The sequence below is a fragment of the Cupriavidus sp. UBA2010 genome, assembly GCF_002335265.1.
Lineage (GTDB): Bacteria > Pseudomonadota > Gammaproteobacteria > Burkholderiales > Burkholderiaceae > Cupriavidus > Cupriavidus metallidurans.
In genome coordinates, this window is record NZ_DDCI01000026.1 from 1 (window position 1) to 115,343 (window position 115,343).

At 62.5% G+C, this 115,343-nt stretch carries 106 protein-coding genes, 2 tRNA genes and 1 pseudogene (1 of these 109 running past the window's edge); 34 read left to right on the forward strand and 75 right to left on the reverse strand.

The genetic code is table 11. The features are described from left to right. Window positions 1-19 precede the first annotated feature (19 nt). Both ltrA and B2246_RS20795 read right to left on the reverse strand, forming a co-directional pair. The gene (gene ltrA, locus B2246_RS20790) at window positions 20-1,156 is read right to left on the reverse strand and encodes a group II intron reverse transcriptase/maturase (RefSeq protein WP_286881710.1); all 1,137 of its coding nucleotides are present in this window, start codon (window positions 1,154-1,156) and stop codon (window positions 20-22) included. Window positions 1,157-1,717: 561 nt separating this feature from the next. Continuing rightward, window positions 1,718-2,230, reverse strand: a pseudogene (locus tag B2246_RS20795) (IS5-like element ISPre1 family transposase); the annotation flags it as partial. 193 nt (window positions 2,231-2,423) lie between these two features. Between B2246_RS20795 and B2246_RS20800 the strand changes: the two are divergent. From B2246_RS20800 to B2246_RS20815, 4 genes are all read left to right on the forward strand, one after another. After that, complete coding sequence (locus B2246_RS20800) at window positions 2,424-3,449, forward strand: IS110 family transposase (protein WP_141123344.1); 1,026 nt, start codon at window positions 2,424-2,426, stop codon at window positions 3,447-3,449. A gap of 507 nt (window positions 3,450-3,956) precedes the next feature. Beyond that, on the forward strand, window positions 3,957-4,898 hold the full coding sequence (locus B2246_RS20805) for a LysR family transcriptional regulator (protein WP_058655490.1): 942 nt from the start codon (window positions 3,957-3,959) through the stop codon (window positions 4,896-4,898). Window positions 4,899-5,413: 515 nt separating this feature from the next. Continuing rightward, complete coding sequence (locus B2246_RS20810) at window positions 5,414-6,580, forward strand: glutathione-independent formaldehyde dehydrogenase (protein ID WP_226929782.1); 1,167 nt, start codon at window positions 5,414-5,416, stop codon at window positions 6,578-6,580. 484 nt (window positions 6,581-7,064) lie between these two features. Then, entirely contained in the window at window positions 7,065-7,955 is an 891-nt protein-coding gene (locus B2246_RS20815) for a LysR family transcriptional regulator (protein WP_017514782.1), read from the forward strand. A 22-nt stretch (window positions 7,956-7,977) separates the two neighbouring features. On the opposite strand, the gene B2246_RS20820 is transcribed toward B2246_RS20815, so the two are convergent. Further along, entirely contained in the window at window positions 7,978-8,271 is a 294-nt protein-coding gene (locus B2246_RS20820) for a helix-turn-helix domain-containing protein (protein WP_009459591.1), read from the reverse strand. A gap of 119 nt (window positions 8,272-8,390) precedes the next feature. Between B2246_RS20820 and B2246_RS20825 the strand changes: the two genes are divergently transcribed. Continuing rightward, window positions 8,391-9,044: a substrate-binding domain-containing protein gene (locus tag B2246_RS20825; protein WP_023106332.1), complete on the forward strand. Its 654-nt coding sequence runs from the start codon at window positions 8,391-8,393 to the stop codon at window positions 9,042-9,044. A 118-nt stretch (window positions 9,045-9,162) separates the two neighbouring features. Next, window positions 9,163-10,131, forward strand: coding sequence for a Dyp-type peroxidase (locus B2246_RS20830; RefSeq protein WP_020924940.1), 969 nt, complete (start codon window positions 9,163-9,165; stop codon window positions 10,129-10,131). A gap of 37 nt (window positions 10,132-10,168) precedes the next feature. On the opposite strand, the gene B2246_RS20835 is transcribed toward B2246_RS20830, so the two are convergent. The 4 genes from B2246_RS20835 to uvrC all read right to left on the reverse strand — a co-directional run bounded on the left by B2246_RS20835 (window position 10,169) and on the right by uvrC (window position 15,349). Beyond that, on the reverse strand, window positions 10,169-12,112 hold the full coding sequence (locus B2246_RS20835; RefSeq protein ID WP_009876631.1) for a tyrosine-type recombinase/integrase: 1,944 nt from the start codon (window positions 12,110-12,112) through the stop codon (window positions 10,169-10,171). Between the two features lie 226 nt (window positions 12,113-12,338). Continuing rightward, window positions 12,339-12,414, reverse strand: a tRNA-Gly gene (locus B2246_RS20840). Between the two features lie 180 nt (window positions 12,415-12,594). Beyond that, on the reverse strand, window positions 12,595-13,194 hold the full coding sequence (pgsA, locus tag B2246_RS20845; RefSeq protein WP_008642380.1) for a CDP-diacylglycerol--glycerol-3-phosphate 3-phosphatidyltransferase: 600 nt from the start codon (window positions 13,192-13,194) through the stop codon (window positions 12,595-12,597). Between the two features lie 133 nt (window positions 13,195-13,327). Then, window positions 13,328-15,349, reverse strand: a complete 2,022-nt coding sequence (gene uvrC / locus B2246_RS20850; protein ID WP_286881711.1) for an excinuclease ABC subunit UvrC — start codon at window positions 15,347-15,349, stop codon at window positions 13,328-13,330. A gap of 112 nt (window positions 15,350-15,461) precedes the next feature. On the opposite strand from uvrC, the gene earP reads away from it, so the two are divergent. After that, window positions 15,462-16,613, forward strand: coding sequence for an elongation factor P maturation arginine rhamnosyltransferase EarP (gene earP / locus B2246_RS20855; RefSeq protein ID WP_286881712.1), 1,152 nt, complete (start codon window positions 15,462-15,464; stop codon window positions 16,611-16,613). A gap of 129 nt (window positions 16,614-16,742) precedes the next feature. Further along, a complete protein-coding gene (gene efp, locus B2246_RS20860) occupies window positions 16,743-17,303 on the forward strand; it encodes an elongation factor P (RefSeq protein ID WP_008642375.1) in 561 nt (186 codons plus the stop codon). Window positions 17,304-17,423: 120 nt separating this feature from the next. Here efp and nagZ read toward each other — a convergent pair whose 3' ends face one another. From nagZ to B2246_RS20965, 21 genes are all read right to left on the reverse strand, one after another. Next, entirely contained in the window at window positions 17,424-18,473 is a 1,050-nt protein-coding gene (gene nagZ, locus B2246_RS20865) for a beta-N-acetylhexosaminidase (RefSeq protein ID WP_286881713.1), read from the reverse strand. Window positions 18,474-18,487: 14 nt separating this feature from the next. Then, a complete protein-coding gene (acpS, locus tag B2246_RS20870; RefSeq protein WP_008642370.1) occupies window positions 18,488-18,919 on the reverse strand; it encodes a holo-ACP synthase in 432 nt (143 codons plus the stop codon). Continuing rightward, a complete protein-coding gene (gene pdxJ, locus B2246_RS20875) occupies window positions 18,916-19,698 on the reverse strand; it encodes a pyridoxine 5'-phosphate synthase (RefSeq protein ID WP_186424937.1) in 783 nt (260 codons plus the stop codon). Before pdxJ ends, acpS begins: the two co-directional genes overlap by 4 nt. Before the next feature lie 28 nt (window positions 19,699-19,726). Beyond that, complete coding sequence (gene recO, locus B2246_RS20880) at window positions 19,727-20,623, reverse strand: DNA repair protein RecO (protein WP_286881714.1); 897 nt, start codon at window positions 20,621-20,623, stop codon at window positions 19,727-19,729. A 5-nt stretch (window positions 20,624-20,628) separates the two neighbouring features. Then, complete coding sequence (gene era / locus B2246_RS20885; RefSeq protein WP_011517012.1) at window positions 20,629-21,567, reverse strand: GTPase Era; 939 nt, start codon at window positions 21,565-21,567, stop codon at window positions 20,629-20,631. Continuing rightward, window positions 21,564-22,334 (reverse strand): ribonuclease III, encoded by a 771-nt coding sequence (gene rnc / locus B2246_RS20890; protein WP_008644793.1) that lies wholly within the window; start codon window positions 22,332-22,334, stop codon window positions 21,564-21,566. Before rnc ends, era begins: the two co-directional genes overlap by 4 nt. Window positions 22,335-22,338: 4 nt before the next feature. Then, complete coding sequence (locus tag B2246_RS20895; RefSeq protein WP_051705568.1) at window positions 22,339-22,731, reverse strand: DUF4845 domain-containing protein; 393 nt, start codon at window positions 22,729-22,731, stop codon at window positions 22,339-22,341. Between the two features lie 53 nt (window positions 22,732-22,784). Next, a complete protein-coding gene (lepB, locus tag B2246_RS20900; RefSeq protein ID WP_008644800.1) occupies window positions 22,785-23,684 on the reverse strand; it encodes a signal peptidase I in 900 nt (299 codons plus the stop codon). 45 nt (window positions 23,685-23,729) lie between these two features. Further along, window positions 23,730-25,523, reverse strand: coding sequence for a translation elongation factor 4 (gene lepA / locus B2246_RS20905; RefSeq protein WP_008644801.1), 1,794 nt, complete (start codon window positions 25,521-25,523; stop codon window positions 23,730-23,732). Window positions 25,524-25,768: 245 nt separating this feature from the next. Further along, complete coding sequence (locus tag B2246_RS20910; RefSeq protein ID WP_035884894.1) at window positions 25,769-27,274, reverse strand: DegQ family serine endoprotease; 1,506 nt, start codon at window positions 27,272-27,274, stop codon at window positions 25,769-25,771. Window positions 27,275-27,412: 138 nt separating this feature from the next. Beyond that, the gene (locus B2246_RS20915; RefSeq protein WP_008644803.1) at window positions 27,413-28,492 is read right to left on the reverse strand and encodes a MucB/RseB C-terminal domain-containing protein; all 1,080 of its coding nucleotides are present in this window, start codon (window positions 28,490-28,492) and stop codon (window positions 27,413-27,415) included. Window positions 28,493-28,500: 8 nt separating this feature from the next. Beyond that, complete coding sequence (locus tag B2246_RS20920; RefSeq protein WP_008644804.1) at window positions 28,501-29,157, reverse strand: sigma-E factor negative regulatory protein; 657 nt, start codon at window positions 29,155-29,157, stop codon at window positions 28,501-28,503. A gap of 136 nt (window positions 29,158-29,293) precedes the next feature. Continuing rightward, window positions 29,294-29,893, reverse strand: coding sequence for an RNA polymerase sigma factor RpoE (rpoE, locus tag B2246_RS20925; RefSeq protein ID WP_008644807.1), 600 nt, complete (start codon window positions 29,891-29,893; stop codon window positions 29,294-29,296). Window positions 29,894-30,148: 255 nt separating this feature from the next. Further along, entirely contained in the window at window positions 30,149-31,381 is a 1,233-nt protein-coding gene (fabF, locus tag B2246_RS20930) for a beta-ketoacyl-ACP synthase II (protein ID WP_011517021.1), read from the reverse strand. A 211-nt stretch (window positions 31,382-31,592) separates the two neighbouring features. After that, window positions 31,593-31,832: an acyl carrier protein gene (gene acpP, locus B2246_RS20935; RefSeq protein ID WP_008644813.1), complete on the reverse strand. Its 240-nt coding sequence runs from the start codon at window positions 31,830-31,832 to the stop codon at window positions 31,593-31,595. A 169-nt stretch (window positions 31,833-32,001) separates the two neighbouring features. Next, window positions 32,002-32,751, reverse strand: coding sequence for a 3-oxoacyl-ACP reductase FabG (gene fabG, locus B2246_RS20940; RefSeq protein ID WP_017515590.1), 750 nt, complete (start codon window positions 32,749-32,751; stop codon window positions 32,002-32,004). A gap of 20 nt (window positions 32,752-32,771) precedes the next feature. After that, window positions 32,772-33,707 carry an ACP S-malonyltransferase gene (gene fabD, locus B2246_RS20945; RefSeq protein WP_035884892.1) on the reverse strand — a complete coding sequence of 312 codons (936 nt, stop codon included), beginning with the start codon at window positions 33,705-33,707 and terminating at the stop codon, window positions 32,772-32,774. A gap of 73 nt (window positions 33,708-33,780) precedes the next feature. Further along, the gene (locus B2246_RS20950; protein ID WP_035884891.1) at window positions 33,781-34,761 is read right to left on the reverse strand and encodes a beta-ketoacyl-ACP synthase III; all 981 of its coding nucleotides are present in this window, start codon (window positions 34,759-34,761) and stop codon (window positions 33,781-33,783) included. A gap of 78 nt (window positions 34,762-34,839) precedes the next feature. Beyond that, on the reverse strand, window positions 34,840-35,919 hold the full coding sequence (plsX, locus tag B2246_RS20955) for a phosphate acyltransferase PlsX (RefSeq protein ID WP_286881715.1): 1,080 nt from the start codon (window positions 35,917-35,919) through the stop codon (window positions 34,840-34,842). A gap of 192 nt (window positions 35,920-36,111) precedes the next feature. Further along, on the reverse strand, window positions 36,112-36,291 hold the full coding sequence (rpmF, locus tag B2246_RS20960) for a 50S ribosomal protein L32 (protein ID WP_008644820.1): 180 nt from the start codon (window positions 36,289-36,291) through the stop codon (window positions 36,112-36,114). 120 nt (window positions 36,292-36,411) lie between these two features. After that, a complete protein-coding gene (locus B2246_RS20965; RefSeq protein WP_008644821.1) occupies window positions 36,412-37,029 on the reverse strand; it encodes a DUF177 domain-containing protein in 618 nt (205 codons plus the stop codon). Window positions 37,030-37,195: 166 nt separating this feature from the next. Here B2246_RS20965 and B2246_RS20970 point away from each other — a divergent pair, with 166 nt between their 5' ends. Together B2246_RS20970 and B2246_RS20975 are read left to right on the forward strand one after the other, a co-directional pair. Further along, on the forward strand, window positions 37,196-37,795 hold the full coding sequence (locus B2246_RS20970; RefSeq protein ID WP_035884890.1) for a Maf-like protein: 600 nt from the start codon (window positions 37,196-37,198) through the stop codon (window positions 37,793-37,795). Window positions 37,796-37,798: 3 nt separating this feature from the next. Further along, complete coding sequence (locus tag B2246_RS20975) at window positions 37,799-38,530, forward strand: SAM-dependent methyltransferase (RefSeq protein ID WP_286881716.1); 732 nt, start codon at window positions 37,799-37,801, stop codon at window positions 38,528-38,530. Between the two features lie 54 nt (window positions 38,531-38,584). On the opposite strand, the gene B2246_RS20980 is transcribed toward B2246_RS20975, so the two are convergent. Genes B2246_RS20980 through B2246_RS20995 form a run of 4 tightly spaced genes read right to left on the reverse strand, consistent with a single transcriptional unit; the run spans window position 38,585 to window position 41,898 of the window. Continuing rightward, window positions 38,585-39,751 carry a S49 family peptidase gene (locus tag B2246_RS20980; RefSeq protein WP_186424931.1) on the reverse strand — a complete coding sequence of 389 codons (1,167 nt, stop codon included), beginning with the start codon at window positions 39,749-39,751 and terminating at the stop codon, window positions 38,585-38,587. A gap of 42 nt (window positions 39,752-39,793) precedes the next feature. Next, window positions 39,794-40,177: a Rieske (2Fe-2S) protein gene (locus B2246_RS20985; protein WP_035884887.1), complete on the reverse strand. Its 384-nt coding sequence runs from the start codon at window positions 40,175-40,177 to the stop codon at window positions 39,794-39,796. Continuing rightward, complete coding sequence (locus B2246_RS20990; protein ID WP_286881717.1) at window positions 40,170-40,829, reverse strand: HAD-IA family hydrolase; 660 nt, start codon at window positions 40,827-40,829, stop codon at window positions 40,170-40,172. The genes B2246_RS20985 and B2246_RS20990 overlap by 8 nt, the downstream gene beginning before the upstream one ends. 58 nt (window positions 40,830-40,887) lie before the next feature. Next, window positions 40,888-41,898: an RluA family pseudouridine synthase gene (locus B2246_RS20995; RefSeq protein WP_035884885.1), complete on the reverse strand. Its 1,011-nt coding sequence runs from the start codon at window positions 41,896-41,898 to the stop codon at window positions 40,888-40,890. 983 nt (window positions 41,899-42,881) lie between these two features. Between B2246_RS20995 and B2246_RS21000 the strand changes: the two genes are divergently transcribed. The 5 genes from B2246_RS21000 (at window position 42,882) to B2246_RS21020 (ending at window position 49,825) form a co-directional block, all read left to right on the forward strand. Next, window positions 42,882-45,965 (forward strand): Rne/Rng family ribonuclease, encoded by a 3,084-nt coding sequence (locus tag B2246_RS21000; protein WP_286881718.1) that lies wholly within the window; start codon window positions 42,882-42,884, stop codon window positions 45,963-45,965. A 245-nt stretch (window positions 45,966-46,210) separates the two neighbouring features. Next, window positions 46,211-47,335 carry a GTP 3',8-cyclase MoaA gene (moaA, locus tag B2246_RS21005; protein ID WP_008648392.1) on the forward strand — a complete coding sequence of 375 codons (1,125 nt, stop codon included), beginning with the start codon at window positions 46,211-46,213 and terminating at the stop codon, window positions 47,333-47,335. Between the two features lie 37 nt (window positions 47,336-47,372). After that, window positions 47,373-47,984, forward strand: a complete 612-nt coding sequence (gene mobA, locus B2246_RS21010; RefSeq protein WP_008648393.1) for a molybdenum cofactor guanylyltransferase MobA — start codon at window positions 47,373-47,375, stop codon at window positions 47,982-47,984. Between the two features lie 94 nt (window positions 47,985-48,078). Further along, window positions 48,079-49,365, forward strand: a complete 1,287-nt coding sequence (gene glp / locus B2246_RS21015; RefSeq protein WP_008648395.1) for a gephyrin-like molybdotransferase Glp — start codon at window positions 48,079-48,081, stop codon at window positions 49,363-49,365. Window positions 49,366-49,543: 178 nt separating this feature from the next. Beyond that, on the forward strand, window positions 49,544-49,825 hold the full coding sequence (locus B2246_RS21020; protein WP_008648396.1) for a hypothetical protein: 282 nt from the start codon (window positions 49,544-49,546) through the stop codon (window positions 49,823-49,825). Between the two features lie 156 nt (window positions 49,826-49,981). On the opposite strand, the gene B2246_RS21025 is transcribed toward B2246_RS21020, so the two are convergent. From B2246_RS21025 to B2246_RS21050, 6 genes are all read right to left on the reverse strand, one after another. Further along, on the reverse strand, window positions 49,982-51,328 hold the full coding sequence (locus tag B2246_RS21025; protein ID WP_008648398.1) for a DNA recombination protein RmuC: 1,347 nt from the start codon (window positions 51,326-51,328) through the stop codon (window positions 49,982-49,984). Between the two features lie 19 nt (window positions 51,329-51,347). Beyond that, the gene (locus B2246_RS21030) at window positions 51,348-52,343 is read right to left on the reverse strand and encodes a 2-hydroxyacid dehydrogenase (protein WP_008648400.1); all 996 of its coding nucleotides are present in this window, start codon (window positions 52,341-52,343) and stop codon (window positions 51,348-51,350) included. A 5-nt stretch (window positions 52,344-52,348) separates the two neighbouring features. After that, window positions 52,349-53,779 carry a sodium:proton antiporter gene (locus B2246_RS21035; RefSeq protein WP_035884878.1) on the reverse strand — a complete coding sequence of 477 codons (1,431 nt, stop codon included), beginning with the start codon at window positions 53,777-53,779 and terminating at the stop codon, window positions 52,349-52,351. Between the two features lie 98 nt (window positions 53,780-53,877). Next, window positions 53,878-54,564: a LutC/YkgG family protein gene (locus B2246_RS21040; protein WP_286881720.1), complete on the reverse strand. Its 687-nt coding sequence runs from the start codon at window positions 54,562-54,564 to the stop codon at window positions 53,878-53,880. 75 nt (window positions 54,565-54,639) lie between these two features. After that, on the reverse strand, window positions 54,640-55,818 hold the full coding sequence (gene pncB, locus B2246_RS21045) for a nicotinate phosphoribosyltransferase (RefSeq protein ID WP_286881721.1): 1,179 nt from the start codon (window positions 55,816-55,818) through the stop codon (window positions 54,640-54,642). An 87-nt stretch (window positions 55,819-55,905) separates the two neighbouring features. Continuing rightward, the gene (locus B2246_RS21050; protein ID WP_008648406.1) at window positions 55,906-56,436 is read right to left on the reverse strand and encodes a hypothetical protein; all 531 of its coding nucleotides are present in this window, start codon (window positions 56,434-56,436) and stop codon (window positions 55,906-55,908) included. A gap of 418 nt (window positions 56,437-56,854) precedes the next feature. Here B2246_RS21050 and fdxA point away from each other — a divergent pair, with 418 nt between their 5' ends. The 6 genes from fdxA (at window position 56,855) to rpsU (ending at window position 60,852) form a co-directional block, all read left to right on the forward strand. Next, a complete protein-coding gene (gene fdxA, locus B2246_RS21055; protein WP_008648407.1) occupies window positions 56,855-57,178 on the forward strand; it encodes a ferredoxin FdxA in 324 nt (107 codons plus the stop codon). A gap of 75 nt (window positions 57,179-57,253) precedes the next feature. After that, the gene (locus B2246_RS21060) at window positions 57,254-58,357 is read left to right on the forward strand and encodes an NAD(P)/FAD-dependent oxidoreductase (protein ID WP_008648409.1); all 1,104 of its coding nucleotides are present in this window, start codon (window positions 57,254-57,256) and stop codon (window positions 58,355-58,357) included. Window positions 58,358-58,596: 239 nt separating this feature from the next. Next, window positions 58,597-58,672 (forward strand) — tRNA-Asn (locus B2246_RS21065). Window positions 58,673-58,817: 145 nt separating this feature from the next. After that, window positions 58,818-59,657, forward strand: coding sequence for an AraC family transcriptional regulator (locus B2246_RS21070; RefSeq protein ID WP_286881723.1), 840 nt, complete (start codon window positions 58,818-58,820; stop codon window positions 59,655-59,657). Between the two features lie 24 nt (window positions 59,658-59,681). Next, window positions 59,682-60,290: a LysE family translocator gene (locus tag B2246_RS21075; protein WP_286881724.1), complete on the forward strand. Its 609-nt coding sequence runs from the start codon at window positions 59,682-59,684 to the stop codon at window positions 60,288-60,290. 349 nt (window positions 60,291-60,639) lie between these two features. Further along, on the forward strand, window positions 60,640-60,852 hold the full coding sequence (rpsU, locus tag B2246_RS21080) for a 30S ribosomal protein S21 (RefSeq protein WP_008648415.1): 213 nt from the start codon (window positions 60,640-60,642) through the stop codon (window positions 60,850-60,852). 64 nt (window positions 60,853-60,916) lie between these two features. Here rpsU and B2246_RS21085 read toward each other — a convergent pair whose 3' ends face one another. After that, a complete protein-coding gene (locus B2246_RS21085) occupies window positions 60,917-61,534 on the reverse strand; it encodes a LysE family translocator (protein ID WP_008648416.1) in 618 nt (205 codons plus the stop codon). A gap of 184 nt (window positions 61,535-61,718) precedes the next feature. Between B2246_RS21085 and nodI the strand changes: the two genes are divergently transcribed. Further along, a complete protein-coding gene (gene nodI, locus B2246_RS21090) occupies window positions 61,719-62,612 on the forward strand; it encodes a nodulation factor ABC transporter ATP-binding protein NodI (protein ID WP_008648419.1) in 894 nt (297 codons plus the stop codon). A 1-nt stretch (window position 62,613) separates the two neighbouring features. Further along, the gene (locus B2246_RS21095) at window positions 62,614-63,471 is read left to right on the forward strand and encodes an ABC transporter permease (protein WP_008648421.1); all 858 of its coding nucleotides are present in this window, start codon (window positions 62,614-62,616) and stop codon (window positions 63,469-63,471) included. 44 nt (window positions 63,472-63,515) lie between these two features. Here B2246_RS21095 and B2246_RS21100 read toward each other — a convergent pair whose 3' ends face one another. From B2246_RS21100 to sdhC, 28 genes are all read right to left on the reverse strand, one after another. Then, window positions 63,516-64,724, reverse strand: coding sequence for an O-succinylhomoserine sulfhydrylase (locus B2246_RS21100; protein ID WP_008648424.1), 1,209 nt, complete (start codon window positions 64,722-64,724; stop codon window positions 63,516-63,518). A gap of 36 nt (window positions 64,725-64,760) precedes the next feature. After that, window positions 64,761-66,293 carry an amidophosphoribosyltransferase gene (purF, locus tag B2246_RS21105; RefSeq protein WP_008648427.1) on the reverse strand — a complete coding sequence of 511 codons (1,533 nt, stop codon included), beginning with the start codon at window positions 66,291-66,293 and terminating at the stop codon, window positions 64,761-64,763. A 115-nt stretch (window positions 66,294-66,408) separates the two neighbouring features. Continuing rightward, complete coding sequence (locus B2246_RS21110) at window positions 66,409-66,906, reverse strand: CvpA family protein (RefSeq protein WP_017513725.1); 498 nt, start codon at window positions 66,904-66,906, stop codon at window positions 66,409-66,411. Between the two features lie 215 nt (window positions 66,907-67,121). Then, window positions 67,122-67,859, reverse strand: a complete 738-nt coding sequence (locus B2246_RS21115; protein WP_008648438.1) for an SPOR domain-containing protein — start codon at window positions 67,857-67,859, stop codon at window positions 67,122-67,124. A 41-nt stretch (window positions 67,860-67,900) separates the two neighbouring features. Then, a complete protein-coding gene (gene folC / locus B2246_RS21120) occupies window positions 67,901-69,211 on the reverse strand; it encodes a bifunctional tetrahydrofolate synthase/dihydrofolate synthase (RefSeq protein WP_008648441.1) in 1,311 nt (436 codons plus the stop codon). A 78-nt stretch (window positions 69,212-69,289) separates the two neighbouring features. After that, on the reverse strand, window positions 69,290-70,162 hold the full coding sequence (accD, locus tag B2246_RS21125; RefSeq protein ID WP_008648443.1) for an acetyl-CoA carboxylase, carboxyltransferase subunit beta: 873 nt from the start codon (window positions 70,160-70,162) through the stop codon (window positions 69,290-69,292). 193 nt (window positions 70,163-70,355) lie between these two features. Continuing rightward, window positions 70,356-71,153 carry a tryptophan synthase subunit alpha gene (trpA, locus tag B2246_RS21130; protein WP_035884869.1) on the reverse strand — a complete coding sequence of 266 codons (798 nt, stop codon included), beginning with the start codon at window positions 71,151-71,153 and terminating at the stop codon, window positions 70,356-70,358. Window positions 71,154-71,164: 11 nt separating this feature from the next. Further along, entirely contained in the window at window positions 71,165-72,100 is a 936-nt protein-coding gene (locus B2246_RS21135; protein WP_008648449.1) for a DNA-methyltransferase, read from the reverse strand. Then, window positions 72,100-73,293, reverse strand: a complete 1,194-nt coding sequence (trpB, locus tag B2246_RS21140) for a tryptophan synthase subunit beta (RefSeq protein WP_008648451.1) — start codon at window positions 73,291-73,293, stop codon at window positions 72,100-72,102. Before trpB ends, B2246_RS21135 begins: the two co-directional genes overlap by 1 nt. Window positions 73,294-73,382: 89 nt before the next feature. Further along, a complete protein-coding gene (locus B2246_RS21145; protein ID WP_008648452.1) occupies window positions 73,383-74,078 on the reverse strand; it encodes a phosphoribosylanthranilate isomerase in 696 nt (231 codons plus the stop codon). After that, complete coding sequence (gene truA, locus B2246_RS21150; protein ID WP_008648454.1) at window positions 74,068-74,898, reverse strand: tRNA pseudouridine(38-40) synthase TruA; 831 nt, start codon at window positions 74,896-74,898, stop codon at window positions 74,068-74,070. Before truA ends, B2246_RS21145 begins: the two co-directional genes overlap by 11 nt. A gap of 152 nt (window positions 74,899-75,050) precedes the next feature. Beyond that, complete coding sequence (locus tag B2246_RS21155; RefSeq protein ID WP_035884867.1) at window positions 75,051-77,882, reverse strand: FimV/HubP family polar landmark protein; 2,832 nt, start codon at window positions 77,880-77,882, stop codon at window positions 75,051-75,053. 302 nt (window positions 77,883-78,184) lie between these two features. Beyond that, window positions 78,185-79,321 (reverse strand): aspartate-semialdehyde dehydrogenase, encoded by a 1,137-nt coding sequence (gene asd / locus B2246_RS21160; RefSeq protein ID WP_008649390.1) that lies wholly within the window; start codon window positions 79,319-79,321, stop codon window positions 78,185-78,187. Between the two features lie 443 nt (window positions 79,322-79,764). Further along, complete coding sequence (leuB, locus tag B2246_RS21165; protein WP_008649389.1) at window positions 79,765-80,832, reverse strand: 3-isopropylmalate dehydrogenase; 1,068 nt, start codon at window positions 80,830-80,832, stop codon at window positions 79,765-79,767. A 27-nt stretch (window positions 80,833-80,859) separates the two neighbouring features. Next, the gene (gene leuD, locus B2246_RS21170; RefSeq protein ID WP_017513164.1) at window positions 80,860-81,510 is read right to left on the reverse strand and encodes a 3-isopropylmalate dehydratase small subunit; all 651 of its coding nucleotides are present in this window, start codon (window positions 81,508-81,510) and stop codon (window positions 80,860-80,862) included. Between the two features lie 9 nt (window positions 81,511-81,519). Next, entirely contained in the window at window positions 81,520-81,654 is a 135-nt protein-coding gene (locus B2246_RS21175) for an entericidin A/B family lipoprotein (RefSeq protein WP_008649378.1), read from the reverse strand. Window positions 81,655-81,680: 26 nt separating this feature from the next. Continuing rightward, window positions 81,681-83,090 carry a 3-isopropylmalate dehydratase large subunit gene (gene leuC, locus B2246_RS21180; protein ID WP_286881726.1) on the reverse strand — a complete coding sequence of 470 codons (1,410 nt, stop codon included), beginning with the start codon at window positions 83,088-83,090 and terminating at the stop codon, window positions 81,681-81,683. Between the two features lie 315 nt (window positions 83,091-83,405). Beyond that, complete coding sequence (locus tag B2246_RS21185) at window positions 83,406-84,107, reverse strand: ABC transporter ATP-binding protein (protein ID WP_008649374.1); 702 nt, start codon at window positions 84,105-84,107, stop codon at window positions 83,406-83,408. Then, entirely contained in the window at window positions 84,107-84,874 is a 768-nt protein-coding gene (gene livG / locus B2246_RS21190) for a high-affinity branched-chain amino acid ABC transporter ATP-binding protein LivG (protein WP_008649372.1), read from the reverse strand. Before livG ends, B2246_RS21185 begins: the two co-directional genes overlap by 1 nt. Further along, entirely contained in the window at window positions 84,871-86,145 is a 1,275-nt protein-coding gene (locus B2246_RS21195; RefSeq protein WP_008649370.1) for a high-affinity branched-chain amino acid ABC transporter permease LivM, read from the reverse strand. The genes livG and B2246_RS21195 overlap by 4 nt, the downstream gene beginning before the upstream one ends. Window positions 86,146-86,157: 12 nt before the next feature. Continuing rightward, window positions 86,158-87,084, reverse strand: coding sequence for a high-affinity branched-chain amino acid ABC transporter permease LivH (gene livH / locus B2246_RS21200; RefSeq protein ID WP_008649368.1), 927 nt, complete (start codon window positions 87,082-87,084; stop codon window positions 86,158-86,160). 140 nt (window positions 87,085-87,224) lie between these two features. Beyond that, on the reverse strand, window positions 87,225-88,352 hold the full coding sequence (locus B2246_RS21205) for a branched-chain amino acid ABC transporter substrate-binding protein (protein WP_008649366.1): 1,128 nt from the start codon (window positions 88,350-88,352) through the stop codon (window positions 87,225-87,227). A gap of 664 nt (window positions 88,353-89,016) precedes the next feature. Continuing rightward, a complete protein-coding gene (gene gltA / locus B2246_RS21210) occupies window positions 89,017-90,318 on the reverse strand; it encodes a citrate synthase (protein WP_008649364.1) in 1,302 nt (433 codons plus the stop codon). A gap of 42 nt (window positions 90,319-90,360) precedes the next feature. After that, the gene (locus B2246_RS21215; protein ID WP_008649362.1) at window positions 90,361-90,642 is read right to left on the reverse strand and encodes a succinate dehydrogenase assembly factor 2; all 282 of its coding nucleotides are present in this window, start codon (window positions 90,640-90,642) and stop codon (window positions 90,361-90,363) included. Between the two features lie 134 nt (window positions 90,643-90,776). Continuing rightward, complete coding sequence (locus B2246_RS21220) at window positions 90,777-91,478, reverse strand: succinate dehydrogenase iron-sulfur subunit (protein ID WP_008649360.1); 702 nt, start codon at window positions 91,476-91,478, stop codon at window positions 90,777-90,779. Between the two features lie 34 nt (window positions 91,479-91,512). After that, window positions 91,513-93,291: a succinate dehydrogenase flavoprotein subunit gene (gene sdhA, locus B2246_RS21225; RefSeq protein ID WP_008649356.1), complete on the reverse strand. Its 1,779-nt coding sequence runs from the start codon at window positions 93,289-93,291 to the stop codon at window positions 91,513-91,515. 3 nt (window positions 93,292-93,294) lie between these two features. After that, a complete protein-coding gene (gene sdhD / locus B2246_RS21230; protein ID WP_008649354.1) occupies window positions 93,295-93,660 on the reverse strand; it encodes a succinate dehydrogenase, hydrophobic membrane anchor protein in 366 nt (121 codons plus the stop codon). A gap of 11 nt (window positions 93,661-93,671) precedes the next feature. Beyond that, window positions 93,672-94,082, reverse strand: coding sequence for a succinate dehydrogenase, cytochrome b556 subunit (gene sdhC / locus B2246_RS21235; protein WP_008649352.1), 411 nt, complete (start codon window positions 94,080-94,082; stop codon window positions 93,672-93,674). A gap of 17 nt (window positions 94,083-94,099) precedes the next feature. Between sdhC and B2246_RS21240 the strand changes: the two genes are divergently transcribed. Further along, complete coding sequence (locus B2246_RS21240) at window positions 94,100-94,390, forward strand: hypothetical protein (protein ID WP_152415047.1); 291 nt, start codon at window positions 94,100-94,102, stop codon at window positions 94,388-94,390. 65 nt (window positions 94,391-94,455) lie between these two features. Here B2246_RS21240 and B2246_RS21245 read toward each other — a convergent pair whose 3' ends face one another. Continuing rightward, on the reverse strand, window positions 94,456-95,310 hold the full coding sequence (locus B2246_RS21245; protein WP_008649351.1) for a GntR family transcriptional regulator: 855 nt from the start codon (window positions 95,308-95,310) through the stop codon (window positions 94,456-94,458). A gap of 391 nt (window positions 95,311-95,701) precedes the next feature. On the opposite strand from B2246_RS21245, the gene B2246_RS21250 reads away from it, so the two are divergent. The 6 genes from B2246_RS21250 to B2246_RS21275 all read left to right on the forward strand — a co-directional run bounded on the left by B2246_RS21250 (window position 95,702) and on the right by B2246_RS21275 (window position 103,080). After that, window positions 95,702-96,685 carry a malate dehydrogenase gene (locus tag B2246_RS21250; protein WP_008649349.1) on the forward strand — a complete coding sequence of 328 codons (984 nt, stop codon included), beginning with the start codon at window positions 95,702-95,704 and terminating at the stop codon, window positions 96,683-96,685. Between the two features lie 133 nt (window positions 96,686-96,818). After that, complete coding sequence (locus B2246_RS21255; RefSeq protein WP_286881728.1) at window positions 96,819-97,799, forward strand: HpcH/HpaI aldolase/citrate lyase family protein; 981 nt, start codon at window positions 96,819-96,821, stop codon at window positions 97,797-97,799. Window positions 97,800-98,021: 222 nt separating this feature from the next. After that, window positions 98,022-98,573 (forward strand): hypothetical protein, encoded by a 552-nt coding sequence (locus B2246_RS21260; protein ID WP_008649346.1) that lies wholly within the window; start codon window positions 98,022-98,024, stop codon window positions 98,571-98,573. Between the two features lie 188 nt (window positions 98,574-98,761). Further along, on the forward strand, window positions 98,762-101,467 hold the full coding sequence (acnA, locus tag B2246_RS21265) for an aconitate hydratase AcnA (protein WP_008649344.1): 2,706 nt from the start codon (window positions 98,762-98,764) through the stop codon (window positions 101,465-101,467). 171 nt (window positions 101,468-101,638) lie between these two features. Then, window positions 101,639-101,773 (forward strand): hypothetical protein, encoded by a 135-nt coding sequence (locus B2246_RS21270; RefSeq protein WP_008649342.1) that lies wholly within the window; start codon window positions 101,639-101,641, stop codon window positions 101,771-101,773. A 104-nt stretch (window positions 101,774-101,877) separates the two neighbouring features. Continuing rightward, entirely contained in the window at window positions 101,878-103,080 is a 1,203-nt protein-coding gene (locus B2246_RS21275) for a DUF2863 family protein (RefSeq protein ID WP_008649341.1), read from the forward strand. 61 nt (window positions 103,081-103,141) lie between these two features. Here B2246_RS21275 and trmB read toward each other — a convergent pair whose 3' ends face one another. Further along, window positions 103,142-103,807 (reverse strand): tRNA (guanine(46)-N(7))-methyltransferase TrmB, encoded by a 666-nt coding sequence (gene trmB, locus B2246_RS21280; RefSeq protein WP_286881729.1) that lies wholly within the window; start codon window positions 103,805-103,807, stop codon window positions 103,142-103,144. 78 nt (window positions 103,808-103,885) lie between these two features. On the opposite strand from trmB, the gene B2246_RS21285 reads away from it, so the two are divergent. Then, window positions 103,886-105,472: an ABC transporter substrate-binding protein gene (locus B2246_RS21285; protein ID WP_008649339.1), complete on the forward strand. Its 1,587-nt coding sequence runs from the start codon at window positions 103,886-103,888 to the stop codon at window positions 105,470-105,472. 54 nt (window positions 105,473-105,526) lie between these two features. Here B2246_RS21285 and B2246_RS21290 read toward each other — a convergent pair whose 3' ends face one another. Both B2246_RS21290 and B2246_RS21295 read right to left on the reverse strand, forming a co-directional pair. After that, entirely contained in the window at window positions 105,527-106,426 is a 900-nt protein-coding gene (locus B2246_RS21290) for a spermidine synthase (protein WP_286881730.1), read from the reverse strand. A gap of 29 nt (window positions 106,427-106,455) precedes the next feature. Next, complete coding sequence (locus B2246_RS21295) at window positions 106,456-107,217, reverse strand: hypothetical protein (protein WP_186424920.1); 762 nt, start codon at window positions 107,215-107,217, stop codon at window positions 106,456-106,458. Window positions 107,218-107,372: 155 nt separating this feature from the next. Between B2246_RS21295 and B2246_RS21300 the strand changes: the two genes are divergently transcribed. Next, window positions 107,373-107,855 carry a hypothetical protein gene (locus B2246_RS21300; protein ID WP_008648070.1) on the forward strand — a complete coding sequence of 161 codons (483 nt, stop codon included), beginning with the start codon at window positions 107,373-107,375 and terminating at the stop codon, window positions 107,853-107,855. A gap of 74 nt (window positions 107,856-107,929) precedes the next feature. Here the strand turns inward: B2246_RS21300 and B2246_RS21305 are convergent, their stop codons facing one another. Further along, window positions 107,930-109,759 carry a 3'-5' exonuclease gene (locus B2246_RS21305; protein WP_187192252.1) on the reverse strand — a complete coding sequence of 610 codons (1,830 nt, stop codon included), beginning with the start codon at window positions 109,757-109,759 and terminating at the stop codon, window positions 107,930-107,932. 189 nt (window positions 109,760-109,948) lie between these two features. Here B2246_RS21305 and B2246_RS21310 point away from each other — a divergent pair, with 189 nt between their 5' ends. Together B2246_RS21310 and B2246_RS21315 are read left to right on the forward strand one after the other, a co-directional pair. Beyond that, complete coding sequence (locus B2246_RS21310; protein WP_008648072.1) at window positions 109,949-110,305, forward strand: ArsR/SmtB family transcription factor; 357 nt, start codon at window positions 109,949-109,951, stop codon at window positions 110,303-110,305. After that, window positions 110,302-111,384 carry an SRPBCC domain-containing protein gene (locus B2246_RS21315; protein ID WP_286881731.1) on the forward strand — a complete coding sequence of 361 codons (1,083 nt, stop codon included), beginning with the start codon at window positions 110,302-110,304 and terminating at the stop codon, window positions 111,382-111,384. Before B2246_RS21310 ends, B2246_RS21315 begins: the two co-directional genes overlap by 4 nt. A 98-nt stretch (window positions 111,385-111,482) precedes the next feature. On the opposite strand, the gene B2246_RS21320 is transcribed toward B2246_RS21315, so the two are convergent. The 3 genes in view from B2246_RS21320 to B2246_RS21330 are tightly spaced (at most 10 nt apart) and all read right to left on the reverse strand, a layout consistent with a single transcriptional unit that may run on beyond the window. Beyond that, window positions 111,483-112,835 carry a c-type cytochrome gene (locus tag B2246_RS21320; protein ID WP_286881732.1) on the reverse strand — a complete coding sequence of 451 codons (1,353 nt, stop codon included), beginning with the start codon at window positions 112,833-112,835 and terminating at the stop codon, window positions 111,483-111,485. 10 nt (window positions 112,836-112,845) lie between these two features. Beyond that, the gene (locus tag B2246_RS21325) at window positions 112,846-114,621 is read right to left on the reverse strand and encodes a GMC family oxidoreductase (protein WP_008648078.1); all 1,776 of its coding nucleotides are present in this window, start codon (window positions 114,619-114,621) and stop codon (window positions 112,846-112,848) included. A 2-nt stretch (window positions 114,622-114,623) separates the two neighbouring features. After that, window positions 114,624-115,343, reverse strand: partial view of a gluconate 2-dehydrogenase subunit 3 family protein gene (locus tag B2246_RS21330; RefSeq protein ID WP_186425129.1) — the 3' portion only. 12 nt of this gene lie beyond the right edge of the window; only the last 720 of its 732 coding nucleotides appear in the window; its start codon lies beyond the right edge, outside the window; it ends in the stop codon at window positions 114,624-114,626.

A 115,343-nucleotide genomic window follows, 5' to 3' on the forward strand; every position in this document is an offset into this window, starting at 1 on the left:
TCGTGGAACAGGGGCAAGGTCATTGAGATATGCGCCGCTTGCGCCCGTGAAGTATTTTGTACTTACGACCGGCCCAACGCTTGAGTGCGCTATCGATATGTCGAAAGATGCCAAGCATGGCCGTCCGATAGAACGCGCCATAATACTGCCACCAACCTTGTATCACTGGGTTGTAAAGCCGAGCCACAGCAGCCAGCGTCACGTGAGTTTGGCGGTTGACCCGCCACTCGCGCACTGCTCGCCGCATCCGCTTCAACGCTTGCGCACTGACTCCCGGCAGGAAGCTGGTGAAAAGGTTGTTCTGTTGGCCGATTGCCTTCCTGGGTCTAAAAGTGAAACCAAGGAAGGTAAAGCTCACATGCGGATACTCCGCGCGTCGATTGCTGTCCTTGCAGTACACGATTTTCGATTTCTCGGGATGCATCGTGAGACCACAAACTGCTAGACGTGAAGCGATTGAACGCATCACGTGTTCTGCCTGCCTCTCGCTACGACAATGCACTACCGCATCATCGGCGTACCGGGCAAAAGGACAGTTTGGGCTGTTTCGTTGCATCCAAGCGTCAAAGGTGTAATGCATGAACAGATTCATCAGCATGGGACTGATCACGCCGCCTTGCGGGGTGCCACGTTCGCGTTGAATGCGAACGCCATCTGCTGCCTCGAACGGAGCAACCAGCCATCGTTCGATGTACAGCAGTATCCAGTCCTCTTTGATATGGGTTCGCACCGCTTTCATCAGCAGTTCATGATCAATGTGATCAAAAGCCGCCTTGATATCAAACTCCACCACCCAGTCGTATCGCCAGCAGCGCTCGCGTGTGATCGCTATGGCCTGTTTGGCTGAACGCCCTGGTCGGTATCCATATGAGTCCGGATGGAAAAGCGCATCCAGCTTCGGCTCGATGAGGAGTTTGACTACAGTTTGTGCGATACGGTCGCTGACCGTAGGCACTCCCAGCCTGCGTATACCCCCCGATGCCTTCGGTATCTCAACAACCTTGACCGGCGGCGGGAAATAAGACCCCGACGACATTCGATTCCATAGCTTGTAAAGATTCTTCGGCAGGTTCCGCTCAAAATCGGCAATGGTCTCATCGTCGATTCCAGCAGCTCCCCGGTTGGTTCTGACCTGCTGATAGGCCTCCCATATCACGCGCTATGTTGTAAGGTTTGTTCGAACTCACGCCACTCATCCCCTGAGGTTGACAGCGTTCGTTGACAGGATAACGCCTCCCCTTCGCTCCGCCTTCATTACAAAGGCTTCATCACTACTACAGGAGGCTCCGCCCCTCATTCCAGCATTGGTATTCTTCCTCATGGTTTTAGCCATTTGTCATTTTCCTTTGCATCTGGAACAAGGTTCTCACGTTCCGTACCCAAGCCTGTATGGAGATCATGCCGCCTTTACACCGGCTGCCACTGGGGCCGTAAGCAGGTAACGCCCCAACTCGTCCTGAAGCCAGTACTCAACCTCAGTTTCGACAGCACTTTAGGGAATAACGATGCGTCATCGGACGGTTTGCTTTCGCTCATCTTCTCCATACTCACCTGCCATCATCATGGGATGACTTTTCCTCGGTTGCTCACCACCGCACCTTTTGGATGCAGCAGCACCGGGTGGTTTGAAGCCTGCTCCTGCAAGCCGACTTCGGAAGGCCTACTTCCATCTTCGGTACAGCATCACAGGTCATACGACCTGTGTTCGTGACACACAGTACTGGTTACCCTTCTTGGTCTGATGCATTTCCGGGTCGCGCTTACCGTCCTTGTTCTTGGTCGAACTCGGCGCATTGATCAGCGTGGCATCGACGATCGTGCCTTGGCGCAGCGACAGCCCTCGGTCGCCCAGATAGCCATTGATGACAGCCAAGATGCCGGCGGCTAGTTCGTGCTTCTCCAGCAAACGACGGAAGTTGAGGATGGTGGTTTCATCGGGGATACGCTCCAAGCTCAGCCCCGCGAACTGGCGCAAGATGGTGGTCTCGTACAGCGCCTCTTCCATCGCTGGATCGCTGTAACCGAACCAGTTTTGCATCAGGTGCACGCGCAGCATCGCCATCAGCGGATAGGCCGGACGACCGCCTTCACCCTTGGGATAATGCGGCTCGATCAAGGCAATCAAACCCTTCCACGGCACCACCCGATCCATCTCGATCAGGAACAACTCTTTGCGGGTTTGTTTGCGCTTACCGGCGTACTCGGCGTCAGCGAAGGTCATCTGCTTCATGGGGAAACTCAGCGGGTGGAATCCGGGTATTTTGCCAAAATCTGGAAGTCTTCTTCAGATGGTATGGACGCCTCCCCCCGGCAGCGGGCCGACCGCCGCACTGTGCACGACAAGCGGATCTCGCGGCCCCGATATACAAGTGTCAAAGTAACGCGTGTGAACAGCAAGAACACCTCTAACAGGAGGATCCACCATGAAACAGAGTGTGATTGGTATGGACATCGCCAAGAAGGTTTTCCAACTGCATACCGTCGATCAGCGCTCCGGAAAAATCGAACGTTTCAAGCTGCGGCGTGAAGAGGTTTTGGCGTTTTTCGCCGAGCGTCAGCCCTACTTGGTAGCGATGGAGGCTTGTGGCAGTGCGCACTGGTGGGCGCGCCAGCTTCAGCAGTTGGGGCATGAGGTGCGCTTACTGGCTCCTCGCTCGGTACGCCCATTCGTACTCAGGAACAAGACCGATGCGGCTGATGCCCAAGCGATATGGACAGCAGTGCAGCAGCCCGACGCCCACCAAGTCGCAATCAAACAAGCTGATCAGCAGGCCATCCTCTCGCTGCACCGCATCCGCGCTCAACTGCTGAAATTTCGCATTATGCAAAGCAATGCATTGCGCGGCTTGTTCTATGAGTTCGGGATTGTGTTGCCGGAAGGCTACACCCCGCTGACCAAGGCGGTGCCTAACGCCTTCGTCGATGCGGAAAATCAAGTACCCCATGTGCTGTTGGAAAGTCTGCGCGAGCAGTGGGCACGGGTAATCCGGCTGGACGAAGAAATCCAAGCGATTGAACTCCGTTTGAAACACTGCATGCGTGAGCGTCTCGATTGTCAAAAAATTGCAGAAATCCCCGGAGTAGGCTTGTTGACGGCCACAGCCGCAGTTGCCTCGCTGGGCGATGCCAAAACCTTTCGCTCCGGTCGGCAGTTTGCCGCTTGGGTGGGACTGGTTCCTCGACAGACAGGCACAGGTGGTCGAGTTCGGCAACTGGGGCTGAGCAAGCGCGGTGACACCTATCTGCGAACACTGTTTATGCATGGTGCCCGCTCAATCATTGCCAGGGGGCAGAAGTCTGAGTGGGTTGAGCGCTTGCTTGCCAGGCGACCGTATAACGTGGTGGTGGCCGCAGTTGCCAATAAACTCGCGAGAACCGTTTGGGCTGTGCTGGTCAAAGGCTCCCGATATCGCGCAGAACTCTTTACGGCATGCCCTGTAGGGCATTGAAAAAGCTTATAGACAAAAGGCTTCACAAGGAGCGCACGCGGTAGATACGTGATGGCGAAATAGGTCAGACCGTGACGAGGTAAACCTGGTAGGGAATATGAGCTATGGGCACACCATCAGCTCGATTTTCAGATGAGGGCCTCGTCAGCGGATTCCATCAGGGCCAGTAGGCTTGTCGGCCTGCACAAACAGGCCGGATATAAGACTGCTCCTACCTATACGTCAGCATGACTACCCCATTGAGCTTCGGGAGGCGTCCATATAAGTTTCCCTAAGCTACATGAGGACGACTCGCCCACAGCGCAAAGCACCTGTGTTCGCGCTATTGGCTGTCCCGTGCGTTGTGGTGCTGACCGTCGATGACGAGTCGAACCTACTGTATGGACACTGCGCGCGGCAGCCTTTCATGCGTGCCAGCTACGTGCCCAAGGTTGGACGCGGATCGAAGCGTGCGCAGGGTTTTTCGTGAAAGTATAAAATCCAATCAACTTTATCAGAAGAAAATATATGATCGTAAGAAACTTTGAATACTTGCTTGCTTTGCACCGTGAAGGCCATTTTGGCAACGCGGCCAAAAGCTGCAATGTTTCTCAGCCGACACTCTCCGCGGGCATTAAGCAATTGGAGGAAGACATGGGTGTCGAGATCGTGCGTCATGGCCGACGCTATGACGGCCTCACTTCTGAAGGGATGCGCGTACTGTCTTGGGCTCAGCAGATGTATGACGACTGCAAAGGGCTGGAGCGAGAACTCTCCGCACTACGGCGAGGTATAGAGGGGCAATTCCGGCTAGGGATACTCCCAGGAACTGCCGGTGTAGCGCCCACATTAAGCATCGCCCTTGCTGAAAAAACACCCTTACTTCAACAATCAGTTCTGGTTTCCGGCGCTTCTTCCCTGCTACAGGCGATTCGAGAAAACAATTTGGATATCGCACTCATGCATTTGGAGGATATCCCAGGGGAAGACTTCGATACTCACCTTCTGTACCGTGAACGCATTTTCCTTTTTCACGCCGCGAGAACACAGCAACCCCGAAGCACAACGTGGGACCATGTTCTCAATAGACAACTCTGCGTGCTGAACTCGGCAGTACCTGAACCCATTCAAGATAGGCTGATGCAATGTACCGCGCAGACTATTCGCACTGATTCAATTGACGTGCTATCGGCACACGTGGCGACAGGAAAATATTCGGCAGTTCTTCCGCAATCTCTCGCCGGCCAACTCGCGCACATTCCAAATCTCCACGCAATCGCAATCAATGGACCAATGTCGCACTCAAATGTCGGATTCGTTGCTGGGAAAAATGCGTTCGAGGCACCGTCATCGCGTGCATTGCTCGAAATGGTGCACACCCCCGAACTCGCCACCACTCTTCAATCCGTTATATCGATCCATCGTCGGTTCCAGCCCAAAGCAGACTCATCTCAAAGCCCCCTGAAATAGCGAGTCTTGAAGAGCAACTCTGTATTGCTTCAACCAGGCGAAGATTGCAGGCATGCCGTGTGCGCCGCTAACAGGCGCCACGTGCTGAGCAACCCATCGAAGGCCACTAGGTCCAGGGGCAACTCGGGGGGGCAGGAGTACCTGCTGCATGCGGCCTCCTCATGTCTCGCTGGGTCGAGCTGACTGTTCCTAGATCAAGCTAGGAGGCGCGATGTAGCGATGATCGTTGCCCTCTCCCGGCTAGGAGACGAGCACGGCTCGACGATCCCGCGTAGATAGATCGTGCCTATCTGCACATAGATTATTCCAGTTTGACCACTTCTGAGCTTGATCCGATGCTGTCAAGACCGCAGAAGGAGACGCGGCCAACGGCTAGGCAATACCACGATCGTTCTTCTTGACAGCGGTAAATTTCGTTTCCCACTTCGATTTAGAAGATGGAAACATTAACGCACAGAGGTGACGAAATGACTCCGACCGGTAACCGAATCGTGACTTTCGAGAAGCCCTTGGAAATGAAGGTCAACACCTTCAAATTTCCAGAGCTGATAACCCCTCAAGGGAAAAGCGCACCCCATGGCGCTATCCTCAAAATAGTTACCACAAATATCTGTGGCAGCGACCTTCACATTTATCGCGGTTCGTTTGCTGTTCCCAAGGGAATGACCATGGGCCATGAAATGACCGGCGAAGTGATCGAAGTGGGATCAGACGTCGAAGTCGTGAAGAAGGGCGACATCGTTTCCGTTCCCTTCAATGTGGGGTGTGGGCGTTGCTACAACTGCAAGCATATGCGCTCCGATGTATGCGAGAACACCAACCCCGAAATCGACTGCGGAGCCTACGGGTTCAACCTCGGTGGCTGGACGGGGGGGCAAGGTGATTATCTCTTCGTACCGTATGCGGATTTCAATCTCCTTCGCTTCTCTGACAAGGATGCCGCCATGGAAAAAATCCGCGACCTGACCCTTCTCTCTGACGTATTACCCACAGCTTTCCATGGGTTCGCTGGCCCAGACTGGCCAGCCGCGCCGGCCTACGTCGTCGGCGAAAACATCCTGATCTTCGGTGCCGGGCCGGTCGGCAGAGCGGGTGCCGCCTGCGCCAGACTTCTGGGTGCAGGCGCCATCATCGTTGCCGATTACATTCAAGAGCGGCTGGACCTTCTCAAGCCACACGGCGTGGAAACCATCAACCTTTCCGACGGCGTGCCGATCGAGGAGCATCTCGAACGCATTACCGGGCACAGGGAGGTGGATCGCGTCATCGACTATGTTGGTGTGGACTGCCGCGGGTTTGGCGCGGAGGCTGACAAGATCGTGGAGAGCGCTGTTACCAACGCAATGCTCAAATATGTCCGCTTCGGCGGAATGACCAGTACGGTCGGTGTGTACTGCGCAAACCCGATCTCGAAAGACCCGAAAGCCAAGAAAGGCCATATGGATCTGGAATGGTCCAACGCCTGGATCAAGTCGCCGCGAATGTCGGCTGGTCAATCTCCGACGGCCAACTACAACCACGCGTTAATGCGGGCGATACTGAACGATCGCATGCCTTACCTTTCGCCGATGATGAACACTAAGTTCATCAAGCTCGAAGACGCGCCCGCCGCGTACAAAGAGTTCGACGCGGGTTCTGCATACAAGTACGTCATCGACCCGCATGGTTCAGTGCGGCATTAAGCATCCGGCGCGGGCTAAGCATCAGGATGTCTCACACTTTCTGGTGAGAGGCATTCTGGTCCCGCCAGTCTCCGGGCAGCAACTGGAGCCGGCGAATATTTTCGCCGGCATTTGCCGTCTGCCCCAGGGTACTTGCCTTGGCTCGGACCAGGAGCAGAGCCTCAGCAATCCGCAGGTGATGATCAACCGCAAGCGTGTTCAAGCGCTTGGTTCGCAATCGGCCAAGGGTCAGACGGGGACGATGCACGGCATCCATTGACGTGCGTGGCTGGAGATAGCCTTCGTCTGATCCTTATCACCCCACGGACTTGATCAGGCTCGCCTGGTGTTGTGCCTGCCTCGGGCCATCGCACGGTCAACCCAGCCCTGGCTCATTCAGCCAGAAGTTTCCAATGATGTGGCCGAACTCGCCGCCGCCAGAATGGCAGTCACTTCTATAGGGAGATAGCACAGTGTTGGATAAGTCGGAACGGGAGGGTGGCCTATGGAGCTGCGCCATCTTCGCTGCTTCGTAGTTCTTGCTGAGGAGCTACATTTCACGCGGGCGGCTGAGCGCCTGCATATCGAACAACCACCGCTATCACGAGCCATCAAGGAACTTGAGGACGAGTTGGGCGTAGTGCTCTTCGACCGAAACCGACGAGGAACAGTTCTAACGGCGGCGGGCGCGGTCTTCTTGCAAGATGTTCGCCGTCTATTCACAGTGCTGGAACAGGCTCGTGAAAATGCCAAGGCTGTGGCATCGGGCTTGCGCGGTAGCCTGCGCATCGCTGTATCAGATGGGGCTATCGATCCACGGCTGTCGGCATTTCTGGCTCGTTGCCGCGCCGAGGAGCCGGAGATCGAAATACGCTTGTCAGAAGTGCTTCTGGCAGAGCAAGTGCGTGGCTTGCGTTCGGGCGACTTCATGATCGGGTTCGCGCACACGGGCGATGTCGGCGACGGTATCGCTGCCGAACCAATCTGGCACGACCCGCTGGTGATTGCGGTGCCAGCTCGTCACTCATTGCTCACCTACAAGGAGGTGCCACTTCAAGAACTTCAAGGCCATCCACTTGTCCTGTGCGACCCGCAGGTATGCGAGGGCTATTGCCGCGAACTCAAGCGGCTGCTCAACACGTTGGAGCACAAGCTGAATGTTGTCGAGGAAGTGTCCTCGCTGGACATGATGCTCACGTTGGTCGGCGCCGGCTACGGCATCGGCTTCATGACGGCGACCAAGATTCCCATCTCCCAACGGCCGGATGTGGTGATCCGCCCCTTGGCGATGGATTCTGCCGTGATCACCACCTACCTGCTTCGGCCCGACGGCGGCAATTTATCGGCTTCGGTGGAGCGATTTATCGTTCGCCTTCGCGACTCTTCGGACGGTTGACGGAGCCTGGCAGGCTAGACACTCAGGGATCAGTGTCGGCACGCAGATTGCGTTCGGTCGCCGTCATCAGGTCAGCCGCGCTTATTCCAAGTGCCGTAGAAATTTTCAGTATGAGCGGAAGCGTGGGCACGTGCTCACCACGCTCGATCTTACCCATGTGAGAACGCGAAATGCTTGCCCGAGATGCGAACTCGTCTTGCGCGACTCCTTGAGCGACGCGCGCAGCGCGCACGGCCTGTCCGAAGGCTAACGCCGACTCGGATTCATACGTCGATGTGCCAGAAGGACGGCCTGGCTGAATTGTTGATTTCTGCATTAGCAGAAGCGTCAAACAATCTGCCACAATTAACCACGTTAAAGATAACGACGTTAAACTTCACTCTTTCCTGCAACGCTGGTTTGCCTTTCTGGACAGATCGCTTATTGGGGGCCCTCATGCATGACGCCACCAGCCAGTTTTCCCATTTCAGGCTTGCTATCGCGCCCGGAGTGCCATCCTCTTGCCTCACAACGCTTCTTGCCCTACAGCGCGCGGAGGAACCAGAAGTCACCATCACGTTCTTTGAGACCTCAGCCGATGATCTGTTGACGGGCCTTGAGGAAGGCCGCTACGACGCTGGAATGACGCTTCGGAACGCTGGTGCTCCGGCCGTGAAAAGCCAACCGCTCTGGGTGGAGAACGTGGCTGTTGCAGTGCCGCTGGGGTCCCCCTTAGTTGCCCAGGCGAAGATCACGCTTGCCGAGCTTCTGGACTATCCGGTGTTTCGCTGGCCGGCGGAGGCTTGCCTACTGCTGGATCAGCGACTGTCCTTTCTTCCGTTGAGCCAGCAGAGCATTCAGCACGTGACTTCGTTCGAGATGATGGCGCTTTGGGTGACCGCTGGCTACGGAGTGGGGCTCTCCGCGCAATCGCGCATTGAGCGTGCCCATGCGTGGGGGATCACTATGCGACCGCTTTCAGACGGCCCCTACGAGATCGTGACATATCTGCAGCGGCCCCACGGACGAGCCAATGTTGTTTCTGAGCGGTTCGAGCACAGGGCAATGTTGGTTGCCAGGGACAGGGCGGCTTGCTCGAATACCCCATAGCCCGCTCTCGCCGAGGCTGCGTGCGGGTAATTGCAGCGGCACGCGCCTGTTAGCGCGCCAGTGATAGCGCTTCCATCTCTGGCAATATGATGAATTAACATGGTCTTTGGAGGCACGAATGGTTGGAAGTGGTTGGGATCGAGTACCAATTGACTCGCAAAGCATCGATGCGCCGCTGTCGCGCGCGGCGGTGTTTCTCACGTTGACAGTCGCCGAGGGCCACGAGGCCCTTCAGGCGGTCGCCGGCGTCTTGGACGGGCTGGACGACCTGATCAAAACGGTGGGCTTCCGCGATCTCAACGGCCGGCTGTCGTGCATCACTGCACTGGGATCGGCGCTATGGGACCGTTTCCAGACCGGGAAGCGCCCGAAGGAACTACGGCCCTTCGTGCCCATCGAGGGTGCCAAGCACACCGCGCCTGCCACGCCCGGCGACCTGTTCTTTCACATCCGTGCCGAACGCGAGGACCTCTGTTTTGAATTCGAGCGCCTGCTGCTGGACCAACTGGGCAGCAGCGTGACGGTGGCCGACGAGGTGGTCGGTTTTCGCTACTTCGACTCCCGCGACCTGCTTGGCTTTGTCGATGGCACGGCCAACCCGACCGGGCACGACATCGGCGCCTCGACGCTGGTCGGCAGTGAAGATCAGGCGTTCGCCGGCGGCAGCTACTTGGTGGTGCAGAAGTATCTGCACCAAATGCAGCCGTGGGCTCGGCTCGCCAAGGACGAGCAAGAGCGGATCATCGGCCGGGAGATCGTCAGCAATGTCGAATTGCCCGACGCGACGAGCGGCCAGAAATCGCACAAGACCCTCGCCACGATCGTGGACGACGACGGCACCGAGCACGACATCCTGCGCGACAACATGCCCTTCGGCCGCCCCGGCCAGGGCGAATATGGCACCTACTTCATCGGCTACTCCAGGCATCTGTGGGTGACGCAGAAGATGCTGGAGCGCATGTTCCTCGGCGATCCGCCAGGCATGCACGACCGCCTGCTCGATTTCTCGACGGCGCACACCGGCGCCGTGTTCTTCGCTCCCGCACCGCGCACGCTGAGCGAACTCGTGGAGGCGGTGCAAGCGTAATGCAGGGGCCGCAAGGCCCCTGCAAGGTTTGAGAGCCCTATGCTCCGTCTAGAACTACTGCGCTATCCACCAGCCGACGAACGCTTTGCCGCACATCCTCGGGGATGGGGTACGGGGCAATGGCCTCGGGCATATCCGCATAGTGCTGGTAGTCGCCCATGATGACCTGGATGATCGCCGGCACGTTGGTCGGCGTGACCGCATCAATGGCCGCGCGGTCCCCCAGGTCAGGGTGCGGCTGGGTCAGCATGCGGTACAGATCCCACGAATCCGCGTGCGGGCACTGGTTCATGAGCACCTGGGCCAGCTTGTGCTTGAGCGGCACCAGTTGCCAATCGGGAACACGCTGCCCCCGATTGCCCAAACTGATGGACAGCAACTTGCCCGCTTTCAGTTCGCGGTTGATCTGGTCCTTGGACTTTCCGGCCAGCTTGCCGAACAGCGGGACCGGCAAGCTGCTTGGAGACTCGTAGATGGTCAGCATTTCCTCGCGCTCGCGCTGGATCGCGGACACTTCCGGCTCTGGGGCATGCGTCGGAGGCGGCGGTACCTGAGACAGCCGCTGGAACGTGATGCCGCCGTTGCTCGGGGTTACGACAATAGGCGTGGCCACGACGGGCGGGACGCCGGGAGGAGTGGGCTCGGCCATCGCGAGGGTCGCATCCACCGCTTCCTCCACTTCTGCCATCGCCGGCACCCCGTCGATACGGATGGTCAGATGCGCGCTCGCGGCTTCCACTTCGCCCTGTTCGAGCAGGTCGAGCCGATCGGCCCAGTCCTGCATCATCCGACGGCGCGGCTCAACGTACTTGGCGTGGTTGTAGGACGAACTCACCTTGTTGGGGTCGGAATGGGAAAGCTGCGCGTCCACCCAAATCTTCGGGTAGCCAATCTCGTTGAGCGCCGTCGAGATAGTGCCGCGGATGCCGTGGCCGGTCAGGCGCCCCTCATAGCCCATGAGCTGCACGGCCTTGTTGAGGGTGTTCTCGCTGATGCGCTTCTTGAGTTCGCTGCGGTGTGACAGCAAGTACTTCTGCGCCGGCCGCATCACCCCCAGGAGATAGCGCACGATCTCGATGGCCTGCAGGGATAGCGGCACGATATAGGGGGGCACATCCTGCGGCCGCTTCCCTGCCTTGCGCATTTCATCCTGGAGCTGCTTGACGATCTGCGGTGGGATGATCCACAAGCCCCTGTCGAGGTCGAACTGTTCGGGTTCGGCCAATCGCAGTTCGCCGGTGCGCACCCCGGTCAGGAACAGCAGCCGGACGCCAAGCTGGGTCTGCCAGCCACGGGGGTTGTAGAGCCGGAGCTTCTGGAGGAACTCGGGCATCTCGGGCAGGTGCAGGTAGGGATTGTGGGCTACGGGGGGCTTGGGCTCTGCCACCACGTCCAGGTCGGCGGCCGGGTTGACTTCCAACCCCTCGGCAATGACCAGGGCATAGCGGAACAACTGGTTGAACCAGGTGCGGACCTTCTCGGCGGTGGTGAACGCCTTGCGTTTCTCGATCGCCGCCAAGACGCCCAGGAGTTGGGGGCGGCGAATGTCGTAGATCGACATTCTTCCCAGGGTGGGCAACACGTCCTTGTTGAAGATGCGCAGGATCTGCGACAGCGTGCTTTGACGGCCTTCCTTGAGTTCCTTGCGGCGATGCTCGACCCAGGCATCGAAGACGGTCTTGAAGGTGTATTCGCCCGCCAGCTTGGCCGCGTGCCGTTTCTGGTCGCGCTCGACCTGAGGATCGATCCCCCTGGCGAGCAGGGCCTGGGCCTTGTCTCGCTCGATCCGGGCCTCGCGCAGGCTGAGAGCAGGATAGCCGCCCAGGCACAGGCGCTTTTGCTTGCCCAGCCAGTAGTAGCGGAATTGCCATGACTTGCCGCCTGCGGCTGAGACCATCAGGCCCAGGCAGTCGTTGTCGGAGAGGGTGTAGCGTTTTCCGGTGGTCTTCGCCTGCCGGACGGTCAGATCAGAGAGCGCCATTTCGAGACTCCTAAGTAATGACTTAGGCCCTATGCTCGTCATGGTCCCCGCTCAGCCCCAGCAACTATCCGGTAGCCGACCCACCCGTATTCTTGTGCCTTATTTGGTCACTCAAAAACGGTAGCTGTGGGTGGATTTCCGTGGCACTCGCTGGAATGAAAAAAGGAGCCGAAGCTCCTTTTTTCAATGACCTACAGACCCCAGTAGAAGTCTGTGGATCAAAATTTGGAGCGGGAGACGAGTCTCGAACTCGCGACCTCAACCTTGGCAAGGTTGCGCTCTACCAACTGAGCTACTCCCGCAGGGCCCTGCATCTTACCGAAAAGCAGACTATCGCGCAACTTCTTTTAAACGCGCAGCTTTATGCTGCCATTTCGCGCTATGTACCGCTTATCTTGCTGCTTTCGTTTGCGTCGTCAGCAGCGAGAACGAGATTATTGCAAAGGACGATCCGGCTCGTCAACAACTTTTTGCAGCAAATCTCACTTTTGTGTCCGAGCCCCGCTGATAACCTCGCTGCGCTCGCGAATCTGCGGCCAGGCGAGCTTCATGTAATAGAACATCGACCACAACGTGAGCACGGCTGCCAGGTAGATCATCCAGCCGCCAAGCAGCGATGCGTCCACACCGAACAGAGCGTCGTTGAATAACAGCAACGGGATCGCGATCATCTGCACCGTGGTCTTGAGCTTGCCAAGGAAATTCACCGCCACGCTCTTCGAAGCCCCGATCTGGGCCATCCATTCGCGCAGTGCCGAAATCGTGATCTCACGCCCGATGATGACCAGCGCGATCAGGTCGGCCACCCGCCCCAGCGCGAGCAACGACAGCAATGCGGCTGTCACCATGAGCTTGTCGGCCACCGGATCGAGGAACGCGCCGAAGGCCGAGGTCTGATTCCAGCGCCGCGCCAGAAAACCATCGAGCCAGTCCGTCACTGCCGCGATGACGAAGAACGATGCCGCGGTGACGTTCTTGGTGTGCATCGGCAACCAGGCCTCGGGCAGGTAATAAACCCCGACGACCAGCGGGATCATGGCCACGCGAAGCCAGGTCAGCAGAATGGGAATGTTAAGTGGCATGGGCGGTGCTAGGGCAGTGTGTTCCCGGGCAGACAAGGCTGGATTGCGATGTCGATTGCCGCGATTGTCGCCGATTTCGGACCCGACACGTAGTTTCGGGCCGAAAACCGCCCAATTCATGGGCGCGCGAGGCTCAGTGCAACTGTCGGTAGATCTCCTCGGCCAGGGTGCGCGAAATGCCTTCAACGCTGGCCAGTTCGTCGATGCTGGCCGCCATCACGCCCCGCAAACCTCCGAAGCGTGTCAACAGCTTCTGCCGGCGGCGCGCCCCCACACCTTCGATTTCCTCGAGCCGCGAAGTGGTACGCGCCTTGGCCCGGCGCGCGCGCATACCCGTAATCGCGAACCGGTGCGCCTCGTCCCGGATCTGCGCGACCAGCATCAGCGCCGCGCTGCCTTGCCCCAGTTCCAGCGACGGCCGGCCGTCGGCAAACACCAGCGTCTCGAGACCTACCTTGCGTCCTTCGCCCTTGGCCACGCCAACCAGCAGGCCAATATCGAGACCGAGTTCCTCGAACACCTGCCGCGCGACCTCGACCTGCCCTTTGCCACCGTCGATCAGCACCACGCGGGGCATACGGGGCACGCCGTCGCCGCCATCGCCAGCCGGATCGCCACCCGCCTCCTGCAACTGCTCGACGAGCTTCTGGTACCGGCGCGTCAACACCTGGCGCATCGCAGCGTAATCATCGCCCGGCGTGATATCGGCGATGTTGTAGCGTCGGTACTCGCTGTTCTGCATCTCGTGATGATGGAACACTACGCACGATGCCTGCGTGGCCTCGCCAGCGGTGTGACTGATATCGAAACACTCGATGCGCAATGTCGCCAGATCCTCCAGGTCGAGGCCAATGGTTTCGGCCAGCGCGCGCGTGCGCGCCTCCTGGCTGCCCTGCTCTGCCAGCCGACGAGCCAGCGCCAAGCCCGCACCCTGCGCGGCCATCTCCAGCCATGTCTTGCGCTGGCCCTGAGGCTGGCGCACCAGCGTGATCTTCCGGCCCGCCTGCATCGACAGCGCCTCGACCAAGGCGGAATCGGCCGGTCGATGACTCACCACCACGATGGGCGGCGGTGCCTGATCCAGATAGTGCTGCACCATGAAAGCGGACAGCACGCGAGCGGCGATGCGGTCGATGGGCAACGGATCCGTATCGGCAGCCGCTCCTTCATGCGCGCTACCGTCTGCCTCGTCTCCCTCCTCCACGATCATCGCCGCCTCGTCGACGTGGGCCGGGAAGTACGCCTTGTCGCCGAGATGACGACCACCGCGCACCATTGCCAGGTTCACGCAGGCACGCCCACCCTGCACCGCCACGGCCAGGATGTCGATGTCGCGCGCCTGGCCGACTTCCTCCACGGCCTGCCGCTTGAGCACGGTCGACAGCGCGGCGATCTGGTCCCGAACCGCCGCAGCCTGCTCGAACTCCAGTTGCACCGCATGGGCTTCCATCTTGGATTGCAGACCCTCAAGCACCTCGGTCTCTCGCCCCTGCAGGAAGCGCGCCGCGTTCGACACGTCCCGCGCGTAGTCATCCTCGCTGATCGCGCCGACGCACGGCCCGGTGCAGCGGTGGATCTGATGCAGCAGGCACGGCCGCGTGCGATTGTTGAAAACCGTGTCCTCGCAGGTTCGCAACTGAAAGACCTTCTGCAGGATCTGCATGCTCTCGCGCACGGCGTGCGCGCTCGGGAACGGCCCGAAATACTGGTGCTTGCGATCGGTGGCGCCACGGTAGTACGCCATGCGCGGGAACTTGTGCCCGGTCAGTTTGAGGAATGGATAGGACTTGTCGTCGCGAAACAGAATGTTGTAACGCGGCGCCAGGGCCTTGATGAGGTTGTTCTCAAGCAGCAGCGCCTCCGCCTCCGTCCGCACCACCGTGGTGTCGATGCGGGCGATCTTGGCGACCATCATCGCAATGCGCGGCGACAACTGCGTCTTGTTGAAATAGCTCGAGACCCGCTTCTTCAGGTCGCGCGCCTTGCCGACATAGAGGATGTTGCCGTCGGCATCGAAGTAGCGATAGACACCAGGCAACCCCGGCATACGCGCCAGGATCGGGCGCGGGTCGAACGCCGGCGCGCCGGACGATTCCGGGGCATCGGATTCGGGCGGCGTTGTCTCGGTGGGAAGGACGGGTTCCTGCTCGGGCATCGGGGACGGAAAGTGTGTGACGTAACGCGCCAACGTGGGGCGCTCGCTCTAGAATCGCAAGTTTAGAGCAATTCTCCCGCCGGACTTTCCGCAGGCGGGCACCGTCATCGTCATGCCAATCCGTTCCTGGGACATCTTTTGCACCGTCATCGACAACTTTGGCGACATTGGCGTCTGCTGGCGACTGGCACGCCAACTGGCGCAGGAACACGGTCATGCGGTGCGACTGTGGGTCGATGACCTGGCCAGCTTTTCCCGACTGGCACCCGAGATTGACGTGACGGCCACCCGCCAGCGGCTGGCCGGCGTGGACGTGCACACCTGGGATCCAAAGCCGGAGGCACCGTTCGAGCCCGTCACGCCGCACGACGTGGTGATCGAGGCCTTTGCCTGCCATCTGCCCGAGCCGTTGCAGGCCGCCATGGCCGCGGTCGATCGCAAACCCGTCTGGATCAATCTTGAATACCTGAGCGCCGAGGCCTGGGTGAGCGAACATCATGCGATGGCCTCGCCCCACTCCCGGCTGCCACTGACCAAGTACTTCTTCTTCCCGGGATTTGCACACGGCACCGGAGGCCTCTTGCGCGAATCCATGCTCGGCGCATCACGCGCGGCATTCCTGGACAGCCCGGCCGCGCAAGCCACGCTTTGGCACCGTTTGGGCGTGCAGCCGATCGCAGGCGCCCTGCGGACGAGCCTGTTCGCTTATTCGAACCCGGCCTTGCCTGCGCTACTCGAACAATGGCGCGACGGCACGACGCCGGTCCAATGCCTTGTGCCACAAGGATTGGCCGCCACGCAGGCGGGCGGGTGGCTCGGCGCGCCGCTACAGCCGGGTGAATCGCACCAGCGCGGCAATCTGACCATGCAATGCATCCCGTTCGTGCGCCAGGAACACTACGATGAACTGCTGTGGGCCTGCGACATCAACTTCGTGCGCGGCGAGGATTCATGCGTGCGGGCGCACTGGGCCGCCAAGCCAATGATCTGGCACATCTACCCCCAGGATGACCACGCGCACCGCGAGAAGCTCGACGCCTGGCTCGGCCGGTTCTCACGCTCCGGCGTGGTGCCCGAGGCTTCCGCCGCGCTGACGAATTTCACGCACGCGTGGAATGGCTACGGCCATGCACCGGATTGGGCGGCGTTACAGGCACAATTACCCGCCCTCACTTCCGGTATGGACCGCTGGCAGCGGCAGTTGCAGCACTTGGGAGATCTGGCGGCGAATCTCGTGGCCTTCTGCGAAAATCGGGTAAAATAGCCGGTTGATTTTTATGGCGAGCCAAGTTCAAAGGCCCAAGAACAGCAAACGCCGGCTGCGCCCTTCGCCATACCGATTTCCGGGCACCTACAACGATCCCGGACCATTTTTTTCAGGAAAACAGTTCAGATGAAAATCGCACAGGAACTCCGCGTCGGCAACGTGTTCATGATTGGTTCCGACCCGATGGTGGTTCAGAAGGCCGAGTACAACAAGTCAGGTCGTAACGCCGCTGTCGTCAAGATGAAGTACAAGAACCTGCTGACGGAAGCCCCGGGCGAATCCGTCTTCAAGGCCGACGACAAGTTCGAAGTCGTGGTGCTGGAGCGCCGCGAGTGCACGTACTCGTACTTCGCCGACCCGATGTACGTGTTCATGGACACCGAGTACAACCAGTACGAAGTCGAGAAGGACAGCATGGGCGACTCGCTGAACTACCTCGAAGACGGCATGGTGGTGGAAGTGGTGTTCTACAACGACAAGGCCATCTCGGTCGAAATGCCGACGACGCTGGTTCGCGAGATCATCTACACGGAACCGGCCGTCAAGGGCGACACCTCGTCGGGCAAGGTGCTCAAGGGCGCCAAGATCAACACCGGCTTCGAACTGCAAGTGCCGCTGTTCTGCAACATCGGTGACAAGATCGAAATCGACACGCGTACCGGCGAATACCGCAGCCGCGCCAACTAAGATCTCTTAGGGCATACGCAAAAAAGGGCAGCTTCGGCTGCCCTTTTTTCTTTCTACCGATCCATTCTTGCGGATTCATGTCTGGGTGGCGTCGATCCACCACCCGGCGGCCTGAGTCGCTCAAGCGATCAGATCGTGTTCCTTCAGCAGGCGCAGCGCGGCACGGTATTCGCCATCTTGCTGCAACTTGTTCCAGTCCAGCGGCTTGCGGCGACCGAACAGCTTGCGGATGCGCCGCTGCGAGGCCTTGCCGATCGACACATCGAGTTCATTCAACAACTGGTCCGCGCGATCCGGGTGGTTGCAGATCAACACCATGTCGCAACCCGCCTCGAGCGCGGCGCGCGCGGCCTGGGTAACGGTACCGGCCACGCTCGCGCCCTCCATGCTGAGGTCGTCACTGAAAATCACGCCCTCAAAACCAAGCTGGGTGCGCAGGATGTCCTGCAGCCAGTAGCGCGAGAAGCCCGCCGGGTTCGGATCGACCTTCGGGTAGATCACGTGGGCAGGCATCACCGACGCCAGCGCCGGGCCCATCCAGTCATAAGGGCGGGCATCCTGGGACAGGATTTCATCAAGACCGCGCTCGTCCACCGGAATGGCCACATGCGAATCGGCTTCGACATAGCCATGCCCCGGGAAGTGCTTGCCGCAGTTCGCCATGCCGGCCAGCAGCAGTCCGTGCGTCAGATGGTTGGCCAGCATGGTCACCACACGAGGATCGGCATGGAACGCACGATCGCCAATGACACCACTGCGGCCATAGTCGAGGTCAAGCACCGGGGTGAAGCTCAGGTCGATGTCGCAGGCACGCAGTTCGGCCGCCAGCACGTAGCCGCAAGCCATCGCCACCTTGGTGGCAGTCAGCACGTCACGGTCCCACAGCGCCCCGAGCCGGGACATCGCCGGCAAGTGCGTGAAGCCATCGGTCTTGGCGCGCTGCACGCGGCCGCCTTCATGGTCGATGCAGATGAGCGCATCGTCACGAACTTCACGAATGGCCCGCGTCAGCGCCACGAGTTGCGCACGCGATTCGAAGTTGCGCGCAAACAGGATCACACCACCCGTCAGCGGGTGGGCAATGCGACGCGCATCCTCGGCGGTGAGTTCCTTGCCCACGACGTCGAGCACTACCGGGCCCGGCCGCTTGCCGGAGACTTTCTTGTTCATATCGAATATCGAATTCAGTTCGAAGCGGGTTCGGATTGCGGGGCCGCCAGTTGACCACCCCGCTCGGCGATCGCGAACGCGACCGCATATTCATGTTCGTCACTGACACTGACACGGACGACCAGGCCGCGTTCCCGCAACCATTCCGCCAGTTCACCAGTGCAATGCGGCGCGGGCTCGCCTGATGGCTGGTTCAGCAACTCCATCGCGCGCCACGTCATCGGCCAGCGCATCCCCAGGCCGATGGCCTTCGAGAATGCCTCCTTGGCCGCGAAACGCGTGCACAGGAATGCCAGGCCGCGTTTTTCCGAGCGTGCCTTGCGCGCAAGATAGATCTTCATCTCGCGCGGCCCGAGAATCTTCTCGACAAAGCGACCACGCGTGCGCTCCATCACGCCGCGTACGCGATCAATCTGGATGATGTCGGTGCCGACGCCGTAGATCACGCGGGCTGACCCGGAACCGGGTAACGGGTACCGAGGCGCGCCGCCACCATAATGGCCTTCATCTCGCGCACGGCGTTCTGCCACCCGGCAAACACCGCGTGTGCAACGATCGCGTGACCAATGTTGAGCTCCTTGATCCCCGGCAGCGCGGCGATCGGCTGGACGTTGGTGTAGTGCAGGCCGTGGCCGGCGTTGACGATCAGACCATGCTTCTGCCCCGCTTCCACGCCCGCCGCCACACGGCGGAACTCGACTGCCTGTTCCTCCGCCGTATGCGCATCAGCATAGCGGCCGGTATGGATCTCGATCACCGGCGCCTTGCACGCGGCAGCGGCGGCAATCTGGTCAGGGTCAGCATCAATGAACAGCGATACACGGATACCCGCGTCGGCCAGTTGCCGGCATGCGGCGCTGACCTGCTCGAAATGGCCCGCTACGTCGAGTCCGCCTTCGGTAGTGACTTCCTCGCGCTTCTCAGGCACCAGGCAGACGTCCTGGGGCTTGATCTCGCACGCAATGTCGAGCATCTCGGAAGTGATCGCGCATTCCAGATTCATGCGCGTGGCCAGCTTCGGGCGCAGCGCGCGCACGTCGGCGTCGCGGATATGGCGACGGTCCTCGCGCAGATGCAGCGTGATCAGGTCGGCGCCGGCCTCCTCGGCCTGCAGCGCTGCCTGAATCGGATCGGGATACACCGTGCCGCGCGCGTTGCGCAGCGTGGCCACGTGGTCGATATTGACCCCGAGGTCGATGACACCGGGGTTCGCGTGGAAAATCATGCCGGCTTCTCTCAGGAGAATTGGGATATTAAAGGTACTGCAGATCGATCAGGATCTGGCGCGTCTTCAGCGGCGCACCCTGCAAATAATAATGCAGCAGGAACCGCATCAGTGCGCGGCTTTGCGAAACGGTCTGCGCGCGCGAGTAATCATCCTGCGCCATATCCAGCAGCGTCTGTCCCGACACCACGGGCCAGCTCGACGGATCTGACGCATGCGCGCGCCGCACCCCGCGCTCGGGCTGGTAGACGTAATCGAGCCCTGGCTGCACGCGTTCGCCCGATCGGAGGCACTGATCAAACGCTACCGCAAACCCAGTCTCCTGCAGCAACACCCGCTCGAAGCTGCGCAATACGAAGCTGGCCGGCTCGCCATGCGACAGGCGCGTCAGCGTCGCCATGTAGTGGCGGAACAGGGCCGGATGCGCGTCCTCGCGCGGGCAGAAACGCAGCAGCAGTTCGTTCAGGTAGAAGCCGGAAAGCAGTGCGTCGCCGGCAAGCGGCAGCATGCCGCCCACGTACTCCGCCTTGGTCAGCGTCTTGACCTCGCCGCGGCCGGTCCAGGACAGGGCGACCGGATGAAAATGCTGCAGCACCGCGCGCAGTGCGGAATGCGGCCGCTTGGCCCCTTTCGCAACCATGGCCACGCGACCGTGATCGCGCGTGAAGACGTCGAGAACCAGACTGGTTTCGCGATAAGGATGCGCATGAAGCACGAAGCCCGCCTCATTGGTGACGCGCAGTTCCGAGCGAGCCGGAACGATACGCATCGCGCGATCCATCATTTCGCGGCCGGCCGCCACCGAGGGGCTGACCGCCGCGTTCATGGCAGGTACCGCGCCAGACCCCAGCAGCTCCGCGGCTTCCTCGGCAATCGGGTCAGCGCTGCGCGCACGCGGCGCAGCAGCGCGGCGCACGTCAGGCATCTTGCTCACTCGTAGCCGTAGGCGCGCAGTCCGGCTTCGTTATCGGCCCAGCCGCTCTTGACCTTGATCCACATCTCCAGGTAGACCTTGCCATCGAACAGCTTCTCCATATCCAGGCGTGCCTCGGTGGAGATCTGCTTGAGCTTGGCGCCCTTGTTGCCGATGATCATAGCCTTGTGCGCGTCGCGTTCGACCAGGATCGTCGCGAAAATCCTGCGCAGGCGCCCTTCGGTCTCGAATTTGTCGATCACGACGGTGCTGGTGTAAGGCAGTTCGTCGCCGGTCCAGCGGAACACCTTTTCGCGGATGATCTCGGACGCCAGGAAGCGCTCGCTGCGATCGGTCATTGCATCGACGTCGTACATCGGCTCGCCTTCCGGCAGATACGGCCGGATGATCGCCAACAGACGCTGGATATGATCGCGCGTCTTGGCCGACATCGGCACCACCTCCCGGAACGGGAAGCGCTGCCCCATCTGCTCAAGGAACGGCATCATGACTTCGCTGCGACCCTCGCCGATTCGATCGAGCTTGTTGCAGACCAGCAGCACCGGAACGTTCTTGGGGAGCAGCGACAGCACCTTCTCGTCATCGGGACCGAAATAGCCGGCTTCGACGACAAACAGCACGATATCGACCGACGACAGCGTCGACGTCACGGCGCGGTTCAGGGAGCGGTTCAGCGCACTAGCGTGGCGAGTCTGGAAACCAGGTGTATCCGCGAACACATACTGGGTGTCATCGGTCGTCTGGATACCGACGATACGATGCCGCGTGGTCTGTGCCTTGCGTGACGTGATGCTGATCTTCTGGCCGACCAGCGCGTTCATCAGCGTGGACTTGCCAACATTCGGACGGCCAACGATGGCCACTGTGCCGCAGCGAAATGCCACGGCACCTGAGGGTTCCGCCGCATCTTGCTGCGGAGGGAGAGAATCGGTCATTCCTTCAACCTGAGAGACAACTGGGGATCGGGCGGCACCGGCTGCTTGCGCGTCTTGCCCGTACGTTCGGCACGGCTGCGCTTGAGCAACTGCGGCACGAGCTTCTGGACTTCGTCGAGCGCGAGCTTGGCCGCTGCCTGCTCAGCGGCGCGACGCGATGCGCCGGTACCGAACACGCGCACCTCCAGTTTAGGCACGATGCATTCGACTTCAAATTGCTGGCTGTGCGCCGCACCGTGCGTGGCGATGACGTTGTATTGCGGCAGGGCAATCTTGTGGCCCTGCAGATACTCCTGGAGCAGCGTCTTGGCGTCCTTGCCCAGCGTGCGCGGGTCCACCTGCTCCAGGATCGGGATATACAGCTTGCGGATCAACGCGCGTGCCGCGTCGAACCCCGCATCGAGAAACACGGCACCAACGATAGCCTCGAGCGCATCGGCAAGAATGGAGGGGCGGCGGAAACCGCCGCTCTTCAACTCACCCTCACCCAGACGCAGCGCATCGGAAAGCTGCAGCATCTGGGCGATCTCGTAGAGCGCCTGTTGCTTGACCAAATTGGCGCGCACACGGGAAAGATCGCCTTCGTCGAGCTTGCCAAACATGCCAAAGAGCATATCGGCCACGGCGCAGTTCAATACCGAGTCGCCCAGGAACTCCAGGCGCTCGTTGTGCTGGGCGCTATGGCTGCGATGCGTGAGCGCCTGCTGCAGCAATTCGGGCTTGCTGAATCGGTAGCCGAGACGTTGCTGCAAGGCGTCGAGGGTCATGTCGTTACTGCGTTCCCGAGTAGGTAATCAAAAAACTCAACGGACCATAAATCTGAATTTCGGTCCGGTACTCGAAGCCGACCGCGCGGATCCGCCCGGTTTCGTCCTCTTCTATATCCAGATCCTCGCCCTTGAGCGATGAAATGCGATCAATCGCGGCCTGTTTGTCGAAACTGGCTGCGACGTCACTACGTTTGGTACCAGTACCCTTGGCATAGTTGACGGCGCGCTTGATGGAGAAATACTCGATCAGGCTTGGAATTACCTTCAACGCCGGTACGGCGACCGCCCCCACAATGATGACAACGACAAGCAACGATCCCAGCGAGAATCCACGCGCCCGATGAATCACATCGAAACGAACTCGCCCCGGAGAACCCAACCGCTTTTGACCCATGTTGCGCTTCCCTCTTTTTTGAGTGTCTTGCGCCGCGTGAAACCGAACGAGCGTTACTTGAACGACCCCACGCGCCCGAAATTACCCAGATTCATCCAGATCAGGAACGCCTTGCCCACGATATTCTGATCAGGCACGAACCCCCAGTATCTGGAATCCAGGCTGTTATCCCGGTTGTCACCCATTACGAAATAGTGACCTTCCGGCACTTTACACGTCACGCCCTGCTGATTGTAAGTGCAGTTTTCGCGGAACGGAAAATCGGGATCGGCACCGGCCACGAAGGCGGGGCGATCGTTGTCATTCAGGATGCCGTGCTCGGGACCGCCCGGCAACTTCTCGACAAAATGCTTCGAGTACGCCAGACGTTCTTCGTCGAGATAATCCGGCAGCGGGCTGTACTCGGCCGGCTTGCCATTGATCGTCAGCTTCTTGTTTTCGTACTGCACCACATCGCCCGGCACGCCGATCACGCGCTTGATGTAGTCGAGCGACTCATCCCGCGGATAGCGGAACACCATGACATCGCCGCGCTGGGGCTCGCCGAGGCTGATGATCTTCTTGTTCACGACCGGCAGACGAATGCCGTAGTCGTACTTGTTGACCAGGATGAAGTCGCCAATCAGTAGCGTGGGGATCATCGATCCCGACGGAATCTTGAACGGCTCCACCACGAACGAGCGCAGCACGAACACCGCCAGGATCACCGGGAAGAAGCTCGCCGAATATTCCAGCCACCACGGTTGGCGCAGCTTCTCTTCCGCCAGACGCGCACGCGAGCGATCGATGTCTGCGCCGCCCTGCATCGACTGCATGTCATTACGACGCGCATCGAATTCGGCCAGCGCGAGTTGCGCCACGCTCCGGCGCTGTCGCTCGAACACCAGCTTGTCCGCGACCCAGGCTATGCCTGTGATGACCACCAGCACAAAAAGTATCAGTGCAAAATTCATAACGGCTTCAAGTGATGTCGATGTTGTGTCGTCGCTGGGGCGCGCTTACTTGTCGTCCACCTGCAGGATCGCCAGGAAGGCCTCCTGCGGGATTTCGACGGTCCCCACCTGCTTCATCCGCTTCTTGCCTGCTTTCTGCTTTTCCAGCAGCTTCTTCTTCCGGCTGATATCGCCGCCGTAGCATTTGGCCAGCACGTTCTTGCGCAGCGCTTTCACGTTCTCGCGCGCGATGATATTCGAGCCGATGGCGGCCTGGATGGCTACGTCGTACATCTGACGCGGGATGATCTCGCGCATCTTGGCCGCCACCTCGCGACCGCGATACTGCGAGTTTGAACGGTGCACGATCACGGACAAGGCGTCGACCTTGTCGCTGTTGATCAAGATATCCACCTTCACCACATCCGATTGCCGGTATTCCTTGAACTCGTAATCCATCGATGCGTAGCCGCGCGATACCGACTTCAGGCGATCGAAGAAATCCATCACGATTTCCGCCATCGGGATCTCGTATGTGAGCTGCACTTGCTTGCCGTGATAGCTCATATTGATCTGCGCGCCCCGCTTCTGCGTGCACAGCGTCATCACCGAGCCGACATAATCCTGCGGCATATACAGGTTGACCGTGACGATCGGCTCGAGAATGGCTTCAATCTTGCTCGGATCGGGCATCTTGGCCGGGTTCTCGACGGTCAACACCGTGCCATCACGCTGCTGAACCTGATAGACCACGGTCGGCGCGGTCGTGATCAGGTCCATGTCGAATTCACGCTCCAGACGCTCCTGCACGATCTCCATGTGCAGCAGACCCAGGAAGCCGCAGCGGAAACCGAAGCCGAGTGCCTGCGAGACTTCCGGCTCGAACTGCAGCGATGCGTCGTTCAGGCGCAGCTTCTCGAGCGATTCGCGCAGGGCCTCGTACTGATTCGATTCCACGGGGTACAGCCCCGCGAACACCTGCGGCTTGACTTCCTTGAAGCCCGGCAGCGGCGCTTCGGCGCGGCGCGTCATAGTGGTGATCGTGTCGCCAACCTTGGCTGCCTTCAATTCCTTGATGCCGGCAATCACGAATCCCACCTGCCCCGCCGTCAGCTCGTCCCGCTGAACCGACTTGGGCGAGAACACACCGACCTGCTCCACCAGATGCTGGGCGCCGGTGGCCATCAGCAGAACCTTGTCCTTGGGGCGAAGCGTGCCGTTGACCACGCGCACGAGCATCACCACGCCAACGTAGTTGTCGAACCAGGAGTCGATGATCAGCGCCTGTAGCGGCGCGGCGGCGTCACCCTTGGGCGGCGGAACCTTGGCGATCAGCGCCTCGATCACGTCTTCCACGCCCTGGCCGGTCTTGGCCGAGCACGGCGTGGCGTCCTGCGCGTCGATGCCGATCACGTCCTCGATCTCCTGGATCGCATTGGCCGGGTCGGCCTGCGGCAGATCGATCTTGTTCAGCACGGGCACGACTTCGACGCCCAGTTCGATGGCCGTGTAGCAATTGGCCACAGTCTGGGCTTCCACGCCCTGCGAGGCGTCGACCACTAGCAGCGCGCCTTCGCATGCGGACAGGGAGCGGCTGACTTCATAGCTGAAGTCGACGTGTCCCGGCGTATCGATCAGATTCAGGTTGTAGACCTGGCCGTCGCGCGCCTTGTAGCTCAGCGCGGCGGTCTGGGCCTTGATCGTGATGCCCCGCTCCTTCTCGATATCCATCGAATCGAGCACCTGCGCTTCCATTTCGCGATCGGACAGCCCGCCACAGCGCTGAATGATCCGGTCGGCCAAGGTGGATTTGCCATGGTCGATGTGGGCAATGATCGAGAAATTACGAATGTGGTCCATCTAACGTTCTGGGAAGCACCGGCGCGCTCATGGTAGGCCTGTCGGGCGCGGGAGCAAAAAAGTTGGGGCGCACGGAGCTCGCGCCAATCCGCGATTTTACCGGATTTTCAAGGACTTCCGTCCGCGAATTGAACTCGGGCGGTGCGGGGCGCGAGGCGCCAAAATGGCGCTTGACGCACCCACCACGAAACAATCGCGCCGGAACTTGTCCGGCGCGATTTTTACAGGCTAGATCCAGGACCTGGTCAGCGCGCCTGATTCGGACGCAGCGTCAGTACCTGGGTAGCATCGCCGCGGCGCACGAACACGGCGGCCATCTTGTTCTTGTCCAGTCCCTTGACGAGATCATTGAACTGCCGCGCGCTGGTCACGTCGGTATCGCCGAGTCGCAGGATAATGTCGCCCGGACGGATCCCGGCACGGGCGGCCGGACCATCAACGGTGTCGACCTCCACCCCTGACTTCAGCTTGAGCTCGCGCATCCGCGCCTCGGGAATGTCGTTGACGATCAGGCCCAGTGCATTCGGCTTCGGCGCGGGTGCCTCTTCGGTACCTCCGCCGCGCTTGTCACCGCGGCGCGGCGTGGCGCGAGGGGTGTCGGGCTCAAGCTCCGCCACCGTGATCATTACCTCTCGCGTCTGCCCCTTGCGCCACACCTGCATCGGCACGCGCGTGCCCGGCTTGGTGTCTCCGACCATCCGCGGCAGATCCGCAGCCTTCTCGATATCCCGTCCGTTGTACTTCAGGATGATGTCGCCCGCCTCGATACCAGCCTTTTCGGCAGGACCGCCCGGCTCGACGCTGCCAACCAGCGCGCCGCGAGTGCGCCCAAGACCCAGCGAGTCCGCCACTTCCTTGGTCACATCGCCGATCGCCACGGCGATCCGCCCACGCGTCACCTTGCCAGTCGCCTTCAGTTGCTCGGTCACACGCATCGCTTCGTCGATCGGGGTCGCGAACGAAATGCCCATATAACCGCCGCTGCGGCTGTAGATCTGCGAATTGATGCCGATGACCTCGCCGCGCAGGTTGATCAGCGGGCCACCCGAATTGCCAGGGTTCACCGCCACGTCAGTCTGGATAAGCGGCAGGTAGTCGCCGGTGTCGCGCGCCTTGGCCGATACGATACCGGCGGTCACGCTGCTGTCCAGGCCGAACGGCGAACCAATGGCCAACACCCACTCGCCGGTGCGGACCTTGTCCGAATCCCCGAGCGGCAGGCGCGGCAGACCCGTTGCGTCGATCTTGAGCAGCGCCACGTCGGTACGCTTGTCCGCACCAATCAGCTTGGCCTTGAATTCACGCTTGTCAGGCAGCGTCACGTAGATCGTGTCTGCCTCTGCCACGACGTGGGCGTTCGTCATCACGTAGCCGTCCTGGCTGATGATGAAGCCGGAACCCACGCCCCGGCTCATCTCTTCGCCCTGCCCCTGACTTTGGCCTTGTCCTTGCGGAGGCTGCCCACGGCGAGGCTGTCCCGGCGTTCCGGGCATTGGCACGCCGAAGAAGCGACGGAAGAACTCCGCCATTTCGTCGTCATCGGGGGAATTGCCGCCACGCGAGCGCACACGCTCCGTCGTGCGGATATTCACGACCGCCGGGCTCACCTTCTCGACCAGGTCGGTAAAGTCGGGCAGGTTGTAGTTCTGGGCCGCTGCCTGAGCGTGCCCCAATTCGGAAACAGCCGGACCGAACACGAGCATGGCCACCATGACCACGACCCTTGCCAGGGCTGGAGATCTGGAAATCATCGACAAAACTCCCGGGAGATCAGCGAGAAACGGATGCTTCACAGCGCTTCGCAGCGCATAAGGCCGGGGACGCCTGCGAAGCGTACTGCCTGGCGGTGTTGCGGGGCTGCCACTCCACCGCCGCCGGACCGATTTCGGTCAGTGTACCGCTTTGGGCGGGCGGTACTCCACGCCGGCCGCAAACTGCCTCACCGTAGAAGCAGGCACTTCGCCGACCACGGTAATCCAGAAATCGGCCACGCGCCGTACCACGACCTGGGTGGCGCCTAGCGACGCCACGCCCTCGCGGCGCGCACGCTGCTCGGATACGGGTTCGATGAAGACCGAAAGCCCCGTCAGGCCATCACTGTAGACGACCTGCAATACTTCGAAGACCTGCCCGGACTTGTTGGTCGAGGTCGGCGCGTGCAACTCGCCCAGTGGGCGGCGCACTTCCCGGATCTTCTGAAAGCCCTTGATCGGCGTGTTGATCGACCACCCTTCGTCGGCAATGCTGGCAGGCTGATAGGTAACCTCGTAATGGCTCCAGGAACTCGCGCCCTTGATCGCATTGAGGATGCGCTGCTTGTCCGAAGGCACGCCGATATCGACCTGCGAGAATGCGACCTGCTCGAGTACCTTACCGCCTTCGCCGATCGTCTGTGCGCGCATCAGCAGGCCCGAGTTCTTGTCGGCCCACAACCGTACCGCGTAACGTGCCGTGTCGTGAGGGTCCAGTGAGAAGACCTCGCACTCGACGCCGGCGACGCGTTCGGCCGGCAGCTTATGCATGTCGTACAGGTCGAGCACGTCGCTCTTGTTCGTCGCCAGCAGCGCCGGGAAGCGGTCCTTCGCCTCCTGCTTCTCCACGACCACAAGCTTGGCCTCAGGAATCAGGCTGTGAACCACATCATTCTGGCGCAGCACCTCGCGCGGCTTGCCGTCCAACGTTTCCAGTCGTTCGTACTCGTTGTTTACGAGATCGCTGTAATGCTGGATCCGCGACGCATGGATGATGCTGCCGCGCTGATAAATCAACGTACCAACGTAGTTCTCCCGCTGGGCAGCACGATGGATCTTGTTCAGCCACGCCGTGGCGTCACGGCGGTTCAGCGTGGAGTCAGACGGCTGCGCAGTCGCGGCGGCAGCGGTCAGACATAAGGCCAGAAAAAAGGACCTCCGCAGGCCCTTCTTTCCGTGTACGCCCGCTGCATTGGCGAGCGACGGTCCTTTATGCATGTCCGGCATTATTCCTGCGAATTGTCCTGAGAGAAGTTGACACCATTCACCACCGTACGCATGGTCGGCACAAAGGCATCGGTTGCGACCGACGCGCGATGGGCACGCAGGTATTCATCGAGACGGGGATCGCGAATCATCTGGGCACTATCGGCGGAGACCGCCATGATCGAACCCGCGGCCGCCGGAGCAGCAACGCCAGCCTTCACCGTCGCACCGGCCGGTTGCTCGACGCTTGCAACCACAGCATCCGGAGCGCCCACACCGCCTGGCCCACGCATCTGCGGAACCACGACCCAGCTCACAGCGGCCACCGCGGCGGCAATCGCGGTACCGGGCACCACACGGCGCACCCACGATGGGCGCACCAGCAGGCGATGACGACCAGCCTGCGCGACAGCCGGCACCAGCACATGCGGTTCGGCTTCAAGCTGCGCGGAGAATCGGGAGAGGAAGGCTTCGGTCGACCCTGCGTGCGTCAACTCTTCCGAACGCATCGCATCGCCGATCAACTGGTACATCGACCAGTCGGCCATACCGGCGTCGCCTTTGGCAAGGCCGAGCGCGGCATCCACGTCGTGCGGCGCCAGCTCGCCGTCCATCAATGCGGAAATCTGCTCCGCGGCTTCCATTACATGAACCGACTGCTTATGAGCCTGACCCATTTCCAACCCCAAGAAATTCCATCGAACACCGATAAATCCCGTCACTACCGCTTGTCGTTTATCGATGCAGGAATAGGCTGCAACGCTGGCTGCACGACATTCAAACTGTGAGACACCAGCATCCTGCTAGCATCCCCTACCACCGCTTGCCCTCTGCCGTTCCCAGCAGCGGACGCAATTTCTCGGCGATCGCCTCGCGCGCCCGGAAAATCCGCGAGCGCACCGTACCGATCGGACACCCCATCGCCTCCGCGATCTCCTCGTAGCTGAGGCCTTCGATCTCGCGCAGCGTGATGGCGGTGCGTAATTCTTCCGGCAATGCCTCCATGGCGCGGTTCACCGTATCGGCAACCTGGCGCGTGTGGAGCATCGACTCCGGCGTATTGATATCCCTTAGTTGCTCACCGTCCGCAAAAGTTTCAGCCTCTTCGGCATCGATATCGCTGGACGCTTCCGGCCGCCGTCCCTGGGTGGCCAGGTAGTTCTTGGCCGTGTTGACGGCGATCCGGTACAGCCACGTGTAGAAAGCGGATTCGCCCCGGAACTGGGGCAGGGCGCGATATGCCTTGATAAAGGCATCCTGCGCCACATCCTCCACTTCGGCGGGGTCTCGGACAAGGCGGGAGATCAGGCGGATGATCTTGCGGTGATATTTGGTCACCAGCAACTCAAAGGCCCGTTTGTCGCCCTGCTGGACGCGTTCAACTAGAAGCTGATCGGCTTCGCGTTCACTCACGAATAGTTCACCTGCTGCAGTGTATCTCTTGGTTTCGTCGTCAAGACAAGCGTTGTATTTTACCTACGATCCAGGCGATTTCGGGTGTCGCGGAGCGCATTCTGTGACCACAACTGCGCAATAAGGTTCCGCCTGGCCACGAACGCGGTTGCACCTGCGTGCAACCCTGAGGTTCGGGGAAATGCCGGGGAGTACAGGATGGGACGGGGGCCGCTGTCACCAGCCGGCCCCGTGTCATGCGAAACGCGCGCGATATCAGACGCGGCGGAAAACAAGCGTACCGTTGGTACCGCCGAAGCCAAAGTTGTTCTTCACGGCGACATCAATCTTCATGTCACGTGCCGTATTGGCGACGTAATCAAGATCACACTCGGGATCCTGATTGAAGATGTTGATGGTCGGCGGCGAGATCTGATTGTGAATCGCCAGAACCGTGAACACCGACTCCAGACCCCCAGCGCCGCCCAGCAAGTGACCAGTCATCGACTTCGTCGAGTTGACCACCATCTTGTAGGCGTGATCACCGAATGCCAGCTTGACGGCATCCGTTTCGTTCTTGTCACCCAGCGGCGTCGAGGTGCCATGCGCGTTGAGGTACTGCACTTCGTCCGGATTGATTCCGGCATCCTTGATCGCAGCGACCATGCAGCGGCGCGGACCGTCGGTGTTCGGCGCCGTCATGTGGAACGCGTCACCGCTCATGCCAAAGCCGATGAGTTCAGCATAGATTCGCGCGCCGCGCGCCTTGGCCGACTCATACTCCTCGAGCATCATCACGCCAGCACCCTCGCCCAGCACAAAGCCGTCGCGGTCCTTGTCCCACGGGCGCGACGCCGCGGCGGGATCATCATTGCGCGTGGACAGCGCGCGCGCCGCCGCAAAACCGCCGATGCCAAGCGGCGACACCGTCGACTCTGCTCCGCCAGCCAGCATCGCATCGCAGTCACCCGCCTGAATCAGACGCGCCGCCAGACCGATGCTGTGCAGCCCGGTCGTGCAGGCCGTCACCGCAGCCAGGTTCGGGCCCTTGAGGCCGTGGATGATCGACAGGTGGCCGGAGATCATGTTGATGATCGAACCCGGCACGAAGAACGGCGAGATCCGGCGCGGGCCGCGTTCGGCCAGCGTCATCTGCGTATCTTCGATCATCGGCAGCCCACCAATGCCCGAGCCCACCAGCACACCGATGCGCTCGGCGTTGGCCTCGGTCACTTCCAGGCCGCTGTCCTTGAGCGCCTGCGAACCGGCGGCGATGCCGAAATGGATGAAGGTATCCATGTTCCGGGCTTCCTTGGCCGGGATGTAATCCTCGGCATTGAAGCCCTTCACTTCGCCCGCAAAGTGCACAGCAAAGGGAGAGTGATCGAACTTGGTGATGGTGGCGATGCCCGACTTGCCGGCAACCAGATTGGCCCAGCCTTCGGCAACCGTGTTTCCGACGGGAGACACAAGGCCAAGCCCAGTGACGACGACGCGACGACGGCTCACTATTTTTTCCTACGAGTACGTGAAGCGGAATTGGATTGATTCAGGATCTCGCTGCTCCTGCCGATAGGAAATGATTCCTTGCGAAAGGAAGCGGCTGAGATCATTCCGATTCTGCTTCGTCGAACAGACGAAAGCCACAGAAAACAGCGTGACAGGACCGTAATGGCCCCGCCGACCTGCCTTCTGTGGCTCGGAATATGAAGACGACGGCTTAAGCCTTGACGTGCGCGGTAGCGTAGTCAATAGCTTGTTGCACGGTCGTGATCTTTTCGGCTTCCTCATCGGGAATTTCCATGCCGAATTCATCTTCCAACGCCATCACGAGTTCAACCGTGTCCAGCGAGTCCGCACCGAGATCGTTCACGAACGACGATTCGTTCTTGATGTCTGCCTCGGCCACGCCAAGCTGCTCAGCAACGATTTTCTTGACGCGTTGTTCGATATTGTCCATGTAACCCTCCAGGGAAGTTCGACAAAAAGTGGGCGCATTTTAGCAGGTTTGGACCACAAAAAATCCGCCTGCCAAGCTTTGCAAGAATCGCGCCCGTTTGGTTTGAAAAACAACAGCTTCGCCCGGCTTCTTTCGGCTTCTCCCTCGAAACCGATCCCGGGCGGAACCATCAATTCATGTACATCCCGCCGTTCACGTGCAGCGTAGTGCCCGTGATGTAGGCGGCCTGCGGTCCAGCCAGGAATGCCACCGCATTGGCGATGTCTTCCGGCTGGCCAAGACGACCCAGAGGAATCCGGGTCTTCAGCGCCGCATGCTGCTCTTCCGACAGCACCTTGGTCATGTCGGTATCGATGAATCCGGGGGCCACGCAGTTGACGGTGACGTTGCGGCTGCCGATTTCGGCGGCCAGCGCACGCGTCATGCCCTCGACACCAGCCTTCGCCGCAGCGTAGTTCATCTGGCCGGGGTTGCCGGTGGAGCCGACCACCGAGGTGATGTTGATGATGCGGCCGCCACGGGCCTTCATCATCGGGCGCAGCACGGCACGGGCCAGACGGAACACAGCCGTCAGGTTCGTGTCAATGACGGCGCTCCAATCCTCGTCTTTCATGCGCATGGCCAACTGATCCTGCGTAATGCCGGCGTTGTTGACCAACACGTTCAGACCGCCATTCGCCTTGATGATCTCGTCGATCACTGCCTCGCAGCGCGCCGCATCGTTGACGTTCAGCACCACACCACTGCCCTTCAGGCCTTCGCCCGCCAGGTACTCGCTGATGCCAGCAGCGCCCGACTCACTCGTGGCGGTACCGATCACCGTTGCGCCCTGCCGTGCGAGCTCCAGCGCGATGGCACGGCCGATCCCGCGCGATGCGCCGGTCACCAGTGCGACCTGATTCTCCAGAGTCTTGCTCATGTTGCGTTTGTTCCTTGGTCTTACTTCAGCAGCGCCAGCGTATCCTGCAGCGACGCCGGATCAAAGATTGCACCACCAACGAGGTTGCCGTCGATGCGCTTGGTCATACCGGCCAGCACTTTACCCGGACCGCACTCGATCACGTGTGTCACGCCTTCTGCGGCCATCTTCTGCACGCACTCTACCCAGCGTACCGGAGCGGCTGCCTGACGAACAAGCGCGTCCTTGATCTGAGCCGGATCATTGATGATCGCCACGTCGACATTGTTCACCAGCGGAATGGCCGGTGCCGAGAACGACAGGCCAGCCATGCGGTCGCGCAGGCGATCCGAGGCGGGCTTGAGCAGCGACGAGTGGAACGGAGCGGACACCGGCAGCGGCAGCGCGCGCTTGGCGCCCTTCGCCTTGGCAATCTCGCAGGCCTTTTCCACGGCGCCCTTGTTGCCGGCGATCACCACCTGCGACGGGGCATTGAAATTGACAGCCTCGACTACGCCGGCGCCTGCCGCCGCAGCCTCGGCGCACGCGGCGCGCACGTCATCGTCCGACAGGCCAAGGATCGCGGCCATGCCGCCCTCGCCCACCGGCACGGCTTCCTGCATCGCCTGGGCACGGAAGCGAACCAGCGGCACCGCCTCGGCAAACGGGATCACCCCTGCGGCCACCAGCGCCGAGTACTCGCCCAGGCTATGGCCCGCAACCAGTGCCGGAGCCGGACCACCGGCGTCGAGCCATGCGCGGTAGACGGCCACTGCGGCCGTCAGCATCACGGGCTGCGTGTTGGTCGTCAGGTTCAGCTCTTCGGCCGGACCTTCCGCAATCAGCTTGCCGATGTCCTGGCCCAGCGCCGTCGAAGCCTCTTCAAGCGTGGCGCGCACCACCGGGTTATCGGCAAAGGCATTGAGCATGCCGACCGACTGCGAACCCTGTCCGGGGAAAACAAATGCGAATTTCATCTGAAATCCAGTCCTAGCAATTCATCTTGTCGACTGGCGCACCGCGTTCTACGCGCCGCGCGCCGGCCGCATCTTACATGCGCAGCAGCACCGCGCCCCAGGTAAAGCCGCCACCCACACCCTCCATCAGCACGGTCTGCCCGGGCTTGATGCGGCCATCGCGTACCGCGACGTCGAGCGCCAGCGGAATCGAAGCGGCGGAGGTATTGCCGTGTTCATGCACGGTGGCAATCATGCGATCGCTCGGCAGGCCGAGCTTCTTGGCCGTGCCCTGCATGATGCGGATGTTGGCCTGGTGCGGGATCAGCCAATCGATCTCGTCGGCCTGCATCTCGGCCGCCGTGATGGCTTCGCGCGCGACCTTGTCGAGCACGGTCACAGCCAGCTTGAACACAGCTTGTCCGTCCATATGCAGGAACGCATTGCCGGTGATCGCGCCACCGGACACATTGCCCGGCACGCAAAGGATGCCCACGTGGCTACCGTCCGAATGCATGGCCGTGGACAGGATGCCCGGCTCATCGGACGCGGTCAGGACCACCGCACCGGCGCCATCGCCAAATAGCACGCAGGTGGTGCGATCGTTGAAGTCCAGAATGCGCGAAAACACCTCGGAACCGATCACGAGCACATTCTTGTGCGAGCCGCTGCGGATGAACTTGTCCGCCGTGGCCAGCGCATAGACAAAGCCGGAGCAAACGGCCTGCAGATCGAATGCCGCGCATTGGTTGGTGATGCCAAGCTTCTGCTGCACGAGGCAAGCGGCGCTCGGGAAAACGTAGTCAGGGGTGGACGTGGCGACGATGATCAGGTCGATGTCCTGGCGGTCGATACCGGCCGCCTCGATCGCCCGTTCGGCCGCCTTGACGGCCAGGTCGCTCGACGTGACGTCGGGCTCGGCCCAGTAACGCGCCGAGATACCGCTGCGCGAGACGATCCACTCGTCGCTGGTCTCGATGCCCTTCTCGGCAAGCTGAGCCGCCAGGTCGGCGTTCGTGACGCGCCGAGGAGGCAGGTAGCTCCCTGTACCGATGATTTTTGCGTACTTGGTCATGTCGTGTCGGATCGTGATGCTCACCGGGCCGCCCTGTGCGCGGTCGCGCAGGCTGCCCGCCGCAGCGGGCGAGCGGCCTCAAGCGGCGCGAGAATCGGGATGTGGGTTCGGTGCGTCTGTCTCCGGGCTGCCCGTCGCGGCGCCACCGGCACCTGACTTGTGAGCGAATGCCCTTGCTATGCGTTCGATGACGCCATTTCTGGCGGCATCATACCCGCGTTTGATGGCCCACTCAAAAGAATGGGCATCGGCCGAGCCGTGGCTCTTGATCACGAGCCCACGCAGGCCCAGCAGGGAAGCGCCGTTATAGCGGGCCGGATCGAGCCGTCGCGCCAGGCGCGACAGCACCGGCATGGCCACCACCGCCAGCAGCTTCGTGAACCACGAACGCGTGAATTCTTCCTTGATCATACTGCCGATCATCTTCGCGAGGCCCTCTGTGCTCTTGAGCGCCACATTGCCGACGAAACCGTCACAAACGACGATATCGGTCGTACCCTTGAAGATGTCATTGCCTTCCACGTTGCCGTAGAAGTTTAGCTCGGAAGCGCGCAGCAACTCGCCGGCGGCCTTGACCACCTCGTTGCCCTTGATCACTTCTTCGCCGATATTGAGCAGCCCGACGGTCGGGTGCTCCTTGTGATCCACCACCGACACCATGGCATCGGCCATACGCGCGAACTGCAGCAGGTGTCCGGGCTCGCAGTCGGCATTCGCGCCGAGGTCGAGCACCGTGGTGCCCCAGCCTTGTTCATTGGGAATCGTGGTGGCGATGGCCGGGCGCTCGATACCTTCGAGCGTTTTGAGCACATAACGCGACACCGCCATCAGCGCGCCGGTGTTGCCGGCGGAGATGCAGGCATCGGCCTTGCCTTCCTTGACCTGCGTGACGGCCACGCGCATCGAAGAATTCTTCTTCTTGCGCAGCGCCACTTCCACCGGGTCATCCATGGTGATGACTTCGGTTGCCGGCACGACGGTCACACGCGGATGATCCGTTGCATGCAGCTTCTTGAGCTGCGCACCGATGGCGTCGGGCAAGCCGACCAGGACCATCTCGGCGTCGTCGTGACTGGAAAGAAAACTGATCGCCGCCGGCACCGTCACGGATACGCCGTGATCGCCGCCCATGCAGTCGATAGCGAGCTTGATCGTCATTATTTCCTGATACGGTAAGCGCGCCGGCACCCGTCGCCTGGGGCTGCGGGGACGCAATCAGCCGGACGCGCGAATACGTTGCGGTGCGGGAGCCGAGCGCCCAACAAAAAAGCGGCAACGAGCTTGCCGCTTTCCTGTTTTACACCTGACAACGTGCGCGAGCGGGACACTGGGTCACGCCAGACGACCTGGTCAGTCGTTCTTGGTCTTGATGACCTTGCGACCACGATAGTAGCCGTTCGGGCTCACGTGGTGACGCAGGTGGGTTTCGCCGGTGGTCGGCTCGACAGCCAGCGGCGCGACCGACAGATGGTCGTGCGAGCGATGCATGCCGCGCTTGGACGGCGACTTCTTGTTCTGTTGAACAGCCATGATGACTCCTTCGAGAATTTTGCGATATTAACACACGCATCCTGCGCAAGGCGTAGCCGGGGCCCGGCCGGATGCTTCAACTGCTACCAAAAAGACGCTTGCCGTGCCGCGTCTGCGGCGTCAATGCTTCGTCTTCAGGCTGGCCAGCGCCGCGAAGGGCGACGGCCGCTTTTCTTCCTCAGGTGGCGCCTCTGGCTCCACCTCGCCGTCCGCGCCGGTCACGAGCGACTCGTGCACCGACGGACAGACCGCGTGCTTCGGCGCTGTAGGCAATGCCAACAGCACCTCGTCTTCAATCAGTTCCAGCACCGAGAATTTCTTCGAACCGACAATGACATCGGTTTCGTCGTCATCCATTGGCGCCGCTTCGGCGGCCGCTTCACTGACCACCACTTCAAAGCACATTTTCGTGGCGATCGGCTCGGCGTACACGCCGAGACACCGCTGGCAATCCAGCCAGACACGTCCATTGACCGCCACATCGAGAAACAGTCGCTGCACGACCGGCGCGCCGGGCTCCACCGCCTCATCGCGGACGGAACCTGCCACCATATAGTGGAATGTCTCGTCCGGCGCCGAAGCTGGCGCATCAGCGGCCGTCTCGGCTAAGATGCGCGGCAAATCGCGCGTGGCCACATCCCCCGCTGCATTGCTGCCCTTACGGCAGAAGGCGAAGAGATCGGTTTCGCGCAGATCGAATGCCCCGGCGGACGCCACGGGCTGGGTTAGCTGACTCATACGGGCTGAATCGCTCAAAATGCCTTGTCTGCCACACAAATCCCAGCAACGTGCGTGCCTGTGCAGCTAAACGCGCGATTATACGTTGAAAAACCCGAAGCGGTCAAAGTATACAAGCTGTACGCCGCTCACCACAGCTTCTGCCTCTCTGCTCTCTGTTAACAATATGTCTTCCGACACCCGCCCTGCCTTGATTCTCGGGTCGAGCTCCCCCTACCGGCGCGAATTGCTGTCGCGCCTGCGCATCCCGTTCGAGGTTGCCACGCCGGATATCGACGAAACGCCCCTGGCCGATGAACGTCCTGCTGCGACTGCACTGCGCCTGTCCCGCCTCAAGGCGGAAGCGATTGCCGTGCGTCACGCCGGCGCCCTGGTGATCGGCTCCGACCAGGTCTGCACGCTCGACGACCAGCAGATTGGCAAACCCGGCACCCATGCCAAGGCGCTGGCGCAGCTCCAGTTGATGCGCGGAAGAACGGTCACCTTCCATTCCGCACTGTGCCTGCTCGATGGGCGCACCGGCGAGGCCCAGGTCGCCGATATCCAGACACGCACCACTTTCCGCGACCTTTCCGATGCCGAACTCGACGCCTATCTGCGACTCGAGACGCCCTATGACTGCGCCGGCAGCGCCAAGGTCGAAGGACTGGGCATCATGCTGCTCGAGCGCGTCGAATCCGACGATCCGACCGCGCTGATCGGCCTGCCGCTGATCGCGCTCACCGGGATGCTGCGTCACGTCGGCTATCCATGCTTCGGAGCCTGACCGATGGCCGGTAACCTGTTCCTGATTCCCAACACGCTGGGCGAGCGCGACGAATTCGACCCCGTGATGGACGTGATCCCAGCGGGCGTCCAGCAGATCGCGGCGCGGCTCGACTACCTCGTCGCCGAGAATGCCAAGACCGCACGCGCATTCCTGAAAAAGCTCAGCGAAACGACCCCGCTCGCGCAGCCGATCCAGCAGATCGAGATCCGCGAGTTGAACGTCAATACCCGCCCGGACACACTGGCGGCCTTGCTTGACCCGATTGCTGCGGGCCGCGATGGCGGGCTGCTCTCCGAGGCTGGCGTACCGGCCGTGGCCGACCCCGGCGCGGACCTGGTGCGGCTGGCGCATACGCGCGGCATCACCGTGCGCCCGCTGGTCGGGCCCAGCTCGATCCTGCTCGCCGTGATGGGCTCGGGTCTGAACGGCCAGAGCTTCGCGTTCAACGGATACCTGCCCGTCGACGCCGATGTCCGCGCGCAGAAGCTGCGCGACCTCGAACAGCGCTCGCGCAAGGCGCATCAGACGCAGGTGTGGATCGAAACGCCCTACCGCAACGGTGCGCTGCTCGAGGCGCTGCGCCAACACTGCTCTGGTACCACACTGCTGTCGATTGCAGTCGACCTGACACTCCCGACCGAAGCCATCGTCACGCTGCCGATTTCGGCATGGCGCCCCGACCGGCTCGACCTGCACAAGCGCCCCGCGATCTTCTCGCTGCTGGCGCAGTAAGACAAAAACAAAAGCCCCCGAAATCGGGGGCTTTTGCATGGCGCATCGCGCCGATTACCGCACCGTAGGCACGGTCGCACTCATCATCATCAACTTCATCGCCGCCGATCCAGCAGCCGCGCCGAAGCGCTTGGCCATGCGTTCAGCGATGTTCTCCTTGACCGTGTAGTCGACAATGTCCTCGGCCTTGAAGAGGTCCCGGGCCACATAGTCCGCGCTACCCAGGCCATCGGCCAGCCCCAGCTCCACAGCGCGCTCACCCGACCAGAAGAGCCCGGAGAACAGCTCGGGATCGTTCTTGAGCCGATCGCCGCGACCTTCCTTCACCACGTCGATGAACTGCTGGTGGATCTCCTTGAGCATGGACTCCGCGTAGCCCTTCTGGCGCGGCACTTCCGGCGAGAACGGATCGAGCATGCCCTTGTTGGCGCCGGACGTGTACAGGCGGCGCTGGACGCCGACCTTGTCCATCAGGCCCGTAAAGCCGAAGCCATCCATCAGCACGCCGATCGACCCCACGATACTGGCCTTGTCGACATAGATCTTGTCGGCCGCGGCAGCCACGTAATAGCCGCCCGATGCGCAGATTTCCTCGACTACCACGTAGAACGGCTTGTCCGGGTACAGCTTGCGCAGGCGGTGGATCTCATCGTTGATGATGCCGGCCTGTACCGGCGAGCCACCTGGCGAGTTGATCTTCAGGATCACGCCAGCCGCCGACGTGTCCTCGAAGGCCGCCTGAAGCGCCGCGTTGATCGAGTCCGCGCTGGCCGCGGTGCCGGCGGCGATTTCGCCGTCGAGCGTGACCATGGCGGTATGGCGACCGCTCGTCGAACTCAGCACATCCCCCTTGAAGTCGATCACGGCGTAGAGAATCAGCGCAACGATGCCGAGGGTAAGAAAGCGGAAGAAGATCTTCCAGCGTCGCGCCGAGCGCTGCTCGCGCAGGGAGGCCATCAGCACCTTTTCGAGCACGTCGCGCTCCCAGCCACCGCTACCGCTACCACTACCACTGCCGCCACTGCTGCCCCCAACGGGACCGCCCTTGCCTGCCAGGCGGGCGCGACGCTCGTCAGCTTCGCGCTTGGCCGCGTCGTCGCCAGCCCGCAGTTCGCGCTCCAGCGGGAATTCGGCGTGCTTTGCCGTCTCCAGCTTGCTGTCGTCGCCTGCGCGATCTTGAGGTTGACCCGGTTCGTTCGGCGGATTTTGCTGTTCTGTCATGCGAATGGACTCGATAAAGTCAGATGACGTCCCCGCTCCGCCTTACGCGGCGTCGAGCGGGAAAAATGGGGGTTCAGGCAACCAGAAGACCGCGCCCTCGCGCTCCTCGATCCGGAGCTTGGCGAGCGTGGCCCCCTTGCACGGGCCACCCACGCACAAGCCGGTGTCCGGCGCGTAGGTCGCGCCATGTGTAGCGCACATCAAGTATAAGCCCGCACTATCGAAAAACTGGCCTTCCTGCCAGTCCAGTTCCATCGGCACATGTGCGCACTGATTCAGATAGCCATGCGCGGCACCGTCGTATCGCACAACGAACGCGCCGATCTCCCGCGTATTGACACGCACGGCAAAGCGCACGCCTGCGCCGCCGTCTACCAGTTCCTCTGCCGCGCAAAGGCGTCGCGGTTCCAGCGATGCTTCAGGCATGAGCAAGCAGCCAGGCCTGCAGGTCGGCAATCGATGTTGCGCAATGCACGGGCGACATCTCGCGCAGCGATTCCACCGGATGCGCGCCGTAGGAGACCCCTAGCCCCTGCGCGCCAGCGTTGATGGCCATCTGCAGGTCGTGGGTCGTGTCGCCGATCATCACGGTCCGAGCGATATCCTGGCCAAGTTCGCGCGTCAGTTCGTGAAGCATGGCCGGATGCGGCTTCGAGAACGTCTCATCGGCGCAGCGCGTGGCATCGAACAGCTTGCCGATGCCAGTTGCCGCCAGAGCGCGTTCGAGTCCGACTCGGGTCTTGCCGGTGGCCACGCCCAGGAAGTAATGCTCGGCGTGAAGCGCCTCGAGCATGTCGAGCACGCCCGGGAACAGCACCAGTTCGGCGTCACGCGTCAGGAAGTGATAGCGGTAGCGTTCCGCCAGACGCGGATAGTCGGCGGGATCGAGCGTCGGCACGGCATACGACAGCGCATCTTTCAGGCCGAGTCCGATCACATGGCTGGCCGCGCTGTCATCCGGCACTGGTAGTCCCAGATCACGGCTGGCGAGCTGTATGCATTTGGCGATGGTCGGGGTGGAGTCCATCAGGGTTCCATCCCAGTCGAAGACGATCAGGTCGAAGCGCTGCCTGGCCATTGCGGTCCTTGTTGGATGCTGTAAGTGTGTGGGCGCTAACAACGATGGTGCGTGCGGATCAGTCCGCGTCGCGCGCTGGCCGCCCCTGCCGCAATTGTTGCAGAAATTCAACACACTCGGCAGGCAATGGCGCGGAGACCGTCATCGGCGCGCCGGTGGCCGGATGTGTCAGCGTGAGCCGGTGCGCATGCAGGAACATGCGTTTCAGTCCCGGCTTGGCGCCGCTGCGGGAAAGCGCCTTATTGAGCGCAAAATCGCCATATTTATCATCACCAACGATCGGGAAGCCAATCGATTGCAGATGCACGCGAATCTGGTGCGTCCGTCCGGTCTTCAGTTCGGCCTCCAGCAACGTGTAGCCGTCGAAGGCCTCCATGCGATTGAAGACCGTATGTGACGCCAACCCGTCCGCCTGCACACGCACGCGGCGTTCGCCGTCCGGCGTGCTGTATTTATATAGAGGTAGCTTCACATGCTGGCGCGTGTTCGGAAACTCGCCCGCCACGCAGGCGAAATACCGCTTGTCCATGCCGTTGCCACGAATCTGCTCGTGCAGGTGCACCAGCGCGGAACGCTTCTTCGCCAGCACCAAGATTCCGGACGTTTCCCGATCGAGCCGATGGACCAGTTCGAGGAACTTCGCCTCCGGCCTGGCGCGGCGTAGTTGCTCGATCACCCCGAAGGCCACCCCAGACCCGCCATGCACGGCCACGCCGGCCGGCTTGTCGATCACGAGCAGCGCGGCATCCTCGAAAAGCACAGGAAACTCGCCTGCGGGGACGAAACCACTGGCCGTAGCAGCCTTCTCCGCCACGCGCATCGGCGGGATACGCACCACATCTCCGTTCTGCAACCGGTAAGTGGCGTCGACCCGACCTTTGTTGACGCGCACTTCGCCTGAGCGCAGCACGCGATAAATGTGGCTTTTGGGCACGCCCTTGGCCACCTTCAACAGGAAGTTGTCGATGCGCTGCCCTTCCGAACTTTCGTCGACGGTCACGTACGCCACCTGGAGCCCGCTGGGGCGCGATTGCGGCTCCGTTGCAATTTGATGGCGTAACTCATTCATTTTCAATATAATTTCCCGGCCGTTACCGGCCAAAGACCGGAAACGCACGACCTGTGTAAGCGAGGTTTGGCGCGAGCCCTGAAAACCTGCCCGGATTTGCCAGCCATTTTTTCGCGGCGCATCGGGCAGGAACATGCGGGACATCCAACAGATTGAATTGGGTAGTCCCACCAGTATCCGCGCAAGATTTCGCATTTTACACTTCGGGTTGCCATCGACCCGGCCCGTCCCCCGCTTATTGCGTACCCCGCAAGCGCCGGACAGGCAAATGGTGGCAATCAGCAGCACGCACGCGCCGCGCCGGCACGCAGGAAGTTGCCCAGAGGTAACTTCGGCATCGAACCGGTCGACACGTGGAAACTGAGTGTTCAGGTAGAAAAGAATTCAATGTGGATGCTCGCCATTGGGCATCCGCATCGGTGAGAGAAGACCGCCCGCACCGGGAATCGGTGCCGGCCCGGCAGGCCAGCCTGCCAACCGACCTGCAAATCGGCCGCGATCCGGCGTGGTTCATAACACCCCGGATTGTCTGGCGCCCTGACGCAGAACGCCAAGAAGCAGTGGCGCGCCCGCCAGCACACGGGTCGGATTGGTATCGGCATGCGCACGCCGCGTCCGGATAACTTGCTCTTTGACGCGTCTTGGCCACCCCGGCCCGGCTGCGAGAGGAAACGAAAGCCTGTGCCGACGGCACGGCGTACACGTCCTCCCGCCCCCGGCCAGCCGGTATCCGCCAGAGGTCGCTGTATCAGGAGCAATAATGCATTGCTCCCCCGACCCAACTGACTGCCCGTCCACAGGGACGGCCAATTCGCCGACAGCTTCTCCTTTCACCCGCGCCCAGCCGGCCGCGCTTTCGTGCGCGCTGGCGTCTTTGGCAATTCTCCCGCCCTCGCTCACTTTCCTCGCGTGCTCCCTGGACCGTTGCGGGCATGGCCGATTCATGACATTTGGCACCCGCGACACTGGAGTGAGGTATTGCGATGAAACGCATGCTGTTTAACGCGACGCAACAGGAAGAGCTGCGCGTCGCCATCGTCGATGGTCAGAAACTGATCGACATCGACATCGAAACCGCCGGGCGCGAACAGCGCAAAGGCAACATCTACAAGGGTGTCATCACCCGGATCGAACCCTCGCTGGAAGCGTGCTTCGTCAACTACGGCGAAGAGCGCCATGGCTTCCTGCCGTTCAAGGAAGTGGCACGCGCCTTCTTCAAGGACGGCGTGGACGTGCGCAACGCACGTATCCAGGACGCCCTGCACGAAGGCCAGGAACTGATCGTCCAGGTCGAAAAGGAAGAGCGCGGCAACAAGGGCGCAGCCCTGACCACGTTCATCTCGCTGGCCGGCCGCTACCTGGTGCTGATGCCGAACAACCCGCGTGGCGGTGGCGTTTCGCGCCGCATCGAGGGCGAAGACCGTCAGGAACTGCGTGAAACGATGGCGCAGCTCCAGGTGCCGGAAGGCATGAGCATCATCGCGCGCACCGCCGGTATCGGCCGTGCCGCCGAAGAACTGCAGTGGGACCTGAACTACCTGCTGCAACTGTGGAAGGCCATCGACGGCGCCGCCGGCGACAACAAGGCCCCGTTGCTGATCTATCTGGAATCCAGCCTCGTGATCCGCGCGATCCGCGACTACTTCCAGCCCGATATCGGCGAAATCCTGATCGATACCGACGAGATCTATGAGCAGGCCCGCGCCTTCATGAGCGTGGTCATGCCGGACAACATGAGTCGCGTGAAGAAGTACCGCGACGACGTGCCGCTCTTCTCGCGCTTCCAGATCGAGCACCAGATCGAATCGGCCTACTCCCGCATGGTGATGCTGCCGTCGGGTGGCGCCATCGTAATCGACCACACCGAAGCCCTCGTTTCCGTCGACGTGAACTCGGCCCGCGCCACCAAGGGTGCGGACATCGAGGAAACCGCGCTGCGCACCAACCTGGAAGCGGCAGACGAAATCGCCCGCCAGCTGCGCCTGCGCGACCTTGGCGGCCTGATCGTGATCGACTTCATCGACATGGAGTCCGGCAAGGCCCAGAAGGATGTGGAAACGCGCCTGAAGGATGCGCTGCGCCACGACCGCGCCCGCGTGCAGATGGGCAAGATCAGCCGTTTCGGCCTGATGGAGCTGTCGCGCCAGCGCCTGCGTCCGTCCCTGTCCGAAGGCTCGCATATCACCTGCCCGCGCTGCAACGGCACGGGCCACATTCGCGATACCGAATCGTCCGCCCTGCAGGTGCTGCGCATCATCCAGGAAGAGGCGATGAAGGAAAACACGGCCGCCATCCACTGCCAGGTGCCGGTGGAAGTGGCCGCTTTCCTGCTGAACGAGAAGCGCCAGGAGATCAACCTGATCGAGCTGCGCTTCAAGGTCAACGTGCTGCTGATCCCGAACAAGCACCTCGAAACGCCGCATTACAAGCTCGAGCGCCTGCGCCACGACGATCCGCGCCTGGAAGAGTCGACTGCCAGCTACCGTATGGCCGAGGCTGCCGCCAAGGAACTCGAGGCCGACACGAGCTACAGCAGCCGCAAGAAGGAAGAAGCGCGCCCGCGTCAGGAAGCGGCCGTCAAGGGCATCACGCCCGACGCGCCGGCACCGGTTTCGGTGCCGCGCCCCGAGCGCGTGCGCCCGGAGGCACCTGCGGCGCGCCCTGCACCGGCAACCCAGCCGGTGGCCAGCGGCGGTTTCATCGCCTGGTTCAAGGGCCTGTTCGGCGCCAAGCCGGCCACGCCGCCCGAGGCACCGGCAAAGCCGGCAGCCGAAACCCCGTCGCGCGGTGGTGAAGGCCGCCGCGAGCGTGGTCAGCGCGGCGAAGGCCGTGGTGAAGGCCGTGAGGGACGCGAAGGCCGTGAAGGTCGCGAGGGCCGTGGCCAGCGTGGCGAGCGTGGAGAACAGCGCGGTGACCGTCAGGGCCGTGGCCAGCGTGGTGAACGCAGCGAGCAGCAACGCGGCGAACAACGTGAGCAGCGCGAACAACGTGAGCAACGTGGCGAACGCCCGGCACGCGCACCTCGCGAAGGCCAGGCCACCCCGGCAATCGCCCAGCCGGAACGTGCCGAGGCACGCCAGGAAGGCCGCCGCGAGCGCAGCCAGGAACGTCGCGAGCGTCAGCGTGAACGCCAACGCGAACGCCATGAGGCCCGCGAGACCGACGAGGCACTGAACACCGACGCGCCGCAGCTGGCCGTCGGCGCCGTCCAGGTAGCGCCGGTCGCCGCAGCCACCGCAATGGTCGCCGTGACCACGGAAGCAGGCACCACGGAACTGCCGGCTGGTGTGGAAGGTGCCGAGACCGGTGAAGGCGAAGAACGCCGCCGCCGCAATCGTCGCGGCCGCAACCGCTATCGCCGCGACCGTGATGACACTGCGCAAAATGCCGAAGGTATTGACGGCGACGAAGCCAATCTGGCCGAAGTCAGCGCAGGCGTGACGGAATCGGAATCTGAGTCGGCTGGCTTCCAGCCCGCTGTTGCCGAGGCCGTTGAAAGCGTCAAGGCTGTCGAAACGGCCGTGGCGGTGACGCCGGCGGAAGTGGCCCCAGCAGCACCGGTCGCTCCGGTGGCCCCGGTGGCATCCGAGCCCGTCTTCGCAGCCGTTGCCGAGCCGCAAGCGGCGCCGGTAGTGACGCCCGCTCCGGTCGAGACGGCGCCGGTGGTAGCCGCTCCCGTGGCAGCTGCTCCGGTGATTTCGGAACCTGTCATCGTCACGCCGGACGTCGCCCCGGCCCCGGTTGCAGCCCCGGTTGCAGCCCCGGTTGTAGCCCCGGTTGCAGCCGTGGTGGAAACCGTGGCAGTCGTATCGGCCGCAACGCCGGTGACCGCCGCGCCAAGCGCCGAGAACCTGGAGCCGATGCTGGCTGCGGCTGGCCTGGAGTGGGTCCGTACGGACGGCGACAAGCACCGCGCCGCACAGGAAGCCGCTTCGCAGATCGTGCCGGCGCCGCGCGTGCCGCGTGAGCGCAAGCCGCTACCGCCGCTGCCGGAAGGCCCGATGGTTCTGGTCGAGACCGGTGGCGTACAGCAAGCCGCTGCACAGCAACAGCAGCAACAGCAGTAATTGCCTCGCGCGCTGACCGCGCGCCGGCAAGGGGAAAGGGGACGGCCAGAAGCCGTCCCCTTTTTTTGTTTGCGGATTGATTGACTTGCTGCAATGCCGCAAGCTGTATTGCAGCTGCCTCGGGCAAACTGTGACCCTATGGCAATAATGTCATCCACGATGCCCGATGCCGCTCGGCTAGAATGGCTGACAGAAAGGCCTCCCGGGCGCCCGCGCGCCGAAGAGCCTCCGTCCTCACCCTGGCCATGACCGATACCGTCATCCCCATTCTCGACCTGCGCGACCATCGATACCATTCGATGGTGCCGAGCATTCCTTCGCACCTGGTTGCGCCGAACGGACTCGTTGCCGATACGCGCGGCCGGCCACTGCATGACCTGCGTATCTCGGTCACTGACCGCTGCAACTTCCGCTGCGTGTACTGCATGCCGAAGGAAGTGTTCGACAAGGACTACACGTTCCTTCCCCACTCCGAGTTGCTGAGCTTCGAAGAGATCGAACGCACCGCGCGCATTTTCGTCTCGCAGGGTGTAGAGAAGATTCGTCTGACCGGCGGCGAGCCGCTACTGCGCAAGAACATCGAGCGACTCGTGGAAATGCTCGCGCGCATCGAAACCGTATCGGGCAAGCCGCTGGACCTGACGCTGACCACCAACGCATCGCTGCTCGCGCGCAAGGCGCAGTCGTTGCGCGACGCGGGCCTGTCCCGCGTCAGCGTCAGTCTCGATGCCATTGATGACGCGATCTTCCGCAAGATGAACGACGTCGACTATGCCGTGCGCGACGTGCTCCACGGCATCGAAGTGGCGCAAGCCGTCGGGCTGGCGCCGATCAAGGTCAACATGGTGGTCAAGCGTGGCACCAACGACGGCGAAATCGTGCCGTTGGCGCGCCACTTCCGCGGCAGCGGCATCATCATGCGCTTCATCGAGTTCATGGACGTGGGCGCCAGCAACCACTGGCAGATGGGCGAAGTCCTTCCGTCGGCCGAAGTCGTGCGCCGGATCGACGAAGTGTTTCCGCTGGACGCTGTGGCCGCCAATTACTCGGGCGAGACCGCAGAGCGATGGCGCTACCGGGATGGCGGCGGCGAGATCGGCGTGATTTCGAGCGTCACGCAGGCCTTCTGCGGAGACTGCAGCCGCATCCGGCTGTCGACCGAAGGTCGGCTCTATCTGTGCCTGTTCGCCACCGAGGGCTACGACCTGCGCGCCCTGCTGCGCGGTGGGCACAGTGACCTGGAGATCGCCAACGCGATTGCCCAGGTCTGGCAAGGCCGTACCGACAACTATTCCGAACAGCGCAGCGATCCGGCAATTCGCGCGGCACGCGCCGAGCGCAAGATCGAGATGTCCTATATCGGCGGGTGATGCCCTTCCGGGCGCCGCGCCCCATTCCTCGAGATCCATGATTTCACGCGACGACATAACCGGCCTGATCCTGGCCGGCGGCCGAGGCAGCCGCATGGGCGGCACGGACAAGGGCCTGCAACCGCTACGCGGCGTGCCGATGGCCATGCATACGCTGATGCGCCTGTCCGCGCAGACCGGCGCGATGCTGATCAACGCCAATCGCAACCTTGCCGCCTATGAATCTTTCGGCGTGCCGGTCGTTACTGATTCCGTGCCCGACTTCGCAGGCCCCCTGGCCGGCATGCTGGCAGGGCTCGAGCAATGCCAGACCGGCTGGATGGTGACGGCGCCTTGCGATTCGCCATTCCTGCCCACGGATCTGGTGCAACGACTGGCCCAGGCCATCGAGACCGAGGACGCCGAACTGGCGATTCCGGTCACGATCGACGCCGACGGCCGCCGCCAGACCCAGCCCGTGTTCTGTCTGATGCCGGCATCGGCCATCGACAGTCTGGTCGCCTATCTGAACGGTGGCGGCCGCAAGATCGAGACCTGGGCGGCCAGCCATCGGTTGGTGGAAGTGCCGTTCGACGATGCCGCGGCCTTCGCCAATATCAACACGCTCGACGAACTGCACATGCACGAAAGCGAGAAGCGCGCGGGTTAGACTTCCAGCCTACGCTCAAGACCTCGCCTTCCGAGTACACGCGCGCCGTCCACTGTCTCTGTTCAGACTGTCAGGCGCGCCACGAGACTACGCCATGCCTTCGCTTCAATCCGTCATCTCCTGCCTGTCAGACTACGACCCCTCCGCCCTGCCCGTGGCGAAGGCCAACGCCATCATTGGCGATGTGATCGAGCCTGTTGGCGGCATCGAACAACTGGCGATCCGCACCGCACTCGATCGCGTGCTGGCCGAGGATGTGATCTCGTCGATCGACGTGCCGGCGCATGACAATTCCGCGATGGACGGCTACGCGTTCAGCAGCGCGGCGCTGGCCGACGCCGGGAGCGACGTGGTGCTTCAGGTCATCGGCACGGCCTACGCCGGCAATGCGCTTGGTAGCCCGGCAGGCCCGGGGCAAGCCGTGCGCATCATGACCGGCGCGGTCATGCCCGACGGTTGCGATACGGTGGTGCCTCAGGAGTTCGTTGAGATCCAGGCCGGTGGCAACCAGATCCGTTTTGCGGCTGATGCCGTGCGCGCCGGCGACAACCGCCGGCTGCGTGGCGAGGATCTGGCCAACGGGCAGGCCGCGCTTGCCGCGGGCCGCATCCTTCAGCCAGCGGATATCGGCCTGCTGGCCTCGCTTGGCGTGGCCGAAGTCAAAGTGCGCCGCCGCCTGCGCGTGGCCTTCTTCTCCACCGGCGACGAGCTCCGCTCGATCGGTGAGGCACTGGACCCGGGCTGCGTCTATGACTCGAATCGCTACACGCTGCACGGTATGCTGCGCCGCCTCAATGTCGACCTGATCGATATGGGCGTGGTCCGGGACGATCCGGAAGCACTGGAAGCCGCGTTCCGCAGCGCTTGCGAGAATGCCGACGCGATCATCACGTCAGGCGGCGTTTCTGTTGGAGAAGCGGACTACACCAAGCAGATCATGGCGCAACTGGGCGACGTCACCTTCTGGAAGATCGCGATGCGCCCCGGCCGCCCGATGGCATTTGGACGCATCACGTCGAATGGCCGCGAGGCACTGTTGTTCGGACTGCCAGGCAATCCGGTGGCCGTGATGGTCACGTTCTACCATTTCGTGCGCGCGGCGTTGCATCGACTGATGGGTGCCAAGGTCGCCCCACTCCCGCTGATGCGTGTGCGCAGTGCCGGAACCATTCGCAAGAAGCCGGGCCGTACCGAATACCAGCGAGGCATTCTCGCCCCCGGCGCCGATGGCACGCTGGAAGTCCGCGTCACAGGCCAGCAGGGCTCAGGGGTGCTGCGGTCCATGAGCGAAGCCAACTGCTTTATCGTGCTCGCGCATGAACAAGGCACTGTGGAAGCTGGGGAAAGCGTCGAAATCATGCTTTTCGACGGATTGATCTGAGCGCAGCGGTACGGCGAAGTCCTGCGAGGGTGTCGTTTTTGTGCCGCATTCGGCGGCAAAAGCCGCGCCCCGCCATCCGAATTGCCCATCCACAAGAGGGGCAGACTAGGCGTCGCAAGCCCCAATCGCTACACTTGCAGCACGAAAATCCGAATCCCCGAATATTGTGTCTGTCGTCATGAACCAGGAGATCGCGTACCTCCACCCTGTCAAGACCGCTCGCGCGCTGGTGCTGGTCTACCTGTGCTTTTCCGTACCGATCGTCGCCATGGGCCTGTTCGTCGCCTTCATTCGCTATGGCGACCTGCCCGGCATCACCGTCTTCACGGCCCTGATCCTCAACGCGTTGATCGGATTCGGCCTGCTATGGCTCGGTTGCAAGGCATACAACTGGGTGGCTGCCCGCTTCGGCGGCATCGAAGTGCACGTGCGCGAATTGACGCCCGAAGATCGTCAGTAAGCTGTTTCGGCTGTCACACGGGCGCTGCACCGGTTCCTCGCAGCGCCACAAGAAGCTGGACGTGCCATAGGCGATTGCTGTGTCTTTTGCCGCCATCCTCCGGCGGCTGATCTGCAGCCTTGTGGACGCTCCGAGATCGCGTCGGAATCTGAGCGACTACAGGCCTTCTGCCTGCCCCTGCTCCGCAGCGTCGGCATCCACTGAGGGCTTCTCGCCTGTTCCCAGTAGCTGTTCCGCCAAATCTCCAGGTAACGCCTCGACGGTACGCAGCTTGCGTTCCATTTGCCGGGTACGGACTTCGGCCTGTTCGATATTCCGAGCCGCACGTACCAGCGTGTCACGCGTCTTGGCGAGGACTTCACCGAATTTGCCGAACTCGGTTTTCACGGCGCCGAGCACCTCCCAGACTTCGCTCGATCGCTTCTCCAATGCAAGCGTGCGGAAACCCATCTGCAAACTGTTGAGCAACGCGGTCAGCGTCGTTGGGCCAGCCACAGTCACTCGATAGTCGCGCTGCAGCAGGTCTGTGAGTCCCGGGCGCCGCAGCACCTCGGCATATAGCCCTTCGGTAGGCAGGAACAGAATCGCAAAGTCCGTCGTTGCGGGAGGCGACAGATACTTCTCCGCGATCGTCTGGGCTTCGCGCCGCACCGCGACCTCGAGTTCACGGCTCGCACTGTTCACCCCGTCCACATCGCCCCGGTCCTGGGCGTCGATCAGGCGCTCGTATTGCTCCTTCGGGAACTTGGCGTCGATCGGCAGCCACACTGCCCCACTCTCCAACTCTCGCCCAGGCAGACGGATGGCAAATTCGACGCGCGCGCCAGAACTGCGGACCGTTTCGACATTCTTGGCGTACTGATCCGGAGTGAGTATTTGCTCGAGCAGCATCTCAAGCTGAACCTCTCCCCATGTGCCGCGCGACTTCACATTGGTCAGTACGCGCTTGAGGTCACCTACGCCCTGCGCCAGCACCTGCATCTCGCCGAGTCCACGATGGACCTGCTCCAGACGATCGGACACCAGCTTGAACGATTCACCGAGCCGCTGCTCCAGCGTGGCGTGGAGCTTCTCGTCCACGGTGCGACGCATTTCCTCAAGCTTGGCGGCATTGTTGGCCTCGATGTCGCGCAGCTTCTGCTCCAGCGTCGTACGCACCTCCACCAGACGCCGCTCATTGGCTTCCGACATCTGCGCAAGCTGCTGTTGCTGTACCGTCGCGATGCTCGTCAGATGCGTCGACAGCGTCTGCTGGAATCGCAACATCTGCTGACCGGCTTCACCGCGATTGGCGCGCGCGCTTTCGGCGATCTCCGTGCGCACTTCGCGCTCGAGCCGCTCCAGGCCACGCGCGGTATCCTCGCGCACGTCGTCACGCAACTCGCCGAGCAATGGTTGCAGGTCCGCGCCAGCGGATTTGCCCTGCGTGCGCCAGACCAGCACCAGTAGCAGCAGTACCGCCACCACGGCGGTCGCGAGGGTCAGGATGGGAACCAGTGACATGTCTCGGGCAGCCCGGCAATCAGCGACGATGCGCCATCACTTCAGGATTGACGACAGTCGGCGGTTTCCCGGCCTGCGGACCCACGTCCAGCGCGGCGATCAGATTGTCCGCGGCCAGGTTGGCCATGGCGCGGCGCGTCTTCTCGGAAGCGCTGGCGATATGAGGCGTCAGCACGATGTTCGGCACGGTCAACAAATCCGGATGCACGCTCGGCTCGCCGTCGAACACATCAAGACCCGCGGCGAAGATCTTGCGCGCGCGCAGTGCCGCCGCAAGCGCGGCGTCGTCGACGATGCCACCGCGCGCGAGATTGATCAGCGTCGCGGTCGGCTTCATCTGCGCGATTTCCGCTGCGCCGATGGCATGATGGCTTTCGGCGCTATAGGGCAGCACCAAGATAAGGTGATCGGACTGCTGCAACAGTTCCGCCTTGCTCACATATCGCGCATTGAGCGAACGCTCGACATCGCCCGGCAACTGGCTCCGGTTGTGATAAAGCACCTGCATGTCGAAGCCTGCCGCGCGTCGCGCCAGCCCCTGGCCGATACGCCCCATGCCGAGGATACCCAGCGTGCTGCCTTGGACGTCCATGCCGACCAGCATGTCGTAGCTCCAGCGCTCCCATTTGCCGGCCCGAAGATAGTGCTCCCCTTCGGTCACGCGACGCGCCGTTGCCATCAGCAGGGCCCAGCCGAAGTCCGCGGTGGTTTCCGTCAGCACGTCAGGTGTGTTGGTCGCGACGATGCCGGCTGCAGTCAGCGCAGACAGGTCGAGGTTGTTGTAGCCGACCGCCATGTTGCATACGGCGCGCAACTGCGGCAAAGCCCCCACCAGCTCGTCGTCGATCCGGTCCGCAGCGTTGGCCAGAACACCCGCCTTACCCGCCAGTCGGTCTCGCAGTGCGGCGCTGTCGAGCACCAGGTCCTCCTGGTTGTCATCGACGTCAAAGTACTGCGCGAGCCGTTCGATGACATCGGGGAAGATTGCGCGGGTGACCAGAATGGAGGGCTTCATATCAGTCATACGTGGAAAAAGAGGAGCGTCATCACCAGGAACAGCGGCAGCAGCACAGTGCAGGACCAGGCCATGTAGCCGAAGAAGCTCGGCATCCGCACGCCACGGCTTTCAGCAATTGCCTTCACCATCAGGTTCGGCGCATTGCCGATGTAGGTATTGGCGCCCATGAACACCGCGCCAGCGGAAATCGCCGCAAGCGTCGAAGCATCACGCGTCATCAGCGTGGCCGGATCACCGCCTGCGGTATTGAAGAACACAAGGTAGGTCGGCGCATTGTCGAGGAACGACGACAGGACGCCTGTGGCCCAGAAATACATGCTGTCGATAGGCTGCCCATTGCCATCGCTGACCGCGCGAATCACGCCCGCGAAAGCGCCATCCGTACCGGCCTTGAGCATGGCGATCACGGGGATAATCGTCAGGAAGATGCCAGCGAACAGCTTGCCGACCTCGAGGATCGGCTCCCAGTTGAACTCGTTCCCTGCGCGCGCCACATGCGGCGTGACGATGAGCGACGCCACGGTGACCACGACCAGCAGAACGTCACGCAATACTGCCGGCAGCGGCACGTCAGTGCCCATCACATCGAACACGATGCCGGGCTTCCACAGCCCGCTCATCAGCACCAGGCCGATGACGGCCAGCAGCAGCACGAAGTTCACCTTGCCTTCGATGCGGATGCCCCGCGAATCAGGCGTCGGATCTTGCCTGACCGGCAGTTCCTCTTCCCGATTCAGATAGTAGTGACGATCGATCACGTAGAACAGCGCCAGCAGCAGCACCCACATGAAGATCGTCTCGGGCAGGATGTTGCGCATGGTCCAGAAGAAGTCCACGCCCTTCAGAAAACCAAGGAACAGCGGTGGATCACCGAGCGGCGTCAGCGCGCCGCCCGCGTTTGCCACGAGGAAGATAAAGAACACGACGACATGCGCCACATGCCGGCGATTGTCGTTGGCACGCAGCAGCGGCCTGATCAGCAGCATCGCCGCGCCAGTGGTGCCCATGATGCTGGCCAGCAACGTGCCCAGCGCGAGAATGCCGGTGTTCAACTTTGGCGTGCCATGCAGGTTGCCGCGCACGCAGATACCGCCCGCCACCACATAGAGCGCGGTCAGCAACACGATGAACGGAATGTACTCGGACAGCAGCGCGTGCACGACGTTGGCCGCCGCGGTATGCACGCCAAAGACCGTCGCGAACGGCACCAGGAACAGCACGCCCCACGCCGCGGCGATCTTGCCGTAGTGGTAATGCCAGAGCTTGGGCGCAAATAGCGGAAACAGCGCGATCGACAACAGAATGCCGGCAAACGGCAGTCCCCAGATTGGCGCTAACGCCGCCCCGTCGAGATCGGCCGCATGGCCCCAACTCGGCAGCAGTCCAACAAGCGCAAGCAGGCAATGGGGAAGCAGTGTGCTGACACGTCGCATCGTGTGGATTTCTCCTTTCTCGTTAAGAGGGTCAGTGTAAAGCAAACCCCTCGGAGAAAGGTCTCAAAATGCGCCTGTTGCGGCGCGTGTGGCGATGATCAGCCCTGATCGACGAGAATCACGTGTACCCGGTATGGGCCATGCGCGCCCAGCACGATGGTCTGCTCGATATCGCCGGTTCGCGACGGACCGCTGATGATATTGGTGGCACGCGGCAGTTGACCATGCTCGGCGCGCATTCGCGCAAAGGCTTCCTCAAGATTGGCCACGATGCGCGACACCGGTACCACCGCAATATGGGTCTCGGGCAGCAGCGCTGCCGACGCAAACGTGTCCGGGCCCGATAGCAACATCAGCGAGCCAGTCTCTTCAATTGCCACGAAGCAGCCCGTGATGCCGACCAGGTCGCCATGGTCATGGTCACCTTGCGGATCGCGCAGCGGCGGACGGCATTCAACCGTCATCCCCTGCTCCGCCCACGGCAAGCTGCCCAGGCTGGTCCATGCCACGGCACGGCGCACGAGCTTCAGCCCATCCACGTACCGCACCACGGCCGCCGGAACTTCGGACAGGGTCGCCACGCGATCCACGGTCGAGGCCATCTTTTGTGCCTGCGCGACGAACCCAGCCGCACGATCGCCGTCAACCGGAGGCAGCGGCCCTTGCGGATGTCGCGCCAGATAATCGGCCACTGCCTCCCGTTCACCTTCGGTCACGGCGGGCCCCCGGCCCTGGGCAGCGCGGATGCGGGCGAAGATGCGGTCACGGGCGGCGTTGGTTTCCATGGCGATGTGAGTATGTGGCGGTTGAAGGGGCAGACCGATTGTAGAAAGCGTCCTGATGCGCGCGGTTGAAAGTTCCTAAGCGGGGGCCTGAACCGCGAACACCTGCCGCAGGTACGACAGATAGCCGGGATCGTCGCACATCGTCTTCTCGGGCGTGTCCGACAGCTTGGCCACGGGCTGCCCATTGCACCGCACCATCTTGATCACGATCTGCAACGGCTTGTAGCCAAGATCGTTGGTCAGGTTGGTGCCCACACCGAAAGCGAGCTTGCAACGACCACGGAACCGCTCGTAGAGCTCGATGACCTTGGGAATGTCCAGCGCATCGCTGAAGATCAGCGTCTTGCCGCGCGGATCCACGCGGTTGGCTGCGTAGTGCGCGATCATCCGCTCGCCCCATTCGAACGGATCGCCCGAGTCGTGTCGCACGCCGTCGAAAAGCTTGCAGAAATAGAGATCGAAGTCCCGCAGGAATGCGTCGAAGCCGTAGGTGTCCGAAAGCGCGATGCCAAGGTCGCCGCGATATTCGTGTGCCCACCGCTCCAGCGCGTAGACCTGCGAATCACGCAGGCGCGGCCCAAGGGCCTGGCAGGCCTGCAGGTACTCGTGCGCCATCGTGCCAAGCGGCGTCATGTTGTGCAGACGCGCGAAGTGGACGTTGCTGGTGCCGGCCAATTGCGGGCCAATGGCGTCGCGCATCGACAGCAGGACCTCCTCCTGCCAGTCGCACGAGAACCGGCGGCGGGTACCGTAGTCCGCGATCACGCAATCCACATAGGGTGGCGCCGCGAGCAGCTCCAGCTTGGCCTGCAGCCGGCGACGGCCCTCCGCCAGATCGGGCTTCGGCTGGGTACGTCGGAAGTACACCTCGTTGACGATGGCCAGCAGCGGAATCTCGAACAGGATCGTATGAAGCCACGGACCCTTGATGATGATCTCGATTTCGCCATTACCCTTGGCCGACGGCAGCACCTGCACGTACTTCTCGTTCAGATGGAACAGCGCCAGAAACTCGACAAAGTCGCTTTTGATGAAGCGCAGGCCGCGCAGGTAATCGAGTTCATCGTCGGTGAATCGCAACTGGCAAAGCTGCGTGATCTGGGACCGGATCTCGTCGACGTACGGCGTCAGGTCGACCCCGGCGTTGCGGCACTTGAAGCGGTACTCCACCTGGGCCTGCGGGAAGTGATGCAGCACCACCTGCATCATCGTGAATTTGTACAGGTCAGTGTCGAGCAGGGAACGGATGATCATAACGAGGCCAGACGGGGGCATACCGGAAGTCAGGCCATCATGCTAACCGAAAGTATCGCGGAGGCGCGCTGGCGTAGCCTGGCGTCGTCAGCCGCCATCGAGCGAGCGCAGCCCTTGTGGCGGTTTCTGTTCCGACTTGCGAGGCGTCTGCACACACCAGAGCGGCACCCCCTGCTCGTCCGGGCAGGTGACCAGCGTGGCCTGCGCGCGTGGCACCGCAGTCGGCAACGGATCGGCGAAATTGGCCGATGCGACCATGATGCGCTCCTGGTAGACCGAACGGCCGGCCCGGTCGAAGCGCAGCACCTGGATCATCGAGCCGGGAGGCGGGTGCAGGTCCGGGCCACATGGCACGAGACCTTCGCGGCTGCAATTGGCCATCGGGTCGCCGGCGGCCGCACGGACCACGCTGAAGCTATCCCACTCAAACGCCGTCAGCGATGAAAGCGTGACCGGCTGGTCCGTCCGCGCCCGCCAGGCCACCAGCCGGGAGACCACGCTATCGGCCATGGCCGCGGAGCCGTTCGTCGGCGCCAGCGTCTGGGCGGCCAACGGCAGCGGCGCTAGCATTGCTGTGGCCAGGCAAACTGCGAATCGGAACAGAAGGCGTGCCTGCATGGCATGGGTCCCCGGTCGGATGTTGCGTAGTCTGAATGTCCCGCAAGGGCCCGCGGCCGCACTTTTACCCCGGGTAGCCACAGGCATCGTAGGGAGAATATTAGCGGTTCGCCACCGGTTTCGATGCCCTGAACGCCACGAAAGCCGCCTGGCAGGCCGACTTTCGAATCGAATTGCCAACAAAACACATAAAGAAATAAGAAAACTATCTTACCCAGCTATATAGACTCGCTATTCTTGCGGGAAGGCTCAGCTACAATATCGGTCTTTGAAAGGCCACGGCCCCCGTTCGCCCCAAGTTATCCCGATTGACTTGCGCTGTGCTTGACGCATGTCGGGTGACTGGCGGGAACGCCGGGCAAGAATGCGGCCTTGGACCTCCCCCATTTGAAGACCGATCCGTTTTTCTGGAACCGAAATGACTCACGTTGTCACCGAATCCTGCATCCGTTGCCGCTATACCGACTGCGTTGATGTGTGTCCGGTCGATTGTTTCCGCGAAGGCCCGAACTTCCTGTCCATCGACCCGGACGAATGCATCGACTGCGCCGTGTGCGTGGCCGAGTGCCCGGTCAACGCGATCTACGCCGAGGAAGACGTGCCGGGCGATCAGCAACAGTTCATCGAACTGAATGCCGAACTCTCCCGGATCTGGCCCTCCATCACCAAGACCAAGGCCCCGCTGGCCGAGGCCGAGGAATGGAAGGATGCCACCGACAAGCTGCAATACCTGCAGCGCTAAAAAATACAGAGAGCCGTCCCCCGCGCTTTCTAGCAATGCCGGGCACACGTGTGCCCACAACGTATCAGGACGAATATGGACTTGAGCATTCCTAACCCCGTGGCCGACGCGACCCATCAGGCCGGCGGGAACCCTGGCGGTCAGCCGCTGGAAATTGACGCGCTGATCGTGGGCGCTGGCCCAGTTGGCCTGTTCCAGGTCTTTGAACTGGGGCTGCTCGAAATCAAGGCACATATCATCGACTCGCTCAAGGTAGTGGGCGGCCAGTGCGTCGAGCTGTATCCGGACAAGCCGATCTACGACATCCCGGCCGTGCCCATCTGCACGGGTCAGGAACTGACCGACAACCTGCTGAAGCAGATCGAGCCGTTCTCGCCGACGTTCCATCTGGGCCAGGAAGTGAGCGTCGTCGAGCGCCGCGAAGACGGCCGTTTCTTCGTCGAAACATCGCTCGGAACCCGCTTCATCACCAAGACCATCTTCATCGCCGCCGGCGTTGGCTCGTTCCAGCCGCGCACGCTGAAGGTGGAAGGCATCGACAAGTTCGAAGGCAAGCAGCTGTTCTACCGCGTCAAGGATCCGAGCCGCTTCCACGGCCGCAATCTGGTCGTCGTCGGCGGTGGTGATTCGGCGCTGGACTGGACGCTGGATCTGGTGGGCAAGGCCGAGTCGGTGGTGATGATCCACCGCCGCGATGGTTTCCGTGCCGCGCCGGCATCGGTGGCCAAGATGCGCGAGCTGTGCGAACAGATGGAAATGCAATTCATGGTCGGCCAGATCGGCGGCTATGAAGAGAAGGACGGCGTGCTTACCGAGATCAAGGTGACCGGCGCCGACGGCGTGACCCGCCGTATGCCCGTCGACGACATCCTCGTGTTCTTCGGTCTGTCGCCGAAGCTCGGCCCGATCGCCGAATGGGGTCTGGACCTCGAGCGCAAGCAGATCAAGGTGGACACCGAGAAGTTCGAGACGAACATCCCGGGCATCTTCGCGGTTGGCGACATCAACACCTATCCGGGCAAGAAGAAGCTGATCCTGTCGGGCTTCCACGAAGCCGCGCTGGCTGCTTTCGGCGCCGCGCCGTACATCTTCCCGGACAAGAAGATCCACATGCAGTACACGACGACCTCGCCGAAGCTGCACAAGGTGCTTGGCGTGGAGACGCCGGTTTTCGACTGACATCGGAACCGAAACAAAAAAGCCGCCTCCGGGCGGTTTTTTTGTTTGCATAAATCGAAAAGCTGGCTATAATGCGGCCTCGCTGCTAAACACGGCAACGCTGCAAAAGGTGGAAACGCCCGCTGCAAGCCGGTTTCGAGGCGAACCAGAGTTCTGGCAATAACTTCTAGCGAAAACAAAACGTTAAAAAGTTGTTGACGAAACGAAGAGAGGCTGGTTATAATTTCTTTCTCAGCTGTTCCCCGATAGCTCAGTTGGTAGAGCGCCGGACTGTTAATCCGTAGGTCCCTGGTTCGAGCCCAGGTCGGGGAGCCAACCAATATAAGAGGAAGGCCGATGCGAAAGCATCGGCCTTTTTCTTTTTGCGCGCCCAACACCCCTCCCCTGCACAAACGCTCCAGAGCCTTCGCATCAGACTGTATAAGATGCCCGCTCAAGGAACCGAAACGCGAAAATCGCTGTGAGCCCCCAAAGCTGGATCGACCTCAGGCAGGATGCCAGCACTGGCATCGAGACGATTCGCGCCCATTTCACCGGCCACGCCTACGATCCTCACTGGCATGACAGCTACCTGGTCGGATACACCGAGCAGGGCATCCAGCAGTTCCACTGTCGCCGCGAAGTCCAGCGCAGCACCCCCGGCAAAGTGTTCACGCTGGAGCCCGGCGAGATCCATGATGGCTACGCGGTGGCACCGGAGGGCTTCACCTACTCGATGCTCTATCTCGACGCACAGTGGATGGAGCGCGAGCTACGCGCCGTATTCGAGGACGCCCCAGCGCACTGCCAACCCGGCTTTGCTCAGACCCTGAGAGAAGACCCCGCGCTGATCTCGGCCATCGGTAGCGCCTATTCGTTCCTGCAGCAGCCCGAATTGCGCATCGTCCGCCAGTCGGCACTCGATGCGCTGCTCGCCCAATTGACAGCGCATATGCATTGGCGCGCGCATCACGCATTCGACCCGCGCCTGCCCCTGGTGGCACAGCGGGCGCGCGACTATCTCCACGACCACCTCGATCACGATATCGGGCTCGATGATCTGGCTGCGATCAGCGGTGTGGATCGCTATCGACTGACACGCGCTTTCAAGGCGGCATTCGGCATCGCGCCGCACGCCTACCTGGTACAGATGCGTCTGGCGCGCGCAAGACACCTGCTGGCCCGAGGCGCAACGCCAGCCGATGTCGCCGTGGCGCTCGGCTTTGCCGACCAGAGCCATCTGGGACGCTGGTTCCGGCGTGCCTATGGCCTGACACCCGCGCACTACCGCAAGCGCTGCTCAAATCTTCCAGACGCGTGAGACATCGGCCGCAACAATGGCCACATGCTCGACACACTCCCTTTTCTTCCTTTCCTGCTTTTCGCGATCGTTGCGTCGATCACGCCCGGCCCGACCAACGTCATCGTACTGAGCCACAGCGCCCGCCGCGGAATCGTGGCAACGCTGCCGATCATCATGGGCGGCTGTGGCGGCGCAGCCTTGCTGGTACTAGCCGTCGGCATCGGCATTGGCGATGCCTTGACTGACCACCCGCAGGTGCAACGCGTGATGGCCTGGAGCGGCGTGCTCTGGCTCTCCTGGCTGGCGTGGCAGATCTGGAGCAGCCCGGCAGCAAGTGTCGAGGTCGACAGCAACGACAAACGGTCACTCGGCCTCGCAGGCGCGGCCGCCTTGCAGCTCGTGAATCCGAAGACCTGGATGATGGCGCTGGCCGTGGTAAGTGTTTTTGCGGGCCACGGGTCAGACCAGTCGCATCAGGTGATTCTACTGTCACTCACCTTCTTTATCGTCTCGCTGCCTTGCATGGGCGTATGGGCGGCCCTCGGCGCGGGCGCCACCCGCTTCATCCGATCCCCCGCCATGATGAAGCGCTTTGACCGCCTCATGGCGCTTGTACTACTGATCTCGGCGTGGTGCAGCCTTTTGCAGTAACGCCAATCCCAGGATTGGCGGTCCTCGCGCACATTTCCTGGTGTATGATCTTGGATTGCCCAGGTTTACTTGACTCACCCCCGGTATACCTGTAAAAGCTTACCGGCGTATTTCTTGCGCAATACTCACGGAAACAGGTAGCCCGCCAAGTTTTTACCTAGCTAGGAAAATTTGGCCCATCACCCCTGACACAGGCAGTACGGATTTCGGTCCACAGCAGGTTCTAGGGGCGCACCACGGCATTCGCCGCTGTGTGCAATACCACCGTCATGAAAGGCTCCGGGGCCCGACATGGCACGTTTCCCCCTATGAACCCACCGCCTCTGGCGGTAATTTCCGAAGGACTGAATTGACTAAGATCGTTCTGAAACCGGGCGAGCCCGTTGAAGTTGCAATGCGTCGTTTCCGTCGCGCCATTCTGCAGACTGGCCTGATCGTGGAACTGAAGAGCCGCACCGCCTACGAAAAGCCGACGACCGAGCGCAAGCGCAAGAAGAAGGCTGCCGAGGCCCGTCTGCGCAAGCGTCTGCGTATGCAAATGCTGCCGAAGAAGCTCTACTGATTCGCGCATTGCCAAGAAAAACCGCCAGCAAGCTGGCGGTTTTTTTTCGTCCCTGCGGCACCGCCTAGGAGCGCGTGGCAATCAGCGCGCCCGCCCCAATCAGCGTAATGCCGCCGGCACGTTGCATATTGGCCTGCGCCCGTCGCGTGGTCAGCCGGGTCGCCAGCGACCGCGCCAGCAGCGCATAAACCATGGCATTGGCGCTCGCCAGCACCACGAAGGTCGGGATCAGCACCACGGCCTGCGACCAGAATGCCAACTTCGCATCCATGAACTGCGGCACGAAGGCCACGAAGAACACGATGCTCTTCGGGTTCAGCGCCGTGACCAGCCATGCCTTGGCAAAGCGCTGGGCACCGCTGCCGGACTGCGGCGCCACCTCGAGTTCCCGGGCCCGATTCGCGGTACGCAGCGCCTGCACACCGAGATAGACCAGATAGGCTGCCCCAACCCACTTGAGGGCCGTGAAGAGCGTGGCAGAGGCCGCCAGCACCGCTCCCAGGCCCGCCATCGACAGCGTGAAGGCCGTCAGGTCACCACAGGCCACACCAGCCACCGTGGCATAGGCACTGCGACCACGGTGCGCGAGCGCATCACCGATCACAAGGAGGATCGTCGGCCCTGGAATGATCAGCAGGATCACGCTGGTCAGCACGAACGCAATCCAGTGTTCGAAAGTCATCACGACTCCTTTGAAGTCCGGCTTTGGAAGTATCAAGAGTAAGCCGAACGCCGCATGTTAGCCAGCCCGCACTCCGGCAAATGGAATTGTCTCGCCGTGATTCGCGCAACAATGCGCCGAGCGATGCCCTGCATAATGGCAGATATCGCATCCTCGGGACCTCGCCTTGACCGCAATCCTCCAGATGCGCAATGTGCGCAAACTCTATGGCGACCACGTCGTGGTCGACAACCTGGACCTGGAAGTCCAGCCCGGCCAGTGCTACGGCCTGCTCGGCCCCAATGGCGCCGGCAAGACCACCACACTGCGGATGCTGCTGGGCCTGACCACGCCAGCGTCCGGCACGCTGATGCTTTGCGGCGAACCGATTCCGCAACGCGCCCCACAGGCGCGGATGCGCGTGGGCGTGGTGCCGCAATTCGACAATCTCGATCCCGACTTCTCCGTCATCGAGAATCTGCGCATCTTCGGGCGTTACTTTGGGCTGTCTTCCGCCCAGATCGCGGAGCGAGTGCCGAAGCTGCTCGAATTCGCTCGACTGGAAAGCCGTGCCGACGCGCAGGTGCGCGACCTCTCTGGCGGCATGCGGCGGCGCCTGACCGTGGCGCGAGCGCTGATCAACGACCCCGACCTGCTGATCATGGACGAGCCGACCACGGGCCTCGACCCGCAGGCCCGGCACCTGATCTGGGAGCGACTCAAATCACTGCTGTCGGCCGGCAAGACGATCCTGCTGACCACCCACTTCATGGAGGAAGCCGAACGGCTTTGCAACCACCTGTGCGTCATCGACGCGGGTCGCAAGATCGCTGAAGGCAAGCCGCATGAACTGATTGACCGCGAGATCGGCTGCGATGTGGTGGAAGTCTACGGCGACGAACTCGAACCGCTGCGCGACACGCTGACGCCCCTGGCCGAACGCACCGAAATGCGCGGCGAAACGCTGTTCTTCTACGTGCGCGAGCCGGCTCCGCTGCTGGCCGCCCTGCATGGCAAGGGCGGCGTGCGCTACCTGCATCGGCCCGCCAACCTCGAGGACGTGTTCCTCAAGTTGACCGGCCGCGAGATGAGGGATTGAAATGAGCGAACTGGACCCACCACGAAGCACTGACGCGGTCGTCGCCGGCGCGCCGCCCGTCGTGCAAACCCACCAGCGCTACCCTCAGCCGCTGCTGCCACGCAACGCGCGCAACTGGATGATGGTCTGGTACCGCAACTACATGGTCTGGAAGAAGCTGGCCGTGCCGTCATTGATCGGCAACCTGGCGGATCCGATGATCTATCTGTTCGGCCTGGGTCTCGGGCTTGGATTGCTGGTCGGCAATGTGCATGGCGTGTCGTATATCGCGTTTCTCGCGGCAGGCACGACGGCATCGAGCGTGATGATGTCCGCCAGCTTCGAGTCGATGTATTCGGCGTTCTCGCGCATGCATGTGCAGCGCACCTGGGAAGCGATCATGCACGCTCCGCTGACGCTGGGCGACGTGGTGTTGGGCGAGGTGCTATGGGCAGCCAGCAAGGCCGTGCTGTCCGGGGTGGCGATCATGCTGGTGGCCGGCCTTCTGGGCTATGCGCAGTTTCCGAGCGCGCTCGGGGCGCTACCGGTCATCGTGCTGGCGGGCGTGACATTCGCCAGTCTGGCGATGATCGTGACCGCGCTGGCACCGAGCTACGACTTCTTCATGTTCTACCAGACGCTGGTCATGACGCCGATGCTGCTGCTATCGGGCGTGTTCTTTCCGCTCGAACAATTGCCAGAAGGCGCACAGGCCGCCACGCAAGTGTTGCCGCTGGCGCACGCAGTCGCATTGATTCGCCCGTTGATGCTGGGCCGGCCGGTGGAGAATGTAGCGCTGCACGTCGGTGTGCTCGCGGCGTATGCAGCCGTGGCGCTGACGGTGGCGCTGGTGCTGCTGAGGAAGAGGATGCTGCGGTGAAGCCCCCTCGCCCAGTCATGGGCGAGGGGAGAAAAACCAACCGCTTACTGGCCCAGGCCGCGCAGCAGATCGGCCTTCAGATCTTCCACGGACTCCAGGCCAACGGCCAGTCGGATCAACCCTTCGCTGATGCCGGCAGCGGCCTTGGCTTCAGGCGCCACGCGACCGTGGGTGGTGGTGTATGGATGGGTGATCGTCGTGCGCGTGTCGCCGAGATTGCCGGTGATCGAGCACAGCTTCGTGTTATCGATCACGCGCCACGCAGCAGCACGCATGGCCTCGGGGGTGTCGCCCTTCAACTCGAACGACACGATCGCGCCGCCCCCGCTCTGCTGGCGTTGGGCGATCTCGTATTGCGGATGCGACTTCAGTGCCGGGTGGAACACACGATTCACGGCCGGATGTGACTCGAGGAACTCGGCAATCGCCAACGCGCTCTGCGAGTGACGCTCCATGCGGATCGCCAGCGTTTCCATGCCCTTGAGCATCACCCACGCGTTGAACGCCGACAGCGTCGGGCCCGCCGTTCGCACGAACGGGAACACCTTGCCCATGATGAAATCGTGCTTGCCGACCACTGCGCCACCAAGCACGCGGCCCTGACCGTCGATGTGCTTGGTGGCCGAATGCACCACCACATCGGCACCGAACTTGATCGGCTGCTGCAAAGCCGGCGAGCAGAAGCAGTTGTCAACTACGAACAGCGCGCCAGCGTTGTGCGCAATATCGGCAACCGCCGCGATATCGGACACCTCGGTCAGCGGGTTCGACGGCGTCTCCAGGAAGAACAGCTTCGTGTTCGGCTTCACGGCGGCACGCCAGGCAGCCAGATCGGTGCCGTCGACGTAGGTCGTCTCCACGCCAAACTTAGCCAGGATCGAATTGAACAGCGTCATCGTCGAGCCGAAGATCGAACGCGAGCTGACCAGATGATCGCCGGCCTGCAGCGTGGCGAGCGCCACCGACAGAATCGCGCTCATGCCCGAAGCCGTAGCCATGCAGGCCTCCGCGCCTTCCAGCGCGGCCAGGCGCGACTGGAACATCGACACGGTCGGATTCGTGAAGCGCGAGTAGGTGTAACCCTCTTCCGAGTTGGCGAAGCGTGCGGCGGCTTCTGCCGCACTGTTGAAGCAGAAGCTCGAGGTCAGGTACATCGCCTCGGAGTGCTCCATGAATTCGCCAGTGCGCAGCGTGCCGGCGCGCACGCCGAGGGTATCAATGCCGTAGGCGTCTGGGTTGAACGGTTCGCTCATGCTGCTTTGCTGCCTTCCGAAGATTCTGGTTTCTTGTTATTCGTTGCCGCCCGAGCGCTGCAGATGCAGCTGCGAACGTTCGGTTTCACCGCCGTTGGTACCTTCACGATCGGCCAGACTACGCGCGGTCTCGAGGCGCTCCAGATAGGCGTCGTCGATATCGCCGGTAACGTACTTGCCGTCGAAGCACGACGCATCAAAGTCACGCAGGTTCGGGTTGATGTCGCGCACAGCCTGCTTCATCGCTTCCACGTCCTGGTAGACGAGCTGGTCGGCGCCGATCATGCGCGCCACTTCTTCGTCCGTGCGACCATAGGCCACCAGTTCGGCACGCGTGGGCATGTCGATACCGTAGACGTTCGGGAACTTCACCGGCGGCGCGGCCGACGCGAAGATCACCTTCTTCGCACCTGCGTCACGCGCCATCTGCACGATCTCGAGCGACGTAGTACCGCGGACGATCGAATCGTCGACGATCAGCACATTCTTGCCCTTGAACTCGACACCCATCGCGTTGAGCTTCTGGCGCACCGACTTCTTGCGCACTGCCTGGCCAGGCATGATGAACGTACGGCCCACGTAGCGGTTCTTGAAGAAGCCCTCGCGGTACTGCACACCGAGCGCATTGGCCACCTGCATGGCGGCCGGGCGGCTCGAATCGGGAATCGGCATGACCACGTCGATATCGCCAGCCGGCACTTCGCGGCGAATCTTTTCAGCCAGGTAGTCGCCCATGCGCAGGCGGGCATCGTAGACCGGCACGCCATCGATGCACGAATCCGGACGGGCCAGATAGACGTACTCGAAGATGCACGGCGTCAGCACCGGGTTATCGGCACACTGCTTGCTGTGGAACGAGCCGTCCAGATCGATGAAAATCGCCTCGCCCGGCGCCACATCGCGCTCCATCTGGTAGCCGATGCCTTCCAGGGCGACGGATTCCGAGGCGATGAGGTATTCCTTGCCGGTCGGGGTGTCGACGCTGCCAATACACAGCGGGCGGATGCCGAACGGATCGCGCACAGCCAGCAGGCCGTAGCCGGCGATCTGCGCGGTGATCGCATAGGCACCCTTGACGCGGCGATGCATGCCCGCGACGGCCTTGAAGATTGTCTCCGGGTCCAGTTCGTTGCCGCTGCTGGCGCGTTGCAGTTCGTCGGCCAGCACGTTCAGCAGCACTTCGGAATCCGAATGCGTGTTGATGTGGCGGCGATCGCGACGGAACATTTCCTCGCGCAACTGTTCCGAGTTGGTCAGGTTGCCGTTGTGGGCGAGGATGACGCCGTACGGCGCGTTCACATAGAACGGCTGTGCTTCTTCCTCGCTCGACGCGGAACCGGCGGTCGGGTAGCGCACTTGGCCGATGCCCGACGTGCCCGGCAGGCTGCGCATGTTGCGCGTGCGGAACACGTCACGCACCATGCCGTTGGCCTTGTGCATGTGAAAGGTGCTGCCATTGGCCGTGGCGATGCCGGCTGCATCCTGTCCGCGGTGTTGCAACAGCAGCAGGCTGTCATAGATGAGTTGATTGACAGGGCTGGTGGAAACCGCACCGACGATACCGCACATGCCGAACTCCCAGGAAAGGCAAATGATTCAGGGGCGCAATCCCGTCAAGGGCGAACGGGATCTGCGTTGTCACTGTCGCCGCGGGTGCGCTCTGTCGAGCAACGCCCGCAGGCGCTCACGTCTTCACATATTTGGCCAGGTCCGGCGGCAGCCAGTGCCGCAGCTCGTCCATGGCCTGCATCACATAGGGGCGCGACACCGCGTCACGCCAGAATGGTTCTTCCGGCAGCCTGGTGAGGCCCGCCAGCACGACGACCAGCATTACGATCAGCGCGCCCCGCGCCAGCCCGAACAACAGCCCCAGGCCGCGATCCGCGGGCTTCAGCCCGGTGGATTCCAGTAACTGGCCCAGAATCGCCCCCGCCAGCGCGGCGACGATCCATGTACCAAAGAATACGGCGAGAAAGCCCAGCGCGCTGCGCGTCAGTTCGCCGCCAGGCAGCGACTCCGGCATCCATTGCGCGGCCATGCCGCCGAAATGGTATGCCAGTACGAAAGCCACGATCCAGCCCACCAGCGCAAGCACTTCGCGCACCAGGCCGCGCAGTATGCCAACCAGGCCCGAGGCCACCACGATGAAGGCCACCGCGTAATCGAAAAAAGTAAAAGCCATGCGTCCTGGGCGGTACGATGCGTTCCTGTCAGATGGGGGCAGACTGCCGGATTGCGATACGTCGCGGCACACCACGTGCCCACTCGCCGACGCGTCGGCTTAGAGGCGCTATCAAAATGATTCTGGCGTCGTTGCGCGGCCTTGGCCAGTCCACTTGTACTGTCTGCGGCCGCGCGGCTAGCCAGCGCCGCTTCGCTTCATGTTGATAGCGCCTCTTACTGCTCCACGATCTTCGAAGTGAGTCCGATCGCCTTGACCTTCTTCTCCGCCGCCTCGGCGGCGTCGCGACTGGTAAACGGACCCGCCCGCAGCAAGTTCCGCTCGCCATCGGCCAGCGTCTTCTTTTCCACATAGGCTGGCACCTTGCTCTCCTTGAGCTTGGCCAGCCAGTTCTTCGCGCGTTCTTCCGACGAGAACGCGCCAATCATAATCAGGTACTTCGTGCCGGCGGCGGCAGGCTTGTCCGCCGGCTTGCTATCGGCAACCTTGGTGTCAGGCTTCGCATCAGCCTTCGGCTTGTCGGATTTGTCGGACTTGTCCGCAGCAGGTGCGCTGACGATCTCCTCGCCCGCGTCTAGCGCCGCATCGTTGCGATTGGCATTGGCGGACGGTGGCAGCGGCTCGGCCTTGCGTGCCTCGACCTTCGGCTTTTGCGTGGCGCCCTGCCCGTTGGCCACGCTGACGGCCACATCCTCCGAAACCGGGCGCGGCTTGTGCTCGAACATGATCGGCAACACGATGATCGCGGCCGCCAGCAGCACCACGGCACCAATCAGACGACGCCGCGCGCGTTGCTTCTGGGGAAAATCGGGGTCAAGGGTATCGTCAGCGTATTCGTCCGCCGTCCGACGCGACGCGCCGATGCCGGCGCTCGATTCCGCGCGCGTGCGGCGACCGCGTTCGGGTGCCGGGTCAGTGCCCTTGCGGGACGAGAACAGCGAAAGCAGGCCCATAGATGCCCAAAGTATGGTGTTCGGTGCGATGCCGTTCCGGCTCAGTTGGCCTGCGTGGCACGATATGCCATCACGCCGGCCACTGTGTAGAACGACCCGAAGACCAGGATTCTATCATTCTCGGTAGCGCGCTCGACAGCATCGCGATACGCAAGTTCGGGGCTGGAAAAACATGCAACGGTGTTGTCCGGGCCCTCACGGAAGCCAGTTGCCTCAAGCTTCTCGCGCAACTCCGCGGCAGTAGCGGCCCGGTCGGTCGGCAGGTCGCACAGGCACCAGTGGTCCACCTTGTCGGCCACATGTTGCAGCACGCCGGCGATGTCCTTGTCGTGCATGGCGCCGAACACCGCATAGGTGTAACGGAAGAACCCCATATTCTCAAGGTTCTGCCCAAGCGTCGCTGCGGCATGGGGGTTGTGCGCGACATCGAGGATCACGGCCGGACGCCCTGGCAGCACCTGGAACCGGCCCGGCAACTCCACGAACGCCAGGCCGTTGCGCACTTCCTGCGCGCTCACAGGCAGGCGCGAGCGCATGGCCTGCAGCGCGGCCAGCGCCGCAGAGGCGTTGAGCAGTTGGTTGGCGCCACGCAATGCCGGGTAGCCCAGGCCATTCAGCTTGCGGTCCCGGCTGGCCCAGTCCCATTGCTGGCGTTCCTGGCCCTGCGCAGCCTGGTGGCGGAAATCACGTCCCACGAGCCAGAGTTCGGCGCCGATCGCCTCGGCGTGATCGATCACCGACTGCGGCGGCATGGGATCGCCGACGATAGCCGGCACGTGCGGGCGGAAGATGCCGGCCTTCTCGTAGCCAATCTTCTCGCGCGTGTCGCCAAGGTACTGGGTGTGGTCGATATCCACGCTGGTGATGATCGCGCAATCCGTATCAATCACATTGACCGCATCCAGGCGGCCACCGAGACCGACTTCCAGGATGATCGCGTCGAGTCCGGCTTCGGCAAACATGTGGATGATCGCCAGCGTCGTGAACTCGAAATACGTCAGGCTGACCGGATCGGCAAAGCTCGTACGGGCGCGCTCGACGGCCTCGAAATGGGGCAGGAGCTGGGCGTCCGTCGCCTGCTCGCCGTTGACGCGGGCACGCTCGTTGAACTGGATCAGGTGCGGCGAGGTATGCAGGCCCACCTTGTAGCCTGCTTCGAGCAGGATGCGTTCGAGGATCGCGCAGGTGGATCCCTTGCCGTTGGTACCGCCCACCGTGAACACCACGGCGTCAATGCGCAGGCCCAGCGCTTCCTTGACCCGCGTGATGCGGCTCAGGCCCATGTCGATGCCCACGGGGTGAGCGGTTTCAAGATGTGCGAGCCAGTCGGGGAGATTGTGGAAGATGGGCATACGGATTCAGAACTACAAAAGCAAAATGGCGCGGGTATTCGGCACCCGCGCCATTGTCCTGCAAATTTGCTTGCCGCGTCAGGCTACCGCGTCAGCCGGCTGCTTCTGCAGCAGCGCCAGCAGTTGCGCCAGTTCGGCGCGCAGGCGGCGGCGGTCCACGATCATGTCGATCGCGCCCTTCTGCATCAGGAACTCGGCACGCTGGAAGCCTTCCGGCAGCTTTTCGCGCACGGTCTGCTCGATCACACGCGGGCCGGCAAAACCGATCAGCGCCTTCGGCTCGGCGATAACCACATCGCCCAAGAACGCAAAGCTTGCCGAGACACCACCCATCGTCGGATCGGTCAGCACGCTGATGAACGGCAGCTTGGCATTCGAGAGCTGGTTCAGCATGGCCGTGGTCTTGGCCATCTGCATCAGCGACAGCAGGCTTTCCTGCATCCGCGCGCCACCGGTGGCGGTTACGCAGATGAACGGCACCTTCTGCTCCAGCGCCGCCTGGGCGCCACGGGCAAAGCGCTCGCCCACTACCGAGCCCATCGAACCGCCCATGAACTCGAACTCGAAGCAGGACACGACCACGGGAATGGTGTGGATCGCGCCGCCCATCACCACCATCGCGTCGGTCTCGCCGGTGTCATCCATGGCGGCCTTGATGCGGTCCGGGTACTTCTTGGTGTCCTTGAACTTCAGGGCGTCCACCGGCACGATTTCCTGGCCGATTTCATAGCGGCCTTCGGCGTCGAGCAGCTTGTCCAGGCGCTCGCGCGAACCGATGCGCATGTGGTGGTCGCACTTCGGGCAGACGTGAAGATTGGCCTCGACGTCGGTACGGTACAGCGTGGCCTCGCACGACGGGCACTTGACCCACAGCCCTTCCGGAATGCCCTTGCGGGTGGAGGGGTCGGTCTGTTGAATCTTGGGAGGCAGGAGTTTATCCAACCAGCTCATGAAAGCTCCTTTCGGATAACTGCCGTCCGCACGCGGGCCTCCTTCGGGAGGGGCGAATACAGGAACGGCAGGGAATCAGGCCGCGAATTTACCACGCCCGGGCCATCGGACCGAAGCAAAACGCGCCATTTGTGAAGTAAGAATCATAAATGGCGCGTTTTTCTCAGCGGCACGCCAAGCGTTGGACCAGAAATCAGGCGTCCAGTGCCTGGCGAATGTCGGCGATAAAGGCACGCAAAGCGTCCACGGCCTTCTCGCGCGGCGCATCCTCAAGCAACTGCACCAGGCGGCTGCCAATCACCACGGCGTCGGCCACGCTGCCGATGGCGCGTGCGGTTTGCGCATCACGGATACCGAAACCCACGCCCACGGGCAGATTCGCGTGCTGCTTGATCAGCGGCAGACGCGCAGCCACGCTCTCGAGGTCGAGCGTGGCCGAGCCGGTCACGCCAGTGAGCGACACGTAGTACAGATAGCCACTGGCTACCTTCGCCACCGCGGCGATGCGGTCGTCGGTCGAGGTCGGCGCCAGCAGGAAGATCGGGTCCATCTGGTTCGCGCGCATCAGCGCGGCGAAAGACTCGCACTCTTCGGGCGGGTAGTCGACCACGAGCACGCCGTCCAGGCCGGCCGCGCTGGCCGCCTTGGCGAAGGTTTCCTCACCCATGCGCTCGATCGGGTTGGCGTAGCCCATCAGCACTACCGGCGTGGTCGCGTTCGTCTTGCGGAACTCGGTCACCCAGGCCAGCACCTGTGTCAGCGAAACGCCCTGGGCCAGCGCGCGCTCGGAAGCGCGCTGGATCACGGGGCCGTCGGCCATCGGGTCCGAGAACGGCACGCCAAGCTCGATCACGTCGGCGCCGCCAGCCACGAGGGCGTGCATCAGGTCGACGGTCAACGCGGGAGCCGGATCGCCGGCGGTGATGAACGGAATCAGGCCCTTCTTCTGCTGCGCGGCCAGTGCCGCGAAAGTCTTCTGGATACGGGACATGTCAGTGGCAATCAGATAAGGCGTTGCACGGGCGATGCTGCTTCGTTGGCATCGTCATTGGCGGCGTCGGCGGTATCGGCGACATCGGACGCTTGCGGCTTGAGCGGCGCATACACGGGCTGCGCGGCGGTCACGCGCTCGCGCACCAGGCCGGCGTACTCCGGATTCATCTCGAATCCGACGAAACTGCGGCCGTGCCGGACGCAAGCCACGGCGGTCGTGCCGCTGCCCGTGAACGGGTCGAGCACAATGCCGCCCGGCGGACAGCTGGACAGCACCATGCGCTCGACGATCTCAAGCGGCTTCTGCGTCGGATGGTCGGCCCGCTCCGGGTCCTGGCGGTGAATGCGCGGCACGCTCCACAGGTCCTTCGGGTTGTACCCCACCTCGAGCCATTTCTTGCCCTCGAAGCGCGGCCGGCTGCGCGCCTTCTTGGTCTCGGCGTCGTACGGAATCCGTACCGGATCGAGATCGAAGAAGTAGTCGCGCTGACGGGCGAAGAAACCGATGTTGTCGTGCACCGACGAGAACTTGCGCGTGGTGCCGCCCATGCTCGGTACGCGGCGATCCCAGATGATCTCGTTGATCATCGTCATGCGCCGCTTGAGCATGACGAACAGCTCGGGCGAGTACTGCCAGGTGCAGAACAGGTACAGCGTGCCGCGTGGTGCGATCTTGGGTACGATCGCGTCCATCCAGCGCTCCGACCACTCGAGATAGGCATCGCCCGACAGCAGGTCTGAATCGTTGCCGTAGTCCTTGCCCAGGCCATAGGGCGGGTCCGCCACGACCAGGTCGATCGAGCCGTCGGGGATGCGCTTGATCCCTTCGAGCACGTCTTCCTGATAGAGGCGCATGGTTGCCGTATCGAGAATATCGAACGGTTCCGAACCTGCCCCGCCCTCTTCGGACTGGGACAGCGTCGTATTGGGAGGCAGCGTGCGCATCAGAGTTTCAACCCCGCGCGTTCGGCCACGGTGTGCATGTCCTTGTCGCCACGGCCGGACAGGTTCACGAGCAGCAGCTTGTCGCGGCCCAGCGTCGGCGCCAGCTTGCACGCATAGGCGATCGCATGGCTCGATTCGAGCGCGGGGATGATGCCTTCAATGCGGCAGCAGTCGTGAAACGCCTTGAGGGCCTCCTCGTCGGTGATCGGCACGTACTGCGCGCGGCCCATGTCCTTCAGCCATGCGTGCTCGGGGCCGACGCCGGGGTAGTCCAGGCCTGCCGACACCGAGTGCGTCTCGATGATCTGGCCGTTGGCGTCCTGCAGCAGATAGGTACGGTTGCCGTGCAGCACGCCGGGCGAACCGCCGATCAGCGCAGCAGCGTGGCGACCCGAATCCAGGCCATCACCGGCCGCTTCCACGCCGATCAGCTGCACATCCTTGTGTTCGATATACGGATAGAAAATTCCCATCGCGTTCGAACCGCCGCCGACGCACGCGATCACGGCGTCGGGCTGGCGGCCCGCGAGTTCGGGCATCTGCACCTTGGCTTCCTCGCCAATCACGCACTGGAAATCGCGCACCATCATCGGGTACGGGTGCGGGCCGGCCACGGTGCCGATGATGTAGAACGTGGTCTCGACGTTGGTCACCCAGTCACGCATCGCTTCGTTGAGCGCGTCCTTGAGCGTGCGCGAGCCGCTTTCCACAGGCACCACGGTGGCGCCCAGCAGCTTCATGCGATAGACGTTGGCCGCCTGGCGGCGCACGTCCTCGGAGCCCATGTAGACCACGCACTCCATGCCGAAGCGCGCCGCGATCGTGGCCGTGGCCACGCCATGCTGGCCCGCGCCGGTTTCGGCGATCACACGCTTCTTGCCCATGCGCTTGGCAAGCAGCGCCTGGCCGATCACGTTGTTGATCTTGTGCGCGCCAGTGTGGTTCAGGTCTTCGCGCTTGAGGTAGATCTGCGCGCCACCGAGCGTCTCGCTCCAGCGCTGCGCGTGATAGATCGGCGACGGGCGGCCAACGAAGTGCTTCAGTTCGCGGCGATATTCGGCGTCGAAATCGGGATCCTTCTGGTACCGCGCGTAGGCGTCGCGCAACTCGTCCAGCGCGTGAACCAGGGTTTCGGAAACGAAGGTACCGCCATAGGGGCCAAAGTGGCCACGGGAATCGGGCAGGTCGTACATGTCCAGGCTCTCAGGAAGCGCGTCAACCATGGGATGACGCGCGGGGTATCGGGGTCGGCGCGGCCGTGAGCCACGGAAGGCGGAGGGAACTATCCTGCGGATCGCCCTGCGTCGGCCTGTCGAACGGCGCGCACGAATGCGGCAATACGGGCGTGGTCTTTCACACCCTTGCTGGCCTCCACGCCGCTGCTGACATCCACAGCGTAGGGCCGCACGCGCTCAATCGCTCCAGCGACGTTTTGCGCGTTCAATCCACCACTCAAAACGATGCGAGGAGCGTCGTTTGCGCGGGGATTGGCAGGATTGGGCGGAAGCCATTGAGCAGGAATCAGGGTCCAGTCGAAAACGTGGCCGCCACCGCCATAGCCTTCCACGAAGGCATCGAGCAACAGGCCGGAAGCGTCACGATATTGATCTGCGAATTCTACCAAATCGAGCCCCGGGCGGACACGTGCGGCGCGCATGAATGGCAGCCGGCAACGCCGGGCGATCTCGGTGCACTGCTGGGGCGTCTCGTCGCCGTGGAACTGAAGCAACGTCAACGGCACACGCTCGGCCACATGGGCCACCTCTTCGGCATCTGCATTGACGAACAGGCCAACCACGGACACGAACGGCGGCACCTGCTCGGCCAGGGCCGCGGCGTGCGCCACATCGACGTGGCGTGGGCTCTTGGCGTAGAAGACCAGGCCGATCGCATCGGCACCGGCATCCACGGCGGCGCGCACGTCCTCGTCGCGCGTCAGGCCGCAGATCTTGATACGCGTGCGGGGCTCAGGCGCCATCGTGGCTATCATCGGCAAATACTCCGTGGAAGAAGCTGGCGGCCGAGTCCGCCTTGGGCAACTGGTATGGCTCAGGATACTTCACGTCGACCAGATAGAGCCCGTCCGGCATGAAGGTTGGCGCGGCCTTCTGGCGATTGCGCTCTTCCAGCACTTCCGCCATCCACTCGGCGGGATATCGGCCACGCCCCACCGCCACCAGACAACCCATCAGGTTACGCACCATGTGGTGCAGGAAGGCGCTGGCCCGGAAGCGCAGGAACACCCAGTTGCCATCCGCCTCGATCGTCACGTCGTACATCGTCTTGACGGGCGACTTGGCCTGGCATTCGGCGGCGCGGAACGCCGAGAAATCATGTTCGCCGAGCAGACATGCCGACGCCCGGCGCATCGCCTCGACGTCGAGTCGCTGCCCGTGTGGCAGCATCAGGTAACCGGCACGGCCGTGAATCATCGGCGCGCGGTGCGGCCCCGTGTACAGGGCGTAGTAATACATGCGCTCGTAGGCCAGGAAGCGCGCGTGGAAGTTCTCGTCGACGGGCTCCGCCCACTGCAGCGCGATCGACGGCGGCAGGAAGGCGTTGACGCCACGAACCCATGAAAAGCGGTCGCGGTCGAGTTCGGTGTCGAGGTGGATGACCTGCCCCAGCGCGTGCACACCCGCATCCGTCCGCCCGGCCACCGTGGTCAGCAGTCTCACGCCTGCGAAGCGCTCGATCGCGTCCTCGAGGTGGTCCTGCACGGTATTGCGATGGGGCTGCGACTGCCAGCCGGAGTAGGCCGAGCCGTCATAGTGGAGGCCGATGGCGATGCGGTTCACAGGCAAGAAACAGTTTCCTGATGGCACAAAAACAAAATGCGCCGGAAGGGACGCTTCCGGCGCATCGCTTCGGGTTGCGGTAAGGCATCTGCCGCAAACCCTGCATCATACCGGCCTTTGGGGCGTGCCCCGCGGCCGTCTGTTGCAATGGATCAGGCCACCTCGCGCAGCAACGAGCGGGCTTCCTCCTGCAGGGAATCTTGCGATTGGTCGACCACCTCCTGCAGCAGTTCGCGGGCACCTTCCTTGTCACCGATCTCGATATAGGCGCGCGCCAGATCAAGCTTGATCTGCATATCGCGGCTGCCATCCATCGTGGTGACCGACAACGTGCTGGCGGACATGCCATTCGAATCGCTATGCCGCCCCTCCGACGTCACGCGCGACAGATCGATCGGCTCGACGAGCTTGCCGCCCTGGAGCATCGTCGGCGCGGGCAGCGGCACCGTGGATTCGTCCAGCGACTGCGCCATACCGGACAGCGGCGTGGCGGAGTCCTGCTCCAGCTTTTCCGGATTCAGGTCCAGCGACAGGCTCGACATATCGAACTCGAGCGGACGCGAACGGGTCGGCGTATCGAGCGCCGGCACGCCGGCATCGTGACGTTCGTCGAGTGCGTCGTCGAGACGCACCGGCTCCGACTCGAGATCGTTACCGAACACCAGCGAAGCGGACTCGGGCGCCACGATGGGCTCCCCCGCTGCCGGCGCCGGGAAGGCATCGAGCGGCAAGGCCAACTCCGGCAATGCCAAGTCCGGCATGGCAGGCGGTTGCGTCAGGTTCGCTGCGGGATCCTGCGTGCGCCATTGATCGGCCACCGGGGTGGTCGTATCCGCCTCGTCCGACGTATCCGGCGCGACCGACAGGTACAACGCGTTGCTCGGGTCCAGCTTGCGGCCCATTTCGGCGGCCTGTAGCCAGTCCGCGCCGTGCCCACCCGTCTGGGCGAACATTTCTTCTGCGATCACTCGGAAACCTTCCACATCCTGACGAGTGCTGTAAATCTCCATGAGCTTCAGGCGAATGGCCTGGCGCTCCGGATTCTGCTGCAACGCTTCGCGCAGGATTTCCTCCGCCTGCACGTCGCGTCCATAGGCGATGTAAACCTCGGCCTCGGCGATCGGATCGACTTCCGTCGCCTCGGGTGAATTGTTGCCAATGCGGAAGTCCGCGCCAAACACGCTGTGCTGCGACGTATCGACGCTCTGTCCGCCGGCAGTGCCGAACAGCGAGTGGCCACCGGCCATCACCGTGCTTTCCTGCGACAGGATGCTGTCGCCAAAGCCAGTGCTGTCGCCGGTCTTCTGCTTCTGGCGGCGGCGATAGTACGCATATCCGCCCAGCAGCACAACCATCAGTGCAGCACCCGGCAGTAGCATCGGGTTGGCCAGCAGGCCGTCGAGCAGCGAAGGCTGCGGCAACGGTTCGGGCTTGGGCAGGGCAACGGGCTTCTTCGCGGCAGCCGGGGCCGAAGCTGCGGCGGCCGCAGTTGCTGCCTTCGGAGCCGATGCAGCGGCAGCAGCCGTCGCCGGAGCAGCGGCCTGAGCATCCGAAGCCGTTGCGGCCTGGGCTTGCGGTGCCGATGCGGCTGCGGTTGCTGCCGGAGCAGGCCCGGGCGTGGCGGTGCTTGGTGCTGCGGCGGTCGTCGTGGCTGCTGCCTTGGCAGGCTCTGCCGGCACCACGGCCGGCGCGGGAGCCGCTTCGGCCGCCTTGCCGGCCGGCGCAGGCGCCTTGGCTGCCTGGTTGGCCTGGCCCAACTTCGCGATCTCCGCGTTCTTCAGCTCCATCAGGCGCTGCATGTCGGAGATGTTCTTCTCCAGGTCAGCCACACGCGACTCGGCTTCCTTGAGCTTGCGCTGGCTGGCCACGTCGGCCTCGGCCTGCGCCTGGGCCTTGGCCTGCGCGCCACGGTCCGCCTTGGAGAGCTTCAGTTCGTCACGCGGGCCCGCTGCGGGCACCGTGGTGTCCTGCACGCGCGCCGTCACATTGCCGGACTGTTCGCGGCCCGAACCGGGCTCCACCGACTTGGCGGCAGCAGCAGCGGCCAGTCGGCTGCGATAGCTGTCGAAACCCTGCGTGCGGGCAACCACTTCACGGCGCGCCTCACGCGGGCTGACGGACTGTGCCTGCTGGGCGCTCGGCACCTTCAGCACTGCACCCGATTTGATCCGGTTGATATTGCCGCCGATGAATGCGTTGGGATTGTTGCGATACAGCGCCAACAACATCTGGTCGAGCGACACGGAATCCTGCATCTGGACCGCATCGCCGGCGATGGAAGAGAGCGTGTCTCCACGCTGCACCGTATAGGAACCATTGGCGACGGCACCTGCGTTCGCCACCGGAGCCGTGGCGGGCCGTGGCTGTTGCTGGGCGCGGGGCTGAGCAGGCGCCGCAGGAGCCGGACGCGCGGGCTCGGGAGCGGCTGCGACCGGTGCCGGCGCGGGCGCCGCCCGGGCTGGCGCTGGAGCCGGAGCCGGTGTTGCATCAGGCGTGGCCGCCTGCACCACCGTGGTCGGGGAGAAAGTCTGGTTGGACGGCTTGGCGCCGGCCGGATCCAGCAGGAACGTGTATGCCCGCGTGACCTTGCCGCTGGACCAGCTCATGTCGACCAGAATGTCCACGAACGGCTCGCTGAGCGGCTGGTTCGAGCGGACGGTCGCAACATAGCTGCCGTTCGGGCGCTGCTGCACATCGAGCTTGACGCTCGAGATGGCTGGCAGGTACGTCAGCCCTGCACGCGCATAGGCGGACGGCGGGGCAAGCTTGACAGCCAAACTGCCCGCTTCCTCGGCCGACACGCCGGTGATATCGATTTCGGCCTGGAGCGGCTGCCCCAGGTTGGACTGTACCCGTAGTTGCCCGAACCCCGCGGCATACGCGGCCGGCTGGACAAGCAGCAGGCCGAGAGCCGTGACGGCCAGCGTTGACCAGCGCTGACGGACATTAGGCGCATCTTTCCGGCGATGTAGGCTCACACTCACCTCGTGCTCCGTTATGTTTTTAGTAGCAAAAAGTTAACCCGACCCCAAAACGCATGGCAGGCAGCGCGGTACCGGTTCCAATCGAATATCTACCCGGGCGCACATCACTTCCCATCACCTCGCATCCCGGACGCAGGGTGACGCTGACCCCGTTGGCCTAGCTCATGCCGGCTGTATTGTGACGCAACCCCGGGGAAAATAGCCACCCGGATGCAACAACGCCGCGCTGTGGCGCGGCGTTGCAGGCAAAGCAGCAGATTCTGTTGCCTCGCTGCAACGATGCGGCAAGGCAATTTCGGGAATCAACCCTCGATCAGAATGCGCAGCATACGGCGCAGCGGCTCGGCGGCGCCCCAGAGCAACTGGTCGCCAACGGTGAACGCCGAGAGGTATTCGCCGCCCATCTGCATCTTGCGCAGGCGACCGACCGGAATCGTCAGCGTGCCGGTCACGGCGGCCGGCGTCAGGTCCTTCATGCTGGCCTCACGCGTATTCGGCACCACCTTGGCCCACTGGTTGTTGGCGGCCAGCATGCCTTCGATCTCGTCCAGCGGCACGTCCTTGCGGAGCTTGATCGTCAGCGCCTGCGAGTGGCAGCGCATCGCGCCGATCCGCACGCACAGGCCATCCACGGCGATCGGGCTGGCGCCGGTGGCGCCCAGGAAGCCTTCGCCACGACCCAGAATCTTGTTGGTCTCGGCGCCGCCCTTCCATTCCTCGCGCGACACGCCGTTACCGAGGTCCTTGTCGATCCAGGGGATCAGGTTCCCGGCCAGCGGCACGCCGAACTGCTTGGTTTCGTCGGCAGACAGGCCGTGCTGGGTCGACAGGATCTGTCGGTCGATCTCCAGGATGGCCGAGGCCGGATTGTCCAGCAGCGGCTTGACCGCGGCGTTCAGCGTGCCGAACTGGGTCAGCAGCTCGCGCATATGCTGGGCGCCACCGCCGGAAGCAGCCTGGTACGTCATCGAGGTCATCCACTCGACCAGGTCATGCTCGAACAGGCCACCCAGGCCCATCAGCATGCAGCTCACGGTGCAATTGCCACCGATGAAATTCTTGACGCCCTTCTTCAGCGCGTCCTTGATCACACCCATGTTCACCGGATCGAGCACGATGATCGCGTCGTCCTTCATGCGAAGCGACGATGCGGCGTCGATCCAGTAGCCATTCCAGCCGGCTGCGCGCAGGCGCGGGAAGACGTCGTTGGTGTAGTCGCCGCCCTGGGCGGTGAGCACCACGTCGCACTTCTTCAGCGCTTCGATGTCATTCGCGTCCTTCAGCGTGGTTTCATTCTTGGCCATGGCCGGAGCCTTGCCACCCGCGTTGGACGTGCTGAAGAAAATGGGTTCGAAGTGGTCGAAATCACCTTCTTCCTGCATGCGCTGCATCAGGACGCTGCCGACCATTCCTCGCCAACCGACGAGACCTACAATCATGACTTACCTCGGATGTGATGTGAACTTCCCCGCCATTTTCCTCGCCCGGCGTGGCTGCGCGGGGAAGACGGGCAGGCACGACGAACGATCTAGGGGATCGTTTTGGTAATCGTTTTAATCGTCGTGGTGGTCAGGCCGAGCGAATCCACGCCAATCGAGCCGCGCTTGGCGGTACGAGCAGCGAATGCAGTCAGAAGGGACTGGTGGAATCGGGCCATAGCGGGACAGTCTACACGAATTTGCGGCAGCGCCGCAGGGGAAATAATGGGTGTTTTGTAGCTGCTGAAGGGCTTTCTCCCCTCTCCCACACGCGGGAGAGGGGTCGGGGGAGGCGGTAATCGGCAACAAATTGCGAATTCGCATCTTGCACCGCCCGGCCATCCCCCGCAGCCCCGCTCCCGCCTTGCGGGAAAGGGGAGCAAACCACTCGGCGTCTGGCCTTATTACAGTGCCGCCAGCACCGCCTCGCCCATCTCGCGCGTGCCAACCTGCTTGCAGCCCGGCGTGATGATGTCGGCCGTGCGATAGCCCTGGGCCAGCACCTTCTTGACGGCGTTCTCGATGCGATCGGCCTGTTCGGCGCGGTTCAGCGAGTAGCGCAGCATCATCGCGGCGGAGAGGATCGTGGCCAGCGGATTCGCCACGCCCTTGCCGGCGATGTCAGGCGCCGAGCCGTGCGACGGCTCGTACAGACCCTTGTTGTTGGCATCGAGCGACGCCGACGGCAGCATGCCGATCGAACCGGTCAGCATCGCGGCCTCGTCGGACAGGATGTCACCGAACATGTTGCCAGTGACGATCACGTCGAAGCTCTTCGGTGCCTTGACGAGTTGCATCGCGGCGTTGTCCACGTACATGTGCGACAGCTCGACGTCCGGGTACTCCTTGCTGACGTCGATCACGATGTCTTTCCAGAACTGGAAAGTCTCGAGCACGTTGGCCTTGTCGACGCTGCACAGCTTCTTGCCACGCTTGGCTGCGGCCTGGAACGCCACATGCGCGATGCGGCGGACTTCCGGCTCGCTGTAGCGCATCGTGTCGAAGCCTTCGCGGGCGCCCTTGAACAGGCCATCCGGCGCCTCGCGCACACCGCGCGGCTGGCCGAAGTAGATGTCGCCGTTCAGTTCGCGCACGATCAGGATATCCAGGCCGGCCACCAGTTCGGGCTTCAGGCTCGATGCACCGGTCAGTTCCGGGTAGCAGATGGCCGGACGGAAGTTGGCAAACAGTTGCAGATGCTTGCGCAGGCCGAGAATGGCCTGCTCGGGACGCAGCGGGCGCTCCAGGCTGTCGTACTTCCAGTCGCCCACGGCGCCGAACAGGATAGCGTCGGCTTCCTTGGCCAGCTTCAGCGTGTTGTCCGGCAGCGGATGGCCTTCGGCCTCGTAGCCAGCGCCGCCGACGGGCGCCGTTTCCATCTCGAATTTTTCGTCCAGTGCGTTGAGCACCTTGACGGCTTCAGCAACGATCTCGGGGCCGATGCCATCGCCCGGCAGAACTGCAATCTTCATCTTTCTGATCCTGTAGTTTGTCTTGCCTCAGCCAACCACGCGGTTGCCCAGCCACGGCATCTTCGTGAGGCGCTCGGCCTCGTATGCCTTGATCTTGTCCTTGTGACGCAGCGTCAGGCCGATGTCGTCGAAGCCGTTCACCATGCAGTACTTGCGGAACGGAGCGATATCGAACGAGTAGTTGTCGCCGCCCGGCGTGACCACCACCTGGCGATCCAGATCGATCGTCAGCTTGTAGCCCGGGAACGCGTTGGTCTCGTTGAACAGGTGGTCGACCTGAAGGTCCGTCAGCACCACCGGCAGCAGGCCGTTCTTGTAGCAGTTGTTGAAGAAGATGTCGGCGAAGCTCGGCGCGATGACGGCACGGAAGCCGTATTGCGTGAGTGCCCACGGTGCGTGCTCGCGCGAGCTACCGCAACCGAAGTTGTTGCGCGCCAGCAGGATCGAAGCCCCTTGGTAACGCGGCTGATTCAGCACGAAGTCCGGGTTCAGCGGACGCTTGCTGTTGTCCTGGCCCGGCTCGCCGACGTCCTTGTAGCGCCACTCGTCGAACAGGTTCGGGCCAAAGCCCGTGCGCTTGATCGACTTCAGGAACTGCTTCGGAATGATCGCGTCGGTATCGACGTTTTCACGATCGAGCGGCGCCACAAGGCCGCTGTGTACGGTGAACTTTTCCATGTGATGTCCTTACTTCTTCGTCGCCGCGCTCTCGAGCGAACGGCCCGCAGCCTGCGTGTCCTTGCCCAGGCCGGCCATGGTGTTGCAGCCGGCGATTTGCAGCATGCCCAGACATGCCAGCAGCGTGATCACGAACTTTTTCATATGTCTCAATGCCGATCGGCGCCGGCTCAACCGAGCTTGCGAATATCGACGAAGTGCCCCTCGATCGCAGCCGCGGCAGCCATCGCCGGGCTCAGCAGGTGCGTGCGGCCACCGGCGCCCTGACGGCCTTCGAAGTTGCGATTCGACGTCGACGCGCAGCGCTCGCCCGGATCCAGGCGGTCAGCGTTCATCGCCAGGCACATCGAGCACCCCGGCTCACGCCATTCGAAGCCGGCAGCCTTGAAGATCTTGTCCAGACCTTCGCGCTCTGCCTGTTCCTTCACCAGACCCGAACCCGGCACCACCATCGCCAGCTTCACGTTCGACGCGACCTTGCGGCCCAGCTTCTGCACGACCCATGCGGCGGCACGCATGTCTTCGATGCGACTGTTCGTGCAGGACCCGATGAACACCTTGTCGATGTTGATCGACTCCATCGGCACGTTCGGCTGCAGGCCCATGTACTCGAGCGCGCGCTCCATCGCGTTGCGCTTGTTCGAGTCCTTCTCCTTTTCGGGATCCGGAACGCGGTCCTCGATGCTGATGACCATTTCGGGTGACGTGCCCCAGGTCACCTGCGGACGGACCTCTTCGGCACGCAGCTCCACAACCTTGTCGAAGTGGGCGCCGGCATCCGAATGCAGCGTGCGCCAATAGCCCACGGCCTGGTCCCACTCCACGCCTTGCGGCGCGAACGGACGGTTCTTGACGTATTCGAGCGTGACATCGTCAACGGCCACCAGGCCGGCACGCGCGCCAGCTTCGATTGCCATGTTGCAGACGGTCATGCGGCCTTCCATCGTCAGGTCGCGAATGGCCGAGCCGGCGAACTCCATCGTGTAGCCCGTGCCGCCCGCCGTGCCGATCTTGCCGATGACGGCCAGCACGATGTCCTTGGCGGTGCAGCCGCGGGGCAGCTTGCCTTCCACCTTGATCAGCATGTTCTTGGCCTTCTTGCCCAGCAGCGTCTGGGTGGCCAGCACGTGCTCCACTTCCGACGTGCCGATGCCGTGGGCCAGCGCACCGAACGCGCCGTGCGTGCTGGTGTGCGAGTCACCGCAGACCACGGTCATGCCGGGCAGCGTGGCGCCCTGCTCCGGCCCGATCACGTGAACGATGCCCTGACGGTGATCGTTCATCTTGAACTGGGTGATGCCATAGGCATCGCAGTTCAGGTCGAGCGTGTCCACCTGGAGCTTCGAGATCGGGTCGGCGATGCCTTGCGAGCGGTCGGTGGTCGGCACGTTGTGATCCGACACGGCCAGGTTGGCGCTGATGCGCCAGACCGGACGCTCCGCCAGCTTTAGTCCTTCGAACGCCTGCGGGCTGGTCACTTCGTGAAGCAGGTGGCGATCGATGTAGAGCAGCGTGGTGCCGTCTTCCTCGACGTGGACGGTGTGGTCATCCCAGAGTTTGTCGTAGAGCGTCTTGGCCATGATGCGAGTGGCGAACCGTCCGCTCTGCCCATCCGGGGCAGCAGCGGCGCGGGTCCGCGCATTGGTTTGCAGGGGAATTGTTTTCCGGATGCCTTCGCGGGCAAGCAGGTATTTTGCTGCGATTCCGGCAAGGCCGGGGGATTGCTTGACATCGCAATCGATTATGCCATGTGGGCCGGCCGCCAGCGGGTCGGAGAGACCACCCGGGCGGCGGTCATTGGCGAAAGGGGGATTTCGCGGATGGCGAAGGGGCCTTTGACGTCGGCCAGTCTGCCTCCCCTCTCGCGCGGACGAGAGAGGGGAGAAATCGGCACCTTACCCGCCCAGATACGCCGCGCGGATGCGGTCGTTGGCCAGCAGGTTCTGTCCGGTATCGGCCAGCACCACCTTGCCGGTTTCCAGCACATAGCCCCGGTCGGCCACCTGCAGAGCCTTGTTGGCGTTCTGCTCGACCAGGAACACGGTGACGCCCTCATCACGAATCGTGCGAATAATGTCGAAGATCTGCGCGATGATCAGCGGGGCCAGGCCAAGCGTCGGCTCGTCCAGCAACAGCAGGCGAGGCTTGCTCATCAGCGCGCGGCCGATCGCCAGCATCTGCTGTTCGCCACCCGACATCGTGCCAGCGCGCTGGCTAGCGCGCTGATTCAGACGCGGGAACAGCTTGAACACGTGCTCGATGCCTTCGTCGATCTCGTGACGGCTGGCGAAGAACGCCCCCATCTTGAGGTTCTCCAGCACGGTCAGGCTCGGGAAGACACGGCGGCCTTCCGGCGAGATGGCCATGCCCATGCGCATGATCTCGTGCGTGTTGCGCCGCGTGATGTCCTGGCCCTCGAACGACACCCGGCCGCTGGACGCGCGCGGCGTGCCGCACACCGTCATCATCAGCGTGGTCTTGCCGGCCCCGTTGCTACCGATCAGCGTGACGATCTCGCCCTTGTTGACCTCGATCGACACACCCGACAGCGCCTCGACCGCGCCGTAGTGGGTATGGACGTTTTCCAGCTTCAGCATCAGTCCTCTCCCAGATAGGCCTTGATCACGCGCGGGTCGTTGCGCACTTCCTCGGGCTTGCCAACCATGATCGGCTTGCCGTGCTCCATCACCAGGATGCGATCGGACACGCCCATCACCAGGCTCATGTCGTGCTCGATCAGCAGCACCGAGATGTTGAACTCGCGACGCAGCTTGTCGATCAGCTGCTGCAGCTCGATCTTCTCCTGCGGATTCAGGCCAGCGGCCGGTTCGTCGAGCATCAGCAAGCGGGGCTTCGTGATCATGCAGCGCGCGATCTCGAGCCGGCGCTGATGGCCATACGACAACGTGCCCGCCTCGCGGTTGGCCACGCTGGTCAGGCCCATGCGCTCCAGCCATTCGGCGGCACGGCCCAGCGCCGCGCGCTCGGCGTGGCGATAGGCTGGCGTGGCCAGCAGCCCATGCAACAAACCTGCCTTCACCTGCAGGTGCTGCGCGACCATGAGGTTCTCCACCACGGTCAGCTGCTTGAACAGGCGAATGTTCTGGAATGTGCGCACCAGACCGCGGCGTGCAACCTGATGGCTCGGCAGACGCGCGATCGAGTGGCCGTCGAGCATGATCTCGCCGGCCGTGGGCTTGTAGAAACCGCCCACGCAGTTGAACACGGTGGTCTTGCCCGCGCCGTTCGGGCCGATGATGGCGAAGACCTCGTCACGACGCACATCGAACTCGATGCCGTCGACGGCCAGCAGACCGCCAAAGCGCATCTGCAGGCCGGATACTTTCAGCATTTCTGCGCTCATCGCGGCAACTCCACGTGGGGACGGCTTGCGGGCAGCAGGCCCTGCGGACGCCACATCATCATCAGCACCATCACCAGACCGAAAATCAGCATCCGGTACTCGGCGAAGTCACGCGCCACCTCGGGCAGCACGGTCAGCAGGATGGCAGCCAGGATCACGCCAAGCTGCGAACCCATGCCGCCGAGCACAACCACGGCCAGGATCAGCGCGGACTCGATGAACGTGAAGGATTCCGGATTGACCAACCCCTGGCGCGCCGCGAAGAACGCGCCGGCCAGACCGGCGAACGATGCACCCAGCGTGAACGCAGACAGCTTGATGCGCGTGGGATTCAGGCCCAGCGAGCGGCACGCGATCTCGTCCTCGCGCAGTGCCTCCCAGGCACGGCCCATCGGCATCCGGATCAGACGACTGGTCACGAACAGCGTGAAGCCCACCAGCAGCAGCCCGAGCAGGTACAGGAAGATCACCATGTGCTGGCCGGTATAGGGAATACCGATCAGGTCATTGAACGTCTTCGCCCCTTCCACGCTGGCGCTGCGTGCCAGTTCGATACCGAACACGGTCGGCTTCGGAATACCCGAGACGCCATCCGGACCTCCGGTCAGGCTGGTCAGGTTGTTCAGCAGCAGGCGAATGATTTCGCCGAAGCCCAGCGTCACGATGGCCAGGTAGTCACCACGCAGCCGGAGCACCGGGAAACCGAGCACGAAGCCGAACGTCGCGGCCAGACCAGCGGCCAGCGGCAGGCACTCCCAGAACGTCAGGCCGAAGTACTGGTTCAGCAGCGCGTAGGTGTAGCCACCCACGGCGTAGAAACCCACGTAGCCCAGGTCGAGCAGACCGGCAAAGCCCACCACGATGTTCAGGCCCAGGCCCAGGATCACGTAGATCAGCGCCAGCGTGGCCACGTCCACCGCGCCGCGTGAGCCGAGGAACGGAAACACCAGCCCCACGGCCAGCAGCAGCCACACCGCCCTGCGTTGCCGCTGCGCGCCCATCGCGGGCAGCGCCGGCAACTTCACGGCGCCGCGCGCGCGCATCAGCATCGGCTTGAACAACTGGAAGATGAACACCACGGCCACGGCGATCCATACCGGACGCCAGTGCGGCTCGAGCACCACCTTGTAGCCGTCGAGCTTCAGTTGCAGCCCGAGCAGCGGCACGGTCAGGATGGCCGTCAGCACGGCGGCCGTCACCGCGTTCTTCAGCGTGTCGGAGACCGACGTTTGCGGGACGGACGCCCGCGAAATCGAAGTCGCTTGAGTCATGTCGTCCTCCCCTTAGACCTTTTCCACGTCGGGCTTGCCGAGCAGGCCCGTGGGACGGAAGAGCAGCACCAGGACCAGCAGGCCGAACGCCACCACGTCCTTGTACTCGGCCGGCATGTAGCCGGAGGCGAAGGTTTCGGCCAGACCCAGCAGCACGCCGCCGAGCATGGCGCCCGGGATGCTGCCGATGCCGCCCAGCACCGCCGCCGTGAAGGCCTTGATGCCAGCGATGAAGCCAATGAATGGATTGAGCTTACCGATCGTCAGACCAATCAGCACGCCGCCCACGGCGGCCAGCATCGCGCCGAGCACGAACGTGAAGGAGATCACGCGGTTCGTGTCGATACCGAGCAGGTTGGCCATGCGCATGTCTTCCGCGCAGGCGCGGCAGGCGCGGCCCATGCGGGAATGGCCAATGAACAGCGTCAGCACGATCATCAGCACCAGCGTCACGCCCACGATGAGCAGCCGCGAATACGGCACGGTCACCGTGAAGTCGCTGCCCATCTGGAATTCGATCGCGCCAGAAATCAGGATGGGCACCGACACGTCGCGCGCGCCCTGCCCAATCTGGACATAGTTCTGCAGGAAGATCGACATGCCGATAGCCGAGATCAACGGCACCAGGCGCGGCCCGCCACGCAGGGGGCGATACGCCACGCGCTCGACGGCATAGCCGTAGCAGCCTGTCACGGCGACGGAGACGATCAGTGCCGCGCCAAGCACCAGCGGCAGCGGATAACCCGCCTGCGCGCCAATGGCGGTCAGCGTCACGAGACCCACGTACGCGCCGATCATGTAGATCTCGCCGTGGGCAAAGTTGATCATGCCGATGATGCCGTAGACCATCGTGTAGCCGATGGCGATCAACGCATAGATCGCACCCAGCGTCAGGCCGTTGACCAGCTGCTGAGTGAACTGTGGAAGAAATTCGTTCATGCGAGGGACCTTGTGGATCGGGAAGCCCGATGCGGGGAGTTGACCGCCGTCATGTGGCGATCCATCAACATCGAACCGATACCAAAACGCCCCGCTCGCCGGGTCGGGAGCGGGGCGTCTCGCCAGAATGGCGCCGGGATTTAGTTGGCGGCGGTCTTCGTGGCGTCCTTGTGCCACGTGTAGACGACGAACTTGAACGACTTCAGGTCGCCCTTCGCGTCATATTCAACCTTGCCGATCGGCGTGTTGAACGCGTTCTTGTGCATGTAAGCGGCAACCTTCGTCGGGTCCGTGCTCTTGGCGCCCGTGATGGCATCGCCAATGATCTTCACGGCGGCGTACGCGGGCATCTGGAACGGACCGTTCGGGTCACGCTTCTTGTCGGCGAAAGCCTTCACCAGGGCCGCATTGGCCGGATCGGCCGAGAAGTCGGCGGGCAGCGTCACCAGCATGCCTTCCGAAGCCGGGCCGGCGATGGCGGTCACGTCCTTGTTGCCAACGCCCTCGGGACCCATGAAGGTCGCCTTGACGCCCTGCTCACGCGCCTGGCGCAGCAGCAGGCCCATTTCCGGGTGGTAGCCACCGAAATAGACGAAGTCCACGCCTTGCGACTTCAGCTTGGTGATGACAGCGGAGTAGTCGGAATCACCGGCGTTGATGCCTTCGAAGACCGCCACGGGAATCTTGGCCGCTTCCAGATCCTTCTTCACCGAGCTGGCGATGCCCTGGCCGTACGACTGCTTGTCGTGCAGCACGGCAACCTTCTTCGGCTTGACCTTGTTGATGATGTACTGGGCGGCTGCCGGACCTTGCTGGTCGTCACGGCCGATCGTACGGAAGATGAAGTTGCGCTTCTTCGTTTCGGTCAGCTGCGGCGCGGTAGCCGACGGCGTGACCATCACGATGCCTTCGTTTTCGTAGATATCCGATGCCGGGATCGTTGAACCCGAGCACACGTGACCAATCACGTAGTGGATGCCCTGGCTCACGATCTTGTTGGCCACGGCCACAGCCTGCTTCGGTTCGCAAGCATCGTCCATCATGACGGCTTCGAACTTGTTGCCGTTGGCGCCGCCGGCGGCATTGATCTGTTCGATGGCGGTCAGGGCACCAGCCTTGACCATGTCGCCGTACTGGGCGACCGAGCCGCTCATCGGGCCGGCAATGGCGATCTTGATGGTTTCGGCGTTGGCCGAAGTAAAGGCAGCGAGGCCGGCAGTGGCAAGCACGGCGGCCATGGCAGTGGACGTGAGACGGGACAACGTCATCAGGAGCTCCTCGATTATGTATTGGTCATCCGGGCAGAGTCGGCATGACCGGCGCAATCGAACAACACCCGCGGGAATGCGCCGCCTGACGTGGCGAACGGTACGGCCCAGAGCGGAAGTCGGGCCTGCGGTGAAGAGTTGATGCTTGTGCGGGGCCCGGCATGTGTCGGCGCCCGCCAGACGACGGTCGCCAAAAGTTCGGAAAGACAACGTTGATGCGTTCTCTATTGCGCAAGCGCTTCGCCTGCCCCGCTTTCCAACACGGCTGGCCGGAAGGGTGGCCCGGCTGCCGGTCGGTAAAGCAGCCCGCATTATAAAGGGAAAGTTGCAACCAGATAGAGTGAAGTTCTTCGAATTTGGGGAAAACCCGACAACTTATGAAGACCGTTGCAACCCGCCGACGGCAGGATTCGCCGCCAAAAGCTGATTTCACAACAATTGTGCACAGCGGCATCTGTGGCGCGCCGGTTGCATTGGGCCACCTATGGCAACCGCAGGGCTAGCCCCCTACAAGGACATGAGATCGCGCGAGTCAATGATCGGCGCCAGCCTCAGGCTTGACCGCCGCGCTGCCCCGCTCTCTGCAGTGCAGCGCAACACGCAAGGCAAAAAAAAACGCCCCGGCGGACCGGGGCGTTCTTCATCTTGCGTGACAGCAACCAGATCAGCGCTTGGCCAGATCCGGCACTTCGCGTGCGGCGGCGCCGTTGAATAGCTGGCGCGGACGACCGATCTTGTATTCCGGATCGGTGATCATCTCTTCCCACTGCGAGATCCAGCCCGGCGTGCGTGCCAGGGCGAAGATGCAGGTGAACAGCGAGGTCGGGATGCCCAGCGCGCGCTGCACGATACCCGAGTAGAAGTCCACGTTCGGGTACAGCTTGCGGCTGACGAAGTACTCGTCTTCCAGCGCGATCTTCTCGAGCTCCATGGCCAGCTTGAACAGCGGGTCGTTGTGCAGGCCCAGTTCGTTCAGCACTTCGTAGCAGGTCTCGCGCATCAGCTTGGCGCGCGGGTCGTAGTTCTTGTACACGCGGTGGCCAAAGCCCATCAGGCGCACGCCCGAGTTCTTGTCCTTGACCTGCTTGATGAACTCGCCGATGTTGTCGACGCTGCCGATTTCTTCCAGCATCTTCAGCGCGGCTTCGTTCGCGCCGCCGTGAGCCGGACCCCACAGGCAGGCCACGCCAGCGGCGATGGCTGCGAACGGGTTCGTGCCCGACGAACCTGCCAGACGCACGGTCGAGGTCGACGCGTTCTGCTCGTGGTCGGCGTGCAGGATGAAGATGCGGTCCAGCGCGCGCTCGAGCACCGGATTCACGGTGTACGGGGCGCACGGCGTGGCGAACATCATGCGCATGAAGTTGCCCGAGTAGGACAGGTCGTTCTGCGGGTAGATGTACGGCTGACCCATGGTGTACTTGTACGCCATGGCGACCAGGGTCGGCATCTTGGCGATCAGGCGGATGGCCGAGATCTCGCGCTGATGCGGATCATCGATGTCCATCGCGTCGTGGTAGAACGCGCTCATCGCGCCAACCAGGCCCGTCAGGACGGCCATCGGGTGCGCATCACGGCGGAAGCCGCGCAGGAAGAACTGGAGCTGCTCGTGGACCATCGTGTGGTTCATCACCGAGTTCACGAACTCTTCCTTCTGCTTGGCGTTGGGCAGTTCGCCCTTCAGCAGCAGGTAGCAGGTCTCGAGGTGATCGCACTTCTGTGCCAGTTGCTCGATCGGGTAGCCACGGTACAGCAGTTCACCCTTGTCACCATCGATATAGGTGATCTTGGAGTTGCACGAAGCGGTCGACATGAACCCCGGGTCATAGGTGAACTTGCCGGTTTGTCCGTACAGCTTGCGAATGTCGATCACATCCGGGCCAACGGTGCCCTTGTAGATCGGCAGCTCAACGCTGGGGGAACCATCGGAAAACGATAGCGTGGCTTTCACATCGGACGGCGTCATGTCGGTTCCTTCAAATACTGTGAATAATAGTGTTGACCAAACTCAGACCGAACGCAGCAGGCTTACAACCCGTTGCATCGGGGGCGTGTCGAGCTCACCGTCCAGCTCCTTGCGGGCAAGCAGCAGGTCCATCAACTCGTTGTCGCCAAGCTCGAACAGCTCGCTCAGCGATGCCACGTCCTCGTCGGACAGGCTCTCCTCGTAACGGTTGAAAAAACGTTCGACGATGATGTCGTTCTCCAGAAGGCCGCGGCGGGCGCGCCAGCGTAGACGGGCACGTTTGTGCGGATCGGCCTGATGGGAGAAAGTGGTGGAAAGACTCATGGTCAGCCTTCTTGCGATCGGCGCGCCACCCGATTGATACCGCATCGGGCTGACGCGCCGCTTACTTCAACTACAGACTGCCTGTGTTCGTACGGATTCCGCCCGGTACGCACAAGGCAGTTTATACCGGCAGATTAAACAGCGCGGCGAACCATCAATTCCTTGATCTTGCCAATCGCCTTCGTCGGGTTGAGGCCCTTCGGGCACACATCGACGCAGTTCATGATGCTATGGCAACGGAACAGACGGTACGGGTCGTTCAGGTTGTCCAGCCGCTCGCTGGTGGCCTGGTCACGGCTGTCCGCGATAAAGCGGTAGGCCTGCAGCAGACCGGCCGGGCCAACGAACTTGTCCGGGTTCCACCAGAACGACGGGCACGACGTCGAGCAGCTTGCGCACAAGATGCACTCGTACAGGCCGTCCAGCTCGTCACGTTCCTGCGGCGATTGCAGACGCTCCTTCTCGGGCGGCGGCTCGTCGTTGATCAGGAACGGCTTGATCGAGTTGTACTGCTTGAAGAAGTTCGTCATGTCGACGATCAGGTCGCGCACCACGGGCAGGCCGGGCAGCGGACGCAGCACGATGCGGTCCGGCAGCTCGCGCATGTTCGTCAGGCAGGCCAGGCCGTTCTTGCCGTTGATGTTCATCGCGTCCGAGCCGCACACGCCTTCACGGCACGAGCGACGGAACGAGATCGTCTCATCGAGCTTCTTCAGCTTGACCAGCGCGTCCAGCAGCATGCGCTCGTGACCGTCGAGTTCCACCTCGTAGGTCTGCATGCGGGGCGCGGCGTCCTTGTCCGGATCGTAGCGGTAGACTTCGAAAATACGCTTCATTTCTGTGGGTCCTGTTTTCTCTACGACGCGGGTATCAGAACGTACGGGCCTTCGGCGGAACCGATTCCACCGACAGCGGTTGCATCTTCACCGGCTTGTAGTCGAGGCGGTTGCCTTCGCTGTAGAACAGCGTGTGCTTGAGCCAGTTCTCGTCGTCGCGATTCGGGAAGTCGCTATGGGCGTGGGCGCCACGCGATTCCTTGCGGGCTGCGGCCGAGATCATCGTAGCCTTGGCCACTTCCACCAGGTTCGACACTTCCAGGGCTTCCACCAGCGCGGTGTTAAAGACCTTCGACTTGTCCTTCAGGTGGATGTTGTTGGCGCGCTCGGCCACTTCCAGGATGCGCTCGACGCCTTCGTCCATCAGCTTCTGCGTACGGAACACGCCGGCGTGCGATTGCATGTTGCGGCGGATATCGTTGGCCACGTCCTGGGTGTATTCACCCGAGGTCGTGCCCTGCAGCTTGGCCAGACGGGCCATGGCGCGGTCGGCGGCATCTGCCGGCAGCGGCTTGTGTTCCTTCTGCTTCATCGCGTTGGCGACGATGTGGTTACCGGCCGCACGGCCGAACACCACGAGGTCGAGCAGCGAGTTCGTGCCCAGGCGGTTGGCGCCGTGCACCGACACGCACGAGCATTCGCCGATGGCGTAGAAGCCGTTGACCACTTCGTTCGGGTTGCCGTTCTTCGGCACCACGACCTGACCGTGGAAGTTCGTCGGAATGCCACCCATCTGGTAGTGGATGGTCGGCACCACGGGGATCGGTTCCTTGATCGCGTCGACGTTGGCGAACTTCATGCCGATTTCGCGGATCGACGGCAGACGCTTCATGATCGTCTCGGCGCCGACGTGCGTCAGGTCGAGCAACACGTAGTCGCCGTTCGGACCGCAGCCGCGGCCTTCCTTGATTTCCTGGTCCATCGAACGCGACACGAAGTCACGCGGAGCCAGATCCTTCAGCGTCGGGGCATAGCGCTCCATGAAGCGCTCGCCATCCTTGTTACGCAGGATACCGCCCTCGCCGCGCACGCCTTCCGTGATCAGCACGCCCGCGCCGGCCACGCCGGTCGGGTGGAACTGCCAGAACTCCATGTCTTCCAGCGGGACGCCGGCACGTGCCGCCATGCCCAGGCCATCACCGGTGTTGATGAAGGCGTTGGTGGAAGCCGCGTAGATACGGCCGGCACCGCCGGTCGCGAACAGCGTGGTCTTGGCTTCGAGGATATAGACTTCGCCGGTTTCCATTTCCAGCGCGGTCACGCCCAGCACGTCGCCGTCCTCGTCGCGGATCAGGTCCAGCGCCATCCATTCGACGAAGAAGTGGGTCTTGGCGCGAACGTTGCGCTGGTACAGCGTGTGCAGCAGCGCGTGACCGGTACGGTCAGCGGCCGCGCAAGCGCGTTGCACCGGCTTTTCGCCGTAGTTGGCGGTGTGGCCGCCGAACGGACGCTGGTAAATCGTGCCATCGGCGTTACGGTCGAACGGCATGCCGAAGTGTTCGAGTTCGTACACGACCTTCGGTGCTTCACGGCACATGAACTCGATGGCGTCCTGGTCGCCCAGCCAGTCCGAGCCCTTGATGGTGTCGTAGAAGTGATAGTGCCAGTTGTCTTCGCTCATGTTGCCGAGCGAAGCACCGATACCGCCCTGCGCCGCCACGGTGTGCGAGCGCGTCGGGAAAACCTTCGACAGCACGGCCACGTTCAGGCCGGCTTCCGCGAGCTGGAGGGATGCGCGCATCCCGGCGCCGCCCGCCCCGACGATGACCACGTCAAATTTGCGACGCGGCAATCCAGTCTTGACTGCGACCATTTATTACACCCTCCAGAGAATCTGAGCAGCGTAGCCCGCGCAACCGACGAGCCACAGAATCGTTAGAACTTGCAGCACGAGGCGCACGGCCATCGGCTTCACGTAGTCCATCCAGATATCGCGCACGCCGATCCACGCATGGAACAGCAGGGACAGGATGGTCAGGAACGTCAGGATCTTCATCCACTGATTGGCGAAGAGACCCGACCAGCCTTCGTACGAAGGGTTGCCGAAGGCGAGATACACAGCTGCGAGCACCACGGTGAACACCACCATGATGACCGCGGTAACGCGTTGCGCGAGCCAGTCTTTCAGACCGTAGTGCGCGCCGACAACCAGGCGCTTGGGACCAATATTATTGTTTGCCACCTTGATTCTCCTCAGAACAGACCGAACAGCTTCAGACCGAAGATCAGGGTGAGCAGCAGGCTGACCACCAGCACCGTGACAGCCGACTTGGCCGAGGCGGGCTTGGTTACGCCAACGTGCACATCGAGCAGCAGGAATCGGATGCCGGCACAGAAGTGATGCAGGTAACCCCAGATCAGGGCCAGGATCACAACTTTGATGAAGCCGTTGGACAGCAGGGCCGAGAACTTGGCGAAGCTCAGTTCGGAGGTGACGCTCTGCTCAAACAGGTACAGAACGAAAGGAAGGAGGAGGAACATCATTGCGCCGCTTACGCGATGCAGGATGGATACCTTGCCGGCCCAGGGCAACCGATAGCGCGAGATTTGCGCGATACCGATGTTCCGGAACTCCGGCCTGGCTTGTTTGACGGCTTCAGCCATGCGAGACCCCATTTGCGGTGAAAAGAAAACAGCAAAAGTACGACACTGCCATTGCTCCCAATTGCATTGGCGCGCCACAGCGGGTACCGTGGCTGCACCGGATTGCATCAAGCGTGTGGGTGACACTGGATGCAAATGAATGCAGTGGAGCAAATCCAGATGATTTTAGCGCCTTTGTTGCGCGGCGCACCAATAATTTTCGCCTATCGCGCACCAACACGGCGTGCCCGACAATCGCACGCGACAGTGTTTGTACCGTTTCAGGCGGGAAAAATCTGGCCATTCCATTCACGCTCGACAATGGTTGAAGCAGGTCCCATACACGCGCCACAATAATCGACGCCCTGGACCGCTCTCCCATCGCCATCGCGCATTAACTCAAGTCGTTTTGGTAATAGTGCCGCGTCGTGACATACAGACCGCGGCGGACTTCCACCGGGCGGTCACCATATGTGAATGAAACACGCTCCACCGATAGCAGCGGTGAGCCCGGTGCCACCGACAGCAATTCCGCCGCCGTATCATCGGCAACCACCGCACGGATCTTCTCCGTGGCGCGGATCATCCGCGTGCCGAACTCGCCCTCGAAGAGCGCGTACATCGGGCCCTTCCACTCGTTGAGCTTTTCGGCCGTCAGGCCCTTGAAGTTGGCGCCCAGCAGCCAGATCTCGTCCAGCACCGTGGCTTCATTCGAGAAAGTCAGCACGCGGCGGATCTGCACCACGCTATCGCCAGTGCGAATATCTAGCAGGCGGGCGATCTCGGCAGGCGCGCGCAACCGCTTGCATTCGAGCACGCGGCTGGAGCCGTAATGGGGTTCGCCCTCGTCGGGTACCAGACGGAGGAAGCGGAATTTAACCACGTCCTCATAATGGGTAGTCACGAACGTGCCCTTGCCCTGACGACGCGCCACCAGATTCTCGGCGGCCAGTTCGTCGATGGCCTTGCGCACGGTGCCTTGGCTCACCTTGTAGCGGGCAGCCAGATCCATCTCGCTCGGAATCATTTCGCCCGGCTTCCACTCGCCCGTCTGCAGGCTTTGCATGATCAGGGCCTTGATCTGCTGGTAAAGTGGGCTGAAAGTCGGCGACGGCGCGGCCGTCGCGGGGGCGACTGCAGCGCCCGGCGCGTTCGTGGACGGCTGCGTCCCGGCGCCGCTTTGGGGGGCGCCCGATTCCGGCGCGCCATTGGCGGCGGCTGCGGGCAGGGACGTAGGCAGGGATGACATAGCCCGGATTCAACCACAAAAGCGAGAATCACGTCCAGCACGCTATGAAATGTCTTATGTCTTATATAAGACATATGAATTGACATCAATCAGGGCTCACCCTACACTCGCGCAGGTCCGTGCCGTTGCTCCCGAATACCCCTTTGCGGGATGCGACGCACCACTCAGCAGTAGTAGACTTACGCCTTGTCGCCCACGACGCCTGCACCTGGCCGGAAGCGCACTCTCGTTGCCCGGTCACGCGCGAATGCCCGCGGGTTCCGCGGCGGACGCCCGCCTGCCTTCGTGGCGACACGCGACCAGCACCCGGTGACGCGCCGGGCCGCTCCATACCCTGGAGACCCAAGCGCCACCGACCGGTTACCCCCTCTTTTCGTTTGGAGACTTACTCATGGCTAAAGCCCCAATGCGCGTCGCAGTCACCGGCGCCGCTGGCCAGATCGGCTATTCCCTGCTGTTCCGCATCGCCAACGGCGACATGCTCGGCAAAGACCAGCCGGTCATCCTCCAACTGCTCGATCTCCCGCAAGCCCAGGCCGCCGTCAAGGGCGTGGTGATGGAACTGGAAGACTGCGCGTTCCCGCTGCTGGCCGGCGTGGTCATTACCGACGACCCCAAGGTCGCCTTCAAGGATGCCGACGTTGCCCTGCTGGTGGGCGCGCGTCCGCGTAGCAAGGGCATGGAACGCAAGGACCTGCTCGAAGCCAACGCCCAGATCTTCACGGTGCAAGGCAAGGCCCTGGACGAAGTGGCCAGCCGCGACGTCAAGGTGCTGGTGGTCGGCAACCCGGCCAACACCAACGCCTACATCGCCATGAAGTCGGCGCCGAACCTGAAGCGCGAGAACTTCACCGCCATGCTGCGCCTGGACCACAACCGTGCCCTGTCGCAAATCGCCGCCAAGACCGGCAAGCCGGTGTCGTCGATCGAGAAGATGTTCGTCTGGGGCAACCACAGCCCGACGATGTACGCCGACTACCGCTACGCCACCGTCGACGGCAAGAGCGTCAAGGACATGATCAACGATCCGGTGTGGAACAACGACGTGTTCCTGCCGACCGTTGGCAAGCGCGGCGCCGCCATCATCGAGGCCCGTGGACTGTCGTCGGCCGCTTCGGCTGCCAACGCCGCCATCGACCACGTGCACGACTGGGTGCTGGGCTCGAACGGCAAGGTCGTTACGATGGGCATCCCGTCGAACGGTGAATACGGCATTCCGAACGATGTGATGTTCGGCTACCCGGTCACCACGGCCAACGGCAAGTACGAAATCGTCAAGGGTCTGGAAATTGACGCGTACAGCCAGGAGAAGATCAACATCACGCTCAAGGAACTGGAAGAAGAGCGTGCCGGCGTGCAACACCTGCTGGGCTGATCCTCCGCGAGCCACCCGCTCATGAAAGACCGGGGTTCCGCATCGATTCTCGAAAATCGGCGCGGACCCCGGTTTTTCTTTTGGGCGCGTAAATCCCATTTTTGAATAACCCTACATTTTCTCCGTATTTAACGTGCATCCATCCGAGGTCTTGTTTCAGGGCGAAGCCATTCCGGTGCAACTGCCGGTGTGTGACCACTATGCCGGTAGCGAAAAGCTCATGCGCAAATCGCTTGCCCTGCAGCAAGCGCTCGGGCCAGTGTTTGATATCACGTTCGACTGCGAGGACGGCGCAGCGGTCGGGCTCGAACGCCAGCACGCCACGCTGTGCGCGCAACTGATCAACAGTGCCGAAAATGCGCACAACCGCGTGGGCGTGCGCATCCACGACCCGGCGCACCCGGGCTGGCGCGAGGACGTCGACATCCTGGTGAGGACAGCCGGCGCCCGACTGGCCTATGTAGTGGTCCCGAAAGTGACCGACGTGGTGGAAGTGGCCCGCGTGACCGATCACGTGAACCAGGTGGCGCGCGCGTCCGGCATTGCCCGCCACATCCCGATACACGTGCTGATTGAGACACATTCGGCGCTCGAGCAAGTCTTCGACATCGCCTCGCTCGTACAGGTGGAGTGCCTGAGCTTCGGCCTGATGGATTTTGTCTCGGCGCACCACGGCGCGATTCCGGGCGAGGCCATGCGCTCGCCGGAGCAGTTCGAGCATCCGCTGATCCGCCGGGCCATGCTCGAGATTTCGGCAGCCTGCCACCGCCATGGCAAAGTGCCGTCACACAATGTCAGCACCGATGTGCAGAACCCCCAACGCTCGGGCGACGACGCATACCGGGCGCGCGCCGAATTCGGCTATCTGCGTAAATGGAGCATTCATCCGGGCCAGATCGAACCGATTGTGTCGGCCTTCCGCCCCGGGAACAGCGAGATCGGCGCGGCAAGCCAGATCCTGCTCGCGGCGCACGAGAACAACTGGGCGCCGATCCGCCACGACGGCCAACTCCATGACCGCGCAAGCTATCGCTATTACTGGTCGCTGCTGCAGCGTGCCCATGCCACTGGCACGAAACTGCCCTCGCCGGTGACGGAGTTGTTCTTCGACTGACACCAGTCCGAAACGCGGACTGCTCATTTTTGCCCTGAAGTGGCCGATGACAAACCGTCCGCGGACAATTGTGTAACCAATGACCGACGGGCTTCGCCCCGTGGGGCAAATCGTAGAGAATAGCGGCGGAAAGTTGTAGCCGGAGCGCCCCCCGGCGCTCCCCAGCGGACCGTACGACTAACAGCCGTTTTTGATTATTCAGAAAACCGGAAGGAAGACACAATGAAACACATCGTGCTGGCCGCCTGCCTTGGCGCCCTGACCCTGACATCCGCCGGCGCCGCGCTGGCCCAGGAACCGGCCAAGAAACCGGCCGCTACCAAGAAGACGGCCTCGAAGAAGACCACCAAGAAGACCGAGGCAGCCGCCCCGGTTGAAGCGCCGGCCGGCGAAAAGTGGCAATGCGAACTGGGCCATGCGCTCTACATCACCGGCAACATGCAGCGTGACGAGGTGATCGGCGTGAACTGGGAAGGCAAGGTCTACCGCCTGCCGCGCCAGAACACCGTGACCGGCGCCGACCGCTACTTCGACCAACGCACCGGCATGGATCTGGTGGTGATCCCGAGCAAGGCCATGCTGTTCAACCGGAACCTCGGTCAGCGCCTGGCGGACGAATGCCAGACGGCAGACATGCAGGCCGGCGGCTCCGCGCCGACCGTTGCCGGCGCGCTGCGCGCCCCGGTGGCCACGCCGCTGCTGGTGGCTCCGTCGCAACCGGCCCAGCCGGCAGATGCGCAACCCGCATCCGCACAATCCGCACCGAAGCAATAATTCCGCAGTAAAGTCCTGTTTTACCTTTGCCTGACCCGCTCGGGGTCAGGCCGAGTCGTGGTAACGGTGCGCGTCCGGTCCCGCCGGCCGCGCCGCTTGCATGGCGGCGGAACCCAATCGCGCACCGGGGTCTTAAGAATAAGAATGTTCAGAAGCGTCCCGCGTCACCCTTCGATTGGAGTCAGGCAATGCCCCACAATCTCAATAACACCCTGAAAGAATTCAAGCTCGGCACTGGCGGCCGCGGCCAGTACTATTCCCTGCCCCAGCTGGGCAAGGCCCTGGGCGTGAAGATCGAACGCCTGCCGGTGTCGATTCGTGTGGTCCTGGAATCCGTGCTGCGCAACTGCGACGGCAAGAAGGTGACCGAGGAACACGTCCGCCAACTGGCCAACTGGAAGCCGAACGCCGAGCGCGTGGATGAAATCCCGTTCGTCGTGGCCCGCGTGGTGCTGCAGGACTTCACGGGCGTGCCGCTGCTGGCCGACCTGGCTGCCATGCGCAACGTGGCCGAGAAGATGGGCAAGAACCCGAAGAAGATCGAGCCGCTGGTTCCCGTGGACCTGGTGGTCGATCACTCGGTGCAGATCGACCACTTCCGCGAAAAGAACGCCCTCGACCTGAACATGCAACTGGAGTTCAAGCGCAATAACGAGCGCTACCAGTTCATGAAGTGGGGGATGCAGGCATTCGACACCTTTGGCGTGGTGCAGCCCGGCTTCGGCATCGTGCACCAGGTCAACCTGGAATATCTGGCGCGCGGCGTGCACAAGAAGGATGGCGTCTATTATCCGGACACCCTCGTCGGCACCGATTCCCACACCACGATGATTAACGGCATTGGCGTAGTCGGCTGGGGCGTGGGAGGTATCGAGGCCGAAGCCGGCATGCTGGGCCAGCCGGTCTACTTCCTGACCCCGGACGTGGTGGGCGTGGAACTGAAGGGCCGACTGCGCGAAGGCGTAACGGCCACCGATCTGGTGCTGACCATCACCGAGATGCTGCGTCGCGAAAAGGTCGTCGGCAAGTTCGTGGAATTCTTCGGCGAAGGCACGGCCAGCCTGACCACGCCGGACCGCGCCACGATCGGCAACATGGCGCCCGAGTACGGCGCGACGATGGGCTTCTTCCCGGTCGACGAGAAGACGATCGACTATTTCCGTGGCACGGGCCGCACCGACGAGGAAATCGCCGCGTTCGAGGGCTACTTCCGCGCCCAGAAAATGTTCGGCGTTCCGCGCGCTGGCGAGATCGACTACAGCAAGACGTTGACGCTGGACCTGGGCGCCGTGGCCCCGTCACTGGCCGGCCCGAAGCGCCCGCAGGACCGTATCGAGATTGGCCACGTCAAGGAAACGTTCAAGTCGCTGTTTGCCAAGCCAGTGGCCGAGAACGGTTTCAACAAGGACGTCGCAGACCTGGACCGCGAGTACACGAACGCCGACGGCGTGAAGGTGCACAACGGCGATGTGCTGATTGCCGCGATCACGTCGTGCACGAACACGTCGAACCCCAGCGTGCTGCTGGCCGCCGGTCTGCTGGCCAAGAAGGCCGTGGAAGCTGGCCTGAAGGTCGCGCCGCACATCAAGACGTCGCTGGCCCCTGGCAGCCGCGTGGTCACGGAATACCTGAAGGCCGCCGGCCTGCTGCCGTACCTGGACAAGCTCGGCTTCGGCGTCACCGCGTACGGCTGCACCACCTGCATCGGTAACGCCGGCGACCTGACCCAGGCGCTCAACGACACGATCGTGCAGAACGACATCGTGGCCGCCGCCGTACTGTCGGGCAACCGCAACTTCGAAGCTCGGATCCACCCGAACATCCGCGCCAACTTCCTGGCATCGCCGCCGCTGGTGGTGGCTTATGCCATCGCCGGCAACGTCACGCGCGACCTGATGACCGAGCCAGTGGGCAAGGGCAAGGGTGGCAAGGACATCTGGCTGGGCGACATCTGGCCGACGTCGGAAGAAATCCATGCGCTGCTGAAGTACGCGATGGACGCCAAGACGTTCAAGGGCAACTACGAGCAGGTCAGGAAGCCGAGCAAGCTGTGGGCGGCAATCAAGGGCACGAAGGGCCAGGTCTACGACTGGCCGAAGTCGACCTACATCGCCGAGCCGCCGTTCTTCCAGGACTTCGCGCTCGAGCCGACCGGCGAAGCCGTGACCGTCCGTGGCGCCCGCGCGCTGGGCGTGTTCGGCGACTCCGTGACGACCGACCATATCTCCCCGGCCGGTTCGATCAAGGACACCTCACCTGCCGGCAAGTACCTGCTGTCGCATGGCGTGCTCAAGGCCGACTTCAACAGCTACGGCTCGCGCCGCGGCAACCATGAGGTGATGATGCGCGGCACGTTCGCCAACGTCCGCATCAAGAACCTGATGATCCCGGTCAAGGCCGACGGCTCCCGCGTGGAAGGCGGCATCACGCTGCACCAGCCCACCGGTGAGGAATTGTCGATCTATGACGCCGCGATGAAGTACATTGCCGAAGGCACGCCCACAGTGGTGTTCGGTGGCGAAGAGTACGGCACCGGCTCGTCGCGCGACTGGGCGGCCAAGGGCACCCAGCTGCTGGGCGTGAAGGCCGTGATCGCACGCAGCTTCGAGCGTATCCACCGTTCGAACCTGGTGGGCATGGGCGTGCTGCCGCTGCAGTTCAAGGGCAACGACAGCGTGCAGTCGCTCGGCATCGTCGGCAACGAAACCTTCGACGTGGAAGGCATCGAAGGCGACCTGAAGCCGCAGCAGGACGTGACGCTGGTCATCCACCGCGCCAACGGCGACACGCAACGCGTACCGGTGCTGCTCCGCATCGACACGCCGATCGAGGTCGACTACTACAACCACGGCGGCATCCTGCCGTTCGTGCTGCGTCAACTGCTGGCCGCCTGATTCGCCAGCCGCTGACCGAAACCGCCGTCCCGGCTTGCAAAGCGGGGCGGCGGTTTTGTTTTTGCGGGTAATCCCCACCCCGTCGCGTAAGTTTTGCGCAAGCCTGCACTGCCAGACTCGCCCCACACGGATTCAGCGTGACTTATACCAAGACAAAGACGGAGACATCACATGGTGAAGATTCTGATCGCTTTTGTAGTCGTGGCGGGCGCCTGCCTGTACTTGCTGACCAAGGGCGGCGGCGAGGTTTCGATGGCTGGCGAGTCGCACAGCACCGAATCGCACGCACCGGCGGCTCAAAAGTAATCCAACAATGCAAACAACAGCCTGATTGAGGGTTCGCGAGGACTGCACCCGCCTGCGCAACGAGTAGAATACCGTTTTACGAAAAACGGACGTTCTCTACATATATGGCAGGTTTTCGCCCCAAGTCTTCCGCCAGACTCTCTCCTGACGCCGAACGGCTGGTGGCCGACGCGCTCGCCCTGGATGCATCGGGCAGCCGCATGGAGGACGGGTATTGGGAGCGTCGGCTGTCGCAGCGGCTCCATCGCCTGCTGAAAAACGGCAGCCAGACCGCGCTCGACGCCGCGCTCGAACACCTGTTCAAGCACAACGCCGATGCGTCCGACGTGCTGGCCGAACAGGCCGAAACCCTGGCCGAATCGGCCACCATCGAAGTCGACGGCGCCAAGCTGGATGTGCTGCTGATCGCGGCACCGATCCTGGCCCATACACGCTACGCGATTCCATCGGGCGCGCTGAAGCCGGAACTGGCCCAGACGCTGGCCGTGCATCTGCAGGCGCATGTGCTGGCCACCGGCACCAAGGTGGCGCTGTCGCCGTACCTCTACAGCATCGACCAACTGCCGCGCAGCCATAGCGACACCTTCGCCCTGACCCACAAGCTGGCTACTGCCGCACTGGCCGGGACCATGCCGAAGGTGGACCTGCGTGATCTGCCCGAAACCGCGCCGATCCTGGCCGATCCGCGCTACCTGCTGGCCGTGGTGGTGGCCCCGCACGAAGGCGCGCTGTTCCGCTGGCAGGAAGATGCCAAGGAGCACCACGCCGAGCGTTCGGTGTGCCTCGAACAGTGGCGCCAGCAGGTGCAGCCGACCGTCGCGCTCCTGCTGCCCGGCTGCGAGTTCGAACTGCTGCTGCCGGATGCCTTCTTCCTGTCCTGCCGCGAATCGGACAAGAGCATCCGTCCGCTGACCGTGCGCGCCGCCGTGAACTACCTGTGCGGCACGCTCGATGTGCCGGCCGGCCAACTGGCCGCCGTGGTGGCCGGGTTCGGCGAGGAAGTGGTTGAGGAATATCGCGTCGGCTTCACGATGCGTGGCGAGAAGGAAGTGATCTACGGCATCGTCTGGCCTGTCTATGGCCGCGAAGCTGGCGAGGCCGATGCCGAGGAAAAGGGCAATCCGGTCGAGCAGATCTGCGAGGAACTGCGCAATGCCGGTGTCGAGGACATCTTCCGCCATGCGGCGCTGTTCGATCCGGAATATTGCGAGGATTGCGGCACCCCGCTCTACGCGGACCGCTCCGGCGAAATCGTCCACGCCGAACTGCCCGAGGACGCGCCGACGCAACAGCCGCTGTTCCACTGAACGCGCAGTCCGAAAATGAAAAACCCGCCAGATCTGGCGGGTTTTTCATTTCATCCGACGCTCATCGAACGCTCACGCAGCGCCACAAGCCATGCCCTGACGCCGCGTACTTGCGTTCGAACGGCGTCATCGGCGCCTCCGGCTGCCACGATTCGGTTTGCGCCGGGCGCCCCACCATCGTCAGCGCGGCCGAGAACTCGTCGATATAGATCTTCCAGTTGCTGCGGCATTCGAGATAGTCACCGCACGCCGCCAGCGCGGGAAATACGGCGTGTCCATGCCAGCGCCGGCTCAAATGGCCGATCTTGGGCCACGGGTTCGGATACAGCACATAGTGCCGCGTGACCCGCACACCGGCGCTCTGCACCAACCGCCAGAAATCGACCAGATCCGCGCGCGCCCAATGGAAATTCTCGGGCAGGGGTGCATCCCACCAGTCCTTGCCGGCCGTCAGGCGCTTTTCCGATTGATCCACACCGATGACATAGTGATCCGGAAATGCCGTGGCGAGACGCAACGTGCTTTCCCCGACACCGCAGCCCGCATCGAGAATCAGCGGCGCGCTACCCGCCCGCTGCCACGCGTCGATGGCCGCATCGAACGCGTGCTGGCTCGGCGCGCCAATCGGCTTGCGGAATGGCTCAGCCAGATGACGCTCCACCAGCGTGGCCAGATGCTCATGGATATCGGACTGTGCCGACGAAATCGTGCGGGAATTGGCAAACATGGCCGCGATTGTACTGGGTCTGCAACGATGTATAGTTACCGGCACAATATGGCCGAACACCGTACGAGGAGCCCACCGATGATCCGCCGCACGCTGCTGCAAGCATCCCTTTCGATTGCGTTGAGCGCCACCGCGCTCACGCTATTGCCCGCCCAGGCGGCTCATGCCGAAGACCTGCGCATCGGCCTGGCCGCCGACGTGACGTCCATGGACCCGCACTGGAACAACTCGGGCCCGAACAACGCCATCGCACTCCATATCTTCGAGTCGCTCGTGTTCATGGACAAGAACGCGCGCTACATTCCCGGCCTCGCGCTGTCGTGGAAGCCGCTCAACGCGATCACGTGGGAGATCAAGCTCCGCCCGAACGTGAAATGGCATGACGGCTCGCCGTTCACGAGCGAGGACGTCAAGGCGTCGCTGGAGCGCCCCGAAAAGCTGACCAACGCGCCGGGGTCGTTCACCAGCTACACCAAGCCGATCGCCCGCATCGACACGCCCGACCCGCTGACCGTGCGCCTGACCATGAGCGTGCCGAACTATGCGAACCTGGCCAACGATCTGAACAGCGTGCCGATCATGCCGAAGAAGATCGCCGCGAACCTGACCCAGGCCGATTTCGATTCGGGCAAGGCGATGATCGGCACGGGTCCGTTCAAGTTCGTGCGCTTCGCGCGCGGCCAGGAAATCGTGATGGCGAAGAATCCCGACTACTGGGGGCCAAAGCCCGAATGGGACCGCGCAATCTTCCGGATCCTGACCGACAACGGCGCGCGCTCGGCCGCCCTGCTGGCCGGCGATGTGGATGTGATCGAAAGCGTGCCATCCGCCGACGTGGCGAAGCTCAAGCAGAACCCGAAATTCAAGATCGAGCAGACCGTGTCGTGGCGCACGATCTTCTGGCAGATGGACCAGTCACGCGACAACCCGCCGTTCGTCACAGACAAGGCAGGCAAGCCGCTCGGCAAGAATCCGTTCAAGGATGCGCGCGTGCGCGCGGCGATCAGCAAGGCCCTCAACCGCGACGCCATCGTCAGCCGCATCATGGAAGGCCTGGCGGTGCCGGCCTCGTCGATCGTCTCGCCGCAGATCTTTGGCCATCCTGGCACCAAGCCGGACGCCTATGACGTGGAAGGCGCGAAGAAGCTGCTGGCCGCCGCAGGATATCCGGACGGTTTCGGCCTGACGCTGCACGCCACGAACAATCGCTATCTGAATGACGCCCAGGTGGCGCAGGCCACGGCCGGGATGCTGACGCGTATCGGCATCCAGACCAAGGTTGAGACGCTGCCCGTGGCCACGTACTTCACGCGCGCGCGCCAGGGGGACTTTGCATTCGAGATGCTAGGCTGGGGATCGGCCGCTGCCGACGTGGCGCTGCGCTCGATCACGGGTACTCCAAACCCGAAGACCGGCTACGGCACGTGGAACTGGGGCAAGTACAGCAATCCGCAGCTCGATCAACTGATCGAGAAATCGCTGACGACGATCTCCAGCGACAAGGCCCGCGAGGAGAATGCCCGCGCGGCGGCCAGGTTCGCGCTGGCCGACCACGCGATCATCCCGTCGCACAGCCAACTGGCGATGTGGGCGATGCGCAAGGGCCTGCGCTATGAGGCGCGCACCGACGAGTGGTCGCTCGCGCAGTTCTTCCATAAGGAATGATGGTGGCCTGACTCCCCTCTCCCACCGGGTGGGAGGGGGAGAAAAAGCGCGACTTCAGATCACCAGCCGTTCTTCCTGCCGCGCATTCGCCGCGCGCAGCTTCTTCACCCAGTCCTTCGCCGGCAGCTTCGTGGTGGACTCCACCACTTCCGCCCTCGCCTCCAGCGTTTCCCAAGACACGTCGATCGCCGGCCCGTTGAATGCCAGCGCGATGACGTTGCCGTCATGCACCTCGGGGAACACCAGCACGCGATTGTCAAACGCATCGCAAATACGCACGATATTCTTCGGGAAACTCTCGTGGTCTCCGAACAGGTTGATCGTCATCACGCCAGGCGCCTTGAGCACGCGACGGCAGGCACGATAGAACGCCGTGGTGTCGAGGACCGGGCCACGCGCGGTGGCGTCGTACAGGTCGACTTGCAATGCGTCGATCGACGCTGTCTGCGCGCCATCCATCACGAAGTCCCATGCGTCCTGCTCGCGCACGGTCAGACGCGCATCGTCCTCGCGCAGACCGAACATGCTGCGGCCGGCCACGATCACGGCGGGATTCAACTCGACCGCCGTCACCTTCGCGCGCGCGAACTGGCGATGGCAGAACTTGGTCAGCGCGGCAGCGCCCAGGCCCAGCTGCGCCACGTGGAAATCCGCAGCCGACGGCGACAGGAACAGCAGCCACGCCATCATCTGCTGGGCGTACTCGAGCTCGATCGCATCGGGCTTGCGCAGGCGCATCGCGCCCTGCACCCACTCGGTGCCGAAATGGAGATAGCGCACGCCATCCATTTCCGAGAACGTCACTGGCGCGAAGCGCGGCGTCATGCGCTTCTCGCCGGCATTGTCGACATCGACGGCGTCGCCGGACAGCTTCCTGCGCGAGGTTTCACGTTCGCCGCGCGCGGGGCGGCGTGAGGCCACGGCCTCGATAGATTTGCGTTTCAAAAGCGTCATGGAGGAATACAACGCGCTCAAGGCGCGGATCATTGGCCCAGCGCGACCTGCGCGCGCTGGAGCCATTCGCGATTGTGCTCGCGGGCGTGACGCGGCCAGTGGCGCGCGTCGTGAACAATTTCCGAGTACAGCGACTTGGCGCGCTCGCGGTCGGCTGCATCACCCTGGCGGGAAAGCCAGTCGGCATACAGACAGCGCGGCGCGGCATCGCTGGCGCAGGTCAGCGCGCGCTCGAAGGCGTCGCGCGTGCCGGGCGCATCGAGCGCGGACAGCGCACGCGCGTAAAGCAATGCGGGTTCGGCCTGGTCGCGCGCCTGCGGATGCGCGGCAAACAGCTTCTCAAGCGTCGCCTGCGCATCGGCATGGCGGCCCGTGGCAACCTGGGCGCGCGCCAGCCCCTCAAGCAAGGCCGAATCGGACGCAAACGGGCCGTTGGCTGCAGCCTGATAGTGCTCGAGCGCCTCGGCCGCATTGCCCACTTCCAGCAAGGCAGCGCCCAGGCGCATGCGGTGATCGACAGTCGGCGCCCGGTCAAATGCCTCGCGCGCTTCGCGCACGGCCCGGTTCGGATCGACGATTTGCTTGATCGCCCGCGACGCTGCCCGCGCCCCGCGCGAATCGCGCAGGCTCGGCAAGTAAACGGCGAAGAAATAGACGATGCTGCCCAGGCCGGGGAACAGGAATAGCAGCAGCAACCAGTACATGTTCTGGTGGGTGCGAACGGCGTGCACGGCGAAGAAAATCGCCACGATCACGTGCAGGCCGATGCCGCCGATACCGAGATTGGACATATCAAATCAATCCTGAAGAAGAACGACCGGAAGAATGCATGGCCGCGATTGTGACAGATGCCGAAGGAAGCCAGTAGGACAGCGGCGATGGCACTAAAGTTTTGCCGGCGCCGGCCGATCAACGGATAGGCTCTCTTCCGATCGGAAACCAGAACATGACATCTATCACCAGCGTTACACCGCAGGTCTTCACCGCCAGTGGCGCCGCAGTCACCACTTCGGCGTCGCAGGACGGCACGGACAGCACGGGCAAGGCCAGCGCACAGGATTCCAGCGCGTCGGCAAACGGCCGGGTAAACGGCGCCGCATTCAGCGGCAAGGCTGGCGGCGCCGGCGGCGCTGCGGGTGCCGGCGGCACGGACAGCTCCAGCAGCAGCGACACCGAATCGGCGGTCATCAAGGCGATCAAGCAGCAGATCGAAACGCTTCAGAAACTGCTGGCCACCCAGATGCAGCAACTCCAGGCCGCGCAGAACGCCAAGACCGACGAAAGGACCAAGGCGAGCACCGTCGCTACCCTGCAAGGCGCCGTGTCCTCCACCAACGCCGCGCTGTCGCAGGCGTACGCCAAGCTGGCCGAGGCCATGCAGCAAGAGAGTGGCTCGAGCACCGGCGGTGTGGTCAATACGACGGCCTGAGGGGCTCTTCCGCTTTGGAAAGTTAGTTCGGCCGGCTGGACCGTTAAGGGCCAGCCAGGCCATCTCCGCCCGCGTCAAGAAAGTGTATTAAGCGCATCACGCAGCCTACTGGAGAACTGGGAGTCCGATCCGTGTGTCATCACAAGCTGTCGGGTTGCCCGGGTCATAGCCACGTAGAGCAGGCGAGCCTCTTCCTCCGTCGAGTCGTTCTTCTTGTGAGGCGCTCCGATAGCGGGGATGCAAACCAATGGAAACTCGAGTCCCTTGCTGCTGTGCATGGTCACCACCTTCACGCTATCCGCACTGGGCACGAAGCGCTTGGTCAGTTGCGGACACTCGAAAGGAATGCCCTCGCGCCTTAGCGTGTCGGTAATTTGTGCCATGACATCCCAATGCCGATAGAGCACGGCCATCTCTGACCAACGCGTGCCGGACCGATGCTCGTCCAGCAGAACTTCGGCAATGCGTGTGGCCTCCGCACTCAACGTCGGCAGTTCGACCAGCAAAGGTCGCGGGCCCTTTCGTCCCGCCGCCACCGGGTGGACGGTAGGCGCCTCGTCCTCATCCGCCACCCGTTCCACCAGCAGGTCATCAGCCAGCGCACGCGCGACCGCCAGGATCTCTCGCGTATTCCGGTAATTCAACTTCAGAACGGTGGTTCGGCCTTGTGCCTTGATGCCGACACTGGCGAAACTGAACTTCCGCTTCTTGCTTCCACCGTAGATGGATTGCGCGTCATCGTAGAGAACCAGCAGGGCATTGCTATCAGGATTGACCATCTGCACGACCAGCTTGAACCACTCAGGCTGGAAATCATGGCCTTCGTCAATCAGCACTGCGTCATATTGGCCTGACGGTATTGCCTTTCGTTCAACACCGCGCACAACACGCTCGACCATCTCATTGAACAGCACTTCATTCGACAAGCCCTTGGGACGGTCGATGCTGTAGGCATCGAGTTGGCGCCCGCACCAGGCATGGAAGTTCAGGACATGCACCTTATCTGCAATCCCCTTTTCTCCCATGGTCGCGGCAAGCACTGACGCGAGTGTCTTGTTGAAGCAGAGCACCAGGATGGGCTTCACTGACGTACGCGCAAGGTACTCCGCGCGATAGCCCAGGATCATGGTCTTGCCCGACCCCGCCACGCCGTGAATCACGCGATGCCCGTCACCGAGGCTACGTGCCAGTTGCTCCTGTTGCAGGTCCATGACGCGCAGGATGTCGGGGATTTCCTCGGCTCCCGCAGCGGCATCCGCAAATAGTGATCGCTGCTCCGGCATCCGGATCTCAGGGAACAGGTGCCAGCGCACGCGATCGATCTGCGGCAGTGAGAGCTTGTGGGTGAACTTGATCGGAAACATCTCCCAAAGGCGCTTTTGAAACGCTTCGGGATCCACACTCTCGAACATCTCATCCTGGCAGATGACCAGGTGACCCGGCAGTACCTCTCCAAGGTCCCCCTTTTCGAATGCCGCGCGGGAGATATTGGTCAGGACCACTCCATGACCATAGGGAAAGAACACCTTGCCCTTGAGCGACCCAGTTGGCCAGACGAGCTGCGGGTCCCGTTGCAACAGGTCGGTCACATGGAACATGTACTGACGCGCCTGCACCAGGGGATTCGTGTCAGCCACGAGTCCGCGGTTGGTCATCAGCAACACATCCTGCTTGTCGATCTGGCGAATGGTGTCGAGGTTCCAGTCCTTGACCTCCAGTACCAGCAACCCGCGGCTCGGATGAAATACGACGAAATCCGGATGGCGGCTTTTCTCGCCGATCGGAACGTCGTACCAGCACAGGTAGTCGTCCTCGAGCTTCGCCTCGAGTCTTTGCGCGAACCGTCTCTCCCCCGAAGTCATGCGAGACGAGACAGAGCCCATTGCAGGAATCAACGTCGCCATGTTCCTTCTTCCCTTCCTTCAAGAATCGCCGCCGTACACATCGCCTCGGCAGCTTGCTGGCGGTGTTAGCGCGGCATCATTTTTTGCATTAATTGTAATCCCCACGTCGCGCATCACCCACCCGACGGCCATCCCACCGCAGTTGTAACAGCCCTTGATCTTCATTTAACCAATGAGTTAAATGAGCGCATGCCCAATTCCGACGACCCGCTCTCCTCGGTTTTCGCCGCCCTGGCCGACCCCACGCGTCGCGCGATTCTTGCGCGGCTGGCGGAAGGTGAAGCCCCTGTGAGCGAACTCGCCCGTCCGTTCGACATGTCGGCTCCAGCCATCTCCAAGCACCTGCGTGTGCTGGCCGATGCTGGGCTGATCGAGCGGGAAGTCAACGCGCGTTGGCGCATCTGTCACTTGCGCCCCGGTGCGCTTCGCGACGCGCATGGCTGGCTGGAAACGTATCGGCGGCATTGGGAGGACAACCTCGACAGGCTCGTCGCCTTTGTCGAGCAGGCGCATACCGTCACCGATGACAAGGGGTTCAAGTCATGACCGAAGCAGCTACGTTTCATCTGGAGATGACCCGCCAGATTCGCGCGCCGCGCGAACGGGTCTTCGATGCGTTCACGGACCAGGCGGCGCTCGCGGCCTGGCATTGCCCGCGCGGCATGCGCGTGCTGGAAGCCAGCGCCGATGCACGGGTCGGCGGGCGCTATCGGCTTGTGATGGGTGGCCGTGACGGGTCGCAGCACATGGTCGGCGGCGAGTACCAGAAGATCGACCGCGCCAATTTCCTGGCCTACACCTGGCAGTGGGAAGGTGGCGAGTTGCCCGAAGGCACCCGCACGCTGATCGAGGTGACCCTGACAGACAAGGACGGCGGCACGCTCCTGCACATGCGTCACAGCGGTTTCCCGGACACCGCCACACGCGATGCGCACACCAGCGGCTGGCAATCGGTATTCAACCGTCTGAGCGACTACGTGGATGCCGAAGGCAGCGCGGGTACCGTCACCGTCTATGGCGATGGCCGCAGCACCTATGTCCGCACCGTGCGCATGGCGCTGGCAGAGAAAGGCATTGCGTACAAGCTCGATCCTCTGACGCCGCGGGACCCCGAATTGCTGAAGCACAACCCGTTTGGCCGCATTCCGGCCTTCACCGACGGTCCGCTGGAGTTCTTCGAGACACGCGCCATCCTGAGCTATATCGAGGAAGCATTCGATGGCCCAAGCCTGATCTCGCAGGCCGGCCCCACGGCCCGCGCACGCTGCGAGCAATGGATCAGCCTCATCAACTGCCACGCGTATGACGCCATGGTGCGCCGCTACGTGCTGCAGTACGTCTTCCCGAGTGGCGAGAACAGCCAGCCTGACCGCAAGACGATCGACGCCGCCCTGCCCGACATCGCCAAACAGCTCGATGCGCTCGAGCACGCCTACGGCGGTCGCGATTTTCTGGCGGGCAACACGCTGACGATGGCCGATCTGTTCTTCGCCCCGATCGTGGAGTACCTGGGACGCTTTCCGGAAAGTGCCGCGATGCTGGAATCACGCCCGAACATCCGGCGCGCTCACGCAGCGATGCGGGCACGGCCCAGTTACGCGGCCACACAGCCGAACTTCGGCTAACCAGAGCCCCAACCAGCGGGTAGCGGGTAGCGGGTAGCGGGTAGCGGGTAGCGGGTAGCGGGAGGCGGGAGGCGGCGGCCTCCCGCTTTCCCCGTCCGTCAGTTGTTCTCAGGCCGTTTCGGCTGAGACGCTGCGCCAACGGATTTGCGCACCTTCGCCACCTGGTCCGCGCTTACCGATGGCGCCTGATTCCCCCAGCTCGTCCGCACGAACGTCAGCACATCGGCGATATCCCGATCCGTCAGACGCTTGGCGAATCCGGGCATCCCGTAGTGCGTCGGGCCGGTCTTCGTCCATGGCATCTCGCCACCCACCAGGACGATGTGGATCAGCGAGGTTGGATCGTTGCTGTTCACGGTTGAGCTGAGCGCGATCCTCGGGAACGTACTCTCGTAGCCACTGCCACTCGTGCGGTGGCATGCGGCGCAGTTGTCGACGAAAGTCAGCGCGCCGTTGCTGCGATCCGTTCCGGCGCGCAGCTTGTCCGTCGCACTGGCATTCGCCGTCAACACGGCCGCACTGGGATTCACTGGCGCCAGCGTCTTCAGGTATGCCGCAATCGCCGTCAGATCAGCATCGTTCACGTGCTGCATGCTGTTCTCGACCACTTCCGACATGCCGCCGAATGCCGCTGAATGCTTGGTGCGCCCGCTCTTCAGGAACGCGAAGATCTCGTCCTGCGTCCACGTACCGAGACCATCCTTCCCGTCGCCGCGTAGATTCTTCGCCAGGAAGTTATCGATCACGCCTCCCGAGAGATAGGTCTTGCCGTCATCGCTCAGCGCCTTCTCCTGCAACCCCCAGCCACGAGGCGTGTGACAGGCGCCGCAGTGCGCGAGCCCCTCCACCAGATAGCGGCCGCGCGCCACCGGGTCATTGGATACCGGTGGGTCGTCGGTGGCCACCTCCGGGGCGAAAGCCATGCGCCAGAAACGCAATGGCCAGCGCATCGACAGCGGCCATGGAATATCGGTCGCCTTGTTGGCCCGCTCGATTGGCTGCACACCATGCATGAAGTACGCGTATAGCGCCTGCATGTCGGACGGCTTCACCTTCGCATACGAGGCATAGGGCATGGCCGGGTACAGCGTGGAGCCGTCCCTGGCTATGCCGTGGCGCACGGCGCGATCGAAATCGTCGTAGCTGAACGTGCCGATGCCGGAGCTTTTGTCCGGCGTGATGTTGGTCGAATAGATCCGGCCAATCGGCGATTCGATGCCAAGACCGCCTGCGAACGGCTTGCCGTTTTTCGCCGTGTGGCACGCCGCGCAGTCGGCCACCGTCGCGAGATAGCGGCCTCGCTCGACCAATTGCGCATCGGCGCCCGACACTTGCGCGGCAGTCGCCGAATCGCCCTGCCGGTCATCGGCGAACGCGCCGATGGTCCACGCCGACGCCGCCAGCAGCGCCGACACCGCCACCACCATTGTTGCTTTCTTGCTTGCTTTCATGGCCATCACCTCAAGCCTGAACCAGCGGCGCCGGGTGCTTCAAGTACTGCTCGCGGATAGCCTTCGCGGAGTGATAGGCAAGCGCGGCTACCAGACCGGTCGGGTTGTAGCCCATGTTCTGCGGGAACGCAGAGGCGCCCATGACGAACACGTTGTGTACATCCCAGCTCTGCAGATACTTGTTGACCACGCTGGTCTCGGGCGACGACCCCATCACTGCGCCGCCTGTCGTGTGCGTGGACTGATAGACGCGCGTGTCGTAGTGCTGGCCCTTCTTGCGGATGGCCTTGTAGTACGCCTCGGGCTTCATCGCCTTGGCCACCTCTTCCATGCGGGTGCCCATGTAATCCAGCATGGCGTACTCGTTGTCGTGCCAGTCGAAAGTCATGCGCATCAGCGGCAGGCCGTTGGCATCGCGATACGTCGGATCGAGATCGAGGTACGCATCGCGATATGGCATGACCGAGCCCGAAATGCCGATCGTCATATAGCGCTGGTACGCATCGACCACACCCGCTTTCCACTTGCTGCCCCACGCTGGCGTGCCGGGGACAGTCGGCGTCTGCTTGATGGGCCGGCCGCCATAACGTATATGGCGAATACTCGCCCCGCCGAGAAAGCCGAGCGGGCCATGATCGAACTGGTCGCCATTCAAGTCATCCAGCCCTACCCCGCCGGCACCTGTCCCGATGAACGGATTGAGCAGCGTGCCCTTGGGCAGCATCACGTTGACCGCGCCGTTCATCTGATACGCGTAGTTGCGGCCAACGACACCCTTGCCGGTTTTCGGGTCATACGGCGTACCGATGCCAGAGAGCAACAGCAGACGCACGTTGTGCAACTGGTACGCCGCGACGATCACGAGATCGGCGGGTTGCTCGACCTCTCGCCCCTGGGCGTCGATGTACAGCACGCCGGTCGCGCGCTTCTTGTCGGAATCGAGCAGGATCCTGGTGACTTGCGCCTTCGTGCGCAACTCGAAGTTGGGTTTCTTCAGCAGGACCGGCAGGATCGTCGTCTGCGGTGACGCCTTCGAGTACATGTAGCAGCCGAAGTCCTCGCAGAAGCCGCAGAAATTGCACGGCCCAAGGCGCACGCCGTAGGGATTCGTATAGGGCTCGGACGTATTCGCCGCCGGTGCCGGGTACGGGTGGAAGCCCGCCTCGCGCGCGGCTTTCTCAAACAGTTGCGCGCCGAGCGAATTCTTCAGCGCCGGGGTCGGGTACTCGCTCGACCGGTGGCCTTCGAGCGGATTGCCGCCCGGCTGGATCTTGCCATTCAGGTTGCCGGCCGTCCCCGACGTGCCGAACACTTTCTCGGCGAAGTCGAAGTGTGGCTCGAGTTCGTCGTACGTGACACCGAAGTCCTGCACCTGCATCCCTTCGGGAATGAACTTCTTGCCATAGCGATCCACGTAGCGGCTGCGCAACTGCAGTTCTTCCGGCAGAACGCGATAGTGCATGCCGTTCCAGTGAAAGCCCGCGCCGCCCACGCCATTGCCAAGCAGGAACGAGCCGTTCTGCCGATACGGCACCGCCAGGTCGTCCACGCCGTGACGGATCGTGACCGTCTCCCGGGAGAGATCCTGAAACAACTCTCCGCGCACGACGTACTTCAGTTCGTCGACGACTTTCGGATACTCGGCATCGGTCGGGGTATCGCGCATCGCGCCACGTTCGAGCGCCACGACGTCGAGCCCCGCATCGGTCAGTTCCTGGGCGAGAATCGCGCCAGTCCAGCCGAAACCGATCACCACGCAATCGACCTTGTCCTTCTTTATCGCCATGCTTATCCCCTCCGTCCGTCGATCGACACCGGACCATAGGGATACTTCACCCCTGGCTGATCGATCCAGTCCGCGAAATCCGCCCGTGCGCCGGGGAAGCCAACCATCTTCCAGCCCACCATGCCCTTGTTGCCGCCGTAGATCGGATCGGCAAAGAAGCCCTCTTTCGTGTTGTTCAGCAGATAGGAGAAGAACGTCCTGGCCGGTACCGCATCGAACGAGAGCTTGGCGTGTTCCATCTGGCCGAGCAGGCTTTCCTGGTCTTCCTTGGAGAGATCGGCAAATGCCTTGCCGCCATACTGCTTCTTGCAGTACTCGTCGCAAGCCTTCACGCCGAGACGATATATGTCGCGCGGTGCGAGATTCATCTGGAAGCCAAGCTCTGCGGGCACATCGGGATGAAATGGCCCCTGCATGTACCAAAGCTTGCCGTGCCCGTAGGGCGTGTCCATCTGCCGGTCGATATATTCCGGAACGCCCGCTTTAAGCGCACCCGGCCCCAATTCATCCTCTGGAATCAGCCGGTCGACCGCCGCCTGTACGAATTTCCATTCGTCGGCGGTGAAATAGTTGGGCTTGTAGGGCCCGACATTGCCGGCATTTGCGGATTGCGGCCCGGGAGACTCCGAGCACGCGGATTGTGATATCGCTGCACCTGTCGCAACGGATGCAGCGGGCACGACTGCCAGCATCTGCCGAAAAAATCGGCGACGCGGTTCTTG

Bases quoted from the DNA above. Each gene is read 5' to 3' on its own strand.
- plsX (WP_286881715.1), bottom strand. From the start codon at position 35,919: ATGACGATCAAGCTCGCTATCGACTGCATGGGCGGCGATCACGGCGTA.
- B2246_RS21290 (WP_286881730.1), bottom strand. From the start codon at position 106,426: ATGACGCTTTTGAAACGCAAATCTATCGAGGCCGTGGCCTCACGCCGC.
- trpB (WP_008648451.1), bottom strand. From the start codon at position 73,293: ATGTACGACCTGCCCGATTCCCGTGGCCACTTTGGCCCCTATGGCGGT.
- B2246_RS21215 (WP_008649362.1), bottom strand. From the start codon at position 90,642: ATGAGTCTTTCCACCACTTTCTCCCATCAGGCCGATCCGCACAAACGT.
- acpP (WP_008644813.1), bottom strand. From the start codon at position 31,832: ATGGACAATATCGAACAACGCGTCAAGAAAATCGTTGCTGAGCAGCTT.
- lepA (WP_008644801.1), bottom strand. From the start codon at position 25,523: ATGGACCACATTCGTAATTTCTCGATCATTGCCCACATCGACCATGGC.
- B2246_RS20810 (WP_226929782.1), top strand. From the start codon at position 5,414: ATGAAGGTCAACACCTTCAAATTTCCAGAGCTGATAACCCCTCAAGGG.
- B2246_RS21085 (WP_008648416.1), bottom strand. From the start codon at position 61,534: ATGACTTTCGAACACTGGATTGCGTTCGTGCTGACCAGCGTGATCCTG.
- B2246_RS21075 (WP_286881724.1), top strand. From the start codon at position 59,682: ATGCTCGACACACTCCCTTTTCTTCCTTTCCTGCTTTTCGCGATCGTT.
- B2246_RS20910 (WP_035884894.1), bottom strand. From the start codon at position 27,274: ATGATTTCCAGATCTCCAGCCCTGGCAAGGGTCGTGGTCATGGTGGCC.
- B2246_RS20985 (WP_035884887.1), bottom strand. From the start codon at position 40,177: ATGCCTGAAGCATCGCTGGAACCGCGACGCCTTTGCGCGGCAGAGGAA.
- B2246_RS21185 (WP_008649374.1), bottom strand. From the start codon at position 84,107: ATGCTGAAGCTGGAAAACGTCCATACCCACTACGGCGCGGTCGAGGCG.
- B2246_RS21300 (WP_008648070.1), top strand. From the start codon at position 107,373: ATGACATCTATCACCAGCGTTACACCGCAGGTCTTCACCGCCAGTGGC.
- B2246_RS21000 (WP_286881718.1), top strand. From the start codon at position 42,882: ATGAAACGCATGCTGTTTAACGCGACGCAACAGGAAGAGCTGCGCGTC.
- rnc (WP_008644793.1), bottom strand. From the start codon at position 22,334: ATGACCCTCGACGCCTTGCAGCAACGTCTCGGCTACCGATTCAGCAAG.
- B2246_RS21275 (WP_008649341.1), top strand. From the start codon at position 101,878: ATGGCAGGTTTTCGCCCCAAGTCTTCCGCCAGACTCTCTCCTGACGCC.
- purF (WP_008648427.1), bottom strand. From the start codon at position 66,293: ATGTGCGGTATCGTCGGTGCGGTTTCCACCAGCCCTGTCAATCAACTC.
- nodI (WP_008648419.1), top strand. From the start codon at position 61,719: ATGCGCAATGTGCGCAAACTCTATGGCGACCACGTCGTGGTCGACAAC.
- B2246_RS21060 (WP_008648409.1), top strand. From the start codon at position 57,254: ATGGACTTGAGCATTCCTAACCCCGTGGCCGACGCGACCCATCAGGCC.
- B2246_RS20970 (WP_035884890.1), top strand. From the start codon at position 37,196: ATGTCTTCCGACACCCGCCCTGCCTTGATTCTCGGGTCGAGCTCCCCC.
- B2246_RS21110 (WP_017513725.1), bottom strand. From the start codon at position 66,906: ATGGCTTTTACTTTTTTCGATTACGCGGTGGCCTTCATCGTGGTGGCC.
- fdxA (WP_008648407.1), top strand. From the start codon at position 56,855: ATGACTCACGTTGTCACCGAATCCTGCATCCGTTGCCGCTATACCGAC.
- B2246_RS20825 (WP_023106332.1), top strand. From the start codon at position 8,391: ATGCATGACGCCACCAGCCAGTTTTCCCATTTCAGGCTTGCTATCGCG.
- leuD (WP_017513164.1), bottom strand. From the start codon at position 81,510: ATGGAAAAGTTCACCGTACACAGCGGCCTTGTGGCGCCGCTCGATCGT.
- B2246_RS21250 (WP_008649349.1), top strand. From the start codon at position 95,702: ATGGCTAAAGCCCCAATGCGCGTCGCAGTCACCGGCGCCGCTGGCCAG.
- earP (WP_286881712.1), top strand. From the start codon at position 15,462: ATGCCAATCCGTTCCTGGGACATCTTTTGCACCGTCATCGACAACTTT.
- B2246_RS20895 (WP_051705568.1), bottom strand. From the start codon at position 22,731: ATGGGTCAAAAGCGGTTGGGTTCTCCGGGGCGAGTTCGTTTCGATGTG.
- B2246_RS20820 (WP_009459591.1), bottom strand. From the start codon at position 8,271: ATGCAGAAATCAACAATTCAGCCAGGCCGTCCTTCTGGCACATCGACG.
- B2246_RS20800 (WP_141123344.1), top strand. From the start codon at position 2,424: ATGAAACAGAGTGTGATTGGTATGGACATCGCCAAGAAGGTTTTCCAA.
- B2246_RS21245 (WP_008649351.1), bottom strand. From the start codon at position 95,310: ATGTCATCCCTGCCTACGTCCCTGCCCGCAGCCGCCGCCAATGGCGCG.
- B2246_RS21205 (WP_008649366.1), bottom strand. From the start codon at position 88,352: ATGACGTTGTCCCGTCTCACGTCCACTGCCATGGCCGCCGTGCTTGCC.
- B2246_RS20990 (WP_286881717.1), bottom strand. From the start codon at position 40,829: ATGGCCAGGCAGCGCTTCGACCTGATCGTCTTCGACTGGGATGGAACC.
- B2246_RS20830 (WP_020924940.1), top strand. From the start codon at position 9,163: ATGGTTGGAAGTGGTTGGGATCGAGTACCAATTGACTCGCAAAGCATC.
- fabG (WP_017515590.1), bottom strand. From the start codon at position 32,751: ATGAGCAAGACTCTGGAGAATCAGGTCGCACTGGTGACCGGCGCATCG.
- asd (WP_008649390.1), bottom strand. From the start codon at position 79,321: ATGATTGTAGGTCTCGTCGGTTGGCGAGGAATGGTCGGCAGCGTCCTG.
- lepB (WP_008644800.1), bottom strand. From the start codon at position 23,684: ATGAATTTTGCACTGATACTTTTTGTGCTGGTGGTCATCACAGGCATA.
- B2246_RS21310 (WP_008648072.1), top strand. From the start codon at position 109,949: ATGCCCAATTCCGACGACCCGCTCTCCTCGGTTTTCGCCGCCCTGGCC.
- pncB (WP_286881721.1), bottom strand. From the start codon at position 55,818: ATGATCATCCGTTCCCTGCTCGACACTGACCTGTACAAATTCACGATG.
- trmB (WP_286881729.1), bottom strand. From the start codon at position 103,807: ATGTTTGCCAATTCCCGCACGATTTCGTCGGCACAGTCCGATATCCAT.
- B2246_RS21285 (WP_008649339.1), top strand. From the start codon at position 103,886: ATGATCCGCCGCACGCTGCTGCAAGCATCCCTTTCGATTGCGTTGAGC.
- sdhC (WP_008649352.1), bottom strand. From the start codon at position 94,082: ATGGCTGAAGCCGTCAAACAAGCCAGGCCGGAGTTCCGGAACATCGGT.
- glp (WP_008648395.1), top strand. From the start codon at position 48,079: ATGCCTTCGCTTCAATCCGTCATCTCCTGCCTGTCAGACTACGACCCC.
- leuB (WP_008649389.1), bottom strand. From the start codon at position 80,832: ATGAAGATTGCAGTTCTGCCGGGCGATGGCATCGGCCCCGAGATCGTT.
- B2246_RS21220 (WP_008649360.1), bottom strand. From the start codon at position 91,478: ATGAAGCGTATTTTCGAAGTCTACCGCTACGATCCGGACAAGGACGCC.
- B2246_RS21135 (WP_008648449.1), bottom strand. From the start codon at position 72,100: ATGCGCACGCTGCCTCCCAATACGACGCTGTCCCAGTCCGAAGAGGGC.
- B2246_RS21270 (WP_008649342.1), top strand. From the start codon at position 101,639: ATGGTGAAGATTCTGATCGCTTTTGTAGTCGTGGCGGGCGCCTGCCTG.
- B2246_RS21145 (WP_008648452.1), bottom strand. From the start codon at position 74,078: ATGGCGCCTGAGCCCCGCACGCGTATCAAGATCTGCGGCCTGACGCGC.
- B2246_RS20920 (WP_008644804.1), bottom strand. From the start codon at position 29,157: ATGGGTCAGGCTCATAAGCAGTCGGTTCATGTAATGGAAGCCGCGGAG.
- B2246_RS21115 (WP_008648438.1), bottom strand. From the start codon at position 67,859: ATGGGCCTGCTTTCGCTGTTCTCGTCCCGCAAGGGCACTGACCCGGCA.
- B2246_RS21100 (WP_008648424.1), bottom strand. From the start codon at position 64,724: ATGAGCGAACCGTTCAACCCAGACGCCTACGGCATTGATACCCTCGGC.
- recO (WP_286881714.1), bottom strand. From the start codon at position 20,623: ATGCCTGACGTGCGCCGCGCTGCTGCGCCGCGTGCGCGCAGCGCTGAC.
- B2246_RS21035 (WP_035884878.1), bottom strand. From the start codon at position 53,779: ATGCGACGTGTCAGCACACTGCTTCCCCATTGCCTGCTTGCGCTTGTT.
- efp (WP_008642375.1), top strand. From the start codon at position 16,743: ATGAAAATCGCACAGGAACTCCGCGTCGGCAACGTGTTCATGATTGGT.
- sdhA (WP_008649356.1), bottom strand. From the start codon at position 93,291: ATGGTCGCAGTCAAGACTGGATTGCCGCGTCGCAAATTTGACGTGGTC.
- B2246_RS21260 (WP_008649346.1), top strand. From the start codon at position 98,022: ATGAAACACATCGTGCTGGCCGCCTGCCTTGGCGCCCTGACCCTGACA.
- B2246_RS20815 (WP_017514782.1), top strand. From the start codon at position 7,065: ATGGAGCTGCGCCATCTTCGCTGCTTCGTAGTTCTTGCTGAGGAGCTA.
- B2246_RS20805 (WP_058655490.1), top strand. From the start codon at position 3,957: ATGATCGTAAGAAACTTTGAATACTTGCTTGCTTTGCACCGTGAAGGC.
- livG (WP_008649372.1), bottom strand. From the start codon at position 84,874: ATGAGCGCAGAAATGCTGAAAGTATCCGGCCTGCAGATGCGCTTTGGC.
- B2246_RS20915 (WP_008644803.1), bottom strand. From the start codon at position 28,492: ATGCATAAAGGACCGTCGCTCGCCAATGCAGCGGGCGTACACGGAAAG.
- fabD (WP_035884892.1), bottom strand. From the start codon at position 33,707: ATGAAATTCGCATTTGTTTTCCCCGGACAGGGTTCGCAGTCGGTCGGC.
- mobA (WP_008648393.1), top strand. From the start codon at position 47,373: ATGATTTCACGCGACGACATAACCGGCCTGATCCTGGCCGGCGGCCGA.
- B2246_RS21295 (WP_186424920.1), bottom strand. From the start codon at position 107,217: ATGTCCAATCTCGGTATCGGCGGCATCGGCCTGCACGTGATCGTGGCG.
- gltA (WP_008649364.1), bottom strand. From the start codon at position 90,318: ATGACGCCGTCCGATGTGAAAGCCACGCTATCGTTTTCCGATGGTTCC.
- B2246_RS20980 (WP_186424931.1), bottom strand. From the start codon at position 39,751: ATGACAGAACAGCAAAATCCGCCGAACGAACCGGGTCAACCTCAAGAT.
- folC (WP_008648441.1), bottom strand. From the start codon at position 69,211: ATGCCCATCTTCCACAATCTCCCCGACTGGCTCGCACATCTTGAAACC.
- B2246_RS21195 (WP_008649370.1), bottom strand. From the start codon at position 86,145: ATGACTCAAGCGACTTCGATTTCGCGGGCGTCCGTCCCGCAAACGTCG.
- B2246_RS21320 (WP_286881732.1), bottom strand. From the start codon at position 112,835: ATGAAAGCAAGCAAGAAAGCAACAATGGTGGTGGCGGTGTCGGCGCTG.
- trpA (WP_035884869.1), bottom strand. From the start codon at position 71,153: ATGTCCCGTATCCAGAAGACTTTCGCGGCACTGGCCGCGCAGCAGAAG.
- leuC (WP_286881726.1), bottom strand. From the start codon at position 83,090: ATGGCCAAGACGCTCTACGACAAACTCTGGGATGACCACACCGTCCAC.
- acnA (WP_008649344.1), top strand. From the start codon at position 98,762: ATGCCCCACAATCTCAATAACACCCTGAAAGAATTCAAGCTCGGCACT.
- uvrC (WP_286881711.1), bottom strand. From the start codon at position 15,349: ATGCCCGAGCAGGAACCCGTCCTTCCCACCGAGACAACGCCGCCCGAA.
- B2246_RS21020 (WP_008648396.1), top strand. From the start codon at position 49,544: ATGAACCAGGAGATCGCGTACCTCCACCCTGTCAAGACCGCTCGCGCG.
- B2246_RS21030 (WP_008648400.1), bottom strand. From the start codon at position 52,343: ATGAAGCCCTCCATTCTGGTCACCCGCGCAATCTTCCCCGATGTCATC.
- pgsA (WP_008642380.1), bottom strand. From the start codon at position 13,194: ATGCCACTTAACATTCCCATTCTGCTGACCTGGCTTCGCGTGGCCATG.
- B2246_RS21175 (WP_008649378.1), bottom strand. From the start codon at position 81,654: ATGAAAAAGTTCGTGATCACGCTGCTGGCATGTCTGGGCATGCTGCAA.
- livH (WP_008649368.1), bottom strand. From the start codon at position 87,084: ATGAACGAATTTCTTCCACAGTTCACTCAGCAGCTGGTCAACGGCCTG.
- accD (WP_008648443.1), bottom strand. From the start codon at position 70,162: ATGAGCTGGTTGGATAAACTCCTGCCTCCCAAGATTCAACAGACCGAC.
- nagZ (WP_286881713.1), bottom strand. From the start codon at position 18,473: ATGAACAAGAAAGTCTCCGGCAAGCGGCCGGGCCCGGTAGTGCTCGAC.
- B2246_RS21040 (WP_286881720.1), bottom strand. From the start codon at position 54,564: ATGGAAACCAACGCCGCCCGTGACCGCATCTTCGCCCGCATCCGCGCT.
- B2246_RS21095 (WP_008648421.1), top strand. From the start codon at position 62,614: ATGAGCGAACTGGACCCACCACGAAGCACTGACGCGGTCGTCGCCGGC.
- B2246_RS21025 (WP_008648398.1), bottom strand. From the start codon at position 51,328: ATGTCACTGGTTCCCATCCTGACCCTCGCGACCGCCGTGGTGGCGGTA.
- B2246_RS20835 (WP_009876631.1), bottom strand. From the start codon at position 12,112: ATGGCGCTCTCTGATCTGACCGTCCGGCAGGCGAAGACCACCGGAAAA.
- B2246_RS20975 (WP_286881716.1), top strand. From the start codon at position 37,799: ATGGCCGGTAACCTGTTCCTGATTCCCAACACGCTGGGCGAGCGCGAC.
- moaA (WP_008648392.1), top strand. From the start codon at position 46,211: ATGACCGATACCGTCATCCCCATTCTCGACCTGCGCGACCATCGATAC.
- B2246_RS21325 (WP_008648078.1), bottom strand. From the start codon at position 114,621: ATGGCGATAAAGAAGGACAAGGTCGATTGCGTGGTGATCGGTTTCGGC.
- B2246_RS21315 (WP_286881731.1), top strand. From the start codon at position 110,302: ATGACCGAAGCAGCTACGTTTCATCTGGAGATGACCCGCCAGATTCGC.
- rpmF (WP_008644820.1), bottom strand. From the start codon at position 36,291: ATGGCTGTTCAACAGAACAAGAAGTCGCCGTCCAAGCGCGGCATGCAT.
- B2246_RS21305 (WP_187192252.1), bottom strand. From the start codon at position 109,759: ATGGCGACGTTGATTCCTGCAATGGGCTCTGTCTCGTCTCGCATGACT.
- B2246_RS20950 (WP_035884891.1), bottom strand. From the start codon at position 34,761: ATGACCAAGTACGCAAAAATCATCGGTACAGGGAGCTACCTGCCTCCT.
- pdxJ (WP_186424937.1), bottom strand. From the start codon at position 19,698: ATGATTTTCCACGCGAACCCCGGTGTCATCGACCTCGGGGTCAATATC.
- era (WP_011517012.1), bottom strand. From the start codon at position 21,567: ATGACCGATTCTCTCCCTCCGCAGCAAGATGCGGCGGAACCCTCAGGT.
- B2246_RS20965 (WP_008644821.1), bottom strand. From the start codon at position 37,029: ATGAGTCAGCTAACCCAGCCCGTGGCGTCCGCCGGGGCATTCGATCTG.
- B2246_RS21050 (WP_008648406.1), bottom strand. From the start codon at position 56,436: ATGCAGGCACGCCTTCTGTTCCGATTCGCAGTTTGCCTGGCCACAGCA.
- B2246_RS20995 (WP_035884885.1), bottom strand. From the start codon at position 41,898: ATGAATGAGTTACGCCATCAAATTGCAACGGAGCCGCAATCGCGCCCC.